Origin of the sequence: Actinophytocola oryzae, assembly GCF_004364325.1 — a bacterium.
GTDB lineage: Bacteria > Actinomycetota > Actinomycetes > Mycobacteriales > Pseudonocardiaceae > Actinophytocola > Actinophytocola oryzae.
On the sequence record NZ_SOCP01000001.1, the window covers coordinates 632514 to 744144 of the forward strand.

Annotated in this window: 115 protein-coding genes (1 of these 115 running past the window's edge); 58 read left to right on the plus strand and 57 right to left on the minus strand. The window is 71.7% G+C overall.

Annotated features, from left to right (window positions below):
* Positions 1–181: 181 nt before the first annotated feature.
* A complete protein-coding gene (locus tag CLV71_RS02590; RefSeq protein WP_133900897.1) occupies positions 182–514 on the minus strand; it encodes a hypothetical protein in 333 nt (110 codons plus the stop codon).
* Between the two features lie 55 nt (positions 515–569).
* Entirely contained in the window at positions 570–938 is a 369-nt protein-coding gene (locus tag CLV71_RS02595) for a Na-translocating system protein MpsC family protein (protein ID WP_133900898.1), read from the minus strand.
* A gap of 278 nt (positions 939–1216) precedes the next feature.
* Between CLV71_RS02595 and CLV71_RS02600 the strand changes: the two genes are divergently transcribed.
* The 3 genes from CLV71_RS02600 to CLV71_RS02610 are packed head-to-tail and all read left to right on the plus strand — an operon-like array spanning position 1217 to position 2802.
* Complete coding sequence (locus tag CLV71_RS02600; protein WP_133900899.1) at positions 1217–1744, plus strand: cysteine dioxygenase; 528 nt, start codon at positions 1217–1219, stop codon at positions 1742–1744.
* Complete coding sequence (locus tag CLV71_RS02605) at positions 1741–2145, plus strand: rhodanese-like domain-containing protein (RefSeq protein WP_133900900.1); 405 nt, start codon at positions 1741–1743, stop codon at positions 2143–2145. Before CLV71_RS02600 ends, CLV71_RS02605 begins: the two co-directional genes overlap by 4 nt.
* 30 nt (positions 2146–2175) lie before the next feature.
* Positions 2176–2802 carry a DUF1345 domain-containing protein gene (locus CLV71_RS02610; RefSeq protein ID WP_133900901.1) on the plus strand — a complete coding sequence of 209 codons (627 nt, stop codon included), beginning with the start codon at positions 2176–2178 and terminating at the stop codon, positions 2800–2802.
* A 3-nt stretch (positions 2803–2805) separates the two neighbouring features.
* Here the strand turns inward: CLV71_RS02610 and CLV71_RS02615 are convergent, their stop codons facing one another.
* On the minus strand, positions 2806–3717 hold the full coding sequence (locus CLV71_RS02615; protein WP_133900902.1) for a Dyp-type peroxidase: 912 nt from the start codon (positions 3715–3717) through the stop codon (positions 2806–2808).
* 102 nt (positions 3718–3819) lie between these two features.
* On the opposite strand from CLV71_RS02615, the gene CLV71_RS02620 reads away from it, so the two are divergent.
* Both CLV71_RS02620 and CLV71_RS02625 read left to right on the plus strand, forming a co-directional pair.
* Entirely contained in the window at positions 3820–4848 is a 1029-nt protein-coding gene (locus tag CLV71_RS02620) for a hypothetical protein (RefSeq protein WP_133900903.1), read from the plus strand.
* Between the two features lie 107 nt (positions 4849–4955).
* On the plus strand, positions 4956–5594 hold the full coding sequence (locus tag CLV71_RS02625) for a class I SAM-dependent methyltransferase (protein ID WP_133900904.1): 639 nt from the start codon (positions 4956–4958) through the stop codon (positions 5592–5594).
* On the opposite strand, the gene CLV71_RS50070 is transcribed toward CLV71_RS02625, so the two are convergent.
* A complete protein-coding gene (locus tag CLV71_RS50070; RefSeq protein WP_279588708.1) occupies positions 5573–6241 on the minus strand; it encodes a helix-turn-helix domain-containing protein in 669 nt (222 codons plus the stop codon). The genes CLV71_RS02625 and CLV71_RS50070 overlap by 22 nt on opposite strands.
* A 29-nt stretch (positions 6242–6270) precedes the next feature.
* Between CLV71_RS50070 and CLV71_RS02635 the strand changes: the two genes are divergently transcribed.
* The 4 genes from CLV71_RS02635 to CLV71_RS02650 all read left to right on the plus strand — a co-directional run bounded on the left by CLV71_RS02635 (position 6271) and on the right by CLV71_RS02650 (position 9419).
* Positions 6271–6927: a maleylpyruvate isomerase N-terminal domain-containing protein gene (locus tag CLV71_RS02635; protein WP_133900906.1), complete on the plus strand. Its 657-nt coding sequence runs from the start codon at positions 6271–6273 to the stop codon at positions 6925–6927.
* 51 nt (positions 6928–6978) lie between these two features.
* On the plus strand, positions 6979–7209 hold the full coding sequence (locus CLV71_RS02640) for a hypothetical protein (protein WP_133900907.1): 231 nt from the start codon (positions 6979–6981) through the stop codon (positions 7207–7209).
* A 21-nt stretch (positions 7210–7230) separates the two neighbouring features.
* Positions 7231–8421 (plus strand): fumarylacetoacetate hydrolase family protein, encoded by a 1191-nt coding sequence (locus tag CLV71_RS02645; protein ID WP_243866187.1) that lies wholly within the window; start codon positions 7231–7233, stop codon positions 8419–8421.
* Between the two features lie 113 nt (positions 8422–8534).
* Positions 8535–9419 (plus strand): transporter substrate-binding domain-containing protein, encoded by an 885-nt coding sequence (locus CLV71_RS02650; RefSeq protein WP_166663888.1) that lies wholly within the window; start codon positions 8535–8537, stop codon positions 9417–9419.
* A 3-nt stretch (positions 9420–9422) separates the two neighbouring features.
* Here CLV71_RS02650 and CLV71_RS02655 read toward each other — a convergent pair whose 3' ends face one another.
* A complete protein-coding gene (locus tag CLV71_RS02655) occupies positions 9423–10343 on the minus strand; it encodes an SDR family oxidoreductase (RefSeq protein ID WP_133900908.1) in 921 nt (306 codons plus the stop codon).
* Between the two features lie 84 nt (positions 10344–10427).
* Here CLV71_RS02655 and CLV71_RS02660 point away from each other — a divergent pair, with 84 nt between their 5' ends.
* The 8 genes from CLV71_RS02660 to CLV71_RS47425 all read left to right on the plus strand — a co-directional run bounded on the left by CLV71_RS02660 (position 10428) and on the right by CLV71_RS47425 (position 17758).
* Positions 10428–10994 carry a TetR family transcriptional regulator gene (locus CLV71_RS02660; RefSeq protein ID WP_133900909.1) on the plus strand — a complete coding sequence of 189 codons (567 nt, stop codon included), beginning with the start codon at positions 10428–10430 and terminating at the stop codon, positions 10992–10994.
* 22 nt (positions 10995–11016) lie between these two features.
* On the plus strand, positions 11017–12144 hold the full coding sequence (locus CLV71_RS02665) for an FUSC family protein (protein WP_133900910.1): 1128 nt from the start codon (positions 11017–11019) through the stop codon (positions 12142–12144).
* Positions 12145–12231: 87 nt separating this feature from the next.
* Positions 12232–13089 carry a DUF4349 domain-containing protein gene (locus tag CLV71_RS02670; protein WP_133900911.1) on the plus strand — a complete coding sequence of 286 codons (858 nt, stop codon included), beginning with the start codon at positions 12232–12234 and terminating at the stop codon, positions 13087–13089.
* 62 nt (positions 13090–13151) lie between these two features.
* Positions 13152–13751, plus strand: a complete 600-nt coding sequence (locus tag CLV71_RS02675) for a TetR/AcrR family transcriptional regulator (protein WP_133900912.1) — start codon at positions 13152–13154, stop codon at positions 13749–13751.
* Positions 13752–13772: 21 nt separating this feature from the next.
* Positions 13773–14963, plus strand: a complete 1191-nt coding sequence (locus CLV71_RS02680) for a cytochrome P450 (RefSeq protein ID WP_133900913.1) — start codon at positions 13773–13775, stop codon at positions 14961–14963.
* Between the two features lie 66 nt (positions 14964–15029).
* Positions 15030–15734 carry a DUF3592 domain-containing protein gene (locus CLV71_RS02685; protein ID WP_133900914.1) on the plus strand — a complete coding sequence of 235 codons (705 nt, stop codon included), beginning with the start codon at positions 15030–15032 and terminating at the stop codon, positions 15732–15734.
* 29 nt (positions 15735–15763) lie between these two features.
* A complete protein-coding gene (locus tag CLV71_RS02690) occupies positions 15764–16372 on the plus strand; it encodes an ABC transporter ATP-binding protein (RefSeq protein ID WP_243866188.1) in 609 nt (202 codons plus the stop codon).
* A gap of 201 nt (positions 16373–16573) precedes the next feature.
* A complete protein-coding gene (locus tag CLV71_RS47425) occupies positions 16574–17758 on the plus strand; it encodes a hypothetical protein (RefSeq protein ID WP_166663889.1) in 1185 nt (394 codons plus the stop codon).
* Here the strand turns inward: CLV71_RS47425 and CLV71_RS02700 are convergent.
* Positions 17681–17923, minus strand: a complete 243-nt coding sequence (locus tag CLV71_RS02700; RefSeq protein ID WP_133900915.1) for a hypothetical protein — start codon at positions 17921–17923, stop codon at positions 17681–17683. The genes CLV71_RS47425 and CLV71_RS02700 overlap by 78 nt on opposite strands.
* Before the next feature lie 38 nt (positions 17924–17961).
* Between CLV71_RS02700 and CLV71_RS02705 the strand changes: the two genes are divergently transcribed.
* Positions 17962–18261 carry a sigma-70 family RNA polymerase sigma factor family protein gene (locus CLV71_RS02705; protein WP_133900916.1) on the plus strand — a complete coding sequence of 100 codons (300 nt, stop codon included), beginning with the start codon at positions 17962–17964 and terminating at the stop codon, positions 18259–18261.
* Between the two features lie 129 nt (positions 18262–18390).
* Entirely contained in the window at positions 18391–19185 is a 795-nt protein-coding gene (locus CLV71_RS02710) for a putative adhesin (RefSeq protein ID WP_133900917.1), read from the plus strand.
* An 8-nt stretch (positions 19186–19193) separates the two neighbouring features.
* Here CLV71_RS02710 and CLV71_RS02715 read toward each other — a convergent pair whose 3' ends face one another.
* Positions 19194–19916, minus strand: a complete 723-nt coding sequence (locus CLV71_RS02715) for a GNAT family N-acetyltransferase (protein WP_133900918.1) — start codon at positions 19914–19916, stop codon at positions 19194–19196.
* A gap of 62 nt (positions 19917–19978) precedes the next feature.
* On the opposite strand from CLV71_RS02715, the gene CLV71_RS02720 reads away from it, so the two are divergent.
* Positions 19979–20680, plus strand: coding sequence for a hypothetical protein (locus CLV71_RS02720; RefSeq protein WP_133900919.1), 702 nt, complete (start codon positions 19979–19981; stop codon positions 20678–20680).
* Positions 20681–20759: 79 nt separating this feature from the next.
* On the opposite strand, the gene CLV71_RS02725 is transcribed toward CLV71_RS02720, so the two are convergent.
* Both CLV71_RS02725 and CLV71_RS02730 read right to left on the minus strand, forming a co-directional pair.
* Entirely contained in the window at positions 20760–21110 is a 351-nt protein-coding gene (locus tag CLV71_RS02725; protein WP_133900920.1) for an effector-associated constant component EACC1, read from the minus strand.
* Positions 21111–21131: 21 nt separating this feature from the next.
* Positions 21132–22109: a hypothetical protein gene (locus CLV71_RS02730; RefSeq protein ID WP_133900921.1), complete on the minus strand. Its 978-nt coding sequence runs from the start codon at positions 22107–22109 to the stop codon at positions 21132–21134.
* Positions 22110–22300: 191 nt separating this feature from the next.
* On the opposite strand from CLV71_RS02730, the gene CLV71_RS02735 reads away from it, so the two are divergent.
* From CLV71_RS02735 to CLV71_RS47430, 4 genes are all read left to right on the plus strand, one after another.
* On the plus strand, positions 22301–22666 hold the full coding sequence (locus tag CLV71_RS02735; RefSeq protein WP_133900922.1) for a response regulator: 366 nt from the start codon (positions 22301–22303) through the stop codon (positions 22664–22666).
* The gene (locus CLV71_RS02740) at positions 22660–24357 is read left to right on the plus strand and encodes a sensor histidine kinase (RefSeq protein WP_133900923.1); all 1698 of its coding nucleotides are present in this window, start codon (positions 22660–22662) and stop codon (positions 24355–24357) included. The genes CLV71_RS02735 and CLV71_RS02740 overlap by 7 nt, the downstream gene beginning before the upstream one ends.
* A complete protein-coding gene (locus CLV71_RS02745; protein WP_133900924.1) occupies positions 24348–25007 on the plus strand; it encodes a response regulator transcription factor in 660 nt (219 codons plus the stop codon). Before CLV71_RS02740 ends, CLV71_RS02745 begins: the two co-directional genes overlap by 10 nt.
* A 123-nt stretch (positions 25008–25130) precedes the next feature.
* Positions 25131–25595 carry a hypothetical protein gene (locus CLV71_RS47430; protein WP_166663890.1) on the plus strand — a complete coding sequence of 155 codons (465 nt, stop codon included), beginning with the start codon at positions 25131–25133 and terminating at the stop codon, positions 25593–25595.
* A gap of 108 nt (positions 25596–25703) precedes the next feature.
* Here the strand turns inward: CLV71_RS47430 and CLV71_RS02755 are convergent, their stop codons facing one another.
* Entirely contained in the window at positions 25704–26885 is a 1182-nt protein-coding gene (locus tag CLV71_RS02755; protein WP_133900925.1) for a serine hydrolase domain-containing protein, read from the minus strand.
* Positions 26886–27016: 131 nt separating this feature from the next.
* On the opposite strand from CLV71_RS02755, the gene CLV71_RS02760 reads away from it, so the two are divergent.
* From CLV71_RS02760 to CLV71_RS02815, 12 genes are all read left to right on the plus strand, one after another.
* Positions 27017–27907 (plus strand): phosphotransferase family protein, encoded by an 891-nt coding sequence (locus CLV71_RS02760; protein ID WP_166663891.1) that lies wholly within the window; start codon positions 27017–27019, stop codon positions 27905–27907.
* Between the two features lie 189 nt (positions 27908–28096).
* On the plus strand, positions 28097–28450 hold the full coding sequence (locus tag CLV71_RS02765; RefSeq protein ID WP_133900927.1) for a hypothetical protein: 354 nt from the start codon (positions 28097–28099) through the stop codon (positions 28448–28450).
* Positions 28450–28905 (plus strand): peptidase inhibitor family I36 protein, encoded by a 456-nt coding sequence (locus CLV71_RS02770; protein WP_133900928.1) that lies wholly within the window; start codon positions 28450–28452, stop codon positions 28903–28905. The genes CLV71_RS02765 and CLV71_RS02770 overlap by 1 nt, the downstream gene beginning before the upstream one ends.
* A gap of 183 nt (positions 28906–29088) precedes the next feature.
* Positions 29089–29391 (plus strand): DUF6235 family protein, encoded by a 303-nt coding sequence (locus CLV71_RS02775; protein ID WP_133900929.1) that lies wholly within the window; start codon positions 29089–29091, stop codon positions 29389–29391.
* Positions 29392–29494: 103 nt separating this feature from the next.
* Positions 29495–29821, plus strand: coding sequence for a hypothetical protein (locus CLV71_RS02780; protein WP_133900930.1), 327 nt, complete (start codon positions 29495–29497; stop codon positions 29819–29821).
* Complete coding sequence (locus tag CLV71_RS02785) at positions 29818–30531, plus strand: hypothetical protein (RefSeq protein WP_133900931.1); 714 nt, start codon at positions 29818–29820, stop codon at positions 30529–30531. Before CLV71_RS02780 ends, CLV71_RS02785 begins: the two co-directional genes overlap by 4 nt.
* Positions 30532–30540: 9 nt before the next feature.
* A complete protein-coding gene (locus CLV71_RS02790; RefSeq protein ID WP_133900932.1) occupies positions 30541–31266 on the plus strand; it encodes a hypothetical protein in 726 nt (241 codons plus the stop codon).
* Positions 31263–33149 carry a carbamoyltransferase C-terminal domain-containing protein gene (locus tag CLV71_RS02795; RefSeq protein WP_133900933.1) on the plus strand — a complete coding sequence of 629 codons (1887 nt, stop codon included), beginning with the start codon at positions 31263–31265 and terminating at the stop codon, positions 33147–33149. Before CLV71_RS02790 ends, CLV71_RS02795 begins: the two co-directional genes overlap by 4 nt.
* A gap of 1 nt (position 33150) precedes the next feature.
* Positions 33151–34383, plus strand: coding sequence for an MFS transporter (locus CLV71_RS02800; RefSeq protein WP_133900934.1), 1233 nt, complete (start codon positions 33151–33153; stop codon positions 34381–34383).
* Positions 34380–34913: a GNAT family N-acetyltransferase gene (locus CLV71_RS47435; RefSeq protein WP_166663892.1), complete on the plus strand. Its 534-nt coding sequence runs from the start codon at positions 34380–34382 to the stop codon at positions 34911–34913. The genes CLV71_RS02800 and CLV71_RS47435 overlap by 4 nt, the downstream gene beginning before the upstream one ends.
* 61 nt (positions 34914–34974) lie before the next feature.
* Entirely contained in the window at positions 34975–35709 is a 735-nt protein-coding gene (locus tag CLV71_RS02810) for an SDR family oxidoreductase (protein ID WP_133900935.1), read from the plus strand.
* A 3-nt stretch (positions 35710–35712) separates the two neighbouring features.
* Positions 35713–36531: an enoyl-CoA hydratase-related protein gene (locus CLV71_RS02815; RefSeq protein WP_133900936.1), complete on the plus strand. Its 819-nt coding sequence runs from the start codon at positions 35713–35715 to the stop codon at positions 36529–36531.
* A gap of 200 nt (positions 36532–36731) precedes the next feature.
* Here CLV71_RS02815 and CLV71_RS02820 read toward each other — a convergent pair whose 3' ends face one another.
* From CLV71_RS02820 to CLV71_RS02890, 15 genes are all read right to left on the minus strand, one after another.
* Positions 36732–37961 (minus strand): acetyl-CoA C-acetyltransferase, encoded by a 1230-nt coding sequence (locus tag CLV71_RS02820; RefSeq protein ID WP_133900937.1) that lies wholly within the window; start codon positions 37959–37961, stop codon positions 36732–36734.
* A gap of 11 nt (positions 37962–37972) precedes the next feature.
* Positions 37973–39184 carry an acyl-CoA dehydrogenase family protein gene (locus tag CLV71_RS02825; RefSeq protein ID WP_133900938.1) on the minus strand — a complete coding sequence of 404 codons (1212 nt, stop codon included), beginning with the start codon at positions 39182–39184 and terminating at the stop codon, positions 37973–37975.
* 10 nt (positions 39185–39194) lie between these two features.
* On the minus strand, positions 39195–40172 hold the full coding sequence (locus tag CLV71_RS02830; protein ID WP_133900939.1) for an NAD(P)H-dependent flavin oxidoreductase: 978 nt from the start codon (positions 40170–40172) through the stop codon (positions 39195–39197).
* Entirely contained in the window at positions 40169–40795 is a 627-nt protein-coding gene (locus tag CLV71_RS02835; protein WP_208297349.1) for a TetR/AcrR family transcriptional regulator, read from the minus strand. The genes CLV71_RS02830 and CLV71_RS02835 overlap by 4 nt, the downstream gene beginning before the upstream one ends.
* Positions 40792–41796 (minus strand): phosphotransferase family protein, encoded by a 1005-nt coding sequence (locus tag CLV71_RS02840; RefSeq protein ID WP_133900940.1) that lies wholly within the window; start codon positions 41794–41796, stop codon positions 40792–40794. The genes CLV71_RS02835 and CLV71_RS02840 overlap by 4 nt, the downstream gene beginning before the upstream one ends.
* Positions 41793–42638, minus strand: a complete 846-nt coding sequence (locus CLV71_RS02845) for an enoyl-CoA hydratase-related protein (protein ID WP_208297350.1) — start codon at positions 42636–42638, stop codon at positions 41793–41795. Before CLV71_RS02845 ends, CLV71_RS02840 begins: the two co-directional genes overlap by 4 nt.
* Before the next feature lie 18 nt (positions 42639–42656).
* Entirely contained in the window at positions 42657–43760 is a 1104-nt protein-coding gene (locus tag CLV71_RS02850; protein ID WP_133900941.1) for an acyl-CoA dehydrogenase family protein, read from the minus strand.
* On the minus strand, positions 43757–45043 hold the full coding sequence (locus tag CLV71_RS02855) for an acyl-CoA dehydrogenase family protein (RefSeq protein WP_133900942.1): 1287 nt from the start codon (positions 45041–45043) through the stop codon (positions 43757–43759). The genes CLV71_RS02850 and CLV71_RS02855 overlap by 4 nt, the downstream gene beginning before the upstream one ends.
* Positions 45040–46365: a CaiB/BaiF CoA transferase family protein gene (locus CLV71_RS02860; RefSeq protein ID WP_166663893.1), complete on the minus strand. Its 1326-nt coding sequence runs from the start codon at positions 46363–46365 to the stop codon at positions 45040–45042. The genes CLV71_RS02855 and CLV71_RS02860 overlap by 4 nt, the downstream gene beginning before the upstream one ends.
* The gene (locus CLV71_RS02865; RefSeq protein ID WP_133900944.1) at positions 46362–47354 is read right to left on the minus strand and encodes a CoA transferase; all 993 of its coding nucleotides are present in this window, start codon (positions 47352–47354) and stop codon (positions 46362–46364) included. Before CLV71_RS02865 ends, CLV71_RS02860 begins: the two co-directional genes overlap by 4 nt.
* Positions 47338–48180: an ABC transporter permease gene (locus CLV71_RS02870; protein WP_133900945.1), complete on the minus strand. Its 843-nt coding sequence runs from the start codon at positions 48178–48180 to the stop codon at positions 47338–47340. The genes CLV71_RS02865 and CLV71_RS02870 overlap by 17 nt, the downstream gene beginning before the upstream one ends.
* 1 nt (position 48181) lies before the next feature.
* Positions 48182–49168 (minus strand): ABC transporter permease, encoded by a 987-nt coding sequence (locus tag CLV71_RS02875; protein WP_166663894.1) that lies wholly within the window; start codon positions 49166–49168, stop codon positions 48182–48184.
* Between the two features lie 68 nt (positions 49169–49236).
* Positions 49237–50820, minus strand: coding sequence for an ABC transporter substrate-binding protein (locus tag CLV71_RS02880; protein WP_133900947.1), 1584 nt, complete (start codon positions 50818–50820; stop codon positions 49237–49239).
* A 65-nt stretch (positions 50821–50885) separates the two neighbouring features.
* Entirely contained in the window at positions 50886–51893 is a 1008-nt protein-coding gene (locus CLV71_RS02885) for an ABC transporter ATP-binding protein (RefSeq protein WP_133900948.1), read from the minus strand.
* On the minus strand, positions 51890–52870 hold the full coding sequence (locus tag CLV71_RS02890) for an ABC transporter ATP-binding protein (protein WP_133900949.1): 981 nt from the start codon (positions 52868–52870) through the stop codon (positions 51890–51892). Before CLV71_RS02890 ends, CLV71_RS02885 begins: the two co-directional genes overlap by 4 nt.
* A gap of 132 nt (positions 52871–53002) precedes the next feature.
* On the opposite strand from CLV71_RS02890, the gene CLV71_RS02895 reads away from it, so the two are divergent.
* Positions 53003–54433, plus strand: coding sequence for an AMP-binding protein (locus CLV71_RS02895; protein ID WP_133900950.1), 1431 nt, complete (start codon positions 53003–53005; stop codon positions 54431–54433).
* Entirely contained in the window at positions 54430–55287 is an 858-nt protein-coding gene (locus CLV71_RS02900) for an acyl-CoA thioesterase (RefSeq protein WP_133900951.1), read from the plus strand. The genes CLV71_RS02895 and CLV71_RS02900 overlap by 4 nt, the downstream gene beginning before the upstream one ends.
* 164 nt (positions 55288–55451) lie before the next feature.
* Here the strand turns inward: CLV71_RS02900 and CLV71_RS02905 are convergent, their stop codons facing one another.
* Positions 55452–56198 (minus strand): D-Ala-D-Ala carboxypeptidase family metallohydrolase, encoded by a 747-nt coding sequence (locus CLV71_RS02905; protein ID WP_166663895.1) that lies wholly within the window; start codon positions 56196–56198, stop codon positions 55452–55454.
* Positions 56199–56396: 198 nt separating this feature from the next.
* On the opposite strand from CLV71_RS02905, the gene CLV71_RS02910 reads away from it, so the two are divergent.
* The 7 genes from CLV71_RS02910 (at position 56397) to cutA (ending at position 61525) form a co-directional block, all read left to right on the plus strand.
* Positions 56397–56927, plus strand: a complete 531-nt coding sequence (locus tag CLV71_RS02910; protein WP_133900952.1) for a hypothetical protein — start codon at positions 56397–56399, stop codon at positions 56925–56927.
* A gap of 82 nt (positions 56928–57009) precedes the next feature.
* Complete coding sequence (locus CLV71_RS50575) at positions 57010–57087, plus strand: 50S ribosomal protein bL37 (RefSeq protein WP_414638095.1); 78 nt, start codon at positions 57010–57012, stop codon at positions 57085–57087.
* 104 nt (positions 57088–57191) lie between these two features.
* Positions 57192–57878, plus strand: a complete 687-nt coding sequence (locus CLV71_RS02915) for an acyl-ACP--UDP-N-acetylglucosamine O-acyltransferase family protein (protein ID WP_208297351.1) — start codon at positions 57192–57194, stop codon at positions 57876–57878.
* The gene (lpxD, locus tag CLV71_RS02920; protein ID WP_133900954.1) at positions 57878–58876 is read left to right on the plus strand and encodes a UDP-3-O-(3-hydroxymyristoyl)glucosamine N-acyltransferase; all 999 of its coding nucleotides are present in this window, start codon (positions 57878–57880) and stop codon (positions 58874–58876) included. Before CLV71_RS02915 ends, lpxD begins: the two co-directional genes overlap by 1 nt.
* Positions 58873–59649 (plus strand): UDP-3-O-acyl-N-acetylglucosamine deacetylase, encoded by a 777-nt coding sequence (locus tag CLV71_RS02925; protein WP_133900955.1) that lies wholly within the window; start codon positions 58873–58875, stop codon positions 59647–59649. The genes lpxD and CLV71_RS02925 overlap by 4 nt, the downstream gene beginning before the upstream one ends.
* A gap of 747 nt (positions 59650–60396) precedes the next feature.
* Complete coding sequence (locus CLV71_RS02935) at positions 60397–61155, plus strand: S1 family peptidase (RefSeq protein WP_133900956.1); 759 nt, start codon at positions 60397–60399, stop codon at positions 61153–61155.
* Between the two features lie 73 nt (positions 61156–61228).
* Positions 61229–61525 carry a divalent cation tolerance protein CutA gene (gene cutA, locus CLV71_RS02940; RefSeq protein ID WP_133900957.1) on the plus strand — a complete coding sequence of 99 codons (297 nt, stop codon included), beginning with the start codon at positions 61229–61231 and terminating at the stop codon, positions 61523–61525.
* A gap of 13 nt (positions 61526–61538) precedes the next feature.
* Here the strand turns inward: cutA and CLV71_RS02945 are convergent, their stop codons facing one another.
* Genes CLV71_RS02945 through CLV71_RS02955 form a run of 3 tightly spaced genes read right to left on the minus strand, consistent with a single transcriptional unit; the run spans position 61539 to position 64707 of the window.
* Positions 61539–62729: a ferritin-like domain-containing protein gene (locus CLV71_RS02945; protein ID WP_133900958.1), complete on the minus strand. Its 1191-nt coding sequence runs from the start codon at positions 62727–62729 to the stop codon at positions 61539–61541.
* Positions 62726–63571, minus strand: coding sequence for a phosphate/phosphite/phosphonate ABC transporter substrate-binding protein (locus CLV71_RS02950; protein ID WP_208297352.1), 846 nt, complete (start codon positions 63569–63571; stop codon positions 62726–62728). The genes CLV71_RS02945 and CLV71_RS02950 overlap by 4 nt, the downstream gene beginning before the upstream one ends.
* Positions 63568–64707 (minus strand): acyl-CoA dehydrogenase family protein, encoded by a 1140-nt coding sequence (locus CLV71_RS02955; protein ID WP_133900959.1) that lies wholly within the window; start codon positions 64705–64707, stop codon positions 63568–63570. The genes CLV71_RS02950 and CLV71_RS02955 overlap by 4 nt, the downstream gene beginning before the upstream one ends.
* Positions 64708–64787: 80 nt before the next feature.
* Here CLV71_RS02955 and CLV71_RS02960 point away from each other — a divergent pair, with 80 nt between their 5' ends.
* Positions 64788–65525, plus strand: a complete 738-nt coding sequence (locus tag CLV71_RS02960) for an IclR family transcriptional regulator (protein ID WP_133900960.1) — start codon at positions 64788–64790, stop codon at positions 65523–65525.
* On the opposite strand, the gene CLV71_RS02965 is transcribed toward CLV71_RS02960, so the two are convergent.
* From CLV71_RS02965 to CLV71_RS03070, 21 genes are all read right to left on the minus strand, one after another.
* Complete coding sequence (locus tag CLV71_RS02965; RefSeq protein WP_133900961.1) at positions 65510–65749, minus strand: hypothetical protein; 240 nt, start codon at positions 65747–65749, stop codon at positions 65510–65512. The two genes, CLV71_RS02960 and CLV71_RS02965, sit on opposite strands and share 16 nt — an antisense overlap.
* An 83-nt stretch (positions 65750–65832) precedes the next feature.
* Positions 65833–66885, minus strand: a complete 1053-nt coding sequence (locus CLV71_RS02970) for a hypothetical protein (protein WP_133900962.1) — start codon at positions 66883–66885, stop codon at positions 65833–65835.
* Complete coding sequence (locus tag CLV71_RS50580; RefSeq protein ID WP_424923860.1) at positions 66885–67454, minus strand: UGSC family (seleno)protein; 570 nt, start codon at positions 67452–67454, stop codon at positions 66885–66887. The genes CLV71_RS02970 and CLV71_RS50580 overlap by 1 nt, the downstream gene beginning before the upstream one ends.
* Positions 67455–67504: 50 nt before the next feature.
* Positions 67505–68725, minus strand: a complete 1221-nt coding sequence (locus CLV71_RS02985) for a citrate synthase (protein WP_133900965.1) — start codon at positions 68723–68725, stop codon at positions 67505–67507.
* Positions 68726–68760: 35 nt separating this feature from the next.
* Positions 68761–69951 carry an MFS transporter gene (locus CLV71_RS02990; protein WP_133900966.1) on the minus strand — a complete coding sequence of 397 codons (1191 nt, stop codon included), beginning with the start codon at positions 69949–69951 and terminating at the stop codon, positions 68761–68763.
* A complete protein-coding gene (locus CLV71_RS02995; protein WP_133900967.1) occupies positions 69948–71288 on the minus strand; it encodes an MmgE/PrpD family protein in 1341 nt (446 codons plus the stop codon). The genes CLV71_RS02990 and CLV71_RS02995 overlap by 4 nt, the downstream gene beginning before the upstream one ends.
* Positions 71285–72772, minus strand: coding sequence for an FAD-dependent tricarballylate dehydrogenase TcuA (gene tcuA / locus CLV71_RS03000; protein WP_133900968.1), 1488 nt, complete (start codon positions 72770–72772; stop codon positions 71285–71287). The genes CLV71_RS02995 and tcuA overlap by 4 nt, the downstream gene beginning before the upstream one ends.
* 33 nt (positions 72773–72805) lie before the next feature.
* Positions 72806–74014 carry a CaiB/BaiF CoA transferase family protein gene (locus CLV71_RS03005; protein ID WP_133900969.1) on the minus strand — a complete coding sequence of 403 codons (1209 nt, stop codon included), beginning with the start codon at positions 74012–74014 and terminating at the stop codon, positions 72806–72808.
* Positions 74011–75177, minus strand: coding sequence for a CaiB/BaiF CoA transferase family protein (locus tag CLV71_RS03010; RefSeq protein WP_133900970.1), 1167 nt, complete (start codon positions 75175–75177; stop codon positions 74011–74013). Before CLV71_RS03010 ends, CLV71_RS03005 begins: the two co-directional genes overlap by 4 nt.
* Positions 75174–75581: a Zn-ribbon domain-containing OB-fold protein gene (locus tag CLV71_RS03015; protein WP_133900971.1), complete on the minus strand. Its 408-nt coding sequence runs from the start codon at positions 75579–75581 to the stop codon at positions 75174–75176. The genes CLV71_RS03010 and CLV71_RS03015 overlap by 4 nt, the downstream gene beginning before the upstream one ends.
* A gap of 5 nt (positions 75582–75586) precedes the next feature.
* A complete protein-coding gene (locus CLV71_RS03020; RefSeq protein ID WP_133900972.1) occupies positions 75587–76726 on the minus strand; it encodes a thiolase family protein in 1140 nt (379 codons plus the stop codon).
* Between the two features lie 10 nt (positions 76727–76736).
* Positions 76737–77516: an enoyl-CoA hydratase/isomerase family protein gene (locus CLV71_RS03025; RefSeq protein WP_133900973.1), complete on the minus strand. Its 780-nt coding sequence runs from the start codon at positions 77514–77516 to the stop codon at positions 76737–76739.
* 15 nt (positions 77517–77531) lie between these two features.
* On the minus strand, positions 77532–78773 hold the full coding sequence (locus tag CLV71_RS03030; RefSeq protein WP_166663896.1) for an MmgE/PrpD family protein: 1242 nt from the start codon (positions 78771–78773) through the stop codon (positions 77532–77534).
* Entirely contained in the window at positions 78752–80134 is a 1383-nt protein-coding gene (locus tag CLV71_RS03035; protein ID WP_133900975.1) for an MmgE/PrpD family protein, read from the minus strand. Before CLV71_RS03035 ends, CLV71_RS03030 begins: the two co-directional genes overlap by 22 nt.
* On the minus strand, positions 80131–81573 hold the full coding sequence (locus CLV71_RS03040; RefSeq protein ID WP_133900976.1) for an MmgE/PrpD family protein: 1443 nt from the start codon (positions 81571–81573) through the stop codon (positions 80131–80133). The genes CLV71_RS03035 and CLV71_RS03040 overlap by 4 nt, the downstream gene beginning before the upstream one ends.
* Positions 81570–82112, minus strand: coding sequence for a hypothetical protein (locus CLV71_RS03045; protein ID WP_133900977.1), 543 nt, complete (start codon positions 82110–82112; stop codon positions 81570–81572). Before CLV71_RS03045 ends, CLV71_RS03040 begins: the two co-directional genes overlap by 4 nt.
* Complete coding sequence (locus tag CLV71_RS03050; protein WP_133900978.1) at positions 82109–83635, minus strand: tripartite tricarboxylate transporter permease; 1527 nt, start codon at positions 83633–83635, stop codon at positions 82109–82111. Before CLV71_RS03050 ends, CLV71_RS03045 begins: the two co-directional genes overlap by 4 nt.
* 65 nt (positions 83636–83700) lie before the next feature.
* Entirely contained in the window at positions 83701–84837 is a 1137-nt protein-coding gene (locus tag CLV71_RS03055) for a Bug family tripartite tricarboxylate transporter substrate binding protein (RefSeq protein ID WP_133900979.1), read from the minus strand.
* A gap of 19 nt (positions 84838–84856) precedes the next feature.
* Positions 84857–86233, minus strand: a complete 1377-nt coding sequence (locus CLV71_RS03060; RefSeq protein ID WP_166663897.1) for an MmgE/PrpD family protein — start codon at positions 86231–86233, stop codon at positions 84857–84859.
* A 272-nt stretch (positions 86234–86505) separates the two neighbouring features.
* Entirely contained in the window at positions 86506–87867 is a 1362-nt protein-coding gene (locus CLV71_RS03065; RefSeq protein WP_133900981.1) for a pyridoxal phosphate-dependent decarboxylase family protein, read from the minus strand.
* Between the two features lie 9 nt (positions 87868–87876).
* Positions 87877–88701 (minus strand): AraC family transcriptional regulator, encoded by an 825-nt coding sequence (locus CLV71_RS03070; protein ID WP_208297353.1) that lies wholly within the window; start codon positions 88699–88701, stop codon positions 87877–87879.
* A gap of 193 nt (positions 88702–88894) precedes the next feature.
* On the opposite strand from CLV71_RS03070, the gene CLV71_RS03075 reads away from it, so the two are divergent.
* A complete protein-coding gene (locus CLV71_RS03075; RefSeq protein ID WP_133900982.1) occupies positions 88895–90355 on the plus strand; it encodes a glycoside hydrolase family 43 protein in 1461 nt (486 codons plus the stop codon).
* On the opposite strand, the gene CLV71_RS03080 is transcribed toward CLV71_RS03075, so the two are convergent.
* Positions 90352–91386 carry a PucR family transcriptional regulator gene (locus CLV71_RS03080; RefSeq protein ID WP_133900983.1) on the minus strand — a complete coding sequence of 345 codons (1035 nt, stop codon included), beginning with the start codon at positions 91384–91386 and terminating at the stop codon, positions 90352–90354. The genes CLV71_RS03075 and CLV71_RS03080 overlap by 4 nt on opposite strands.
* A 96-nt stretch (positions 91387–91482) precedes the next feature.
* Between CLV71_RS03080 and CLV71_RS03085 the strand changes: the two genes are divergently transcribed.
* From CLV71_RS03085 to CLV71_RS03095, 3 genes are read left to right on the plus strand one after another with little or no spacing between them, the layout of a single operon-like run.
* Entirely contained in the window at positions 91483–92373 is an 891-nt protein-coding gene (locus CLV71_RS03085; RefSeq protein WP_133900984.1) for an alpha/beta hydrolase, read from the plus strand.
* On the plus strand, positions 92370–94112 hold the full coding sequence (locus tag CLV71_RS03090) for an ABC transporter ATP-binding protein (RefSeq protein ID WP_243866190.1): 1743 nt from the start codon (positions 92370–92372) through the stop codon (positions 94110–94112). The genes CLV71_RS03085 and CLV71_RS03090 overlap by 4 nt, the downstream gene beginning before the upstream one ends.
* Entirely contained in the window at positions 94109–95821 is a 1713-nt protein-coding gene (locus CLV71_RS03095; RefSeq protein WP_133900985.1) for an ABC transporter ATP-binding protein, read from the plus strand. The genes CLV71_RS03090 and CLV71_RS03095 overlap by 4 nt, the downstream gene beginning before the upstream one ends.
* 63 nt (positions 95822–95884) lie before the next feature.
* Here CLV71_RS03095 and CLV71_RS03100 read toward each other — a convergent pair whose 3' ends face one another.
* Positions 95885–97063, minus strand: a complete 1179-nt coding sequence (locus tag CLV71_RS03100) for a sensor histidine kinase (protein ID WP_243866192.1) — start codon at positions 97061–97063, stop codon at positions 95885–95887.
* A 291-nt stretch (positions 97064–97354) separates the two neighbouring features.
* Between CLV71_RS03100 and CLV71_RS03105 the strand changes: the two genes are divergently transcribed.
* From CLV71_RS03105 to CLV71_RS03125, 5 genes are all read left to right on the plus strand, one after another.
* Positions 97355–98938, plus strand: a complete 1584-nt coding sequence (locus CLV71_RS03105; protein WP_243866193.1) for an alpha/beta hydrolase — start codon at positions 97355–97357, stop codon at positions 98936–98938.
* Positions 98939–98958: 20 nt separating this feature from the next.
* The gene (gene speB, locus CLV71_RS03110) at positions 98959–99981 is read left to right on the plus strand and encodes an agmatinase (protein ID WP_133900987.1); all 1023 of its coding nucleotides are present in this window, start codon (positions 98959–98961) and stop codon (positions 99979–99981) included.
* 48 nt (positions 99982–100029) lie between these two features.
* Complete coding sequence (locus CLV71_RS03115; RefSeq protein ID WP_133900988.1) at positions 100030–100758, plus strand: hypothetical protein; 729 nt, start codon at positions 100030–100032, stop codon at positions 100756–100758.
* A gap of 166 nt (positions 100759–100924) precedes the next feature.
* Positions 100925–101944, plus strand: a complete 1020-nt coding sequence (locus CLV71_RS03120) for an LLM class flavin-dependent oxidoreductase (RefSeq protein ID WP_133900989.1) — start codon at positions 100925–100927, stop codon at positions 101942–101944.
* 20 nt (positions 101945–101964) lie between these two features.
* A complete protein-coding gene (locus tag CLV71_RS03125; RefSeq protein WP_133900990.1) occupies positions 101965–102636 on the plus strand; it encodes a DUF7822 domain-containing protein in 672 nt (223 codons plus the stop codon).
* Here the strand turns inward: CLV71_RS03125 and CLV71_RS03130 are convergent.
* Positions 102633–103259, minus strand: a complete 627-nt coding sequence (locus CLV71_RS03130; RefSeq protein WP_243866194.1) for a TetR/AcrR family transcriptional regulator — start codon at positions 103257–103259, stop codon at positions 102633–102635. The two genes, CLV71_RS03125 and CLV71_RS03130, sit on opposite strands and share 4 nt — an antisense overlap.
* Before the next feature lie 49 nt (positions 103260–103308).
* On the opposite strand from CLV71_RS03130, the gene CLV71_RS03135 reads away from it, so the two are divergent.
* On the plus strand, positions 103309–104256 hold the full coding sequence (locus CLV71_RS03135) for an NADP-dependent oxidoreductase (RefSeq protein ID WP_133900992.1): 948 nt from the start codon (positions 103309–103311) through the stop codon (positions 104254–104256).
* A 26-nt stretch (positions 104257–104282) separates the two neighbouring features.
* Positions 104283–107234, plus strand: a complete 2952-nt coding sequence (locus CLV71_RS03140) for a hypothetical protein (RefSeq protein ID WP_208297354.1) — start codon at positions 104283–104285, stop codon at positions 107232–107234.
* Positions 107235–107317: 83 nt separating this feature from the next.
* Here the strand turns inward: CLV71_RS03140 and CLV71_RS03145 are convergent, their stop codons facing one another.
* Together CLV71_RS03145 and CLV71_RS03150 are read right to left on the minus strand one after the other, a co-directional pair.
* Positions 107318–107932 (minus strand): TetR/AcrR family transcriptional regulator, encoded by a 615-nt coding sequence (locus tag CLV71_RS03145; RefSeq protein ID WP_133900994.1) that lies wholly within the window; start codon positions 107930–107932, stop codon positions 107318–107320.
* Positions 107929–108315, minus strand: a complete 387-nt coding sequence (locus CLV71_RS03150) for a VOC family protein (protein ID WP_133900995.1) — start codon at positions 108313–108315, stop codon at positions 107929–107931. The genes CLV71_RS03145 and CLV71_RS03150 overlap by 4 nt, the downstream gene beginning before the upstream one ends.
* A gap of 288 nt (positions 108316–108603) precedes the next feature.
* Between CLV71_RS03150 and CLV71_RS03155 the strand changes: the two genes are divergently transcribed.
* Positions 108604–109311 carry a cutinase family protein gene (locus tag CLV71_RS03155; RefSeq protein WP_166663898.1) on the plus strand — a complete coding sequence of 236 codons (708 nt, stop codon included), beginning with the start codon at positions 108604–108606 and terminating at the stop codon, positions 109309–109311.
* Between the two features lie 166 nt (positions 109312–109477).
* Here the strand turns inward: CLV71_RS03155 and CLV71_RS03160 are convergent, their stop codons facing one another.
* Positions 109478–111523 carry an alpha-galactosidase gene (locus tag CLV71_RS03160; RefSeq protein ID WP_166663899.1) on the minus strand — a complete coding sequence of 682 codons (2046 nt, stop codon included), beginning with the start codon at positions 111521–111523 and terminating at the stop codon, positions 109478–109480.
* A gap of 4 nt (positions 111524–111527) precedes the next feature.
* A protein-coding gene (locus tag CLV71_RS47440; RefSeq protein WP_166663900.1) for a hypothetical protein crosses the window boundary here: on the minus strand, positions 111528–111631 show its 3' portion. Its footprint extends 1879 nt past the window's final position; only the last 104 of its 1983 coding nucleotides appear in the window; its start codon lies beyond the right edge, outside the window; its stop codon occupies positions 111528–111530.

Genomic DNA, 111631 nt, shown 5'->3' on the forward strand with positions numbered 1-111631 from the left:
CAACTGCCAAAACAGCAAACACCTGGAGTGGCGAGGCGACTCCGCGTGACCGCTGACGGCGAGACCGCCGCCACCTTGGTCGGCGCGGACCTCGACAGTGGGCGAGGCCGGAACGACGATGCCCGCTGCCACCGGCGAACGGTGTCAGCGGGCATCCTCGGGTGTGGGAAGGCCGGGAACGTCAGCGGGCCTCGTCCGCGCCGTCGCCACTCGGGGTGGGCAGGTTGTCCACGTCCTCGACCTGCCACACGCCGGTGGCCGGGTCGAACTCGGCGCCTGCCACCGGGTTGCCGTACTCGTCGTACTCGACCGCCACGTCGGCCACGCCGTCGTGGTCGGTGTCGGCCAGTGCGAGCTTGCCGCCGTCGTCGGTGCGCAGGACCGTGACGTCGTTGCGGCCGTCGCCGTCGAAGTCGACGTTCTCCGCCAGCGTGAACTCCTTGCCGTCGATCTGGACGGTCAGCTCGTCCTCGCTGCCTGCCGTGTCGGGCGCATCGGAAGTGTTGTCGTCCATCGTGGTGTTCCCTCGCTCGCGTGTCCGATGTGCCGGTGTCCGGTGTGGACTTTACTCAGGGCTGTTCTTCCGGGATGGACTCGGAGAAGACGAACACGCGGATGGCCGTGCCGGTGGCCGGGTGGACCTGCGCGAGGTAGGCGGTGGCCTGGCTGCCGACGACACCCTCGACCGCGTCGAGGAAGTCCGCGCGGGTGGCCTCGTGGAGTGCCTCGTGGTGGCGGATGACCGCCTCGCGGTGGCCGCGCTCGCCCAACACGGCGTCGGCCACGGTGAGGCTGTCGATGGACAGTACCACCAGGCTCACGGGCTCGTCGTCGGAGACCGACACCTGGACGTTGCGCGGGCCCCGGCCGTAGAAGGTCCGCTCGAGACTGGTGATCTTCTCGGCCACCGCGTTGCGCTGCGCCCTGGTTATCCGCATGAGCGGTCCCTTCGCTGCTCGCGGGAGCCATTGTGCTCCGGTTCCCCCGCCGGATATCCTCCCGGCGAGCACATCGCTCACCTATCAGAACCATAGTGGCTGATCGGGTCGTGCCGCAGTGTGCGCGCCGAACTCAGGCGTGTCGTGCGGCGGGGCGACTCGAGCGAGATAGCACCTGTGCTGGCCTCGAGCGAAGGTCGTCATCGACCGGCGGACGAGGACATCACGGGGTGCCAAGCGAAAGGGCTTGTCTCGTGGAATTTCGTCGTCATCCCGTCGTGCCCACCGTCCCGGCGGGATACTCGCCGACCGAGCTGCGCGCGATGGTCCGTCAGACAGCCTCCTCGCCGGAGGAGTGGTCGACTCTCGTGCGCTTCGACCTGCACGAGCGCTTCTACGCGAGGCTGCGCCGCGACGACTCCGTCGAGGTCTGGCTGATCTGCTGGGACATCGGGCAGGACACCCTCCTGCACGACCACGGCGGCAGCGTCGGCGCGTTCGCCGTCGCACGCGGCTCGCTGCTCGAGGACTACGGCGCCGTGCACCGCACGGGCCTTCTCACCCGTAGGCACGCGGCAGGGGACGCCGTCGGTTTCGGCGCCGACTACCTGCACAACATGGTGAACGTGGGCACCGAGCCGACCGTGTCCATCCACGCCTACTCACCGCCGCTGCGCTCGATGAACTTCTACTGCTGGCTGCCGACGGGGATGCACCACCTCCGGGAGATCGAGTGCGACACCCCGGAGCCGGACGTCGCCGACCTCGAGGCCGCGGCGGCGGTGCTCCGGGAGGCGGCCTCGTGAGCGCCGACCGGGTCTCCGTCCTGCTCGACGAGGCGCGGGCGAACATCACCCGCTACTCACCTGAGGAGGCCGCCGAGGCCATGCGCCGCGGCGCCATCCTGGTGGACCTGCGGCCGATCGAGTACCGGTGGCGTTTCGGGGAGGTGCCCGGCGCGATCGCCGTGTCGCGGCACGTGCTGGAGTGGCGACTGGACGTGACCGGCGAGCACCGCCTCAAGGAGCTGCGCCCCGGCGACCACGACCAGGAGATCGTGCTGATGTGCAACGAGGGCTACACCTCGAGCCTCGCCGCGCACCAGGTGATGACCCAGCTCGGGCTGACCAGGGTGGTCGACGTGACGGGCGGGTTCACCGCGTGGCACGCGGCAGGCCTGCCCACGGTGTCGCGCCTGGTGAGCTAGCGCAGCGCCCTCGGGTTACTGTCCGTACCGATGAGGACCTGGACGTCGCTGCCCGCGGTCACCCGACTCGGCGTCGCGGTGGTCGCGGGCGTGGTGATCGGTGTGGGGGTCGGGCTGTCTGCCGACGCGCCGTTCGGCGTGCTGAGCGGGATCGCCGCGACCGAGACGCTCTTCGTGGTCGGTGGCTGGGTCGTGCTGTGGCCGATGGACGCCGCGGCCACCCGGCGCAACACGAGACGCGAGGACTTCCGGCCCGTCGCCGAGGAGGTCGTCGTCGTGGCGATCGCGCTCTGCGGTCTCGTCGGCGCCGTGGTGCTGCTGGTGCTCCGCGACGCCCACGCCCTCGCCGCACTGGCGCTCGCCGCGGTGTTCATGGCGTGGGCGGCCCTGCACCTGATGTACGCCACGCGTTACGCGCACACCTACTACTCGGCACCCGAGGGCGGCATCGACTTCAACTCCGACGAACCGCCGACCTACCGGGACTTCCTCTACTTCAGCTACAACCTCGGCATGACCTACCAGGTCTCCGACACGGGCGTGTCCAGCACGACGATCCGCGCCGTCGTGCTGCGCCACTCGCTGCTGTCCTACGTGTTCGGCACCAGCGTGCTCGCCACGACGATCAACCTCGTCGCGAGCGCGGTCACCGGCTGACGCTCACCCGTCGAGCAGGTCCGCCGGGGGCACGAAGAACAGGCCGCCGGTGACCGCCGTCGAGAAGTCCAGGATGCGGTCGTGGTTGCCGGGTGGGTCACCGACGAACATGTTGCGCAGCATCGTCTCGATCACGCCGGGATCGGCGGTGTAGCCGATGAAGTAGGTGCCGAACTCGCCGCTGCCGGGCCTGCCGAACACCATGTTGTCGCGGATGATCTTGCGTTCTGTGCCGTCGGCCTCGGTGATGGTGGTCAGCGCGACGTGGGAGTTGGACGGCTTCACGTCGTCGGTCAGCTCGATGTCGCTGAGCTTGTGCCTGCCGATCGCCAGCTCCTGCTCCTCGGTGGTGAGCGCCTCCCAGCGGTCCAGGTCGTGCAGGTACTTCTGCACGACGACGTAGCTGCCGCCCGCGTACGCCGGGTCCTCGTCACCGACGGTCACCGCGCTCGTCGCCTCGTCACCCGCCGGGTTCTCCGTGCCGTCGACGAACCCCAGCAGGTCGCGCTCGTCGAAGTACCGGAAGCCGTGCACCTCGTCGACGACGTCGCCCAGCCCGGACAGCCGGAGCACGAGCTGGCGGGCCAGCTCGAAGCACAGGTCGAACCGCTGGGCGCGCACGTGGAACAGCAGGTCGCCGGGTGTTGCCGGGGCCGAGTGCAGGGCGCCTGCCACGGGGTGGAACGGGTGCAGCCCGAGGGGCCGGGGCGTGTCGTAGAGCCGGTCCCACGCCTGCGCGCCGACGCCGGTGACACAGCTCAGGCCGTCCTCGGGAGACCGCCGCGCGACCGAGCGCGCCAGCCCCGCGACGTCGGCGAGCAGGTCGACCACGCCGTCCTCGCCACCGGGACGCACCGTGACGACCAGGAAGATCGCCGCGCTCGGGGGCATGACGAGGATGTTCTGCGGCGCCATACGACTCCCTGTGCTGCCGTCGGCGTCTACCAACACTATCGGGTGACGGCTGGCAACCGGGTCCGCGATACCGGCGTGCAAGGCGGCGAAAGGAGAACGACCATGACCAGTTTCAGAGCTGTGACCACCGCGGTCGTCGCCGCGGGCCTCGCACTGTTCGGTGTGCCTGCCGTGGCCTCGGCCAACCCGTGCTTCGCGCCAGGCAACTGTTCGAAGGACACCCAGGTGCTGGCGGTGACGGAGTCGGGTGGGCTCTTCCACGCGTTCCGCAACGGCACCGACGGCAGCTGGACGTCCATCGCGTCCGTGCTGGACCAGACCGGCAACCCGGGACGGGTGGTCGACACGGCCTCGACGATCAACTACGGCGACCTCTTCACGGTCGCGGTGACCGACGCCGGCGGGCTGTACCACACGACCCGGCACCACGACGGTTCGTGGGACCAGCTCGCCGACGTGAAGGCCGTGGCGGGTGACCCGGGCAGGGTGGTGGACGCCGCCGTCGCCACCGTCGGGGGAGCCAGGTTTGTCCTCGTCCGCACGTCCACCGGCGGGCTCCACCTCGCGTCCAGGGACACGGCCGGCACCTGGACGGCGTTCGGCAACGTGGCGACCGGCGGCGCGGGTTCCGTCGGCGACGTGGCGGCGGTGGGGATCGACGGCCAACTGCACGTGCTCGTGGCGACCAGCGGGGGCGGGATGTTCCACGCGATGCGGGACGCGGGCGGCACGTGGACCCCACTGGCCGACGTGAAGGCCGTGACCGGCAATCCGGGGAGCGTCACGCGGATCGCCGCCACCAAGGCGAAGGGCGAGCTGCAGTTCGTCGTGAGCACGAGCAACGGGGGGCTGTTCCACGCCATCAGGCACGCCAGCGGCTCATGGACCCCGATCGGCGACGTGAAGGGGGTGGCCGGTAACCCGGGCGCGGTGCGGGACGTGGCAGGGGGCGCGGCGTTCGGTGTCGCCGGGGCAGGCATCGACGGTCAGGTGCAGTTCGCGGTAGCGACCACCAACGGGGGACTGTTCCACGCCATCCGCTCCTTCGACGGTTCGTGGACGCCGTTGAGCAGCGTGAAGCAGGTGGCCGGCGATCCGGGTCCGGTCACGCGAGTGGGTCTCAGCGGGTAAGCGGGGTGGCCGTTCCGTCGACGCGACGGGCGGCCACCATCCTTCTCGTGCCCCGGGCGAGCGGTTTGTTCAATACGCGACCGTCCCGTGTGGGCGAACCTCTCGGCATGACCTTCACCCCGGCCACTGGCCGTTTCGTGCCGACCCGCCTCTACGACTCGGTGGCCGCGTTGATGCGCGAGCGGCTGTGGCGCGGACTCGTCGCCATGCACGTCGCACCCCAGCCCGACGACGTGATCGTCGACGTCGGCTGCGGCACCGGTTCGCTGGCGCTGCTGCTGCACCGGGTCCGGCCGAGGGCGCGGGTCGTCGGCGTCGATCCCGACCCCGAGATACTGGCCATGGCCCGGCGCAAGGCAGGCGACGCGGCGGTGGAGTGGCGTGTCGGCATGGGTGACGAGCTGACGGCGGTCGTCGGTGCCGGTTCGGCGAGTGTGGTGGTGTCCAGCCTGGTGCTGCACCAGTGTCCGATGGCGATGAAGCGGGCCGTGCTGGCGTCGATGTACGCGGCGCTGCGGCCGGGCGGGCGGCTGGTGCTCGCCGACTACGGGTTGCAGCGCACACCCCTGATGCGCCTGGCGTTCGGCGTGGTGCGGCTCGCCGACGGCCGCGTGGACACCCAGCCCAACGCCGACGGCGTCCTGCCCGCGCTGATCGCCGAGGCCGGGTTCCTCGACGTGCGGGAGGTCGAGGTCGTGCCGACGGTCAGCGGGTCGATCTCGGTCTACACCGCGTGCCGCGACTGACCACGCAGGGCGGGCAGCACGGCCGCCGGGGTCAGGCCCATCATCTCCCGCATCCAGCGGGTGAGGTGTGCCTGGTCGGCAAAACCGGCGGTGAGCGCGGCCTCGGCCAGGGACCGGCCCGCCCGCAACGCCTCGGCCGCCCGGCGCAGCCGCGCCCACACCCGCCAGCGGGTCAACGGCATCCCCAGCTGCGCCCTGGCCAGGGCACGCAGGCGTTGGGGCGAGAGGCCGACCCGCGCGGCCAGCTCCGGCATCGCCAGGTCCCAGACCGCGTCCATCGCGGCCACGAGCCGTGGGTCCAGCTCGCCGGAGGTGCGGGCCGCCGCCGGTCGCAGCAGCTCCTCGTCCAGGTCACGCAGCTCGTCGGCGGGGGTGACGCCTCGGCACCCGCGCAGCCGGTCGGCGAACGCGCACTGCGGGTCGACGAAGTACGTGCGCAGGTCCGGCGCCGCGAGCATCCGGTGCCACGTCATCGGCGGCACGACCAGCGCGGCGGCGCGGTGGCACGTGCCCGAGGCGTCGAGCATCGCGACCTCGCCCCGCACCGCGATGGCGACCTGGAAGGCGGCGTGCCGGTGCGCGGCGCTGTCGGCCACCGGGCCGCGGTAGCACGCGTAGCCGTCACCGATCTCGAAACCCGCCGACACGGGCGCCATGCTGCCAGTACGGTGCGGTGGTGGATCTCTTCACCCGCTCGTGGACAGCGTTGCGCGAGGCCGTCGCGGCACTGGAGGACGAGGACTTCGCGAGGCCGTCCGGATGTGCCGGCTGGCTCGTGCGGGACCTGGTGTGCCACCTGGTGATCGACGCCCAGGACGTCCTGATCACCCTCGTGACCCCGGCCGACACCGAACCGACGCGTGACGCGGTCACCTACTGGGAGGTCACCGACACGCCGCCGACCGGTGACGACCCGCTGGACGCGCTGATCGTCCGCCTGGCCGCCGCGTACGGCGAGCCGTGGCTGCTGAAGTTCCACCTCGACGACGTCGGCTCCGCGGCGGGGCGTGCGGCCGGGCTCGCCGACCCCGCCCTGCGGGTCGCCACCCGCGATTTCGTCCTCACCGCGGGGGACTACCTCGACGCGTACGTCATCGAGTGGACACTGCACCACCTGGACCTGACCGCGCACCTCCCCGCCTCGGCGCCGCCACCCGCCGAATGCCTCGCCCGGTCACGGGAGATGCTCGAGAAGATCGCCGGAACACCGTTTCCCGCGTCGTTCTCCGACACCGACGCGCTGTTGGTCGGCACCGGACGACGTGCCCCGACCGGCGCGGAGGGAAGCGAACTGGGTGCCCTGTCGGCGAGAATCCCCCTGGTTCTCGGATAGTCGGTCACGCGGAAGGCCCTGGACCGGTACGGTTCCGGGGAGGGAGGCGCCATGTCCGACGAGGAGCTGGTCGTCGAGTTCGCGCTCGCGCGTCTCGACCACCCCGACCTCGACCTCGACGAGATCGCGGCACTCGTCGTGCGGCGCATGGGCACCGACCGGATGCTGGAGTTCGCCTCCCGCAACCTCGCCACCCGAGGCGAACTGCGCGGCGCGGCGTTCCCCTGCGCCGTCGAGCACGTCCTGCGGGTGATGCTGACGGTGCGCGGCCCCGTCGACTAGCGTCGCCGCCACACTGGAGGCATGACCATGCCTGCCTTCCCGCCCGACCCGGCGACCACCCTGCCCGCGGACGGCACCGACGGCGCGCTCGTCGGCCGGGTGTGGCGCCCCGACCTCGGGGGCCCGTCCGTCGTGGCCGTGCGGCCGGACGGGGTCGTCGACATCACCGCAGCCTGCCCGACCGTGCGGGACCTCTGTGAGCAGCCCGACCCGACGAGCGCGTTGCGGTCCCCGGCGGGGGAGCGCCTCGGGGACGTGGCCGACCTGCTCGCCAACACCCCCGTCGAGACCCGCGACCCAGCACGGCCCTGGCTGCTCGCACCCGTGGACCTCCAGGTGGTCAAGGCCGCGGGCGTCACGTTCGCGGTGTCCATGCTGGAGCGGGTCATCGAGGAACGCACCCGGGGCGACGCGGCGGGTGCGGCAGGCGTGCGTGCCGAGATCGCGGCCCTGCTCGGCGGCGACCGCACGTTCGCCGACCTGCGGCCGGGCTCCCCGGAGGCCGACGCGGTCAGGAAGGTGCTCATCGACCAGGGCATCTGGAGCCAGTACCTCGAGGTGGGCATCGGGCCCGACGCCGAGATCTTCACCAAGGCGCCGGTCCTCTCGGCCGTCGGCACGGCGACCGACGCGGGCGTGCACGCCGACTCCCGGTGGAACAACCCCGAGCCCGAGGTCGTGCTCGCGATCGCGTCCACCGGCCGGATCGTCGGCGCCACCCTCGGCAACGACGTCAACCTGCGCGACGTCGAGGGCCGCTCCGCCCTGCTGCTGCCCAAGGCCAAGGACAACAACGCGTCCGCGGCACTCGGCCCGTTCCTGCGCCTGTTCGACGCCGCCTTCACCCTCGACGACGTCCGCGCGGCCACCGTGTCCCTGACCGTGGACGGCACCGACGGCTACCACCTCGACGGCACGTCCTCCATGGCCGAGATCAGCCGGGATCCGGAGGACCTCGTCGCGCAGCTCGTCGGGCCGCACCACCAGTACCCGGACGGCGCGGTGCTCTACCTCGGCACCATGTTCGCCCCCATCGAGGACCGCGACGCGGCGGGTCAGGGGTTCACCCACCACGTCGACGACATCGTCACGGTCGCGACGCCCAGGCTGGGGGCCCTCGTCAACCGCGTGCGCACCAGCGACACCTGCGAGCCCTGGACGTTCGGCACCGCCGACCTGTTCCGCAACCTCGCCGCCAGGGGCGTGCTGTAGCCGCCTGGCCGGATCAGGTCGTACCCGGGCCTGTTCGGTGATCTTCGCCCGCCGGACGGCGTGGCGTCGTTATGGTGTGCACTCCGAAACTCGGTTCGAACGGGGTGTCCACTGTGGGTCTGACGCGGCGCCACTTCCTGTCCGGCGCGACGGTTCTCGGCGCCGCGGTCGTGACGGGCTGTACCACGACACTGCGGGGCGAGGCCCTGGCCGACCCGGACGCGCTGCGTGAGATCGCGGCGCGCCCCGAGGTCCCGGACACGGTCAACATCACGCTCCTGGTCTACGAGCCGTACTCCAAGAAGGACGGCAACGACCTCACCGGGCCGGTCCCGGAGGTCGCGCGGAAGATCCTCACCGACCTCGGGGTCTCGGAGATCAAGTTCACCGTCGTCAAGGACGAGCAGGTGGTGATCCCCATGGTCGCCGCGGGACGCGTCGAGCTGGTGGCCGGGCTCTCCGTCCGCCCCGACCTGTGCGGCGGGCCGGTGCGCTTCAGCGTGCCGGACTCCGTGTCCGGCCTCGCGTTCGCCGTCCCGAAGGGCAACCCCAAGGGGATCAACACCTTCGCCGACGTCGTCTCGAAGGGCGCCAAGGTCGCCGTGTGGAGTGGCCCCTCGCTGCCGTGGGAGAACGACGCGATCGCGGCCGGGGTGCCGAGGGAGAACCTCGTGGCCAGGCAGAGTCCCGTCGAGCCGGTCACCGCCGTGCGGAACGGGGAGGCCGACTGCTTCCTGTTCGACGACCTCGCCATGGAGAGCTTCCTCGGCAACGAGGACGGGCTGGAGAAGACCACCCCGTTCCTGCCGCAGGGACGGTTACCCCTGGTCGGCGCCTATCTCTTCCCCGAGGACAGCGTCCTGCTCGAACCGTTCAACGCCGCGCTGACCGAGCTGCACCAGTCGGGGGAGTGGCTCGAGCTGGCCAAACCGTTCGGGTTCACCGAGGTCAACGAGCCGCCGGCCGACCTGACGACCGACAAGGCGTGCGCGGGCTGAGGGTCAGGCCGTGCGGAAGTAGTGGCCCTTCTCCAGGTCGTCGACGAGGCCCGGCTGGGTGGGCTGCCAGTCGAACCGGTCGCGGGTGAGAATGCTCGACGCGGGGCCGTCGGTGGCGACGAACGGGCCCAGCCAGCCGAAGTGCGCGATCGCGTCGTCCGGTGCGACGGAGGTCACCGGCACGTCCAGGTGTCTGCCGATCACCTCCGCGACGGCACGCAGGGGCACGCCCTCGTCGGCGACCGCGTGCAGCACAGCGCCCGCGTCGGCCTGCTCCAGTGCCAGGCGGAAAAGGCGCGCGGCGTCGACGCGGTGCACGGCGGGCCAGCGGTTGGTGCCGTCGCCGACGTAACCGGACACGCCCCTGTCACGGGTGACGCCGATCAGGGCGGCCATGAACCCGCCGTCGCCGTCGCCGTGCACGGTCGGCGGCAGCCGCAGGACGGACGAGCGGATGCCGCGTGACGCGAGCGCGACCGTCAGCTGGGCGGTGCCCTGCCTGGTCGCCGGGCCTGCGGGCAGGTGCGTCGCGGGCTCGGTCCCGTCCAGCTCGGTCGCCACCCGGCCCGGGGCCAGCCCGACGACGCCGGACGCGAGCACGAACGGCTTGCCGGAGCCCGCGAGTGCCTCGCCGAAGGTCTCGACGGCGGTGCGGTCCGCGGCGGCGGCGGCCTCGAAGTCGCCGGTGAACGCGATGTCGTGCTTGAACGCGAGGTGGATGACGCCGTCGGCGGCCGTGGCCGCCCCGGCCAGGACCTCGAGGTCGTCGAGGGTGCCCCTGACCACCTCGGCGCCCGCCGAGGTGAGGGCCGCCGCCGAGGCGTCCGAGCGGGCGAGCCCGGTGACCGAGTGCCCGGCGCCGACCAGCTCGGGGACGACGGCGGAGCCGATCCAGCCGGACGCCCCTGTCACGAACACGTGCATGAGAACCTTCTCTCGAGATCGATGTCAGTCGCTGACATCAACATAGCGCGGATGTCAGCGACTGTCATCACCTACCATCTACGCATGGGCCGTTGGGAACCGAACGCGCGGGGCAGGCTCGAGCAGGCGGCGCTCGAGCTGTTCGGCGAGCGTGGTTTCGAACAGACCACGGCCGCCGCGATCGCCGAGCGGGCAGGCGTCACCGAGCGGACCTTCTTCCGCCACTACGCCGACAAGCGCGAGGTCCTGTTCGCCGGCGCGCTCGTGATGAAGGACCTCCTGGTCGGCGCGGTCGCCGAGGCACCGGCGTCGGCGTCGCCCCTCGAGGCCACGGCGGGGGCCATCGCGGCCGTCGGCGCCATGATGCAACAACGCCGCGAGCTGGTCCGGCAGCGTCAGGTGGTCGTCGACGCGAACCCCGAGCTGCGTGAGCGGGAGCTGGCCAAGATGTCCACCCTCGGCGCGGCGCTCACCGGCGCCCTGCGCGACCGGGGTGTCGGGGAGCTGACCGCACGGCTGACCGCCGAGGCGGGCATCGCCGTCTTCCGCGTCGCGTTCGACTCCTGGGTGAACGACCCCGACGCGGCCGAGTTGCCCGACGTGGTCCGGGCGTCGTTCGTCGAGCTGAAGGCCGTCACCTCGGGTGAGTGAACTGTGGGCACGGCTGGCGCGCATGACGCGAGGCCGCCGGATTCCCGGGCTGCGCACCGGCAAGACCACGCTGGCGGCGATGCTGTCCTACCTCGCCGCGGACACCATCGGCACCAGTGACCGGCCGGTGCTCGCGCCGCTGACCGCGCTGCTGGTCATCCAGGTGACCATGTACGACACGGTCCGGCAGAGCGTGCAGCGGGTCGCGAGCGTGCTCGCCGGGGTGCTGGTCGCGGTCGGCGTCGCGGCGCTCGTCGGCCTGAGCTGGTGGAGCCTCGGCGCGGTCGTGGCCGTGACACTGATCCTCGGCAGGCTCATGCGGCTGGGTCCGCAGCTGCTGGAGGTGCCGATCAGCGCGATGCTGGTGCTCGCCGTGGGTGGCGACCGCGACGTCGCGGACGTCCGGGTGTGGGAGACGCTGATCGGCGCGGCGGTCGGGGTGCTGGTCAACCTGATGATCGCGCCGCCCCTGTACCTGCGGCCCGCGGGCGAGGCGGTGCGGGACCTGGCCGACCGGATCGCCGCGTTCAGCCGCGACCTCGCCGACGTGCTGCGCAAGGGGTGGTCGAGGGCCGACGCCGACCACTGGCTGGCCGAGGTGCGGGCCACGGACGCGGTCGAACGCGCGGACCGGGTGCTGGCGCGTGCGGAGGAAGGCGCCCGGCTCAACCCCAGAGCAGGCCAGACCAGACGGGAGCAGCCGCAGCTGCGGACGGCGCTCACCGGCCTCGAGCGCTGCCAGCTGTCGCTGCGCGAGCTGTGTCGTGCGCTGCTGGACCGCGTCTACTACGTGCCGGACGAGGCAGGCGCCTACACGCCGGAGCAGCGGCGGGCGCTGGCCGACCTGCTGGACACGGCCGCCGACGCGGTGTCGTCCTTCGACGACCGCGACCGGCTGAAGGGCCTCCTCGCCGAGCTGGTCGCGCGCCGGGACGGCCTGGTCGAGCTGCTGATGGTCGACCCGCTCGCGGACGCCGCCGCGTGGCAGCAGCACGGCGCACTTCTGTCGGCCGTGGATCGGCTGCGGGTGGAGATCGAGGCGTCGGCCCGCGAACCCGACGGCCCGTGGCGCCCGACCCCGCTGACGGACCGCCAGCGCAGGGCGGTCCGCCGCTTCACCGCGAACCGTCGCCGCGGACGTCGCGACTGACCCGGGAACATCACGACTGGATGTCGTGACCAACCGCCTTCGGCGGTCCCTCCGTCCTCCGGGCAGCCAACGGCCACTGGAGGACGAATGAACGGCAGACTCGTCGGCGTCGCACTGTTGTTGGGGGTCGCCACCGGCCTGGTCACGGCATGCACCGCCGAGTCGGGGACGGACACCGCCGCCGCGCCGTACCGGGCGTCGGACGCGGGCACGGGCGGGGCCGACTCGGCCGGGCAGGGGGAGAAGCCGGGTGCCGCGGGCGAACCGGCCGTCAGCCGGCCGGGAGTGGACCGGAGCCTGGTGCGCACGGCGACGCTCGACCTGACCACCGCCGACGTGGCCCGGACGGTCGACCGGGCACGGGACATCACGGCGTCCGAGGGCGGCTTCTCGGGTCGGGAGGACGTGCGCGAGGCGTCCGCGACGCTGGTGCTGCGCATTCCGTCCGACCGCTTCGACGGCGCGCTCGACCAGCTGTCCGGGCTGGGCAGGGTCATCTCGCGGGTGCAGTCGGCCGAGGACGTGACCGAGCAGGTGGTCGACCTGGACAGCAGGATCGCCAGCCAGCGGGCGAGCGTCGACCGGGTCCGCGCCCTGCTGGCCAGGGCGGCCACCGTCGAGGAGATCGTGTCCATCGAGGGACAGCTGACCACCCGCGAGGCGGACCTGGAGTCGCTGGAGCAGCGCAGGCAGGCACTGGCCGGTCAGGTGGCCATGTCCACGGTGACCGTCCGCGTCAGCGAGGAGGCGGCGCCCCCGGTGGCCCAGGCGGAGTCGAGCGGGTTCCTCGCCGGGCTTTCCGACGGCTGGCACGCGTTCCTCGGCGCGGGTGCTGTCACGCTGCGGGTGCTCGGCGCGATGCTCCCGTTCCTGCTGGTGCTGGCGATCCCGGCCGCGGCGCTGCTCCGCTGGCGCCGCCGCAGGACCGTGGTCCAGGAACCGTGATCTCGGCGGCATCGAGACTTTACACCTTGTACAGTCACCAGGAGTCGTCGTAGGGTGACGGCGTGACATCACGGGCGGCGCTGCGGGAGGAGCAGAAGACCGCCACCCGCCACCGCGTGCTGGACGCGGCGGTGCGGGTGTTCACGGAGACGCCGTTCGGGTCGGTGAGCGTCGCCGACCTCGCCGCGGCGGCCGGTGTCACCCGCATGACCGTGTACGCGCACTTCCCGGACGGGAAGGCCGACATCGTCCGTGGCCTGATCGCACGGGTCTACGCGACAGCGGACGGGCTCTACACCGACCTCGCCGAGGCCGACTGGACCCGCGAGGCCATCGGTGCCTGGGTGTCCGCCGCGGCGCGTGCGTGGCAGGAGCTGGCGCCGACGATCCGGGTCGTCACGACCGCGGGCGTGATCACGCGTGAGCCGGGTGAGCGCGGCCAGTACGTCGAGGCCCACGCCCGGTACGTCGCGCTGCTGTCCACCGGCCCCCGGTGGGCGGGCGTGGCGGCGGACGAGGCCCGGCAGCGTGCGCTGATGGCGGTGCTGCAGGTCGAGTGCGTGCTGACCGTGTGGGCGACCGGCGCGTGGCCGGACGCCGGGGAACCGCTCGAGCTGCTGGCGGACGCGGTGTGCCACCTGCTGGCGCCCGCGCTCGGGTGAACCACCGAGGAGGAGTTGGGGATGACCACGACGGAGACCAGGCAGTACCCGTTCAGCCAGTCCGACCGGCTGGACGTCGACCCGCTGTTCGCGGTGCTGCGCAGGGAGGAACCGCTCTGCCGCGTGCAGATGCCCTACGGCGAACCGGCGTGGCTCGCCACCCGGTACGCGGACGTCAAGGTGGTGCTGGGCGACGCCCGATTCAGCCGGGCCGCCGCGACCGGCAGGGACCAGCCGAGGATCCGTGCGCACGCCGGCCCGCCCGGCAACATCATGAGCCTCGACCCGCCGGAGCACTCCCGGCTGCGACGGCTCGTGATGAGCGCGTTCACCATGCGGCGCGTCGAGGCGCTGCGGCCACGCGCACAGGAGATCGCCGACGGCCTCGTCGACCGGATGATCGCCGACGGCTCGCCAGGCGAGCTGGTGGAGGGTTTCGCGCTCCCGCTGCCGATCACCGTCATCTGCGAGCTGCTCGGGGTGCCGGTGGAGGACCGGCGCGAGTTCCGCGTGTGGTCCGACGCCTTCCTGTCGACCACGAAGTTCACCCCGCAGGAGGTCGCGGACAACGTCGGCCAGCTGCGCGAGTACATGACGGGCCTCATCGCCGACCGCAGGCGCCGGACCCGGGACGACCTGCTCAGCGCGCTGGTGATCGCCCGCGACCAGGACGACCGGCTGTCCGAGGACGAGCTGCTGTCCATGGCGGAGGCCATCCTCGTCGCCGGGCACGAGACGACCGCGTCGCAGATCCCGAACTTCGTGTGGGTGCTGCTGCGCAACCCGGCGCACCTCGCGGCGCTGCGGGAGAACCCGGACCTGGTGGCGAAGGCGGTCGAGGAGCTGATGCGCTGGGTGCCGCTGGGCATCGGCGGCAGCACCGCGCGCTACGCGCTGGAGGACGTCGAGCTGGGTGGGGTGACGGTCCGCGCGGGTGAGCCCGTCGTGGTGGCCCTCAACTCCGCGAACCGCGACGAGAGCGTGTTCACCGAGCCGGACTCGATCGACTTCGCCCGCGCCGACGCACCGCACGTCGGCTTCGGCTTCGGCGCGCACCACTGCCTCGGCGCGCCACTGGCGCGGATGGAGCTGCAGGTCGCGCTCCGCACGCTCGTGACCCGGCTTCCCGGCCTGCGTGAGGCGGGCGAGGTCAGGTGGAAGTCGGGTCTCGCGACCAGGGCGCCGGAGCACTTCCCGATCGCGTGGGACTGAGTGGCGTTCGGTCGCTGACCAGCCGTTCCGGGCCTGACGCGAGGATGTTTCGGCTACGGTCCCCGTATGCCGCGCAGCATTCGTCGGGTACTCGTGTGGGTGTTCGCCATCCAGGTCCTGTGGTCCGGCGTGACCGCCGTGATCATGGCCGTGGTGTGGCGGAACTCGATCGGTGAGCCGGACGTCAGCTACCCGTGCGACGACGGTGGTACCTGCTACAGCGGGCCCACCACGTATCTGGTCCTGATGCTGGTGTTCGGCGGGATCTGCCTGGTGTTCGTCGTGATCCTCGCCGTGCTCTCGGCTCGGTGGCGGGCAGCCGCGGCACTGCACGCGCGGCTGGTCGCCACGGGGGTCCGGACGCCCGCGCCGCTGGTCAGGGTCGAGGCGACGGGGACCACCATCAACGACCGACGCGTGCACAGGCTCGTGTTCGAGGCGCGGCCGGGCGGCCGGGTGGTGCGGGCGGTGGTGCGGTCCATGGTGGTGCTGCCACTCGGCACCCGGGCCACGATCGCGTACGACCCGGCCGACCCGGCGAACGCGGTCGTCGTCGAGGACGTCGACGCCCTGGGCGCGGCCGTGGATGCCACGGCGCCCCCGTCGGGTCTCTCCGCCGTGCGGGACGCCGTCGCGAGGAACCTGGAGACGGCACTGGCGGAGCTGCGGGCCGAGCTGGACCGCGGCGCGATCACCCAGGTCGAGTACGACCAGCGGCGTGACCTGCTCATGCGCGTGCTGGAGATGCCGACCGACCGGCCGCTGTCCTGACCGTCACCGGCCGGGGCGATCATGGTCCGGTGAGCGTGCGGACGGCCGGGCTGGGGATGTACGTGGGGGAGCAGTGGCTCTTCCGTGACCTCGAGCTGGACGTGGGGGCGGGGGAGTGCCTCGTGCTCGCGGGGCACAACGGAAGCGGCAAGTCGACCCTCCTGCACGTGCTGTACGGGCTGCGCGCCCCGTCGGCGGGCACGCTGGAGGTCGCCGGACAGGCCCCTGACGAGCGGGACGGGCAGTTCCGGCGGAAGGTGGCCGTCCTGCTCGACGACTCCGAGCTGTTCGTCGAGCTGACGCCGCGCCAGCACCTCGAGCTGCTGCTCGCCGGCTTCGACGCCGACCTCGGTGACGTCGACGGCTGGCTTCAGCACGCGGGACTCGACGAGCGTGCCGACGTGCATGCCTACTACCTGTCGGCGGGTCAGCGCCGGAGGCTGCTCCTGCTCGGTGCCATTGCCCGTCCCCACGACGTGCTCCTTCTCGACGAGCCCGAGCGGGCGCTGGACAGGCAGGGGAAGGAGTGGCTCGGGGAGATCGTCGGGAACGAGCGCGAGCTGGGCCGCACGGTGGTCATCGCCTCCCACCACCCGCCACTGACCGACGTCGCCGACCACGCGCTTCACCTCGGATGAGGCTGTTCACGTGGGGTTGGCTGTCCTGGCGGGAGTGCACCCTCGGCGCCTTCTCGTCGTCGGGGTGCTGATCATGACCTTCTTTCGGCTGGAGAAGGTGTCCGACCAGGTGGTGGGTCTGCGTTGAGGGCGTTCTTGCGGCGTTGGGCGTCCGGGGATGAGCGCACCCTCGGGGTCTTCCTCGGCGTCGGGGTGTTGACCATGGCGTTCCTTCGGCTGGACAAGCTGCGTGGCGCGTTCGGTGTGGTGCCGGAGGCGCCGCTGGTCCTGACGGTCGTGATAACGGCCCTCGCCTGGTGGTCGCTGCTGCCGCGCTCGTTCGTGTGGCTCGACCCCGCGGTCCTGACCTGGCGTGACTACGGCGGCATCAACCGGGTGGCGATCGTCGCGGGTCGGTTGGTCGGTGGGTGGCTCGGCCGTCTGCTCGCCCTCGGTTACGTCCTCGCCGTGCTGTCCGCCCTCGTCCGGGCGCCGGTGGCCACCACCGTGGCCGGTGTGGCCGTGCTCGTGGGCGCCGGGTTCCTGGCACTGGCCGTGGTCCGCCGCCCGAGAGCGGAACCGTGGCACGAGGCCCTGGCGGTGCTCACGCTCGCCGTGGTCGGGCTCACCCGTCCCGGACCTGTCGTCTCGTTCGTGCTCGCCGGCGTGCTGGCGGTGGCCGGGCTCGTCCTGTTCCGCCCGGGCACGCCGCCGGTCGCCGACGCCACCCGACAGACGCTGGTCGACGGCTGGCGTGACCGCGTGCTGCGGGTCAGCGGCGTCCAGTTCCTCGACCTGGCCCTGCTGCTCCCGGCCGCACGACCGGTCCGCCCGCGCCCGCTCACCAGCGGCCTGCGGCTCGCGTGGCAGGGCGTGCTCGGCAGGGCGCGGCACGCACCGACCGCCGCACTCCTCGGCCTGACCGCGGCAGCCGTGCACCGCATGCTGCCCGCACTCCCGGACGTCGTCGTGTTCACCGTCCTCGGCTACCTCGCTCTCGTGCCGCTCGGCGCCGGGCTGGGGGAGCTGTGGCGCTCACCAGGCAGGCGCCGCTGGGTCGGCTCGACCGACACGGCCCTGCGGTGGCACCACTTCCTCGTCACCACCACGGTCGCCGCCGCGTGGGGCCTGCCGGTGTGGCTGCTGTCCGGTTCCGCCCCGGCGGTGCTGCTCACCGTCCCCGTGCTGTCCGCGTGCGCCGTCCGCACCATGACGAGAAAACCACCGACCTACGACAACCTCGTGCCGGTCGACACCCCGTTCGGCGCGGTCCCGACGCGCCTGATCCTGCAGACCACCCGTGGCCCGGACGCCGGCGTGCTCGCGGTCCTACTCGTGTCCGCCCTGCCGGTGTGGGGTGCCGCGCTCGTGGTCGTCGCGGTCGTCGTGCTGGCCGTGTTCCGCTGACCGCGCCACCAGCGCGACGGCGAGGAGCGTGACACCGATGCCGACGAACGTCGGGACCGACGGCCGCGGCGAGCCCGTCACCCAGCCGAATACCAGCTCACCGTTCATCCGCGACTGGACGGCCAACCCGACACCGGCGCCCATCGCCGCACCGGCGGCGAGCACGCGCCGGTACCCGCGACCCGCTGTTCTCGTTCGTCGCGTTGCTCGCCGAGGACGTCACCTGGACGATGCCGCCGCTGCCGCACTGGTACCGGGGCCGCGCCGCAGTCCTGGACTTCGCGGTGCAGGTGCCCATGACCCGCTGCCCCAGCTGGCGGTACCTGGTCACGACCGCCAACACCCAGCCCGCTGTCGCGTTCTACCTCGGCGAGCACGCCGACGCCCCGCACCTCCCGTTCTCGATCACCGTCCTGACCGTCGTGGCCGACCGCATCGCCGCGATCGACGCTTTCACCGACCCCGCCCACTTCGCGTACTTCGGTCTTCCCGACCGGCTCTGACCACCGGGAAACCTTTCGCCGCTGCCCGAAAAGGCGGCCGTTCGGTCATTCTCTTCGAGCCCGGAGGACGCGGTCCGAAGAGGTAGCATCGATATTCGGTGCGGACAGGACGGTGGAGGGGAATTCGTCATGACCGGTACTTTCCTGGTCGGCCACGGTGCCGCCGCTGGTATGCAGACCTTCGTGCCCGCCACCATGACCGTGCATCTCTACGCGGGTGAAGGCGAATCCATTCCAGCGCCCAACGTCATCGAGATCCTGCGGTACAAGGGCGGACAGTCGGTGCAGAGTCTCACCGGCGGCGACCCGATCAGCAATCTCTTCCTGACACCGCTCTCCCAGAACCAGTACGAGACCGAGCTGGGTGCCGTGCAACCCGGCGAGGTCGTGCATTTCGTCGGCTTCGACAACCCGGTGGGGGACAGCACGGGCTACACCCTGTGCGCGGACGTGTGTGACCCGCAGACGGGTGTGCACAACTGTCTCGGCCTGTTCGGCGTTTTCGGGGACGACCCGGAACTGCACCTCCTCGTCTGCCTCGACGAGGTCGTCTACGAGGGCACGGCCGACCAGGTCACCGAGCGGGAGAACCTCCCGTGGGAGACCCGACCCGACCACTACGACAGGATCAACGACCTCGCCGGCCAGATCATGGCGGAGGTCGGCTACGACTCGAGTTCCGGCGAGATGACCACCTACGAGAGCACGGCGGCCGAAACCCTGTTCGACTCGCTCGACTACGAGGACCAGGCAAAGCTCATGACCTACGAGCCGGTGCAGCGATGGTCCTATGTCCGGCACGCACGCACGACACTGGCCGCACTGGGCGAGGACGATTTCCGGGCATTCTGCGCACAGCAGGAAGAATGGGTGCGGGATATCTACCGGCGCGACCCGAACGGCGTCGGTCAGTACCTCGACTGACGCCGCGCTCACCGCCACGCCGACATCCGGTGCAGGCGAAACCCCGCCCCGGAAAGGTTCCTGGCGCTCACGGAGTCCGGCGCGGCAGTCGCCACGGCCAGTACGCACCCCGCGTCGGCCGCGACCCCGAGTCGGTGGCGCAGCAGCCGTGACTGCGCACCCCGACCCCGGTGCGCACGCAGCGTCGACGCACCCCCGAACACCGCGACGTCGCCGTGGACCGTCATGCCCGCGGCGGCGATCGGCGTGCCCGCCGTGACGAGGACGAACCGCCGCACCGCCGGGTGCCGGTGTTCCGCCCGGACGAACGCGGCGAGCACCCCGTCCACCTCGTAGCCGGCCAGAACGACGTCCGCGAAGGCCTCTGTGCCCACGACGCCCGGGTCCGGTTCGGGGCGCCCGACCAACTCCGTGACGGCGAGGACGCGGTCGTTCGTCCGCGCCAGTCCCGCCCCCGTCAGGTCGCCGGAGGCCGTCACCACCGTCGGCCGAACGCCGTCCCAGACCGGCCCGCGCGCCAGCTCGACCGCCGCGGCCACCGTCTCCGGCCCGACCCCGGACACGGTCGAGAGGAACCCCAACGCGGGGTCGGTGGCCAGTACCGCCATCAACCCGGCCTCCTCCCACACCCGGAAGCGGCCCGGCACACCGGCTTCCGCTGCCGCCGTGCAGGCCAGCGCGGCCCGGCGGTGCAGTGCCCACTGCGCCCTGCGCACCGCCGAGGAGACCATGGCCGCACCGTACGCAGCCCGCCCGGGGTTTGCCCGACGCCGTGGGAGGGAACCTCGTCCGGGTGCGTAGACGTGTGGTTGCCGCGGCCGTTCTCCTGCTCACCGTCGCCGCCGGGTGTGACGATGGTCCGGACGTCACGGTCGGGGGTGTGGTGACCGGCGACGTCGACGGCAGGCAGGAGGCGCGGCTCGACGTCGTGAGCGGGTCCGACACGGTCACCGTGCGGGCCGCCGACCTGGGCGACCAGCTGTTCCGGGCCAGGACCCCGAACGGTGCGCGGGTCGCCCCGGTCGCCGACGTGACCGACTCCGCGGTGCGGGTCTCGCTGACCGACTCCGGCGGCCCGGGCGCCGCCGACCTGGTGATCGAGCTGAACACGACGGTGCGCTGGCGGATCCGGCTGGACGGCGGGGCGAAGCAGGCCACGGTCGCGATGGCCGACGGGCGGCTCGACGGGCTGGACTTCGGCGCGGGCAACGCACGCATCGAGGTCACCCTGCCCGCGCCGCACGGCACCGTGCCGGTCCGGATGGCGGGTGGCGCCTCGGTGTTCGACCTGCGGCTGCCCAAGGACGTCGCCACGCAGGTGCGCGTGACGGGTGGCGCGAGCGAGGTGACCATCGACGGCACCGTCCACACCGGGATCGCGGGCGGCACCGTGTACACGCCGGAGGGCTGGGACACCGCGACCGACCGCTACCTGATCGACAACAGCGCGGGCGTCTCGTCGCTCACCCTCGACCGTCTGCCCCGAATGCACTGAAGGACGCCTTCGTAACGCCCAGCGTCAGGAAGGGGCCCTTCAGTGCAGTCGGCCGGACGGAGTCCGCCGGCGCGAAAGGTCAGCGGGGCGTCGGGGCCAGCACCGACTGGATGACCTCCTGCGCGTCGACGGCGCCCTTGGCCGACACCGTCACCGTGCGGCCGTTCGGCTCGCGGACCTCGATGGTGACCTCGGGATGACTGCGCAACCACGTCGGCACGGCCCTGGCCAGTGCGGTGACCGCGCCACCCGCGCCGAGTGCCACCACGAGCACGTCCCCGACGGTGCCCGTCCTGACGCCGTCCGGCGAGTTGCGCTCGACGAGCACGTTGCCGCGCAGCTCCTCCTCGCCGGTGAGCCACACACGCAGCGACGCGAGGTCGTCCGGATCACCGGTGATCAGTCGAAGGCGCGCGATCGTCGGGGTCATGCAGGGGTCCTTTCCGAGGGCTCAGGGCCTGCCGACACGGCGTGGGCCCACTCTGGTGACCGCGGTGCGGTCCGTCAACCCGACGGACGGCAGGCGTGCGGCGCCCACCGTGTCGCCGGCACGCGCGGTCCAGCTCGCGTGGTGCTCGCGGGCGCGCGACGTCTGCGGGTGGTGGCGGCCGAGCACGCGCGCCGCGTCGTCGGCCAGAGCCGCGTACAGGTACGCGGCCTCCGCCGGTGACCCTGCCTCGCCGACCGTGTGCGCGTGCTCGTCGCGCAGCGCGAGCACGTCCGGGTGGTCCGGCCCGTGCGACCTGGTCCAGGCGCGGACGTGTGCCGCGTACTTGGCGACGACGTCCTCGGGCGGCAGGCGGGGCGCGTGGTTGGGTGCCAGCGCGAGGAGTTCGGTGTCGCGGCCCGGCGCCGTCACGCCACGGCGCCCGAGCAGCCGGCGAAGCCGCCGGTGCAGGTGCCCGAACGTCAGCAGCTCGGCACCTTCGGCATCGCCGTCGGTCAGGAGCGTGACCAGTTCGCCCGTCAGCGCGCCCGGGGCCGTCCCGTGCCACGTCGTCGCGGTCAGCGTCACCGTGTCGGCCACGTCCAGCTGTCCGGCCGCCAGGTGCCAGTCGACGACGCGGCAGTCGAGGACGACGACCCGGTGACGTGCCCTGGCCCGGCCGAACGCCTCGCGGACCGCGGCGAACGGGAGACGCGGGTCGGTGGAGGGCAGCGTGAGGTGGAGGTTGCCGCGCGCGTCCGCCACGCCGTGGCCCGCGTAGTAGAACAGCAGCAGGTCCTCGGCCTCCCGCGCCGCCGTCGCGACCCGGTCGCCGAGCCCGGGCTCGTCCACGACCACCGCGCAGTGCTCGGCGGGCAGCCCGGTCCCGTCCGGCGAGGTGAGGATCCTGACGAGGTCCGCGACGCCGTCACGCACAGCGGGCACGCCAGGCAGTGCGCCGACGACGACGGCACGCGAGCCGTCCGGGTCGGGTAGCCGCACGCTCAGTCCCGGACGAGCCCGTGGGCGAGGTCCGACGGGCCGTCGGTGATCGGCTCGACAGTGGTCAACAGACAACCTCCAGACACGGTGCGTCAACAGTGGCCGTACACGGGGTTCGCGCGCCTCCTGGGAAACCACGAGATTTCGCCCGAGGGTGTCCATCTGGCCCGGTCGGGCCGCACGATGGCGCGGTGCATGCGGGCATCCTCCTCGTCGACGACCACGCCGGGTTCCGGAGCGTGGCGCGCAGGCTGCTGGAGGCGGGGGGCCTCCGCGTCGTCGGTGAGGCCGCGACCGGTCGGGAAGCGCTTGCCCTGGTCGCGACGCTGCGACCGGAGGTGGTGGTGCTCGACATACTGCTGCCTGATATGGATGGGTTCGTGGTCGCCACCCAACTCGCCGCGCTGCCCGCCCCGCCGACGGTCGTGCTGATCTCCAGCCGTACCCGCACCGAGCTCGGCGCCCGGCTCGACGCGGCCCCGGTCGCGGGTTTCCTCGCCAAGGAGGAGCTCGACGGCCGACGCCTCGCCGAGCTGGCCGGACTGACACCGTGCTGAGCCCGGCCAGGGCGATCCCGGTGATCGGGGTGGCACTGGCCGCACTGGACGCCTGGCTCGCGACCCACTACGGCACGTACGGCTTCCTCTTCGACCTCAAGGAGATCAGCCAGATCCTCGCGTGGCTGGTCGCCGGTCTCCTCGCGGCGCGGCTCGGTGCGCCGATGGGCGTGCTGATGATGGCGCTCGGCCTGCTGCTGGCCTGCACCGCGCCCGCCGCGTTCGCCCTCGACACCGACTCCTACCCGCTGCGGGTGGTGGTCGCCGCCGCTTTCGCGCTGACCGCGTTCCAGCTCCCCCTTGGTGCGCACGTGTTCCTGGCGTACCCGTCGGGTGCCGTGCGCGACCGGCCGGGCCGCGCGCTGATGGTGGGCGGCTACGTGTTCGGGGCGGTGACGTTCACCCTCCAGGTGGTCTTCGGGCCGCAGCGGCATGCCGGGCGGTGCCGTGACGTGTGCGAGCCGCTGCCGCTGGTCGACGCCCAGGACCTCGCCACGGCGACCACGCGGCTGTCCGGGTTCGGGTCGGTCGTGCTGGCGTTCGTCGGCGTCGTCGTGATCGCACGCAGGATGGCGACCTCGACCAGGCGACAGCGGCGGGTGCTCGCGTTCCCCGCGGTGGCCATGGTGGCGACGGCTGGGCTGTTCGCCGCGGTCGGCCTGCTGTCGGTCGTCCTGCCGGACGAGGTCAACCGGACGCTCACGCTGGCGCAGTTCGCCGCGCTGGTCGCGGTTCCGACGGCGTTCTTCTGGGGGCTCGTGCGTGCGCGCCTCGACGAGGCACGCGTGTCCGACCTGGTCCGGCAGATCCAGTACGCCCCGGCGAGCGGCCTGCGGGACGCGGTCGCCACCGCATTGGACGACCCGGGGATGCGGCTCGTCCTGCTGCCCTCGGACGGCATGCTCCCCGGTGATCCCGCCTCCCGCACCGTGGTCGGCGACCCCGACGAGCCGCTCGCGGTGATCGTGCACGACCCCGCGCTGTCCAACGAGCCGGCGCTGATGGCCGCGGTGAGCGCGGCGGTCGGGCTCGCGCTGGAGAACGCCAGGCTGCAGGAGGCGTTGCGGGCACAGCTGGAGCAGGTGCGTGCGTCCCGGGCGCGGTTGGTCACGGCGGGGGACGACGCGCGGCGCAGGCTGGAGCGCGACCTGCACGACGGTGCCCAGCAGCGGCTCCTGTCGGTCGGCCTGATCCTGACCATGCTGCGCCGGTCGCTGCCCGACGCGGGCGAGGAGGCGGTCGAGCTGCTCGACGAGATGGAGACGGAGCTGCGGGCGGCGACCAGCGAGCTGCGTGAGCTGGCCCGGGGCATCCACCCGGCCGTGCTGACGATGCAGGGACTGCGTGCCGCGGTGGAGCAGGTGCTGGTCCGGGTCCCGCTGCGTGTGCACGCCAACATCGGCGAGCTGCCGAGGCTTCCGCAGGCCGTCGAGGCCACCGTCTACTTCGTGGTGAGCGAGGCCGTCACCAACACGATGCGCCACGCCGAGGCGACGGAGATCCGGGTGGACCTCGACGTGTCGTGCGGGCAGCTGCTCGTGCGGGTCGCCGACGACGGAACCGGCGGTGCCGCACCGGGTTCCGGTATCTCGGGCCTGGTCGACCGCGTCGCGGCCGTCGGCGGCAAACTGACCATGGACAGCCCCGAGGGCGCGGGCACGACACTCACCGCGGAGCTGCCATGCGACTGATCATCGCCGAGGACTCGCTGCTGGCAAGGGAAGGCCTGATCAGGGTGCTGACCAGGCTGGGCCACGAGGTGCCCGCGGTGGCCGTGCGGGCCGAGCAGGTGCTGGCACTCGTCGCACGGCACCGGCCCGACGTGGCCGTACTGGACATCAGGCTGCCACCGACGTTCAACGACGAGGGCCTCCGCCTCGGTGCCGCCATCCGTGCGCGCCACCCACGGGTGGCGGTGCTCGTGCTGTCGCACTACATCGACCACACCTACGCCACCGCGCTGCTTGACACGAGCGAGGTGGGCGTGGGCTATCTGCTGAAGGACAACCTGGCCGACGACCGGATGCTGGACGACGTGCTCCACCGCATAGCGGCAGGCGGGACGGCGGTGGACAGGGACGTGGTGTCGGCGCTGCTGCCCGCGAGCGCGGACGAACCACTGGCGCACCTGACGCAGCGGGAGCGCGACGTGCTCACGCTGATGGCGGAGGGGCTGTCCGACCAGGGCATCGCCGACCGGCTCCAGGTCGCCCTGACCACGGTCGGCACGCACACGGGCAACGTCTTCCGCAAACTGGGCATCGTCGAGAAGGCGTCGAACAACCGCAGGGTCAGTGCGGTGCTCACGTACCTGGCGAGCCGCAACAGGATCAGCGGCTGACCGTGTCCACGTCGGAGTCCAGGCGTCGGCGTCGGTAGGCCCAGTGAGGCGAGCAGCGCGGGTCCCCAGAGGTTGAGGGGTGCGTAGCAGGCCACGAAGATCACCGCCCAGATCGTGCCTGCCATGCGGTCGGTGCCGTGCCCGGTCCACACGTCCCAGAAGCCGAGTGTCCACACGAGAACCAGTCCGATCGACCCGACGGCGGCCGGGATGATCGCGGCGAGCGGCCGCACGCGGCGACCGCCGACCAGTGGCAGCCAGGCGGGCGCCACCTCGCCCCAGGGACGGACAAGCCCGAAGCCGGTCAAGGCGAGCGCCTCGGTGAGCAACGAGATCGCCGCGATGTACACCGCGGCCCAGCCCCGCACCGGCTCGACGTGCCCGGCGTCGTCGAGCATGCCCATGGAGAACACGAACGCGACCGCGAGGCGCCACAGCCCGGAGGGCAGCACCAGCAGGGGGATGACGTGCGCGAGCACCTCGGCCCAACGGGGAACGGCCCGCACACGGACGCCGACATCGACCGTCACCTGTGGTCTCCCTTCCCCCGGGACGCGGCTCCCCGGTCGCGGTGCACCGTGGCCTTGATCATGAGTGAACAGGGCCACGGCTGACAGGAAGCTGAGAGCCGGTCCCACCGGGACTGAGCGGCGGGCTCGGTCCCGGCCGGCCGTCACCGATGCCGGGCCGACGTGCTCATGACGCGGAGTGGTCGCACAGGGCGGTGTCGACCGTCCTGAGTAGACTCAGCCCCTCTTCCATGCTCTCGGGCACACGGGTCACGGCCACGGTGGCGCTGCGGCCCGCGTGCCCGGCCGCGTCGACGGCGACGCCGCTCATGGTCGAGTAGCCCGGGACGTCACCACTGTGGCCGTAGAAGTACCCGCCGCACGACAGTGGTGTGCGGATCAGGCCGAGTCCGTACTCCGCGCCAGGCCACAGCTGCGTCGCCGGGTCCGGCCGCTTCATCTCCGCCAGCATGGCCTGCGACAGCAGCCTGCCGTCGAGCAGCGCGGTCAGGAACCGGTCGTAGTCGCGTGGGGTGGACACCAGCATGCCGGACGCGCCGAAGACGGACGGCTCGAACTCGGTGACGTCCGCCGGCCGGGGTCCGGCGGGGTCGGGCACCGTGACGTAGCCGTGGGGGTGCGGCCCCCGCAGGTCGTACTCCCTGGTCCGGGGCAGGTACATGGTGTCCAGGCCCAGCGGCCGGATGACGCGTTCGGTCACCTCGTGCTGCCAGCTGTGCCCGGTGACCTTCTCGATCACCATGCCGAGCACCTCGTAGCCGGTGTTGGTGTACTCCCAACGCCCGGCCTCCCCCGGCTGGAACGTCGCCGGGTGCCTCAGTGCCAGGTCGAGCAGCTGCCTGCCGGTGAACGGCCGGAACCGCGCGTCCAGGTTGTCCGGTGCGAACGGCAGGTCGCCGGTGAAGTCCGGCAACCCGCTGGTGTGCTGGAGCAGGTTGCGGATGCGTATCCGACGCCCGTCGTTGCCGTTGCCCCGAACCAGCCCGGGAAGGTAACGCTCGACCGGCGCGTCCAGCTCGATCCGACCGCGGTCGACGAGCTGCAGCACCACCGTCGCCACGGCGGTCTTGGTGTTGCTGCCCATCCTGACCCGGCTGTCATACGGCACGGGCCGCCCCGTGCCGACGTCACCCACGCCGCTGCGCAGGGTCCGATAGCCGGCACCCGGCCAGGACGGGTCGCTCACGGTGACGATCGCGCCGGGAAAACCGCCGTCACGGGTGAGTCCGTCCACTGTGTCCCGCAGCGCGGAACCCGTCGCCGCGTTCACCTGCGCGGGCACCGACACGCCCACTGCGACGGCCAGCATCGCGGTCAGCCCGACCAGTCGGCCTGATCTCGACTTCATTGTGTGACCCCCAACCAGTACTCCACTTGCGTACCGGCCCCACGATGGCAGTCCGAAGGCGACCGGACACGGGTGCGCACACCAGGATCCGAGGTAGGGCCAACCCCACTCGTGGTGGTTGGATCGAGCAGGTGGCCAGTCCCAGGAACGGCGTCGGCATCGGCCCCCAGCTTCCCCCGTCGCGAGTCGGCGAGGTCGCCGCCTGGATCGATCGGAGCGAGGAGGTTGACGGCGATCATCTCCTCGGCGATGAGCAGCGGCTGGCGGGCGGGACGGTGACGCCGGTCGTTCGTGTCGGTGGGACCGTGCGGCGGACGACAGGGCACTGGAGTCCCCGGGTGCACGAGCTGCTGACGCATCTGGCTCACGTGGGATTCGACGGCGCGCCACGGTTTCTGGGCGTCGACGAACACGGTCGGGAGATGCTGGGTTTCGTCGAGGGTGAGGTCACCGTCGACGGGCCGCCCCGCGGCGTGTACACCGACGCCGCGCTGACCGCGGCCGCCCGGCTGTTGCGCGGGTTGCACGACGCGACGACCGAGTTCGCCGCGGCTCATCCCCTCGGGTGGCGGTTCCAGGTCGGGGCGCCGACCACCGGACCCGTCATCTGCCACAACGACCTCGGTCCGTACAACACGGTGTACCGGTCGGGTCGACCGGCGGCGTTCATCGACTGGGACTTCGCCGCGCCGGCACCGCGGGAGTGGGACGTCGCCTACGCCCTGTGGCGTTTCGTGCCGCTCTACGACGACGTCACCGCCGCCCGGCTCGGCTGGCCGACCGCCCCACGCGGACCACGCATCGCCCGGTTTCTCGACGCCTACGGCCTCGACGACCGTGCCGACATCCTGGCCGTGCTGCACCGCAGGCAACAGGTCATCAGGGACACCATCCAGACCTGGGCGGAGGAAGGCGACCCGGCGTTCGTCGGTCTCCGGCGCGAAGGCCGGCTGGCCGAGATCGACGACGACATCACCTACGCCCGCCGGAAACACCGCGAGTGGAAAGCCTTCCTGACCTGACCACCTCCCCACTCCGAGGAGCACGGCTCGGGCGCCGCGTCGGCTGCCCGCGCGATCACCACGCTGGACATCCTGTCGGCGGGCCACGCCCACCGACACCTTCGACCGTGGTCTAAACGCCCGTCACGCGTGCCCGTGTGCTGGCAGAGTCCGCGACGCAGGCTCGATCCGAGGACAACTGGGGTGATCATGAGACATCGACACACGGGCAGACGGTGGTTCACCAGAGCGGCACTCGGCCTCTCGGCGGCCGTCGTCCTGCCGGTGCTGATGACCGGCACGGCGTCCGCGGCCAACAGCACCATTCCCGGCGGCAACGCCTCCATCCACCCGACCGTCGGCGTGGCGTGTGCGGGCTCGGGGTCGACGATCCGCGTCCACTACGCGTACGCGGTCGTCACCGGCCAGGAGATGGGCGGCAGCAAGGACACGCCGGCCGGCGGCTGTACCGGCTCGTTCTACCCGCCGCAGGGCACGTTCCGGCACTTCCACCTGTGCAACCTGACCACCAAGTACTGCGGCCCGGAAGTCACGGTGCAGTGATGAGGGGGACGACGATGCGGAAGACGTTGTGCGTGCTGGTTTCCGTCCTGGCGGCGCTGTTCGCGGTCGCCGGGACGGCGAGTGCGGCAGAGCCCGGGACGGCCGACTACCACGTCGCGCCAACGGGTGAGCTGACCGTGCTGGCGTGGGAGTGTGCGGCGGGCGACCTGTGCGTGTGGGACGGGGCGGGCGGCACCGGCAACCGGTGCAGCTGGACCAACGCCGACAACGACTGGTGGAGCACGCCGACGGTCTGCTCGTGGGCGGACGACCGTCCCGTGAAGTCGATCTACAACCGCGGCCAGAGCACGAACTACCTGGGCGTGAACCTCTACTCCGCGGCGAACTACGCGTCGTCCAGCCGGGTGTTGTGCGCCTGGCAGGGCACACAGTGGGAGGCGAACGGCACAGGGGTGAAGATGCGGTCACACCGGTGGACCTCCAGCGACTGCTGACCGTCGACGTGGTGGTTCGCGGACCGGCGGACCACCACGTTTCTCCTGGGGGCAGCAGCACCTGTCCGCCGGCACGGCATCCACCTTCTTCCAGGTTGCGCCACCCTCCCGGATGCCTTGCGGTGTTATGTATCGACGTTATGCTTAATCCATAACGCCGATATGAAACATCTGGAGGACGACATGGCACGCCGACTTCGCCTCGGAGCTGGGTTCGACGTTCTGAACGCCTGGACCGACGCCGCCAGTGACGTCGACACCAAGGCCGTCGCCGACGCGTTGTTCGCGGTCGTCGAGCGGAGCGTCTACCGCGCCTACCCCGTCATCGACGACTCGACGGTCGCGCGGGAGCTGGTTGTCGTGGTGCGCGACGATCTCGCCCTCCGGTTGCGGCTCGACGACGTCGAGAAGTTCTCCATCGTCTTCATCGGTTCGCCTGCCGACGCGCTCGAGCTGCACCGGGGGCAGGCCGCGGGCGCCAGCTAGGGAAATCCGCTCTACTCCCGGTCCAGTTTCGCTCGTTCGGGACGGCTCTTCGCTGCTCTAGCTTGGGGACTGCCAGAAAGTTTCCGAGCTAGGAGGAACCGTCATGAGCTCGTCGCCGGAGATGCGGTCGGAAGCGGGACAGGCGCAGGAGACCACCCCGTCCGGGGAGCTGGACTCGGCCGCCCTGGAGGCCGCCCTTCCCACGTTGACCGAAAAGCTCGCCGCGCTCGCCGGGGAACTCACCGATAGCGAGCGCGAGGTGCTCAGCAGCATCGTCACCTCCTCCGCCCTGCACCTGGAGAAGCTGCAGGACATCAACGTCGAGGCCGAGTACATCTACTCCAAGCCGATCTCGGCCGCCGCGACGCCCGAGGTGCGCAGCCACCTGCTCGCGCTGCCCGAGACGCTGGGGTTCTCGGAGCAGCAGTGACCCGCGCTGGCTCGCTGCCCCTGGTGGAGCGGTTCGGCCGGCTGTCGGCCGAGCTGACGGCGGCCGAGCGCGAGAACCTCAAGCTGCTGCTGAGCATGGCCGCAGGCGGACTGCTCGTCGGCCATGCTCGCCACCTCTCCGAGGACCTGCGCCGCGAGGCACTGGAGACCGCCCAGCGGTCGCTGCCCAAGTTGCACGACGGCAAGCGGCCCGCGTTCACCACCGGCATCGTCTTCCGTGGCAGGGCGCCGTTCTTCTCCGACGCGGACATCGCGGCCATGGACGAGGAGTCGCGGGCCAACCGGTACCGGGCGGCGCGGTTCCACGACCACTACGTCTCCTCGGGTGCGCCGCTCGCGCGGGAGATGGCTCTGTCGTCGGACATCAACGACTTCCTCAGCGACCGGGTCGGGCCCGTTCTCCCCACCTACAAGGCGAACTACCTCTACTACGACGCGCCGGGGCTCGGTATCGACCCGCACGTCGACAAGGACGAGTTCGCGCTGAACGTGCTGACGATGTTGGAACACCTTCCGGAGAACCGGAACTCCGAGCTGATCCTGTATCCGCCCGACCAGGAGCCGGTGCACGTCCAGCTGGCCCACGGCGAGACGCTGGTCTTCTTCGCCGACAGCGTGACCCACCAGCGCACGAGAACCGTCGCCGGTGAGTCCGTTCGGCTCGTGTCGTTCGGATACCATCCCATCTAAGGAATCCCGATGAGTGCTACAGCGTCCGTCGGTCAGCGGCTGGCCGACCTGCACGGCAGTCTCAGCCCGGCAGAGCAGGCGAACCTCAAGCTCATTCTCGGTCTCTCCGCCGGGCATCTCGTGCCGGAACAGGGCCCAGGCTCCGCGCGTGGCCGGGTGGCCGTGTCCGAGGCACTGGAACTGTTGTGCCCCTACGACGTCGCGGACCCCCGTGGTGCGCAGTACCGTGGACGGCCGGAACTGCTGACCGACGAACTGCTGGCCACGCTGATCGCGGAGGCCGAGGAGGTCGGCGAGACCGCGGTGCCGTTCGACGAGCACTACCTCGGCTGCGGCGGCCCGGTCGCCGACCGGGTGGCGACCAGTCGCGAACTCACCTCGCTCGTCCGGTCGGTCGTGCCTGGTGCCGAGCCGACCGGCATCGCGAGCTACCTGTTCTACCGGGACGCGGGCCAGGGGATCATCCCGCACATCGACACGGACATCTTCTCGCTGAACGTGCTCATGATGCTGGCACACGAGATCCCGGGCGACCCGACCACGTCCTCCGCGCTGTACATGCACTACCCGGACGGCTCCGACGAGCGTTTCCAGCTCACGCCGGGCGAGGTCGTGATCTTCCTCGCCGGGACGCAGGCGCACAGCCGCACCCCGATCGTCTTCGGGGAGCGCGTCACGATCCTGACGTTCGGGTTCATGCCGCAGGGTGCGCCGATCGGGAACTACCGTCGATGACCACCGTCCTCGGCATCCACTGTGGACACGAGGCCTCCTGTGCCGTCGTACGTGACGGTGTCGTCGTCGCGGCCATCCAGCAGGAACGGGTGACCAGGACGAAGTACGACGGCCAGGAGTGCCTGTCCAACCGTCTGCCCGTGCTCGAGGTGCTGGCGGCGGCGGGCACCTCGCTCGCGGACGTCGACGTCATCGTGTCGTCGTTCCAGGCGGCCGGGCCGTCCGCCGTCGGCCTGCAACGACCACTGTTCACCTCGGACTTCGACCGGTTCGACCCGTTCGACGAGCGGCACTTCGCGGTGTCCCACCACGTCGCGCACGCGGCGTGCACCGCCGGGCTCTCGGGGTTCGCCTCCGCCGCCGTGCTCGTGTCCGACAGCGCGGGCACCTCGTCGCGGGACGGCAGGGACTTCCACGAGCCGTTCGGCGACTTCTTCGCGCGCTACACCGCCGACGACACCGACACCGCGTTGTTCACCGAGATGCGTTCGGTCTACCGGTTCACCTCGGGCCGGTTCGAGCTGCTGGCACGGGACTTCGCCGCGCCGCACAACCAGCCCGACGTCCACGTGCAGGGCGAGGCCAGCCTCTACGACAACGTCGCGCGGTTCCTGTTCCGCAAGGAGCACGCACACGGTCAGCTCATGGCGCTCGGCGGGATCCCGTTCACCGGCCCGCCGCGACTGTCCACAGCGGACATCGTCGAGTCCGGGACGCCGCCGAGGGTGCGCAACGGCTGGCAGCGGCTGCGTGCGCACGCCGACCCCGTGGCCGACGCGGACATCGCTTCGGTCGTGCAGGACGCGTTCACCGAGTTGGTCGTCCACCAGGCGGAACGGGCCGTCGGACTGGCGGGGGAGCGCCGGATCTGCTGCGCGGGCGGGGTTTTCCTCAACCTGACCGGCAACACCGCGATCGCCGGGCTCGACGGCGTCGACGACGTGTACGTGCCGTCGTGTCCGCACGACGCGGGCATCTCGATCGGCGCCGCGTTCCTCGGGTACTACCGCCACGTCTCGGAACCGGCCGTGCGTGGCCGGGTCAGGTCCGACTTCCTCGGCAGGCACGCCGACGAGATCGACGTCGAACTCGCCGCGCGGTACGGCTTCGCGGAGGCCGTGTCCACCGAGAAGCTGCTGCACGAGGCCGCGCAGACGCTGGTCGGCGGCGCGATCATCGCCCGTTACGCGGGCCGGGCCGAGTTCGGGCCGCGTGCGCTCGGCAACCGCTCGATCCTGTGCCACCCGGTCGGCTGCCGGGACGCCAGGTCGCGGCTCAACACCGTCAAGGGCCGCCAGTGGTGGCGGCCGGTCGCGCCGATCGTGCGGGTCGAGGACGTGGACACCTACTTCACCGGGCCCGCCGAGTCGCCGTTCATGAACTTCAACTTCACCGTCCGCGAGGAGTACCGGGATCCGCTCGCCGAGGCACTGCACCTGGACGGCACCGCGCGGGTCCAGACGGTGACGGCCGCCGACAACCCGGTCATCCACCGCCTGCTGGGCCGGGTGGCCGACCTCGGCGCCCTGCCGGTGCTGATCAACACGTCGCTGAACGGGCCGGGCGAGCCGATTCTCGAGTCCGCCGACGAGGTGCTGCGGTTCGTGCGGCGCACGGCCGTCGACCACCTGCTGACCGACGCGCGCCTGTTCGTGCCGCCCGACGTCCCCGACCTGGTCGAGGTCCGGCCCAGGCCGGGGGCGGCGCTCGCCGCCTTCGGCAGCGGCCGGGACCGGAAGTACCTGCTCAGCGACGTCGACACGGCCGAGTCCATCGACCGCGACCTCTTCCTGGCGCTGTGCGGCGAGCAGGCCGTCACGGTCGACCGGCACGAGCACCACGTCGCGAAGCTGATCGAGACGGGCCTGCTCGTTGAGCACTGACATGCACGCGCCGACCTGGCACCCGGCGCTGACCCGCAGGCTGTCCACGGCGACGTTCGTGTCCTTCTTCGCCATCGCGGTCATCGAGTTCGCGGTGCCGTTCGTCGCGGTCGCCACCCTCGGGGCGAACGCCATGGTCGTCGCCGTGCTCGGCGTCTGCCGGTTCGCGCCGCAGGTGGTGTTCGCCCGTGCCGCGACGGCCGCGGTCAACCGCTACGACCAGCGCACGGTCATGCTCGCGTCGGAAGTCCTGCGCGTGCTCGCGTTCGTGCTGTCCGCCGTCGCGCTGCTGGCCTCGCCGGTCGTCGGGTTCGCCGTGTTCGCGCTGGCCAACATCTCGCTCGGGTTCGGCTCGGTCCTGACCGGGGTGGCCGTGGCCGTGCTCGTGCCGCTCGCGTTCGACGACGAGGAACTGCCCCGGGTCTACTCGCGGCTCGGCATGGCGGAGTCGCTCGCGGACGGGGGTGGCCCGTTCTTCGCCGGGCTGGCGCTGGCCGCGTTCGACGTCTCCGGCACGTTCGTCGTCGCCGCGGTCCTGGCCGCGGGTGCGTGCCTGCTGCTGCGCACGATGCCGAGGACACACGTCACCGAGCCGGTCGAGGCCGGTCCGGTCCGGGACCGCTCGTCGCTGCGGCACGGCCTGCGGGTCAACTTCGCGACCAGGCCGCTGCGGGTGCTGACCGGCTGGGCGCTGGCCTACAACCTGGGCCAGTGCACGATCGAGGCGATGCTGCTCATCGCGATCCTGGAGCGGACGAGCATCGGGGCGGCCGGGTACGGCCTGATCAAGACGGGTGCGGTGCTGTGTGCCGCGCTCGGCGCCTACCTCGCGACCAGGCTGCCGATGGCGCTCGCGGGCGGGTGGGGGATCTCGCTGTTCGGGTTCGGCGCGATCGGCTCGTACGTGTTGCTCGGTATCGGCCTCTACGCGCCGGGTGCGCTGGGTGTCGGGTTCATCGTGGCCGGTTTCGCGCTGGACGAGCTGTGTTCCGGTGTCGTCCTCGTGCTGATCCAGACGTTCCGCGCCCGTGCGATCTCGAACCAGGACCGGGCCGCGGCGACGGCGGGCTACCGGGCCGCGAACCTCACCGCGGTGCCGGTCGGGTTCCTGCTCGGCGGCACGCTGGGGCTGGTCCTGTCGCCGTCGCTGACGATCCTGGTGGTCGGTGTCGCGATGCTAGGGTTCGGGCTTGTGATCTGGACACCACAAGTGCGTTCCGCAGCGACCACGTGAAGGGTGCGCCCGACCCGTCGATCCTCACGAAGCGGCTGGTGTTGTCCCGGATCGCCCGTGCCGACGTCGACGACCTCGTCGCGATGCTGCGCAACCCCGGGCTGTACGGCTTCATCGGCGACGCGCCGGCGTCCGAGGCCGACGCGAGGGCCCGCGCCGAGCGCTGGCTCGCCGGCTCGCCCGACCCGACCGTGTTGTGGATCAACTACGTGGCCCGCACGCGTGAGGACGGCATGCTCGTCGGCCTCGCGCAGGCGACCGTGCTGCGTGCCAGCGAGACGGTCTTCGGCCAGTGCGAGATCGCCTACCTCGTCGACCCGCCCGCGCAGCGGCACGGGTACGGCGCCGAGATGATGGTCGGCTTCTGCGTGGAGCTGAACGGGACGCTGGCGCCCGAGGAGTTCACCGCGCACATCTTTCCTGGGCACACGGCGTCGGAAGGCGTCGCGAAGGCCGTCGGTCTGTCCCCGACCGAGGACTATGTCGACGGTGAGCGGGTCTGGCGGGCGACAGCGTCCCGGATGGGCTAGACCGGGGCGCAACCCCTGGCTAGTATCTGCACTCGGAGTGCAAATACTTCGGGAGGTCACCATGGCTCGAGTCGCGATCGTCACCGGGGCCGCTCGCGGTATCGGCGCCGCCACCGCGCGCCGCCTCGCCGCCGACGGGATGTCCGTCGCCGTCCTGGATCTCACCGAGGCCGACGCCAAGCCGGTCGCGGACGACATCGGGGGCATCGCGGTCGGTGCCGACGTATCGGACACCGACCAGGTCGCTGCCGCCGTCGCCCGCGTCGCCGACGAGCTGGGGCCGCCGACCGTGCTGGTCAACAACGCCGGTGTCACGCGGGACAACCTGCTCTTCAAGATGACCGACACCGACTGGGACACCGTGCTCGGCGTGCACCTGCGGGGTGCGTTCCTGATGTCGCGGGCCGTGCAGGGGCACATGGTCGGCGAGAAGTGGGGCAGGATCGTGAACCTGTCCAGTACCTCCGCGCTCGGCAACCGTGGCCAGGCCAACTACGCCGCGGCGAAGGCCGGGATGCAGGGCTTCACCAAGACGCTCGCGATCGAGCTGGGCAGGTTCGGGGTGACGGTCAACGCCATCGCGCCCGGGTTCATCGCCACGGACATGACGAAGGCGACGGCCGCGCGTATCGGTGAGGACTGGGACGGGTACGTCGCCAAGAGGGCCGCGGCGATTCCGGTCGCGCGGGCCGGTGAGCCGGACGACATCGCGAACGCGGTCGCGTTCTTCGTCGGGGAGGCCGCCGGGTTCGTGTCCGGGCAGGTTCTGTACGTCGCCGGTGGACCGAAGGGCTGAGCCATGCGTGAGATCGAGACCGGTACCGGAGACCTGCTGGCACACGTCGAGCGTGGTGTCGGGGTGGTGACCCTGAACCGGCCGGAGCGGCGCAACGCGCTCACGCAGGAGATGCTCTCGGCGCTGGCCACGGTGCTGCCGGAGCTGGCGGCTGCCGAGGACGTGCGGGCCGTCGTGCTGACCGGCGCGGGGCCGGCGTTCTGCGCGGGTGGGGACGTGAAGGCGTTCGCCGCCCGAGGTGGGGAGGGCGGCGGGACCACCGTGCCGCACGAGGAGCGGATCAGGCGCCAGCAGGCGATGCAGCGGGCCACGGTCGGTTGTCTGTACGACTTTCCCAAGCCGACGGTCGCGGCGTTGACGGGTGCCGCAGCCGGGGCGGGGCTGGGGTTCGCGCTCGCGTGCGACCTGCGGATCGGACACGCGAAGACGGTGTTCGCGACCGCGTTCGGCAAGGTCGGACTGTCCGGTGACTATGGTGCGACGTGGTTGCTGTCGCGGCTCGTCGGGCCCGCGCGGGCCAGGCGCGCGATGTTCCTCGGCGAACGGATCGACGCGGCCACCGCCGAGCGGTGGGGGATGCTCGACTGGGTCGTCGAGGCGGACGAGGTGGCCGGGTTCGCCCTCACGACGGCCGCCGAGCTGGCGGCCGGGTCGCCTGAGTCACTCGCCGCCATCAAGCAGAACCTGCTTGACGCACAACGGTTCGACCTCGTCGACGCGATGGACCGCGAGGTGCCCCGCCACCTCGCGTGCGGCCTCACCGACAACCACAAGGAAGCGGTGCAGGCGTTCGTGGAGAAGCGCCCGCCGGTCTTCAGCTGAGCTGTTGCCGAACTGACGATGGTGAGGCGGTGCGGGGTGTTCGTGAAGAATGCGCGCCCGTTCCAGCTGAGTCGCTGAAGCGTCAGGGCCATGCCTCGGCCACCGCCGACTGCACGGAGGCAGGTGCGGGCGTTCGTGCGGACCGTCCGCCGGTCTTCGGTCGAGGTGGGCGGGCGTTCGTGGACGAACGCCCGCCGTTCTCAGCTGAGCCGCTCCAGCACCATCGCCATGCCCTGGCCGCCGCCGACGCACATCGTCTCCAGGCCGATCTGCCTGTCGCGGGTGCGCAGGCCGTTCAGCAGTGTCGTCGTGATCCGGGCGCCGGTCATGCCGAACGGGTGGCCGAGCGCGATGGCGCCGCCGTGCACGTTCAGGGTGTCCGGGTCGAACGGGTCGATCCCCAGCTGCCGCGCCGAGGGCAGCACCTGCGCGGCGAACGCCTCGTTGATCTCCACCAGGTCCACGTCGTCGATGGACATGCCCGCGTTGGCCAGCGCACGCCTGGACGCCTCCACCGGTCCGAGACCCATGATCTCCGGTGACAGCCCCGAAACCCCCGTCGACACGACCCGCGCCAGCGGTGTGATGCCCAGTTCCCGCGCCTTCGTGTCCGACATGACCACGAGTGCCGCCGCACCGTCGTTGAGGGGGCAGCAGTTGCCCGCCGTGACCCGCCCGTCCGGACGGAACACCGGCGCCAGCTTGCCTACCGCCTCGTAGGTCACCCCGGCACGTGGGCCGTCGTCGGTGGACACGACGGTGCCGTCCGGCATCGTGACCGGGGTGATCTCGCGTGCGAAGAAGCCGTCCGCGATGGCCTTCTCCGCGAGGTTCTGCGACCGCACCGCGAAGGTGTCCATGTCCTCCCGGGTCACCCCTTCCGACAGGGCGACGTTCTCCGCGGTCTGTCCCATCGGGACGTACACGTCCGGCAGCGACCCGTCGAACCGGGGATCGTGCCACTCGTCGGCGCCGTCGTCGGTGACCGTGCGGGTGCGGGCCTGGGCGTCGGCGAAACGCGGGTTGTGGGTGCCGGGAGCGGAGTCCGAGCTGCCCTTGTCCATTCTGGACACCGTCTCCACGCCCGCGCTGACGAACACGTCGCCCTCGCCCGCACGGATCGCGTGCATGGCCATCCGCGTGGTCTGCACCGACGACGCGCAGTACCGGGTCACGGTCGTGCCGGGCACGCTGTCGTACCCCAGCAGCACGGCCACCACCCGGCCCATGTTGAAGCCCTGCTCACCGCCCGGCCTGCCGCAGCCGAGCATGAGGTCGTCGATGTCCGCCGGGTCGAGCTGCGGCACCTGGTCGAGTGCGGCACGCACGATCTGTGCGGCCAGGTCGTCGGGGCGGATCGTGGTCATCGAGCCCTTGCGGGCACGTCCGATCGGGGAGCGGGCGGCTGCGACGATCACTGCCTCGGGCATTGACTGTCCTTTCAGGAGCGATACTTGGCTAGCTCACGACGGGAAAGGGAACGCTTGTGCACCTCGTCCGGGCCGTCGGCCAGGCGGAGGGTGCGGGTGCTCGACCACAGCTGCGCGAGCGGGAAGTCCTGGCTCACGCCCGCCGCGCCGTGCACCTGGATGGCCTTGTCGAGGATCCACTCGACCGCACTGGGGGTCGCGATCTTGATGGACTGGATCTCGGTGTGCGCGCCCTGGTTGCCGACGGTGTCCATCAGCCACGCGGTCTTGAGCACCAGCAGCCGCAGCTGCTCGATCCGCACGCGTGACTCCGCGATCCAGTCCCGCACGACCCCCTGCTCCGCCACCGGCTTGCCGAACGCCGTGCGGTCCAACGCCCTGCGGCACATCAGCTCAACGGCCCGCTCGGCGATCCCGATCAACCGCATGCAGTGGTGGATCCGGCCGGGGCCTAACCTGGCCTGCGCCATGGCGAAACCGGCGTGCTCGTCGCCCAGCAGGAACGTGACCGGCACGCGGGCGTTGTCGAACACGATCTCCGCGTGGCCGCCCTTGGTGCCGTCCGGGTAGCCGAAGACGTGCATGCCGCGCCGGACGTCGACGCCGGGGGTGCCGGTCGGGACCAGCACCATGCTGTGGCGGCGGTGCGGCGGTCCGTCGGGGTCGGTCACGCCCATCACGATCAGCACCCGGCAGTTCGGGTTCATCGCGCCGCTGATGTACCACTTGCGCCCGGTGACGACGTACTCGTCGCCGTCGCGGGTGATCGTGGTGGCGATGTTTCGGGCGTCCGAGGATGCCACGTCCGGTTCGGTCATCGCGAACGCGGACCGGATCTCGCCGTTCAGCAACGGCTTCAGCCACTCGTCCCGCTGCGGTGGCGTGCCGAACATCGACAGCAGCTCCATGTTCCCGGTGTCCGGGGCCGCGCAGTTCAGCGCGGTCGGCGCGAGACCGGGGCTGCGGCCGGTGATCTCCGCCAGCGGCGCGTACTGCAGGTTGGTCAGGCCGCCGCCGTCCTCACCCGGCAGGAACAGGTTCCACAGGCCTGCCTCCCGCGCGGCGGCCTTGAGGTCCTCGATGACCGGCGGCGGCGCCCACGGGTCGTCCCGCTCTGCCGCCTGCGCGGCGTACACGGGCTCCGCCGGGTAGATGTGGGAGTCCATGAACGCGAGCAGCCGCGTCCGCAGCTCCTCGGTCCGCTCGTCGAAACCGAAGTCCATGCCGTTCCTCTCAGCCTGTCGCGACGAGGCCGCCGAGCCTGTCGCGGATGATGTCGGTCGCGTCCCCCACGATCCGGCCGACCAGTTCGGCGACGGTGGGAATGTCGTGGATCAGTCCCTGCACGAGCCCCGCCGACCAGATGCCCGCCTCGGGGTCGCCCGACTCGTAGACCGTGCGGCCGCGTCTGCCGGCGACCAGCTCGCGGATCTCGGCGAACTCCGCGCCGCCCGCGAGCAGCTGCACGACCGAGCGGCTCACGCCGTTGCGGGCGACCCGTGCGGTGTTGCGCAGCTGCCGGTAGACGAGGTCGGTGTCCAGCTCGGTCGCCTCGACGAGCCGCTCCTTGATGCGCTGGTGGACCGGCGCCTCGACGGTCGCGAGGAAGCGGGTGCCCATGTTGATGCCGTCCGCGCCCAGTGCCAGCGCCGCGGCGAGCCCCCGGCCGTCGCCGAACCCGCCCGAGGCGATCATCGGGATGGTCAGGCGTTCGGCCGCCGCGGGGATGAGCACCAGGCCCGGCACGTCGTCCTCGCCCGGGTGCCCGGCGCACTCGAAACCGTCGATGCTCACCGCGTCCACGCCGAGTGCCTGCGCCTTCAGCGCGTGACGGACGCTCGTGCACTTGTGCAGCACGGTGATCCCGGCCGCGTGGAAGTGCGGCAGGTGCTCGGCCGGGTTCGAGCCCGCGGTCTCCACGACCGGCACGCCCGCGGCGATGATCGCGTCGCGGTACTCGGCGTAGGGCGGCGGCGTGATCGACGGCAGCATCGTCAGGTTCACCCCGAACGGCCGGTCGGTCCGTTCGCGGCAGCGGGCCACCTCCGCGACCAGTGCCTCGGGGGTCGGCTGGGTGAGCGCGGTCAGGAACCCGAGCGCGCCCGCCTCGGCGACGGCCGACACCAGCTCGGCGCGGCCGACCCACTGCATGCCGCCCTGCACGATGGGGTGGTCGATGCCCATCAGCTCGGTGAAGCGGGTGCTGATCATGGTTCCGATCCGGTGAGGAGAGCGGTGACGGTGCGGTGCATGACGGTGGTGGCCTGCTCGACGGTCAGCCCTAGGTCGTCGCGGGCCCCCATCCAGGCGGGCCAGGTGGTGGCGACCAGCACCGCGGTCAGCAGGTCCGCGTCGCCGGCCAGCTCCTCGGCGAACAGCTCCTCGATCTCGGCACGCAGGCGGTCGGTGTGGTGGGAACGGTTCACGCGCAGCTGCTTGGAGTAGGGCAGCCGGATCTGCGCCGCGCGGGACGCCCCGGCGATGACCTCCAGCATGTGCGCGCGCTGGCGGCAGAACTGGTCGATCCGGTCGGCCAGCGGCTGGTCCACCGGCACCGGCCGGTAGTTCGCGTACTGGATCTCCAGCGTGCGTCGCCCCGCTGACGCGAACAGGGCCTCCAGGTCCGCGAAGTGGCCCCACAGCGTGCGTAAGGACACCCCGGCGCGTTCCGCGACGCGCCTCGCGGTCGGCTGGAGGTCGCCCTCCAGTATCAGTGCCATGTGCGCGTCGATGATCGACTCGCGGGTCCGTTCCGCGCGCAGGGTGCGCCCGTCGGTGCGCTCCGGTGTCGTCGAGTCGGTCGTGTCCAAGGCCACGTCCCCTTCCGGTGTCATGCGAGCAGTCCGAGCCCGCGTTCTACCAGGGGCCCCACCTGGTCGCCGACGTGGTCGAAGCCCGGCCCCACCGTCTGCCCGTGCAGGTGCCGGTAGTGCACGCCCTCGAGGATCACCGCCAGCTTGAACGCCGCGAACGCGCGGTACCAGCACAGGTCGGACAGGTCACGTCCGGACACCGCCGCGTACCGGTCGAGCATCTCCTCGACCGTCGGGTGCCCGGCCACCGACGTCGGCGAGCGCGGCGGTCCGCTGGCGGACACGACGGGACGCTCCGCGTACAGCAGCATCAGCGCCACGTCCGTCAGGGGATCGCCCAGCGTCGACATCTCCCAGTCGAGCACCACGCGCACACCGGGTGTCTTCGTGTCGACCAGCACGTTGTCCAGCCGGAAGTCGCCGTGCAGCACCGTCGCGTCGCGGCCCTCGGGGATCTCGTCGGCGAGCCTGCGGTGCAGCTCGTCAATGCCGGGCACCTCGCGGCTGTGGGAGTCGTCCAGCTGACGCCGCCACCTGCGCACCTGCCGCTCGTTGAACCCCTGTGGCCTGCCGAAGTCGGCGAGCCCGACCGCCGTGCTGTCCACCGCGTGCAGCGCGGCCAGCACGTCGACCGTGGCGAGCACCAGTGTGCGCAGGCGGTCGGGGCCGATCCCGTCGAGCAGCGCCGGGTCCCGCAGGACCGTGCCCGACACGTACTCCATCAGGTAGAACGGCGCGCCGAGCACGGATGAGTCCGTGCACAGCGACACCATCCTCGGCACGGGCACCGGCGAGCCCGCCAGCGCCGCCATGACCGTGTACTCGCGGCGCATGTCGTGCGCGGTGTCGAGCACGTGCCACAGCGGAGGCCGGCGCAGCACCCACTCCTGCGTCCCGTCGGTGACGAGGTAGGTGAGGTTGGACTTGCCGCCGCCGAGCACCCGACCGGTCAGCGGTCCGGTGTCGAGGTAGGCACGCAGGCGGTCGATGTCGAGCCCGGGCAGGGTTTCGGGCAGTGTCATCGGCCGTCGTCGAACAGTTCGGTCGGGAAGTCCCTGGTCTTCGACAGGGTCCACCGGGGTGCGCGCTTCTCCTTGAACGCGTTGACGCCCTCCGGCGCGTCCGCGTGCTGTCCGGCCCACCGGAACAGCTTGCGCTCCAGCTCCAGCGCCGCGTTCTGGTCGGTCTCCTGGAGGAACTTGCGTGCGACGAGCTTGGTGATGGCCGCGGACACCGGCGCGACGTTCGCGGCGATGTCGTGGCCCGCCGCGACGGCCGCGGGCAGGACCTCCTCGGCGGGCAGCGCGCGGGACGCGAGCCCGATCTCGGCCGCCTCGCTGCCGGCGAAGATGCGCCCGGTCAGCAGCAGGTCGATCGCCCGCGAGTAGCCGATCAGGCGCGGCAGGCTCCACAGCAGGTCGGCGTCGGGGATGACGCCTCGGCGGTTGAACACGAAGCCCAGCTTGGCGTTCTCGGCCACGTAGATGATGTCCGCGCGTAAGGCCATGGTGATGCCCGCGCCGACGGCCGCGCCGTTGACGGCGGCGATCACCGGGGTGCGCAGCTGGTCCGCGCCGCGGTGCGCGCCGGGGAACTTCGCCTCGGCGTCGTCGCGGGTGAGCGAGCCGTCGAACGTGGCGCCCGCAGGCCGCAGCCCGGCACCGGCGCAGAACGCGCGGCCCGCGCCGGTGAGCACGATCGCGCGGACGTCGTCGTCGCGGTCGAACTCGCCGTAGGCGTGGTTCATCTCCGCGGACATGAGCCAGTCCCACGAATTGAGCGCGTCGGGCCGGTTGAGGGTGATGATGCCGACCGGGCCGTCCCGGTCGACGAGGATGGATTCGTAGGTCTGCACGGCTGTCACGGGGTTCTCCTCCGGGTTCTAGAGACCGATGCGGTCGGCGAGCTGCCGCCGGTAGGCGCCGACGTCGCCGAAGAGCATCAGCGAGGACTTGGCGCGCTTGAAGTAGAGGTGGGCGTCGTGCTCCCAGGTGAAGCCGATGCCGCCGTGGATCTGGACGTTGTCGGCGGCGGCGCGGAAGTACGCCTCGGCCGCGGCCGCCTTCGCGAGCGTGGCCACGACCGGCAGCTCCTCGGGGTTCTCCGCGGCCGCCCAGGCGGCGTAACGGGTGGCGGCGCGGGCGCCCTCGATCTCGACGAGCATCTCGGCGCACTTGTGCTTCACCGCCTGGAAACGGCCGATCGGGCCGCCGAACTGCTCACGCACCTTGGCGTACTCGACGGCCATGTCCAGGCACGCCTGCGCGCCGCCGACCATCTCCGCGGCCAGCAACACGTTCGCGGTGTCGAGTGCCGAGGACAGCAGCCGTCCGCCGTCGCCGACGGTGCCGATCGGCGTGCACGGCGTGTCGTCGAAGTCCAGGCGTGCCAACGGTCGCGTCTGGTCCAGGGTGGGCAGCGCGGTCCGCGTGATGCCGTCCTCGACCGCGACGACCGTGGCGGCGTCTCCCGTGCCCGCCACGACGAGCACGAGGTCCGCGACCGTGCCGTCCAGCACGAGCGACGCGCTGCCCGACAGGCGCCAGCCGTCCGCCGCGTTGGTCACCGACGACGACGTGCCCGCCGAGTCCCAGCCGGCACCGGGTGCGAGCCACGCGACGGTGGCGACCGTCCGCCCACTCGCGACACCCGGCAGGTACCGGGCCATGGTGTCCTCGTCGCCGCTCGCGAGCAGCAGCGGCACGGCGAGCCCGACGGTCGCCAGTAGCGGCGCGGGCAGCAGCGCCCGGCCGCACTCCTCGAAGACGTGAGCCAGCTCCTGCGCCCCGAACCCGGCGCCGTCGTAGCGCTCCGGGATACCGAGGCCCTGCAAGCCGAGCCCGGCCAACGCGGTCCAGACAGCGGGGTCGTGTGCTTCGGCGGTGGCCATCAGCTCGCGGACGCGGGACAGCGGCACGCGGTCGGTGAGGTAGCGGCGCACGGTCGCACGCAGCTCCTCCTGCTCGGTCGTGGTCGCGAGGCTCATCGGGCACCTCCTGGCGCGGGGTCCTTCGGCAGGCCCAGCACGCGCTCGGCCACGATGTTGCGCTGCACCTCGGCGGTGCCGCCCCAGATGGTGTGGGATCGGGTCACGAGGAACTCCTCCTGCCAGTGGCCGAGGTCGTAGTCCTCGCCGACCACCAGCGCGTCGGGGCCGAGCAGGTCCATGGCGATCTCGGTCATCCTGCGCTGGTACTCCGACCACCGGATCTTGCTCGTGGAGCCGTTCCCGGCGCCGCGTCCGGTGCCGCCGGACGCGAGGTCGGCGACCAGCCCGAGACCGGTGAACCGGATCGTCTCGACCTGCGAGTAGGCCCACGCGAGCTGCTCGCGGACGCGGACGTCGTCGATCAGGCCGCGCTTGCGCACCTCGTCGACCAGCCGCCAGAACTGGCGCAGGAACGCCACGTGCTGGGTGGTGGCGCTGCCTCCGCGCTCGCTGCCGAGCGTGGTCATCGCGACCCGCCAGCCGTTGTCGAGCCCGCCGATGACGTCGTCGAGCGAGGCTCGCGTGTCGGTGAAGAACGTCTCGGAGAACAGTGCCTTGCCGGTCATCCTGGTGATGGGCCGGAACTCGACGCCGTTGTCCTCGACGGAGGTCAGCACGTAGGAGATGCCCCGGTGCTTGGGCGCGTCCGGGTTCGTCCGGCACAGCAGGAAGATCCTGTTCGCCTTCCAGAACCCGGACGTCCACACCTTCTGCCCGTTGATCACCAGCTCGTCGCCGTCGACGACGCCGGTGGTGCGCAGGCTCGCGAGGTCGGACCCGGCCTCCGGCTCGGAGAAGCCCTGGCAGTAGTCGTGCTCGCCGGAGATGATCGGCGGCAGGATCCGGCTCTTCTGCTCCTCGGTGGCGTGCGTGATGACCGCGGGGCCGACGAGCGACTCGCCCATGCCCCGGGTCAGCCGGGGCACGTCCGCGCGCCCGAACTCCTCGTTCATGATCGAGACCTCGACCCCGGAGAGGCCGCGGCCGCCGTACTCGGTGGGCCAGGCCACGCACATGTAGCGGGCCTCGGTGAGCGTGTCGGCCCACCGCCTGATGCGGGCGTCCAGCTCGGGCACCGGGGCACGCGGCACCTCGACACCACGCATCTCGTCGGGTGCGTTGGCGGCCAGCCAGTCGCGGATCTCGGCGCGGAACTCCTGCTGCGCAGGCGTGTAGTCGATGGGCGACGGCGCGTCCCGCCCCGCGCCGACCGGGAATGTCGGTGCCTCGTGGGACAATGGATCCCGGGGGCCGGAGGCGTCGGTCTCTTGCGCGGTCATGGGGTGGAAACCCTTCTGTGACTGGGGATTCCCGTGTCGGGTGGGATGACGCGCGGCGTGTCCGTGTCGGCGGTCGGCCGGTCGGTCACCGCGCCGCCGGCTCGCAGTCCAGCGACGCGTTCGTCGTCGTAGCCGAGCAGGTCACGCAGCACGGTGTCGTTGTGCTGTCCGAACAGCGGCGCCGCGTGGTGGTGGCCGCCCGGCGTCCGGTCGTGCCGGAACCCGAGCGCGCCGTACTCGCGCCTGCCGACCTTCGGGTGGTCGAGGGTCACGGCGAGCCCCGACTCCCGGACCGCCGCGCTGGTCGCGATCTCACCGGCACCCAGGACCGGTGCGGCAGGTATGCCGTTGGTTTGCAACAGGTGTGCCACCTCGACCTTGTCCCGGGTGGACGTCCACGCGGTGATCGCGGCGTGGACCTCGGGTCCCGCGCGGTCCGCGGTCGCGAGGTCGGCACGGTCCATCAACCCGCACAGCGCCCGCCACTGGGTGTCGTCGGCGACGGCGACCGCGACCCACTGGTCGTCGCCGCGTGCCGGGAAGGCGTCGTGCGGCGCGAAGCCCGCCGCCGCGTTGCCGTCCGGACGCCAGGTCCTGCCGGTCTCCAGCTGCTCCAGCACGAACTCGCCGATCCAGTGCGCGGCGGCCTCGACCTGCGGCACCTCGACCCGGGTGCCCACGCCGGTGCGTTCACGCAGCTCCAGCGCGGTCACCACGGCGGCCACCGCGTTGAGGCCGCCGGTCGGGTCCATGTAGGCGGGACCGGTGAGCACGGGCGTGCCGTCGGGATACCCCATCAGTGCGGTCATCCCGGACGCCGGCTCCATCGTCTTGCCCATGCCCTGGTGCTTCGACATGGGCCCGCCGGGACCGAACGCGGGCATCTCGACCACGATGATCCGCGGGTTGACCTCGCTGAGTGCCTGGTAGCCGGCGCCGAGCCGGTCCAGCACGCCGGGTGTGAAGTTCGCCAGCACCACGTCCGCGCCCGCCGCGAGGTCACGCATGACCTCCGCCGACCCGGCCACCTTGAGGTCGAGCGCGAGCGAGCGCTTGTCGAGGTTCTGCGAGTTGAACAGGACGTTGCGGTTCTGCGGGTCGTCGCCGGGCTCCATCTCCGGGTAGTAGAACCGCGCACCGCCCGTGCGGGTGCCACGCCACGAGTCGGGATGGCTCGGCGCCTCGATCTTGATGACGTCCGCGCCGAGATAACCCAGGCAGCGACCCGCGAACGGCCCGGCCCACGCGGTGGTGAACTCCAGCACCCGAACACCGGTAAGAGGCCCGCCCGGCACCACTGGATCGCTCGCAAGCTCGCTCACGCCACACCTCCGACCTCGAACAGGCGGTTGAGCGCCGGCCTGCCGTCGACCTCGCGGAGCATCCGCCGGGCCCGCCAGTGCTCCGAGGCCACCAGCTCGCCGAGGTCGCACACCTTCTCGGCGCTGACCCGGCCTGCCTGCAAGGCGGCGACGACGTCGTCCGACAGCATCCCGGACGCCCGCTCCCGCAACAGTTCCACGACCTCGGGCCAGTGCGCGAGCCGGTCACCCGAGGTGACGAACCGGGGGTCGTCGATCAGCTCGTCGAGGTCGAACGCCCGGCACAGGCTCGGCCAGTTGCGGATCGCGAACAGCACCACCCACGCGTCGGCGCACCGCAGGATCGCCAGGAACCCGGGGTAGCGGGCGCGGGTCTCCTGGGTGCCGTTGTAGCTGTACTGGCTCACCAGGTTCTGCGCCATCGCGGCGGCCGACTCGAACACCGTCGCCCGAACCCGTTGCCCCAGCCCGGACCTCCGGCGTTCGTGCAGTGCGGCCACGACCGAGATGTAGGCGGTGGTGCCGGTCGCGTAGGCCGAGCGGTGCCCGAGCCCGTAGATCGGCGGACGGCCGACCGAACCGGTCGCGTTCATCACCCCGGACAACGCCTGGTGGATCATCTCGGTGCCGGTCCAGTCCGCGTACGGGCCGGGCGGGAAGTCGCCGACCTCGCAGTCGATCACCGTGTCCGCCAGCACCGGCCCCTCACCCTGGTCCCGCAGCACGACATCGGCCCGCACCAACAGGTCCGCCAGCGCGCCCCCGGTGACCACGACGGACTGCTTGCCCTGGTTGACGTGCCGGAACACGAACGACTCGCCGTCGGGTGACAGTGGCGGCATGCGGCGGGTCGGCGTGCCCTCCGGCGGCTCGACCAGCACGACCGTCGCGCCGTACATGGCGAGCATCCGGCCCGCGTACTGCCCGGCGACGGTCGACGACAGGTCCGCGACCACCACTCCGTCAAGGGGCTCAGGCGACGATGACATCGTCCTCCGTCCTCTCCGTGCGCACGACGCCAGTGCTCATCCGGTCGCGCAGCGCGTCGCCGACGCGGTACACGCACAGCACGACGATGCCGAGCAGCACGCCGGGCGCGACGATCTGGGCAGGGGCGGACAGGATCTGGGCGTAGGCGTCGGACAGGTCGCTGCCCCAGCTGGGTGCCGGCTTGGGCACACCGAGACCGAGGAACGACAGCACACCCTGGATCACGAACGTCAGTCCTGTGTAGATGGTCAGCTGCACGACCACCGGCCGCAGCGCCAGCGGCAGTACGTGACGCGCCAGGATCACCGGTGTGCGTACGCCCGAGAGCCGCGCGCTCTGCACGAACTGCTGCTGACGCACCGACAGCACCCCGGATCTGGTCAGCTGCGCCATGTTCGGCGACAGCACCAGCCCGATCGCGACCATCGACGTGACGAGCCCCGCGCCGAGCGACCCGGTGATCGCGACCGCGAGCACCATCGTGGGGAACGCGATCATGATGTCGGCGAACCGCATCAGCACGGTGCCGGTGTAGCGGGGCCAGTAGCCGGCGACGGTGCCCCACACGACACCGAGCACGAACGTCACCCCGACGGCGATCGCGACCCCGCCGAACGCGTTGCGGCCGCCCCAGATCAGCCTGCTCACCACGTCCCGGCCGAACTGGTCGGTGCCGAGCCAGTGCGAGCCGGACGGCCCGGCGAGCCGGTTGTGCAGGTCCTGGGCGAGAGGGTCGTAGGGCGCCACCCATGGCGCGAAGATCGCCGCGAGCAGCAGCCCCACGATGATGACCAGAGCGACAGTGAGACCGATACGAGAGCGCATGTCATTCCCCCCTGTTCGCGGGATTGACCAGGCCGCTGACGATGTCGACCACGAGGTTCACGACCAGCGCGATCAACACGTACACCAGCACGATGCCGAGGATCAGCGTGTAGTCGCGGACGCCGATCGCGTTGACCAGCGCACTGCCCATGCCGGGCAGCACGAAGATCTTCTCCAGCACCAGCGTCACACCGAGCTGCCCCAGTGCCAGCAGGGCGACCACGTTCAGCACGGTCGGCAGCGCGGCCCGGAACGCGTACCGCCAGGTGACCACGCGCTCGGACAAACCCATCGCACGTGCCGTGCGGGTGTGGTCGCTCGCCAGCGCGTCCACCATCGCGGCGCTGACCTGGCGGATCACGATCGCGCTGCCGCCGAGGATCATCGGCAGCACCGGGAGGATCACGTGGTACAGGTTGTCGGCCGGGTCCACGGTGAACCGGGGATAGCCGAGCCGGGGGAGCAACCCGAGACCAACCGAGAACACACTGATCAGCACCAGCGCCAGGAAGAAGTCCGGCACCGCGAGCCCCACACCCGAGACGGTGCGGATCCACCGGCCCGACCGCCTGTCGGCCCGCTTCGCCGCGAACACGCCGAGCGGGACGGCGATCACGATGGTCCCGACGATCGCGAGCAGCACCAGCTCGAGGGTCACCGGCAGTGCGTTGCCGATCAGCTTCGACACCGGCTGCCCGGTCTGGAACGACACCCCGAGATCGCCGGTGACCGCCTTGCCGAGCCAGCTGAAGAACTGCTCCACGACCGGCTTGTCGAGCCCGAGCTGCTTCTCCACGACCGCGATCGCCTCCGGGGTCGCGTCCTCGCCGAGCCTGGCGTAGGCGGGACCACCCGGGATGATCTTTACGAGCAGGAACGTGAGCAGCCCGGCGCCGATCGCGGTCGGGATGAACAGCAGCAGCCGCCGCAGGACGAACCGGGGCAGCCCGCCCGCCGCGAAGAAGCCGCGCCGCCTGGCTCGCGCCATGGGCGCCGCCCCACCGTCCCCGGGGTCCTCCCGGGGACGGTCGGGTGCCAGCGCGGGCGCCGGACGCATCAGCCTGCCGCCGTGACGCCGAGCGCGGTGAGGTCGGCCTCGCCGTTGACCGCGAAGGCCTTGTCGCCGCCGGTGACCCGGTCGCTCCACGCGGCGACGTAGGGCGTGTAGAACAGCGGGATGATCGGCAGCTGCTCCTGGAACACCTTGTTCGCGGCCTTCAGCGCGGACTTCAGGTCGGCGTCGTTCGAGGCCTTGTTGAGTGCCTCGACGGCCGCGTCACCGTCCGGGATGGGTGCCTTGCCCGCGTTGCCCGCGGACGTGGTGGTGAGGATCCTGCGGTAGATCGTCATCCAGTCCGGGCCGGAGTTCATGCCGGTGGAGAAGATGTCGTACTGGTGGTCGGTGTAGAAGCTCTTCGTCGCGTCGGGCAGTGCCTTCGCCTCGAAGGTGACCTTGATGCCGATCTGCGCGAGCTGCTGGGACACGATCACACCGGCGTCCTGGAAGTTCTTGCCGTCCAGGGAAAGTCCGCGCAGCGTGAGCCCGTTCGGGTAACCGGCCTCGGTCAGCAGCTGCTTGGCCTTCTTCACGTCGTAGGAGTACGCACTGTCCATGTCGTCGAAGTGGTACGGGTGGCCCGGCGGGTAGGGCTGCACCGCGCCCACGTCGGTCAGACCTCCCGACCCGGTCTCGGCGAGCGCCTTGCGGTCGATCGCGTAGCTGATGGCCTGGCGGACCTTCTCGTTCTGCAGGGGCCCCTGGCTGCGGTCGACGTTCAGGTCGGCGATCGACACACCGATGTCAGTGCTGACCTTCAGGTTCGGCTGGTCCTTCACCGACTGCACGACCGTCGGGTCGAGCCGCCAGCCGTAGTCGGCCTGCCCGCCGGTGAGCGCGGCGACCTGCGCGGACGGGTCGAGGATGATCGAGACGTTGATCGCGGCGGCCTTGCCCTTCGGCATGCCCGCCTCCTTGTAGCCGTCCCAACGGGTCAGCTTCACCGAGCTGCCCGGCACGAAGTCGGTCAGCTGGTAGGGGCCCGCGCCGACGGGCTTCGAGCCGAACGCGGTGCCCTCCTTCTCCCGTGCGACAGGGGAGGCGAGCAGGCCGAGGCGGCTGCCTAGCAGGTCGACGAGCCCGGAGAGCGGGCTCTCGAGGGTGAACACGAGTGTGTCGTCCCCCTGCGCGGCCACGCCCTTGAGGCCCGGCACGGTCTGGTTGCCCAGCTTCATGCACTGGTCGAGGCTCGTCTTGGCCGTCTCGGCGTTGAGTGGCGACCCGTCCTGGAACTTCAGTCCCTTCTGGAGGGTGAGCGTCAGCGTGAGGCCGTCGGACGAGGTCTCCCACTTGGTCGCGATGCCGGGGGAGAGCTTGCCCGTCGCCGGGTCCGAACGCAGCAGCGGCGCGTAGATCGCGGTCATGTAGGCGAGCTCCGAGCCGTTGAGCGTGCCGCACGGGTCGAACTGGTTGGGCGTCGAGCCGTGGACGACGTTGACCGTGCCGGACGGATCCGCCGCGGCGGAGCCACCACTTCCGGTGTCGTCACCGGTGCCCTGGCCGGAGCACGCCGCCAGGGTCAGTGCGGCGATGGCACCCGCGGCGAGACGGATACCGCGCCGTCGGGTGAGGTGTGCGAACATACGTGCACTCCTTTGTGCTGGAGGTTGAGCGGGCCCGTGGCGGGGCCGTTGTACGTGGCCGTCACTCAAGGTGTGGCGGCATCCTTGATCTCGGGCCAGAAGTGGCAGGCGACCTGATGTGCCTCTCCTGGGCCGAAAGTCGGTTCCTCGACCGCGCACCGGTCCTGTGCGAACCGGCAGCGGGTGCGGAACCGGCACCCCGACGGTGGCCGCCGCGCGTCCGGGATCTCCCCGGGCAGCAGCGTCCTGTTCCTGGCGCGTGCCTGGAGCGACACGGTTGGCACGGCGCTGATGAGCGCCTGGGTGTAGGGATGACGGGGCTCGCGGAGCACGGCCCGCGTCGGGCCCAGCTCCACGAGCTTGCCGAGGTACATGACCCCGACCTGGTCGGCGATCCGCGCGATCGACGTCATGTCGTGGGAGACGAAGACGTAGGTCAGGTCGCGGGTGCGGCGCATCTCGTCGAGCAGCCGGAGAACGCCCGCCTGCAGGGAGATGTCGAGTGCGGCGACCGGTTCGTCGCACATGATCAGCGGCGCCTGCGCGGCCACCGCACGGGCGATGGTGACCCGCTGGCGCTGCCCGCCGGAGAGCTGCGCGGGCCGCCGGTCGGCAAGCTCGGGGCCGATCCCGACCTGGCCGAGCAACTCCACGGCGGTCGCCCTGAACCTGGCGGGCACGCGGAGGTTCCCGGGTGCCAACGGTTCCGCGACGCTGCGCCAGATCGGCAGGCTCGGCGACAGTGCCAGCATCGGGTCCTGGAAGATCACCTGGACCTGTCCGCCCCGACCGACCGACCTGGCCGCCGGGGCGAGATCGCCGTCGCGTGGCGCGATGTCGACCGTGCCGCTCGTGGTGGGCAGCAGGCCCGCGATGGCCATCACGAGCGTCGACTTCCCCGAGCCCGACTCGCCGATCACGCCGAGCGCCTGGCCTCGGGGCACAGCCAGCGTCACCCCGTCGACCGCGCGGAGCGGGTCGCGGCGGTTGCCGTAGGTGACCACCAGATCCTTGACCGACAGCGCGTCGCCGACCCGCGCCGCGGCCACGGTCTCCTCCACCCCGGCGGTCATGCCGACACCCCGCTCAACGTCAGCTCCTCGTGCCGCAGGCACCGGGTGAGCCCGCCGCCCTCGGCGGCGACCAGGTCGGGACTCGTGCTCTCGCACGTCTCGGTCCGGTGTGGACAGCGCGGGTGGAACCGGCAGCCGACCGGCGGGCGGGCCGGGTTGGCCGGCGTGCCGGCGATGCCGGTCCACTCGTGTTCCCGCTCGGTGTCGAGGTCCACGGCCGAGGCCTGGAGCAACGCCCACGGGTAGGGGTGCTGGGGGTGGCGCAGCAGGTGGTCGGTTCGGTCGACGGTGACGACCTGGCCGCAGTACATGGTGATCACGCGGGAGCACAGGTCGCTGACCACGCCGAGGTTGTGGCTGATGAGCAGCACCGTGAGCCCGCGTTCCTCGGCGAGGCCCCGCAGCAGCTCGATGATCTGCGCCTGGATGGTGACGTCCAGCGCGGTCGTCGGCTCGTCGGCGAGCAGCAGCCTGGGCTCGCACACCAGCGCCATCGCGATCATGATGCGCTGGCACATGCCGCCGGACAGCTCGTGGGTGTAGGCGGAGAGCGTCCGCCTGGGGTTGGGCAGGCCGACCTGGGCGAGCAGGTCGCACGCGCGGTCCTGGGCGACGGCCTTCGACACCTGCTCGTGCGCGCGGACCACGTCGACGATCTGCTTGCCGACCGGGCGCGCGGGGTGCAGCGACGCCCTCGGCTCCTGGAAGATCATGCTCAGCTCGCTGCCCCGCAGCCGCCGCAGCTCCTCGGGACCCGCGGTCAGCAGGTCGTTGCCCTGGAACTCGACGGTGCCGGTCGCCTCCGCGGTGGGTGGCAGCAGGCCCATCACGGTCAGTCCGGTGAGCGTTTTGCCCGATCCGGACTCGCCGACGAGCCCGACGACCTCGCCCTCGGAGAGGGTGAACGAGACGTCGGACAGCAGCCGCGTGCCGCCGATGGACAGGCCGAGGTCGGCCACTCTGAGCAGGTCAGCCATGCCGCACCCTCCCGCCGAGACTATCTGCACTCCTGGTGCAAATAGTAAGTGGCGTCACACGCGTGTCAATAGTTGGTCCTGATTAAGATGCACTCGGAGTGCAAATTGTTGCTCTGTCGTCAGGGAGGACGCATGGGCCGGGAACTCTCCATCGGTCGCCTCTTCGGCCACTTCGCCAGTACCCGACCGGACGCCGTGGCCCTCGTCGAGGACGGTTCGGACGACGTGATGACGTGGACCGAGCTCGACCGCGCCACCAACAGGCTGGCCCGCGTCTACGCGGCGGCGGGTGTCGGCAAGGACTCCGTCGTCGCCGTCGTGTTGCCCAACTCGGCGGCACTGGTCCGTGCGTGTGTCGCGACGTGGAAGCTCGGCGCGACCACACTGCCGCTGTCGGTGAAGCTGCCCCCGGCCGAGCGGGAGCGGATCCTCGCGCTCGCGCCGCCCGCGCTGGTCGTCGAGTCCGAAGTGGACGCGAGCGGTCTTTCCGAGGCCGAGTTGCCGGACGTCTCGCCGAAGTACTGGAAGGCGCTGACCTCCGGGGGCAGCACCGGCAAGCCGAAGCTCATCTTCAGTCACGACCGTCCGCAGTGGGATCCCAACGTGTCGGTGGTCGAGTACATGCACCCCGACGGCGTCCATCTGGTGGTCGGCCCGCTCTACCACAACGCCGCGTTCATCTACTCGATGCGCGGTCTGTTCAGCGGCAACCGGCTCGTGGTCATGCGCCGCTTCGACGCGGCCCGCGTGCTGCGCCTCGTCGAGGAGCACGCCGTGACGTGGATGCAGCTCGTGCCGACCATGATGAACCGCATCTGGAAGCTGCCCCCGGAGGTCCGGGCCGCCGCGGACCTGTCGTCGCTGCGGACGCTGCTGCACGTCGGCGGTCCGTGCGCGCCGTGGCTGAAGGAGGCGTGGATCGACTGGCTCGGCCCGGACCGCGTGATGGAGGTGTACGCGGGCACCGAGAGCCAGGGCATCACGCTGATCAACGGCCGGGAGTGGTTGTCCCACCGGGGTTCCGTCGGGAGGGCCATCCGTGGGTCGCGGTTCGAGGTGCAGGACGAACAGGGCCGGGTCGTGCCGCCGGGTGTGGTCGGCGAGGTGTTCCTGATGCCCGCGGACGGTCCCGGCTCGACCTACCACTACGTCGGCGCGGCACCACGCAGCCGCGACGGCTGGGAGTCGCTCGGCGACCTCGGCCACTACGACGAGGACGGTTTCCTGTACCTCGACGACCGCTCGACGGACTGCGTCGTGAGCGGCGGCGCGAACGTGTACCCGGCGGAGGTCGAGGGCGCGCTCGACTCCTGTCCCGGCGTGCGGGCGAGCGCGGTGATCGGCCTGCCGGACGAGGACCTCGGGCAGCGGGTGGTCGCGATCGTCGAGGCGGACCCGGACGTGACCGCCGAGGCGCTCGACGCGCACCTGACTTCCTTGTTGGCGCCGTACAAGCGGCCGAGGGCCTACGAGCTGACGCAGTCGCCGCTGCGTGACGAGGCGGGCAAGGTGCGCCGGTCCGCGTTGCGCGCACAGCGCCTGCCGACGGGGACGGCGTCATGACCGTGGACAGCTGGCGTGCGCACCGGTCCGGTGTGTCCTCCGTGGACGAGCTGGTGTCGGTGCTCGCGGTGGAACGGCTCTCGGCGACGACGTTCACCGGCCGCAGCACGAGTGTGCCGTCCCACCGGGTGTTCGGCGGCCAGATCCTCGCCCAGTGCGCGGTGGCCGCGGCGCGGACGGTCGCCCCACCCGCGGTCCTGCACTCGGTGCACGCGTACTTCGTGCGTGCGGCGCGGCCGTCGGTGAAGTTCCACTTCGAGGTGACGACCCTGCGCGACGGCCGCTCGTTCGCCGTGCGCCGGATCGACGTGTCGCAGGACGACGAGATCGTGACGTCGATGACCGCGTCGTACCAGGTGCCGGAGGAGGGCATGGCGCACCAGGACGTGATGCCCGCCCGGCCGGCGGCCGAGGAGCTTGCCGGGAGGACGCCCTTCTACGTGGCGGCGGACGGGCCGGCCCGGGCGGGTGCGGTCGAGCTGCGTTCGTGCCCGCCCGGGTCGCCGGGTGAGCCCGCTTCCTCGATCTGGATGCGGATCACGGCGCCGCTGCCGGACGATCCGCTGCTGCACCAGGCGATGCTGATCTACCTGTCGGACTTCGGGATCATGCACGGCGCGTTCCAGCACCACGACGTGGACCGGACGCAGGTCCGCTCCGCGAGCCTCGACCACAGCATGTGGCTGCACCGCGCGGGCCGCGCGGACGACTGGCTCCTCTACGAGAGCAGGAGCCCGTCGGCCGCGGCAGCGAGAGCAATGGGACAGGCGAACCTCTTCACGGCAAACGGAACATTGCTGGCAACGGCGAGCCAGGAAATGCTCGTCCGCCGCATCACGGCCCCACTGCACTGAAGGCGTCCTTCGTAACACCCAGGCCGGACCCACCGCGGGGGCGTCGGCGACGGCACGCCCTGTGTTCCGGCCAGTGGACCCGGCCCCACTGTACCGAAGGACGCCTTCCTAACGCCCAGCGTTAGGAAGGCGTCCTTCAGTACAGGCGGGTCGGGCGGGCGGGGTCAGACGGTGCCGTTCTCCCACCACCACGAGCGGCCCAGATCGGCGCGGCTGTCGACGTGCTGGTGGTCGGTGTTGTAGGTCTCGAGGCCGGAGAAGCCGCAGGTTTCCGACTTCTGGTAGACGGTCTTGTTGGCGACGCCGGGGACGTTGAGGTCGGCGGCGGTGCCGTAGAGGTGCATGCTGTCGCTCGCGCCGCCGATGTCGGCGTTGTGCTGGATGCTGCGGAAGCCCGAGTTGACCGTGATGGGCTTGTTGCCGAGCTTGAGGCGCAGTGCCTCGAGCTTGTACATGCAGCGGCGGACGTTCTCCTTCGTGCTCGCCGCGCTCAGCTTGCCGCCGTTGAAGGTGCCGCTCACCCGGTCGGTGAACTCGCTGAAGTTGAAGTGCACCGTCGAGCCGTCGGACTGTTCGAGCGCGTTGAGCTTGGTCTGGGTGGCGGGGCCCGCGACGCCGTCGGCGCTGAGGCCGTACGCGGCCTGGAAACGGCGGACGGCCGCCGCCGTGCCCGGGCCGAACTCGCCGTCGATGGACACGCGGGTCTGGCTGGCACTGTCGGCCGCGTAGCCGGCGACGCGGATCTGCAGCTCGGTGATGTCCGCGCCGGTCATGCCTTGCTGCATGGTGCGGGTCCAGCTGTAGGCGTTCGCGACGCCGGGGAGAAGGACGGGGGCGAGGACGGCACCGGCGCCTGCGACGAGCGAGCCGCGAAGCATGGTGCGTCGGTTGATGAACGCAGGGCGAGGCATCTTGTTCCTTCCTGACTATGAACAAGCACTCCGCGTTGGAAGGTTACTAGAGCGGGTGAACTTTTCCAGACCTGTTGCAAACTAAGTTGAGATTTTTCTGTGGTCGGGCCCGTCACCACCGGTGGGCGCCGGTTCGCCCACTGTGCACAGATCACCGAACGCCCCATCCGGCGAGCGCGGCCGTGTGATGATGCGACCATGAGGCGGTGGTTGGCGGCGGCGTTGGTACTGGTGGTGGCCGGGTGTTCCGCTCCGGTCGTCGGCGACCCGGTGAGCGGCGGGAACCCTCCCGCGACGGCCGGGTCCACGCGGTCCGCCGGGCCCACCGAGTCCACTGAGGACACCGAGGACACCGAGGACACCGAGGACACCGAGGACACCACGACCGACCGTCCCACCACGACCGAGGACGAGCCGTCGCTCGCCGCCCCGCCCACCTCGATCGACCCGAACGCGCCCGCCCAGTACTGCGACGGCACGATCACGGGTGCCCTCGGCAAGGCGATGCAGGTGGTCGTCATCGAGACACCCGCCGGGCGGGTGAACTGCGACCAGGCGGGCGCGGTGCTCGTCGACTACTACGCCGAACGCCCGAACCCGGACCCGGCCTCCGACCCGATCGAGGTGGCGGGCTTCGCGTGCGACCAGGTGCCGGAGCCGGACATGCCGCAGGTCATCTGTGCGGACGGCGCGTCGCTGTTCTACTCGATGTGGGTCCAGGGCGGCTGACCTGCGGCGGCTGCGGGGACGCGAGTGGACGCCCTCCCCGAGGTGGTCCTAGAGTCAGCGGCGAACCCAGGAGGAGCACACGATGTCGAAGCGCACCAGCAAACGAGCCACTCGCCGCAAGAAGGGCGCGAACCACGGCAAGCGCCCGAACGGGTCGTAGCCGCACCGAGCGAACCCCGGGAACACGCCCCGGCACCCCCTGGCCGCATGACAGGATAGCGGCCAGGGGGTATTGCTGTGTCTCGCATTCATCCGACCGCTGTCGTGGCATGCGACGCGGTCGTCGCCGATGACGTCGTGATCGGGCCGTACGCGGTGGTTCACCCGTACGTGCGACTGGCGGCAGGCGTCCGGGTCGACGCACACGCCGTGCTGGGCGGAGATCCGCAGGACCTGTCGTTCGCGGGCGGCGTGACGTGGCTCGAGGTCGGCAGGGACACCGTGATCAGGGAGGCGGCGATCGTGCACCGGGCGACCAGCCCGGACGTGCCGACCAGGATCGGCGCGTCGTGCCTGATCATGGGGCAGGTGCACGTCAGCCACGACTGCCACCTCGGCGACCGCGTCGTGGTGTCGCAGCGCACCGCGCTCGCCGGGCACGTCACGGTCGAGACCGACGCGGTGCTCGGCGGGATGACCGCGGTGCACCAGCACGTCAGGATCGGCAGGCGGGCCATGGTCGGCGCGCTGGCCAAGGTGACCCGGGACGTCCTGCCGTTCTGCGCGGTCGACGGCAACCCGGCGACGCACCGCGCGCTGAACGTCGTGGGGCTGCGGCGGGCCGGGGCGTCGGCCGAGGACCTCAGGGTGCTGCGCCAGGCGTACAACCGGGTGCGCGCGGGACTGTCCCCCGACGACCGCGCCGGCCTGGCCGGTCAGCTCGCCGAGTTCCTGGACGTGCCGTCGCCGCGGGGGATCGCCGCGTTCGGCCGGGTTCGCGGGGTGGCCTGATGTGGACCCTCGCCGAGTTGGCACCACTGCTCGGGGCCTCCGTCGGCAGGTCACCCGACTTCGCCGTGGCACGGCCGGTCCCGTACGACTCCGACGACCCACACGGCCTGGCCTACTGTGCGAGCGCCCGGTACGCACGGGAGGCGGCACGGCACGCGGTGGGCGCGTTGGTCCTGCCACCCGACCTCGAACCCGATCGCCCCTGCCTGTACGCCGAGAACCCCGGGGCCGCGTTCGCGCGTTTCCTCGCGCTGTACCGGCGTCCGCTGCCACTGGCGTCCGGGGTGCACCCGACGGCGGTGGTCGACCCGGCGGCCGAGGTGGCGCCGGGGGCGTCGGTGGGGCCGTACGCGGTTGTCGAGCGTGGCGCCCGGATCGGGGCCGGGGCACGGGTTTTCCCGTTCTGCTACGTGGGTGAGGACTGCGTGGTCGGGGAGGAGACCGTGCTGTACCCCCATGTCGTGCTGTACCAGGACGTGCGGGTCGGGGCGCGGTGTGTGGTGCACGCACACGCGGTGCTCGGCGCGGACGGCTTCGGCTTCGCGTGGGACGGCACCCGTCAGGTCAGGATCGAGCAGGTCGGCGGGGTCCGGATCGGCGACGACGTCGAGATCGGCGCGGGTTCCGCCGTCGACCGCGCGACCAGCGGCACGACGGGGATCGGTGCCGGGACCAAGCTGGACAACCTGGTGCAGATAGGACACAACGCCGACGTGGGTCCGGACACGCTGATCTGCGGCCAGGCCGGGGTGGCGGGCAGTGCCGTCGTCGGGCGGCGGGTGACCATGGCGGGCCAGAGCGGTGTGGCCGACCACGTCACGGTCGGCGACGGGGTGACACTGGCCGGACGGGCGGTTGCGAGCCGGGACATCGACGAACCCGTTGTGCACCACGGGTTCCCGGCCCGCCCGGACGGGTTGCGGATAGCGGCCGCGCTGGCCGAGCTACCCGGCCTGCGCGACCGCGTCAGGCAGCTGGAACGCCTGCTGGCGGAATGATCCACCGCCGTGCGACCGTGCGGGCACCGGTGACCATGACCGGCCGCGGCCTCCACTCCGGGCGCCCGGTGACGGTGACGATCCACCCCGGCGACGACGGCATCGCCTTCCGCTGCGGCGGTGCTCGCGTGGCCGCCACCCCGGCCGAGGTCACGGACACCCGCCTGCGCACGGCGCTGGGCCACGTCGCCACGGTCGAGCACCTGATGAGCGCGTTCGCGGGCGCCGGCGTGACCGACGCCGAGGTCGAGCTGACCTACCCGGAACTGCCCGCCCTCGACGGCAGCGCCGCCGCCTTCCTGGCCGTGCTGCACCCGAGTCCCCTCACCGACACCGAGATCGCGCTGCCACGCGACGAGGTCGTGGTCGAGACACCGGAGGCGTCGATCAGGGTCCGGCGGGGGAGCGGGGTGTGGAGCTACACCTTCGAGCACGGCCCCGCCGTCGCGACGTTCACCTGCCGACTGCCCCGCGACTACCGCGACGGGGTGGCACCCGCACGGACGTTCGCCGCCGCGGAGCAGGTGCCGGCCATGGCCGCGGCGGGGCTGGGTCAGGGGCTCGACACGTCGTCCGTGCTGCTCCTGACCCCGGACGGCTACGCGAACCCGCCACGCTTCCCGGACGAGCCGGCCAGGCACAAGCTGCTCGACCTGGTCGGCGACCTCTACCTGACCGGTATCCCGCCGGGTCTGCTCGACGTGACGGCCTCGTTCGGCGGTCACACCGCCAACGTCCGGATGGCCGCACTCCTGGGTGACAGCGTGAAGTAGCGGCCCGAGAGGTGCTCAGCGGCCGTCCGCCGGGGTCCGAAACTCACGCCGCCCTCGATGTCGCGAGCCTGGACGACGCGGCCGGACACCGGTGCCCGAGATGTTGTTCGCGACGCCGCCGGACTCCGCTCGCTGCCGGGGCATGTGCACCTCCCACGTCACGTGGAGCCGTCTCCGGCCTGCCGTGGAACTTCCGCTTGACGAGGTCGTACAACGCGCTGACGCAGGTGCGGGCCAACGCCGCCGCGATCGACATCATGATCGGCTCCGGCATGTCTTCGCCCTCGCTGAGACGTTCGCGGTAATGACCTCGGCCGGTCGGGCGTGGGAAATCGCGCGGTGGCGGAGTTCCGAGGTCCCGCGTGCCAAGCGACCCCCCATCCCGCATCGTGAACGGCAGTATTCCCCACCATCTTGATAGCCCGCCATTCCGGCCGAGGCAACCGTTCGTGCTTCTTCCCCTCGTGCAGAGCAGTCGGTTTTCTTCCGACACGTTTGTGGTCGCTTTGCCTTGTCGGCGCATGATCTTGTCGTTTGGGTGCATCCCGTCCATCGGCGTGAGGGGCCTGTCGGGCGATGGTCGTCCCCTCGATGGAGGGATTTATTCCTGGCCGAACGCCGCTTTCCCGCCCGCAGGCGCTGTCTGGGGATGTGAAGGGCCAATTGGAGGTGCCCAGCGGGGTCCGTCGTTCCTACGTTGGAGTTACCCGGGTCGAGGGCCCCGGGCCAATAGAGGGAGACGGTTTCATGAGAGCACGATCCCTGCTCGTGACCATGGTCGCCGTCGCCGCTACCGCGGTGGCCGGTCTCGTCATGCCGGCCACCGCGGGAGCGGAGACGCCCGGCGAGGCGACCCCGTTCATCGTGGGTGGCGGGAACGCGACCGAGACCTACTCGTTCATGGTGTCACTGCAGAGCAGCAGCGGCGGCCACTCGTGCGGTGGCTCGCTGATCAAGGCGAACTGGGTGGTCACGGCCGCCCACTGCGGCACGCCCTACCAGGTGCGCGTCGGCAGCAACAACAGGACCAGCGGCGGCACCGTCGCGCGGGTGTCGCGGCGGGTCGGCCACCCGTCGGGTGACATCGCGTTGCTGCAGCTGGCGACGTCGGTGAGCCAGGCGCCGGTCGTGATCGCGGCCAGCTCCGGTGCGGTCGGCACCCAGAGCCGGATCATCGGATGGGGTCAGACCTGCCCGACGAGCGGTTGCGGTGGCGCGCCGGTCACCCTGCAACAGCTGGACACGGCGATCGTCAGCGACGGTGAGTGTTCCGGTGGCGGCATCAGCGCCGCCAGCGAGATCTGCACCGACAACCCGAACAACAACGCGGGTGCCTGCTACGGCGACTCCGGCGGCCCGGAGATCAAGCGGGTCAGCGGTGTGTGGCAGCTGATCGGCGCCACGAGCCGCTCCGGCGGCAGCGCGACGTGCGCGCGTGAACCGTCGATCTACGTTGACGTGCCGTACTTCCGCAGCTGGATCACCCAGTACACCGGTGCGCTGTAGGAACTCCGTGAGAGGCGGTCCGTCCCCGCGCGGGTGGGGGCGGACCGCGAAAATCGTGACTAGTATCACAGGCATGGACTACGCACACGTCGTCGTGACGTTCACCACCGACAGCAAGAAGCTCGCCGACACCATGGCCGCCGAGGTCGCGGGCACCGAGCAGACCTGCTGCGCGCACATCGAGGGCCCGATCCGGCGAGTCCACCGCTGGCACGGCCACAAGCACGCGACCGAGCAGTGGCGGGTGGAGATCGAGGCCACCGCCGACGGGTCCGACGCGCTGGTGGAGCACATCACCTCCCATCACGGCGACGAGGTGCACGACCTCGTGGTGACCGACAACGTGCACCACCTGGTCGGCGAGGGGTAGCACCGGTTCCCCGCTACATGAAGTTCCTGGTGTGCAGCGCGGACAGCGCCGCCGCCTCGTCGGCGTGGAAGCCGAGCCGCACGAGCCTGCGCTGCCTGCCCTGATCCATGACGTGCTGCAGCTCCTGCACCCGCCGGTGTCCCGCGGCGATGTCGTCCGGCGCCCAGCTCCCGGCCGCCAGGACCACCAGCGCGTCGAACACGTCGGCGTTGAGCCCCGCGGTGTCCATGAGCGCGTCGTGGCGGTGGTGGATCGCCGCGCGGAGCCGGTCCTTCAGCCCTGGGTCCACAGTGGACTGGTGGGCGAGGTGGGCCATGCCGAACACCACGTGCCGCCGCTCGTCGCGGCCTGCGAGCCGGCAGATCCGGCGGGTCACCGGGTCCGGCGCGGTGTGTTCGAGGAACGCCAGCAGGTCCACGAACGTCCCCTCGCCGAGCACCGACAGCAGGAACGACGCCAGTGCGAAGTCCGACTCGGTGACGAGCGTGAACAACGACGAGCGCCCGCCTGCCGACGACGTGCCCATCTCGGTGCCACGCAACAACGCCCGCCGCGCGAACACCGACATGTGCCGTGCCTCGTCGGCCATCTGCACGGCCAGGAGCTGCACCACCTCGCGGAAGTGCGGGTGGATCCGCCCGACGAACCTCGCGGGCACGATCAACGCGGCCTGCTCGTTCTCCACCAGGTAGGTCATGACCTGCACGACCGCGGCCTCGACGTCCGGCGGCAGGGTGAACTCCGCCGACCACGGCACCGCCTGCTCCGGGTCCCACTGGCGCGCCGCGGCCTGCGCGTAGAGCTTCGGCGCGATGTCGGCCCAGACCAGGTCCTTGTCGTCCAGGTCGAACATCGGTTCCGGGCCGCCCTTCTCCAGCAGCGCACCCCGCACGCCGAGACCCCAGCTCGCGGGTGGCCTGCCACGCAGGTCCTCCGGCTCGGCGAGCCCGGCCCGTTCCGCACCCCGCCAGCGCGCGTCGTCGGCGTCACCACGCACGACCACGGCCACGCCGTCGTCCGTCGACTCGACCCGGTGCCCGCGCCCGCGTGCCCACGCGGGCAGGTGCACCCGCAGGGCCGGGTCGCGGCCGTGCACCGTGACCCGCCCGCCCGGCGGCAACCCGTCGAGTGCCCGCTGGACGAGCAGGTGGGCGCCCTCGGTGAACCCCAGGCCGGCCAGGTCGACCGAGGCCTCGGGTGTCACGGCCGGTACTCCGCCGCCGTGACCCGGCCGTCGTCGGAGTAGAAGCCGGTCGCGGTCACCTCGGCGTCGAGCGCGGCGTACCCGGTGGTGCGGCCGGGAAGCCACGCGGTGAGGCCCTCCAGGTCGAGCAGCCTGCGTACTTCCACGTCGCCGTAGGACATCGACGACAGCAGCGAGCCGAACAGCTCGACCGCCTCGCCCGCACGGCCCTCGACGACCGTCATGTTGCAGTGGTCGAACGGCACGGTCTGGGTGAGGATCCTGGTGCCCTCCGGTGGCAGCGTGCCCTCCTTCGTGAACGCCAGGTGGTTCGCGTCGACCATGCACGCCGCGTCGACCTGCCCGGCCAGCATCGCCCGCGCCGCGTCCCGCTCGCCGCCGACGTGGTCGCCGTGCAACCCGACACCGACCTCGAACCGGCGGACCGTCGGCTCGATCCCCTGTGCCCGCAGGTGTCCCAGCGGTATCAGTGTCGCCTGTGGACTGTCCACGGCGCCGGTGCCGACCGTGCGCCCGGCCAGGTCCCCGACCGTGCGCACCGGCGAGTCGGCCCGCACCACCACGACCGAGCTGAGGTCGCGGTCGGTGTCGCGCATCGTCAGCGCCTGGACCTCCAGGCCCTCCGCCCGCGCGAGGCGTTGCGCGCGCAGCCACGCGAGCGGCGAGTTCCACGCCGCGTCGACGTGGCCCGCGACGAGGTCCTCGACCTGCCGCTCGTAGTGGGAGTACAGGACGAAGTCGAAGTCGAGCCCGTGGTCGGTGAGCCAGGCGCGGAAACCCTCCCAGATCGTCACCACCTTGGGGTCGTAGGCGACCGCGCCCATCAGCAGCGCCGGGGTCACCGGTTCGCCTCGTCCAGCAGCGGCAGGCCGGTGGTGACGCGGCCGACGAAGTCGTGCAGCGCGTCGGTGGTCGGCGCCATCACCCGCGCCGCGCGCGAGTCGCGGAACCGCCGCTCCAGCCCCAGTTCCTTGCGGAACGCGCTGCCGCCGCACAGCCGCATGGCGCCGTCGGTGACGTCGGCCGCGGTTTCCCCGGCGAGTGCCTTGACCTCCAGCACCCGCAGGGTCGCGTCCTCCCGGCCGGTCTCGAGCGCGGTGAGCGTGTCGCCGAGGAACGCGCGCAACGAGTCGGTGCGGATGCGAAGGACGGCGAGGTCCCGGCGGGCCACGGGTGCGTCACGCAGTGCGGCGCCGGTGTGTTGGAGCGTCGTGGCGGTCAGGTGCCTGCTCGCCTCCGCGACCGCGCTCTCGGCGAGACCGAGGCAGAAGGCCGCGTTGAGGACGAGGAACCACGGCAGCGCCACGGTGAGCGCGACGTCGAGCCCGGCGCCGTCGGCGCCGAGGAGCACGTCCGGGGACACGGTCACGCCGTCGGCGGTCATCGGGCGGGATCCGTTGCCGCGCAGGCCGAGCCCGTCGAACCCGCCGGAGACCTCGAGTCCCGGGAGACCGCTCGGCACGAGCCACAGCGACATGCCCTCGGCACCGGACAACGGCAGGCTCGACCAGACGTAGCTGTCCGCGTGTGCCGCGGAGGTGACCCAGCTCTTCCTGGCGTCGAGCCGCACACGGTCGCCGTCGGCGGTCGCGGTGCCCAACGGGGCCCAGAAATGGCTGCGTGAGCCGAACTCCGAGAACGCGAGCGTGGTCAGGTGGTTCCCGGCGGCGATCGCGCGCCTGACGTCGGCGGGACCGTGTGCCTCGATGACGGCGGTGCCCGCGTAGTGCATCAGCAGGACCATCGCGGTGGAGCCGCATTCGGCGGCCAGCCGTTCGATCACCTCGGCAGCCGCACGCATGCCCTGCCCGCCGCCCACGTCCGCCGCGCTGGTGAGCCCGAGGAACCCGGCGCGGCCCAGTGCCGCGATGTTCTCCTCGGGGAACTCGCCCGCCGAGTCGACCTGTCCCGCGTTGCGCGCGACCGTGTCGGTGATCAGAGCGTCGAGTTCCGAGGCCTGTGGGAGAGTGGCTGTCATGATCCAGGTCCTTTCGCGATAACCGTGTGCTTCGTTGCGGTTCGGCGGTGGTTCTGGTGGGGGTGAGTAGCATCGGCCGCATGAGCCAGGCGGCGTTGAAGGCACTCGGGTTGATCGAGGCGGCGGCGCGGTCCGCGGAGACGGGCCTCGGCGCGATGGACGCCGCCGAGATGGTCGGGCTCGACAAGTCCACCGCCTCCCGCCTGTTGAAGACCCTCACCGACGCCGGCTGGCTGATGCGCGATCCCGTGTCGCGCCGGTACTTCCCCGGCCGCGTGCTGATGGGTGTCGCGCACGCCACGGGTGTCTCGCCCCGCCTGCGTGCCGTGCTCGACGCGACGATCGCCCCGCTGCGGGACGCGATCGGCGAGACTGTCGTGCTGCACCAGCGTTCCGGCGCGTCCCGGGTCAGCGTCGCGGGCTACGAGAGCCGCGAGGAGATCCGGACCGGCTTCGTGCTGGGGGAGGCCCGCCCCCTCACCAGAGGTCCGTCGGGGAAGGTGATCCTCGCGCTGTGTGATGAGCCCGCACCGGAGGATCTGGCTCCACAGCTGGACTTCATCCGCGCGCACGGCTACCTGTCGACCGATTCCGACAGTCTGCCCGGCGTTTCGGCGGTGTCGGTGCCGGTGTTCGACCCCGCCGGGGTCTACGGGGCGCTCACCGCCGCCGGGCCCGAGGCGCGGTTCGACGCCCGGCGGCGGGCCGGGCACGTGGCGGAGCTGTTCGCGGTGGCCCGTCAGGTCACCCAGATCCTCGGTGGCACGACGGAACACTATGCGCGGTGGGCCACTGTGGACGGTCAGTCCGTCGGGTAGCGCAGGGCCACCTGTCGCACGCCGAGATCCGCAGGCAGGGAGTCCATGATCACCGACGCCATCAGGTCCTTGGGGACCAGGCACTCGTCGCACGCCTCGGGTGTGGCGACCACGCGCAGTTCCAGCACCTCGTCCCTGCGGTCCTCGACCACGAGGTCGTAGCCGTCGGACTGCAGACCCTCCCGCAGGCCCGCCAAGGCGGTCATCGTCTCCGTGTCACTCATGTGTATCCCATTCTCATCTGATGAGAGTCAGTATCACTAGGTGCAACACGAGTATCTGCCGTGGCGCGACCCGAGTCAATGGGTCAGCGCAGGTCGCGCGGGTCGATTTCCCTGGTCACGGTCTTGGCGGAGCTGCTGGAGAAGCACACGACCGAGTGCTTGCCCTCGCCGCCCGCCACCACGACGTTGAGGGCCTCCGGCGTGTCCAGGCCGCGGACCATGCCGTCCCGGAAGACCTCGGGGAACCGGCCGCGCCTGCGCCGCACGACCTCCAGCAGGCGGGGCGTGAAAGCGGTCTCCGGGGCCCAGGACCGCTCGTACAGCTCCCGCTGCACGTCAGCACGCGACAGGCCCTCCTTCGCGATCAGGCCGGCGTGCTCGGGGCCGAGCAGCACCGTGACGTGGCCGCCGTTCTGGAAGGTGTTCGTGCCGGACACGGTCAGCGAGCCGGCCAGGTTGGTGAGCACCTCGTCACCGGAGGTCGACACGCTGTCATAGTGGTTGAGCAGGGAGGCCACCCCGGTGACGGTCAGTGCCGACGCCGCGTCGACGCCCCGGCTCGCGGCGAGGGTCTCCCATGGACTGTCGGCCTCGTTCTCGGCGAGCACCATGCCGAACTTCGCCTGCTGGCCGTGGGTGGCCCGGTCGACGGCGCCGGGCAGCGCGCCGCCGATGTTGATCAGCGCGAGCCGTAGTGCGCGGCCGGTGGTGATGTTGCCCCGGTGCCCTGGACCGAGGTAGCCGCGTCCGCTGGTGAGCCCGGCGCGGGCGGCGGCGGGGCCGCTCACGATCACGGCCGGGGTCACCGGGTTCGTGGTGACCTGCACGGCCGTCAGGTTGAACACGGGCTCGACCAGCGCCTGCACGGCCGCGATCACGACGGCCAGCGACTCCGGCCGGGCTCCGGCCATGATCGCGTTGATGGCCAGCGCACGCACGGTCGCCTGGCCCCAGCTCGGCGTGATCGCGCCGATCACCTCGTCGGGGTCGCGGTCGGTCGAGCGGAGGAACTCCGCCAGGCGCGCCCTGGTCGGCGGGATGACCGGCAGGCCGTCGCCGATCTCCTCACGCTCGGTGAACCGCAGCCACTCCTCCGGGTCGTCGGGCAGCTCCCACATCTTCTCGCGGAAGGCCATCACGGCGTCCCGAGGAGGGCGAGGACGTCGGCCAGCACCTGGTCGGGCACCTCACGCTGTAGCAGCTCGTCCCGGGGCACCGACCCGAACGGGTGCGGCACGACGACCATCCGGACGTCGGGCAGCCCGAGCGAACCGGCCACCTTGCCCGCGAGCGAGGCGAAGGGTCTGCTGCACATGACCACGCCCGGCACCCCCAGGGTTTCCAGCTCCACGATGTCGCGGCAACTCCGCGTCGCGCAGGAGCCTCAATCGCCCATCGCGGTCAGCACGAGGTCACACTGGCTGGTGAGCTCCTCGAGCTGGGCGGGGGTGAGCGGGTCGGACGGGACGCGCTTGCGGATCGGGACCAGGTGGACGCCGTGGCTCGCGGACAGCCGCTCCCCGAGCCAGTCGAGCAGGAACCAGGCGTTGGCCTTGCTGTTGTCGACGAGGCCGATGGTGATGCCCTCGAGCGAGCGCGGCGGGGGCGTCAGCGTGACCGCCGCGGGAGCCGCGGGGGAGCGTGGGTCGAGGAACTCGACGGTCATGAGAAGCCACCTTTGCCGCCATGTCAATGTACGCAACATTGATCAACGTATACGAATCATAGGTCCGGTGGCCCGACCGTGCAAGGCGTTCAGTCTCCGATGTGGACGTTCACGGAGTAGATCCGTTCCATGGGGCCGCTTCGGTACGCCTCGATCGCGTGCGCGACCCAGCCCGCCGCCCGCGAGAGGACGAAGATCGTCTCGCCGGAACCCGGTGCCATGCCGAGGACGTAGGTCATCGCGGCGAGCGCGAAGCCGGCGTTGGGGGCGGGAAGTCCGCGCCACTCCTGGGTCTTGATGACGTTCTCGACGGTGGCGAGCCGGTCGGACTGCGGCGAGCACCGGCGCAGGCGGGCCAGCAGGTAGGCCGCGCGGACATCGCCGGTCGGGTAGACCTGGTGGCCGAAGCCGGGAATCGCCGCACCCTGGCGCAGCCGCATGCCGAGTGACTCCTCCACGGTCGCGGCCGACTTCATGTTGTGCAGCAACGACTCGATGGCGAGTGACGCGGAGCCCTTGACGGGGCCGCTGCCGACGTCGATGCCCAGCCTCAGCAGCCCGCTCGGCTCGACACCGGCCCGGGCTGCCGTGCGGACCACGTGGGTGGCGGCGGCGAGGTCGTGGTCGGCGAGCATGACCATGGCCGCGTTCAACAGCTTCAGCTCGGCCTCGTTGGGCGCCCGGTCGCACAGTCGTGACCACAGCAGTGCGGCCATCGGCGACGCGGGTGCGTCGAACGTGGTCGTGTCGACCGGCTCGGACTTCGCGGGGAGCGCGGTGAGCATCGTCGCGAGCGTGCGCTGGGCGGTGGTGGCGACGACGTCGGGGCTCACGTCCCAGGTGGGCGGTTCGACGGCGGCGATGCACGCGGCGATCACCTTCACCTGGTCGACCGGCAGCGCGCTCGCGGGCAGCGTCTTGATGACCTTGCGGCAGAAGCGTTCGGTGGCGGGCGAGGACAGCCACGGCGTCCCGGCGGTGTCGAAACCCCACAGCAGCCTGGCGACCTCCTCGAAGGTCGCGCTCTCCGCGAGATCGGTCGCCTTGCGGCTGCGGTAGAACAGGGCCTCGGGCGTGATCAGCGTGATCTCGGACTCGACGCCGTCGGGCGGGACATTCTCCTTGCCGCGGCGAACCTTCGCGGACAGCCGGTCGATGTCGGCCAGGCGGAACAGGCTGCCCCGGCCACCCGCGGCCTTGCGGCTGGTGAGGCGCCCCCGGCTCACGTACGCGTAGACCGTCTCCTTCTTCACGTTGAGCCGGTCGGCCGCCTCGTCCGCGGTCAGCCAGACACCCGTGTCCTCAGTCATGTCGCGGCCCTTGTCTGCATACGTTGATTGATGGATCAACCTACCACGTTGTCACCCTTTCGCGTCCTTCTCTCGCGCCACGCCGAGGGCACCAACAACGACGTGCCCCCGACGGCCAGGATCGCGCCCAGCACGAAGCTCGCCCCCACCCCGGCGACCGAGGCGGCGGCGCCGAACGCGATGGGCGTGAGGAAGTCCGCGAGCCGGTTGCCGGTCAGCCGCAGGCCGACGGCCATGCCGAGCTGGTGCGGCGGTGCCGAGCCCGCGATGACCGCCATCGACAACGGCCTGCCGGTGCCGAACGCGAGCCCGAGCGTCGCGGTGAGCAACGCCAGTACCACCACCGACGAGGACAGCGGCATGGCGAGCAGCGCGCACACCACGACCAGGCCGACGACCGTCATCAGCGTGTGCCTGCCCCATTTGCGCACGAGTGTCGGCATCACGAGCCTGGCGGCGAGACCCGCGCCGGAGAACAGGCTGAGCACCCAGCTCAGCTGCTGCACCGACAGGCCGGCCTCGTCCTGGAGGTAGATGGGCAGGAACGAGATCCGCAGCATCTCCGGCACCGACATCAGGCAGCTGATGAGGATCGCGATGCGCATGGACCGTGTCCGCAGCAGGGTCAGCGCCTGGCTGCGACCGCTGACGCGTTCCGGTGCGGCCACCGGCTTCCCGGCGATCGAGGGCACGGTCAGCGTCACCCCGCAGGACAGCACACCGAGCGCCGCCGCGCACAGGAACAGGGTGTGGTAGCCGGACACCGCGATGAGGATGCCTGCCACGATCGGGCCGAGGATCTGTCCTGCCGACGCGACCAGGGTGTACACGCTGAAGTGCTTCTCGGCCGTGCCCTTCTCGGCGAGTCCGGCCACCCTGGCCTGACCGCCGAGCATGATCATGAGCTGGCCGGTGCCCGCGAGGACCTGGGCAGCCAGGACGACCGTCAGGTTCGGCCACAGCCACAGTGCGACATAGGCGAGAACGGACAGCAGGGAGCCGAAGAAGAACACCGCGCGGATCCCGTGCCGGTCGGAGATCAGCCCGATCGGCACGGCCAGCACCATCGGGGTCAGCGCGGTCGCGGCGGTGATCACCCCGATGTCGGCGAGGCTCGCGCCGAGGCTCCCGGCGTACAGCGGCACGAACGCCTTCACCATGTGGTTCTGCAGGTAGTGGATGAACGAGAACGCCATCACCGGGCTGAGGCGAGCGAGTGTGCTCATCCCAGCAGAGCCGTCAGCTCGGTGAGGTCCTCGACCTCCTCCAGCCGCTCGACGACGTCGACCAGCCGCGTCACGCGGTCCTCGGCGCCGACCGAGGCCAGACAGTCGGCCACCTTGAGGATCCGGGCGTCCCGGTCCATCGGCCGCGCGACGGAGCCCGGGAAGCTGTGGCAGGTCTCCCGCAGCTCCCGCCCGTCGTGGGTGTGGACGGTGACCCTGGCCCAGGTGTCGAGCTTGTCCTTCGGGATGTCCGGGTTCTCCCGCAGCACGACCTTCGGCAGCGTCTGCTCGACGGCGGGCGAGAACCGGACAGCGTCGGCGAACGTGCCGATACCGACCCGGTCCTGGACCAGCGCCGCGGTCACGCAGTACTCGTAGCTGAACTTGCCGTCCAGGCCGGTGGCGGGCGCGGGCCTGGACAGGTCCGCGCGGTACAGCGGCGGCTCCACCACGACCGCCGCGATGTCCTCGGCGGACAGCCGGTGGCGGGCACGCAGCGTCGCGGCGGCGTCGATCGGCCACTGCATGTAGATCTCCGCCGGGTAGGGCTTGATCGAGAAACCGGGATCGACGAGGTGGAACCGCTTGCCGATCCCGTCGGTGACCGCGTCCCAGTCGGCCTCGCCTGCGAACAGCGCGTCGGCGAACCCCCGGTGCGCGTCGAGGATCTCGGTGTTGCTGGTGACCCCGAGCGCGGCGAGGTCCGCGCACTCGACGCCCGCGCGTGCGGCGCCCCCGGGGTGCAGGGCCTTGGCCATCGTCCCGTTGTTGGCGAACAGGCCACCCGCGCGGGACGCGGCGAGCCCGAACGCGGTGGCCGCGGCCACCGCGTCGAGGCCCAGCACCGACGCCGCGGCGGCCACCGCCCCGAGTGGTCCGACCACGCCGGGCGGGTGGAACGACCGCGACGCGGTGCGCTCACCCGCCGTCCGCAGCCGCTGCTGGACGTCCCAGCCGACCGCGTACGCGGTCACCAGCGCCGCCCCGGACGCGCCGGTGCGCTCGGCGAGCGCCAGCGCGGCGGGCAGGATCGAGGAGGTGCCGTGCGCGGACGGGTAACCCTGGACCTCGTAGTCGAGGCAGTGCCCGGCCACCCCGTTGACGAACGCGGCCAGGGCGGACGGCAGCTGTCGCCCACCGACCACTGTGGACTCCGTAGTGCCGCCCTGCGCGGTCGCCCAGCAGGCAACCCGTTGCGCCACCGGCTGGCCCGCGCCCGCGACGATGTTCGCGAGCCCGTCGAGGATCGCCACCTTCGCCGCGGCGACCACCTCCGCCGGCAGCTCGCCAGGGCTCGTCTCCGCGACGAACCCCGCGAGCCGCCCGGTCGGTGTCATGCCGGCGCCGCCGCCGAGCGGGCCGCGTGCTCGCCGGCGATCCGCCCGAACACCGCGCCTGCCATCATGCCCGAGCCGGAGGGGTAGTTGCCGTGCCAGAGGCCGCCGAGCATCTCGCCCGCGGTGTAGAGGCCGGGGATCGGCCGGCCCGCGGTGTGCTGCACCTGCGCGGTCTTCGCGTCGACCCGCAGGCCGCCGAAGGTGAACGTGATCGCGCAGCACACGCCGTAGGCCTCGAACGGGCCCTCCTCGATGCTGATCGAGTAGTTGCTCTTGTCGATCGCGAGCCCCGAGGTGTGCTTGCCGTCCAGGGTGAACGGGCTCGGGTCCAGCTTGCCCGGCTGGATCGCCGCGTTGTACTGCGTGACCGTGGCGCGCAGCTTCTCCGCGGGCACGCCGATCTTCGTCGCCAGTTCGTCCAGTGTGGCCGCCGTGACACCGGTGGCGTTGTTGCGGTCGTAGTCCTCGAGCAGGCCGAGTCCGCGTGCCTTCGAGTCGAAGAGCTGGTAGGCGACGCCGCCGGTCTGCGCGCGCACCGACCAACCCATCTTCGCGTAGGTGCGACCACGCACGTCGCTGCCCTCGTCGACGAACCGCTCGCCCTCGAGGTTCACCATGATGCTGTACGGGTAGGCGTAGCGGCTGGTCCGCATGCCGCCGTTCGGCACCGACGACGGCAGCGTGTACGCGGGGCGGTCGATGTCCTGCGGCGACGCGTGGCAGGACGTGAAGCTGCCGTAGGGCATCGCGCCGATGGCGAGTGCCGCGTTGATGCCGTCACCGGTGTTGTAGGGCACGCCGCGGTTCTTGACCGTGTCCCAGCCCGCGCCGAGGTACTTGGCCCGCATCTCCGGGTTCGCCTCGAAACCGCCGCACGCCAGGATCACCGCCTTGGCGCGGAAGGTCGTGAAGCCCTCCGGGGTGAACGCCCGCACCCCATCGACCTCGCCGCGCCTGTTCACGATGATGTCGGTCATCGAGGCCTCGTAGTGGATCTGGCCGCCCGACTTCTCCACGTTGCCGAAGTGCCGTTCCTGCAGCCGGTACCCGCGGCCTGCCATCTGGGTGGTGTTGCCCGCGGTGGCGGCGATGTTCGGCACCCACGCGTGCCCCTTGCCGCGCAACCACTTGATGGTCGGGTAGGCGTTCTCCACGTGCGTGGTGAGCAGGTCCTTGTCGGCCTTGCCCGCGGTGGTGCGGATGACCTCGTCCCACAGGTCCTCCTTGCCACGCCGGGGAAGGCGGTCGTGGATCACGGCGAGGTCGTCGGGGTTCGGGTCGTCGATGAGCACGGCGAGCTCGTCGACGTTCTCGTACGGGAACCGCATGTGGCCGGTGAGCGCGCTGTTGCCGCCGCGCTCGTCGCGCGGCGCCTTCTCCAGGACCGCCACGGACGCGCCGAGGTCCAGCGCGGCCTGCGCGGCGCAGAGCCCCGCGTTGCCGCCGCCGACCACGACCACGTCGTAGTAGTACTCGTCTTCCATCGTCGATCCCTCTCTCAACTGGGTCGTGGCGGGTCAGGTCAGGACGTCCGACTCGGCCAGCTCGGTGATCTCGTTGTCCGACAGGCCCAGCAGTTCGGTGAGCACCTCGCGGGTGTGCTCGCCGAGCAGGGGAGCGGGCCGGTGCAGCCCGCCGGGGGTCACGGAAAGCCGGAACGGCGGTGCGCCGTACAGGGTGGTGCCCATCTCGCGATGGCGCAGGTACTGCCAGTGCTCGCGGTGTGCCAGCTGCGGGTCGTGGCGCACGAGGGCCTCGGTGTCCCGCACGACACCCGCCGGGATGCCGCGTCCCTGCAGCACGGCCATCGCGTCCTCGGCGCGCCAGGTGGCGAGGCGTTTCTGTACGGCGGCGTCGACCTCGGCCGCCGCCGCCCGCCGACCCGCCTCGTCCGTCCACTGTGGCGGGGCGCCCAGCGCCAGCTCCTCGGCCAGCGCGCGCCACTCCGCGTCCGTGCGTACGGCGACGGCGAGCCACTCGTCCTCGCCCGCGCACCGGTAGATGCCGTGCGGACACCACGTGGGGTCGGTGTTGCCGCGTGCCGGCGGGTCGACGCCGTTGACGGTCCACTCCATGATGGACGGTGCGATCGCCGCGATCGTCGGTTCGGTCTGGGCGATGTCGATGAGCTGGCCCTCGCCGGTGCGCCGCACGTGGCGCAGTGCCGCGAGCACGGCGAACGCCGCATGGCACGGGTTGGGCACGTGGTCGGGGTAGTTGGTGCCGGTGCCGACGGGGTAGCGGTCGGGCAGGCCCGTGAGGTGGGTGAGGCCGATCAGCGCGGTGATCGTGAGGCCGTAGCCGAGGTTGTCCTTCTCGGGGCCGGTGGCGCCCTGCATGGACATCGACAGGTAGACCACCCTGGGGTTGACCGCGCGCACCTGCTCGTAGCCGAGGCCGAAGCGGTCCATCACCCCCGGCCGGAAGTTGTTGGCCACGACGTCCGCGGTGGCCGTGAGCCGCCGCGCCAACTCTTGGCCTCGGTAGTCCTTGAGGTTGAGGGTGATGCCGCGCTTGCTGGTGTTGCGCTCGGCGAAGTAGCCGCTGCGGTCGACACCGCGGACCCCGCCCGCGAACGGCGCGCCGACGCGGAGGCTGTCGAGGTGTTTCGCGCTCTCCACCTTGATGACGTCCGCGCCGTGGTCGGCGAGGAGCTTCGTGGTGAACGAGCCCGCGCCGACCCACGTGAAGTCGAGCACCCGCACTCCCGCCAGCGGCCCGGTCACGCCGCACCGCCGACCGTCAGCTCCGCGCGGACCTTCGCCGTGTGCTCACCGGGTGCGGGCACGCCGCCCCGGCTGTGCCACGGCGTCGCGCCGAGCACGTAGGGCGGTCCAGGTGCGAGCATCTCCAGCCCCGACGCCGTGACGGTCGTGCGCAGGAAGTCCCGGTGGCGCAGCTGTTCACTCGCGGCCACGTCCGCGGCCGTGTTCACCGGGCACAGCGGGATGCCGAGACCCTGCGCGTCCCGGTACAGCCCGATCCGGTCGCGGGACGCGGCGAACGCGCCGAACACGGTGCCGAACGTCTCCTTGGCCTCGGACGTCTCCAGGTAGGCGCGGTCGGTCCACTGTGGAGCGGCGAGGTCCGCCGCGCCAGGCACGCCTTCGGCGGAGAGCCATTCGACGAGCCGGTCCCAGAACCGGCCGGACGCGATGCCGCCGACGTAGAGGTAGACGTAGCCGTCGGTGCACGGGTACAGGCCGGTGCCTGCGTGGCGTTGCATCCCGTCCGGCCTGCCACGCACGATGCCTTCCAGGTCGAGGTACTGGGGCGCGTTCTCCAGCGCCATCGACACGCACTCCTGGATCGCGACGTCGACGTGCTGGCCGGTGCCGGTGCTCTCGGCGTGCAGCACGGCCATCATCGAGGCGACGGCGGCGAACAGGTTCGCCATCACGAGCGCCTGGTTCGCGGGCGGCCGTACCGGCGGCCCGTCGGCGTACCCGCCGAGCGACAGCAGCCCGCCCAGCGCCAGGCACACGAGGTCGGTGCCCGCGAACCCCGCGAACGGGCCGGTGCGGCCGAACGGCGTGATGCTGGTGACGACCAGGCCGGGGTTCGCGTGACACAGCTCGGCAGGCCCGAGTCCTGCGGCCTCGAGTTCGCCCGGGGTGGTGCTCTCCACGAACAGGTCCGCCGTGGCGAGCAGTCCTCGAAGGAAGTCCCGACCGCCGGTGACGCTGTACTTGCCCGCGTTCTCGTAGGCGAAACGCAGGCTCTCACCCGTGGCGTCCGCGAGCGGTGGCTCCGTGCGGCCCGGCGCGCCACCCGGCGGCTCCACGAGGAACACGTCGGCGCCGAGGTCGGCGAACAGCCTGCCGCAGTAGCCACCCACGGGACCGGCCAGCTCGACGACCCGCAGACCGGCCAGCGCGGCGGCGGTCACGACGGATCCTCGTGGCGGAACTGGTGGATGGTCACGCCCGGCGCTACCTCGGTGAAGGTCACCTGGACCGCGTCGCCGACCCGGACCTCGCCAGGCGGCACACCGACCACATTGGACAGCAGGTGCGGTCCCTCGGCCAGCTCGACGATCGAGACGTTGTACGGGACCTCGGTCGCGAAGGCCTTGTTGTAGACCTGGTGGAAGACGACCGTCGAGAACACGGTCCCGCGCCCCGACAACGCCTCCCACTCGTAGTCCGACGACAGGCACTGCGGGCAGACGGTCGCGATCGGGTTGCGCAGGTGCCCGCACGCGGTGCACCGCTGGAGCCGGAGCGCGCCGTCGGCGAGGCCGTCCCAGAACGGGCGGCTGAGGTCGGTCGGGGTGGGCAGTGGCCTGGTCATCCCGGTCACCGCCCCGGGGTGAGGACGAGGGCGTTGGCGTTGTTGAGCGCCATGCCGCGACCGGTCACCAGGCACACCTCGGCGTTCTCGACCTGCCGCGGCCCGCACTCGCCTCGGATCTGGCGCACGCCTTCGACGATGTGCAGCCAACCCTCCATGTAGGACTCCGACAGGTTGCCGCCCGCCGTGTTGACCGGCAGCTCGCCGCCGAGCTGGATGCGCCCGCCCTCGACGAACGACCCGCTCTCACCCGGCTTGCAGAAACCGCCGTGTTCCAGCCACAGCAGGACACTCATCGTGAAGTTGTCGTAGAGCTGGGCCACGTCCACGTCCTCCGGGCCGATGCCGGCCATGGCGTAGGCGTTGTGCACCGCCGTGCGCTGGTGCGGCAGCGTGAGCCAGTCCGGGTTGCCGATGGTCTGGTTGGTGTGCGCCTGCCCCATGCCCGCGATCCGCACCGGAGGCCGGCGCAGGTCCTTCGCCTTGTCCGCGGCCGTCACGATGACGCACACGCCGCCGTCGGAGATCAGGCAGCAGTCGAGCAGGTGGAACGGCTCGACGATCCAGCGTGAGGCCTGGTGGCCGGCGACCGTGATGGGTTCGCGCATCACCGCGTTCGGGTTGAGCGAGGCGTGGTAGCGGCAGGCGACGGCCACCTCGCCGAGCTGTTCGCTGGTCGTGCCGTAGACGGCCATGTGCCGGCTCGCGGTGAGCGCGCTGTTCGCCGCCGCGGCGAACATGCCCCAGATGCCCCACGAGTCACCCCAGCCGGACGCGCGGTCGAACCGGCTGCCGCCCGTGCGTGCCGCGTCGCCGAAGACACACGCGACAGTCGTGGCGAGGCCCGCCTTGATCTGCGCCGCGGCCATCTGCACCAGGCCGCCCGCGGTGGCGCCCCCCATGGTCATACTGCCGGTGACGAGTGGGTTGACGCCCAGCTCCTCCCCGAGCCGCAGGAAGTTCAGCGCGCCCTCGGGTGCGGTGGTGCCGGGGAAGGTCAGCAGGCCGTCCAGGTCCGATTTGGACAGTCCGGCGTCGTCGAGCGCGGCCTTCACCGCGTCGACGGCGAGTGACAGCGACGTCGAGCCGGGGAGCTTGCCCTGCGGCGTGGCGCCGACCCCGACGATCGCGACGTCCGTGGTCATGTTTCTCCCTTCAGCGTCCGGTGAAGCGGGCGGGCCTGCCCTCGGTGAACGCGGCGCGGCCCTCCGCGCGGTCGTCCGTCTCGCGGATGAGCCCGAAGGCCGCGTGCTCCAGTCGCATGGCGACCTCCAGCGGAGCGTCCAGTCCTCTGTGGACCAGTTGCTTGATCGCACGCACGGACAGCGGCGCGTTGGCCGCGATGCGTGTGGCGATCGCAAGCGCCCGTGGCAGCAGCTCCTTGCCGGGCAGCACCTCGCTGACGAGGCCGGCCCGCAGTGCGTGGTCCGCGCCGATCCGGTCGCCGGTGAGCAGCATCTGCATCGCGAGGGACTGGCCGACGGCGCGGGGGAGGCGTTGGGTGCCGCCCGCGCCGGGGATGCTGCCGACCCGGACCTCGGACAGCCCGAACGAGGCGTTGCCCGACGCGAGCCGGATGTCGCAGGCGAGCGCGATCTCCATGCCGCCGCCGATGGCGTAGCCGTTGACGGCTGCGATGAGCGGGATGCCCGCCTCGTCGAGACCGGCGAGCAGGTGGTCGGATCCGTTGCCGCCGAACAGGTCCGCGGCGAACGCGTGGTCCGGCTTCGGGGTGGCGGTGAGGTCGGAGCCCGTGCAGAAGGCCCTCGTGCCCGCCCCGGTGATCACCGCGACCCTGATGTCCCGGTCGGTGGCGAGCCTTTCCCACGCCCGCTTCAGCTCCGCACGCATCGGCCGGTCGATCGAGTTGTGCTTCTCCGGCCGGTTGAGGGTGAGTACGGCGACCCCTTCGTCAACCTCCATGTCGACCGGCATCGCTCACCACCCCTTTCACAACTTGACTGTACTGCATTGATCCATGCGATCAATGTATGTGTCGAGTGTGCCGTCGGCCACGAACTCCCTTGCGGAGCGCCATTTCCCGGCGACCTCGACGGCGCTCGCGGTCACCGGCAGCTCCGCGATGTCGACCCCGCGAGTGGTGCCGTCCGCGTACTCGGCGAGCACGGTGCGTGCCTCCGCGTCCTCCGGCCGCCACCTGGGTGAGAGGTCGACACGCACGTGGTCCATCGCCTTGCGCACCAACGGGTCCGCGACGCGCTCCTCGGTGAGGTCGCCGAGTGCGGGGCCACCGTCGCGCAGCACGCACGCGAGTGCGTACCTCAGGCTCAGCAACGCCTCGTCCACCGTCGCGGGCACGTCGAACCGGCTGCCCTCCGACGCGGCCGGGACACCGACCACGGTGAACCGACGCACCACTCCGTGTCGTGCCAGCTCGTGCGCGGCGCGGACCACCCTCTGCTGGTCGACGTGGCCGGGGACGAGCTTGGTGCGGACTGCCGAGCCGAGTCGGATGGGTTGGTGCAGCAGGGTTTCCAGGTCGTCGAACCCGGCGCGGGACAGACCGGCGAACGCCTCGCCGAAGCCCTGCCGTGACTCGAGCACGTCGGTGGCGCCGTGGTAGCCACCCTCGGCGAGGCGCGCGGCGACGAGGCCGTCGCGTGCCGCGTTGCCCGCGTGCGTCAGGGCCGCCGTGGTGCCGTGGTTCGCGATCAGCCCACCGGCCGACGACGCCGCCACGGCGAGTGTCGCGGTGACCCGGGCCTGGTCGTGTCCGAACAGTACGGCGCACGCGACGGCGGCCGCGACCGTGCCGAACACCGACGTGCCCGCGAAGCCGCGCTCCGCCTCCCGGTACCGGGAGGCACGCCACAGCGCGGACGCGGCGTGGACCCCGATCGCGAACGCGTCGAGCCCGGCGGTCCCCGGCTCGTCCGTGCCCGCCGCCGCGCACAGCGCACCCCACACCGGCGCCCCGGCCGCGCCGAACGCCGCGGTGTCGTCCATGCCGGACGCGCCCGCGAGTGCCGAGGTGCGCCAGGCGAGCCACGGCCCGTGGGCAGTGCCCAGCTCGTCCGCGAACGCCCCGATCGTGGCGCCGGACGGGGTGTGGGTGCCTGCCGCCGCCGCGCACAGCGTGTCAAGGCGGGACAGCTCGGCGACCGCACGGGACTCGTCCGGCACCGGCCCTGCCGCCGCGACGAAGTCGCTCAGGATGCCTGTCGCCGCCACGTGCCGCTCCCTTCCACGGTCGCGATGGCCGTCCGCACGTCCGGTGTGGACTCGACCGCACGCCACGCCTTCTCCGCAGCCGCGACGGACTCGGCGGGCAGTGAACGGCGCGCGTTGTCCCGGAACTTGCCGAGCAGCTGGTCCTCGGGGAGCGGCGCCTTGGGGCCACCGACGAGATCGGACCTCGGGACCGACGCGGTCAGCTCCCGGCCGTCGCGAAGGCGCACGGTGATCGGGTTGCCGCGTCGCTTGTGGGCGCCGCTCGTGGTCCAGCGGGACACCACCTCGCCCCGCACCTTCTCCATCGCCGCCACGACCGGCGGGTCGGCCCACCGCTCGTCGCGGAAGTCGTCGACGCCGAGCCCGCCGCGGACCAGCACGGCGGCGAGCGCGTAGCGGATGCTGAACTTGGCCTCACACCCGTCGGCGGGCGACGGATAACGCAGCACCGGCGAGGTCTCGGTCATTCCGTGCACGACCACCTCGTCGACGTCGTCGGCGCCGATGCCGTGCGTGCGGACGAGGTCCAGCAACGCCGACACGGCACTGTGGTTGGACCCGCAGCACGGGAACCGCTTGACGAACAAAGTCCGCGCGGCACGGAACGGGGCGCCGAGCCTCGCGACGAGCGCGTCCGCGTCCAGTGCCCGGTGCCCGACGAAGCTCTCGAGGAAACCGCCCCGGGCCTCGAACACCGCCGGTGAGCCGGTCGCGCCCTGCCGGGCCAGGAGCCCCGCCACCACGGCGTTGCGTGCGGCCTGACCGGCGTGCAGCGGCTTCACCATCGTCCCGGTGGCCCTGCCCAGTCCGGCGGCCTCCGTGGCCGCGATGGCCAGCGCCGCCACGGTCTGCTCGACGGACAGCCCGAGCAGCCTGGCGACCCCGCAGGTCGCGCCGAGCACACCGAACACCGGCGTCGAGTGGAAGCAGCGGTCATACTGGTCGTAGCCGCCGCACAGGGCGGCGGCGACCTCGAACCCGAGGCAGTGCGCGACGCAGAGGTCCCGCCCGGACGCTGCCGTCCCGAGGTGCTCGGCGACCGCCAGCAGGGCGGGCACCAGCGGCGCACTCGGGTGCCCGTAGCCACCCATGTCGTCGAAGTCGTCGCTGTGCGCGAACGTCCCGTTGGCGTACGCCGCGCTCGCCGCGTCCGTCCGGTACCCGGCCCCCAGGACGGTGCACCGCGCCGGACCCGCCGTCGCACGCACGTGCTCGCCGACGATCCGGCCCTGCGGTGACGTCGCGCCCGCGAGTGCCGCGCCGACCGTGTCGAACACCGACCGCGCCACGACGTCGAGGTCCTCGGCAGGCACGTCCCGGGTGGACACCACGAACTCGGCGATGCCGGCCGCGAGCGTCATGCCGGCACCTCCGCGGTGCCGAACAGCCCGTCCTCCAGCCAGGTCCGCGCCCGGCCGCGCACGAGCAGCGAGAGCAGCACGCGGACATCGTCGACCTCGTCGAGCCCCTCGACCAGCTCGGCGGCGGCCAGCCGGTCGTGCCTCGGCATCCCGGCGTGGTCCCAGCAGGTGTCGAACTTCTCGCGCAGCTCGTGGTCGTGCAGCGGGCGGCTCGGCGACCCCGGCGCGTTGTCCACGCGGTGGCGCGCGGTCCGTCCGTCGGCCAGCTCGACCCGGACCTCGACGAACCCCCGGCTGCCCGCACTGCCCCTGCGGCCCTCCGGGTCGCCTGGCGCGCACTCCGGGTCCTCCACCGCCGACACCGAGTCCAGCAGCGCCTGCACGGCCGGGCGGCGGACGGCCTCGTCGGTGAACGCGCCGAGCCCGTAGTCGCCGTCGTGGATGCCGACCGCGAGGACATACTCCATGCTGAACTTGCCCTCCAGCCCGGTCGTCGGCCGGTGGCAGGGGAGCGGGCGCATCGAGCCGGGCGGCACGTGCGCGGACACCGACACGACGTCGGAGCCACCCAGGACGCCCTCGGCACGCAGGTGCGTCACCGCGTCGATCGCCCGGTGCAGTGCGTAGCAGCACGAGTACCGCTTGAACGTCACGCCGGGGGAGAGGAGCGTGTACGGGTCGCCGAGCGAGGTGAGCAACTCGTCGGGGTCGGAGACCTCCGTGCCGTACACGCCGAAGAACCCGCCGGGCCCGGTCAGCGCGTGGTCGGCGCCGGTGAGGCCGCGTTCGGCCAGTAGCGCCGCCGTCAGGCCCGCCGCGGCGGCCCAGCCGCTGTGCAGTGACTTGGTCATGGTGCCGAACCCGACCCGCAGCCCGCTCGACATCGACGTCGAGACGGCCAGCGCGTGCCGTGCCCGCGCACTGTCCAGCCCGAGCAGGTTCGACACCGCGGCGGCGGCCCCGAACACGCCGATCGTGCCCGTCGAGTGCCAGCCGCGGTTGTAGTGGTCCTGGCCGATGGCCTTGCCCATCTTCGTGGCGACCTCGTGGCCGACCACGTAGGCACGCAGCAGGTCGATGCCGCGGCGCGGCACCTGGCCCGCCGTGGCGAGGAGCGCCGGGAGGATGACCGAGCTGGGGTGCCCCGGCATGAGCGAGACGGTGTCGTCGAAGTCCAGGGCGTGCGCGAGCGTGCCGTTGGCGATGGCCGCCCGCTCCGGGCCGGTCAGCAGGTCGGTGCCGATCACCACCTGGCTGCCGGGCCCCGGGTCGCGCATGGCGGACAGCACCGGCCCGGCGAGGTCGCTGTGCCCCGCGGCGAACATCGCGGCGAGCGTGTCGAGCACGGCGCGTTTGGCCTGCGCGAGCACACCGTCCGGGAACGAGTCGGCCGTCGTGTCGGCGACGAACGCCGCCAGCCGTTCCTCAACATCGGTCATGCGAAGATCCCCTGTGGTACGTAGAAGTCGAGCGCGTTGGTGATGACGAAGAGGACCACCGCGGCCGCGAACGCCCCGATGACCGAGAACAGCCAGGACTGGCGGCTCGCGAGGCGCAGGAAGCACAGCAGCCACACGGTCATCCCGATGAACCCGCCGATGACCATCACCAGCACACCGAGCCCGACCATCCAGCCGAGCCAGTAGGCCACCTGCCGCAGGACGGCCCCGTCGACCCGCTCGTCGTCGTCGACCGGCTCGGCAGCGGCGGAGGGCACGTCGTCGGCAGGCGGCGCCGAGGTGGGTTCGCCGACCTCGGCGGGTACCGACGCGGGCGCCGCGACCGGGCGCCTGCGCACCAGCGTGACGACGTCCTTGACGATCACCGAGAGCGCGCAGACCGCGCCGACGATCGCGACGAACGCGGGGAACCACATCGACGCCTCGCTGAACGTGAGCGCGTCGAGCCCCGCGTACACCATGATCACGAGCGTGAGGGACGCGACCGCGAGGCTCGTCCACACGGTGCCCCGGTTCACTTCGCGCTCCCGGTCGTCTCGAGCGTGCTCTCCGTCGGCGCGGGCGCCGGCGCGGCAGGCTTGGGGCGACGCCGCAGCAGTCCTGCCGAGAGCACCGCGATGATCGCGATCCCGACGGCGACCACGCCTGGGCGGGTGAGCCAGTCGAAGTCGTAGCGGCCCATGGAGATCCACAGGTAGCGCTCCGCGGGCGGGCCGAGGACGAACCCGACCACGAACGCCGCACGCGACCAGCCCGCCTGCAGCGCGAACCAGCTGAACGCCCCGATGCCGAGCAGCATCGCGATGTCGCCCCAGTCGCGGCCGTTCTGGTACACGGCGAGGACGACGGCGGCGAACAGGAACGGCACCAGCCTGCGTGCCGGGATGAGGCAGAGCTTCGCGACGGTGTTGCGCAGCGAGAAGCACACGCCGGTGGCGAGGATGTTGGCCACGGCGAGGCTCCACACGATGGTCAGCACCACCGGCAGGTTCGCGTCGGACACCATCTCCGGACCGGGCTGCAGCCCCACGAGCACGAGCCCGCCGAGCAGTACCGCGGTCGTGCCGCTGCCGGGGATGCCGAACATGATCGCGGGGATGAGCTGGCCGCCCTCCATCGCGTTGTTCGCCGCCTCCGGCGCGATGACACCCCGGATGTCGCCCTTGCCGAACCTGTCGCGGACCCGCGCCATCCGCGCGGTCAGGCCGTAGACGATCCAGCTGACCGCGCTGCCGCCGACCCCGGGGATGGCGCCGAGCAGGGCACCCATCCCGGAGCTGCGCGCGATCAGTCCCGGTCGCTTCAGCGACTCCTTGGCGCCGTCGAACCGGCCGGTCGTCAGGTCGTCGGTGACCTGGCTGATCGGCTTGTTGCGGCGCAACAGGTCGATGAACTCGGGCAGTGCGAAGACCGCCATCGCCACGAGTGCGATGTTGAGCCCGTCGGACAGGTACGGCCAGTCGAACGTGTAGCGGTAGTCGGCGGAGGCGGGCGCGCCGCCGACCGTGCTCAGCAGCAGCCCGAACGCGGCGGCGAGCAGGCCCTTGACCATCCGGCCCTTGGCGAGGATCGCCACCGTGCTGATGCCGAGCAGCGTGAGCATGAACAGCTCCGGCGACCCGAACGAGAGGATGAGCGGCCGGAACACCGGCAGCACCGCGAACAGCACGGCCGCGCCGATCAGTCCGCCGAGCATCGACGCGGTGAACGACGCGCCGAGCGCGACCGCCGCCTTCCCCTGTTTGGCCAGCGGGTAGCCGTCCATCACCGTGGCGCCGGCACCCGCCGAGCCGGGCACCCCGACCAGCACGGCCGGGAACGTGTCCGACGTGTGGTTCGCCGCCATGATCCCGATCATCAGCGCCATGGCCGAGCTCGGGTCCATGCCGTAGACGAACGGCAGCAGCAGTGACATCCCGGCGACGCCGCCGAGACCGGGCACCAGCCCGACGATCAGGCCGACGAGCACGCCGAGAGCGAGGTAGCCCAGCCGTTCCAGGGTGAACAGGTCGGCCAGCGCCTGGAGAGCGATGTGGAGCATGGCGGTCCTTGTCCGTCAGTGAGCGGTCGGGCCGGCGGCGGAAGCCGCGCCGCCGGCCCGAGGGCTCAGAACTTGTAGTCCCAGCGGTCGACCAGGTAGTCCTGCAGCCACTTGCGTGCGGCCTGGTCGGGCTTGGCCATCGCGTCGATCGCGGACGTCAGCTTGTCGCCGGTGAGCGGCTCGGCACCCTGCAGCTCGTCGTCGAGCTTCTTGCGGGCGCCCGGGTCGGCGAGGAACTTGTCGATGCCCTCCTTGACGGCCTTGACCGCCGCGTCGGGTGCGTCCTTGTGCAGCCACAGCGCCTTGGACAGCGAGTCGCTCGCGGAGACCAGCATGTTGTAGGCCTCCCAGCCGGGGCCCTCCGCCTTCTCGTCGTAGATCGACTCGTACAGCTCGGCCGGGGTCATCAGGTCGGGCAGCGTCTCCATCCGCTCGAGCTTCCCGTCCTGCACGAGACCCGTGCTCATGATCGGCACGACCTCGCCGCCCTTGACCCGGGGCACGATGTCCTTGAGGTAGGGGAGCACGCCGATCAGCGCGACGTTGGCCTCGTTGCGGTCGAAGGCGATGTTGGCGTCCGCCGCGCCCTCGTAGCCGAACAGCGGCTTGTAGTCGACCTTCAGCAGGTCCATCGCGAGCAGCTTGCGCAGGTCGCCACCCGACGGTGCCTGTCCCGCGAACACCAGCGGCACCTTCGCGCCGCCGACGATGCCCTCCGGCTTGGTGATACCGGTGTCGGACCGGACGTAGATCGCCGCACCGGCAGGCACGCCGAAGAGCGGGATCATGTCGGCGAACTCGAACTTCACCGCAGGGTCCTGCACGACGTAGGAGGAGTGGGTCGCGCCGGAGGAGACCAGGATCGTGGTGCCGTCGTGCGGCTCACGTTCGGCGAAGTAGTTGGCGCCGGTGATGCCGCCCGCGCCGCCCCGGTTCTCGACGTAGACACTGGGGTTGCCGGGGATGTACTGCTGCAGCAGGGGAGCGAGCAGGCGGGCGGTGGTGTCCGCGCCGCCGCCCGGGGCGAACGGCACGAGCAGCTTGATCTTCTTGCCGTCGTAGTAGGGGCCGTCCCCGGAGCTCTCGCCGCCGAAGTCCGCGCCACACGCGGTGAGGGTGAACGCCACGATCGTCGTGAGGGCGACCAGGCGTGCTCGCCGGGTGCGCCCACCGAGCCACCGAGCACCTTTGCCCTGTAACACGGTAACTCCTATCTTCTTGCTACTGGATGTGCCTGTCGCCGCGGAGGATCCCCGCGAGTTCGTCCACATCGGACAGTTCGGCGACGCCCGCGACCAGTCCGGCGAACCGGTCCCGGTCGGCGTCGCCCAGTACGTCCCTGGTGCACGAGGTGAACTTGCGCCGGATGTCGTCGTCGGTCAGTGCCGTCTCCTGGGTCCGGCCGCGCGGACGTTCCATCCGTACCTGCCGGGTGGCGCCGTCCGCGAGCGTGAGGTGTACTTCCGCGGCGAAGTGCTCCGGCCCGAGGCGGTCTTCCGGCAGCGGGTGGCCGCGCACCACCGACCGCGTCGCGACGACGTCGGCGTCGGTGATGGCCGACGGCGTGAAGTCGTCGATGCGGACCTCGCCCCTGGTGAGCGCGAGCGCGACCGTGTGCTGGAGGCTGAACTTCGCGTCGAGCGGGTTGTCGGGGCCTGGCCGGTCGAGATGGGCGAAGCGTCGGGGGTGGATGTAGGCGTCGACGCGCGCGACGCGCTCGTCCCGGCCGAGGCCGTCGTGCAGCGTGATGGCCGCGTCGACGGCCGCGTGCGTGCCGCCGCAGCAGGGGTGGAGCTTGATCGCGATACCCGGGTCGTCGAGGTCCCACGGCGCGCCGAGGTGCCCGGTGGTCTCGGCGAGGTCGAAGTTGCCCACCCCGTTGAACACGGTCGCGAAGCCCTGGGCCTCCTCGAACGCGGACGGCTTCGCGGTGGCGCCCGCGGCGACCAGGTTCGCGCACTGGACGCCGCTCTGGGCGGCACGGCCGACCTGGAGGGGCTTGGCCATCGTGCCGAAGCTGGACTTGAGCCCCGACGACATCGCCGTGGCCATGCCCAGCGCGGTCGCGCACTGCTCCGCGTCCATGCCGACGAGCTTGGCGACCGCCGCGGCGGCGCCGAAGACCCCGAGCGTCGCGGTGGGGTGCCAGCCCTTGTCGTAGTGGACGAAGTTGACGCCCCTGGCGATCTTGGTGGTGATCTCGACACCGACGCAGAACGCGAGGAGCAGGTCCTTCCCGGTGGCCCCGTGGGCCTCGGCCGCCGCGAACGCGGCGGGCAGGACCGCGACGGTGGGGTGGCCGCCCTGGGTGTGGCTGACGTCGTCGAAGTCGAGTGCGTGCCCGACGGAGGCGTTGACGAACGCCGCGGTCTCCGGCGTGGCGCGCCTGCCGAGGCCGACGAGGCTGGCCGTGCCGGTGCTGTCCTTGCCCGCGTAGGCGTCCACCACCGACGTGATGGGCTGTCCGAGCGCGGCGAGGGTGACGCCCCAGCAGTCGAGCATGCTCCTGGTCGCCGTCGCGATCGCGGCGGGCGGTAGGTCGTCGAACGTCGCGGCCGAAACCCACCGGCCGAGAACCTGGGACACGGTCTCCGTCACGAGCGCTCCTAGCGAGGAGTCGGCGGTCCCCCGATGTGCCGCTATCTACATTGACAACATTGATTGACTACATTGATTCCGTCGATGCACTTAATCATGCTGCGTTCCCGCGCGTCAAGACACGAGTTCCTCAATGGACGAAGGTGGCGCAGGGTGCCGGACCGGCTACGACCAGGCGGATCGGACAAACGACGACGGACCCGGCACACACGCGAGACGGGCACCTCCCCTCGCGGCAAGGTGCCCGTCACTGTCCCGAGTGGACTACGGAGTCATGGTCGCGCGGCGTCGTGGATGATCTCCAGCACCTCGTCCACATGCGACTTGTGCGTGCGGAAGCTCAGCACGCACAGGCGGATCGTGTGCCTGCCGTCCAGGCGGGTGCTCGACAGGTACGCGCGGCGGGTGTCGTTGACGCGGGAGAGCAGCCGCGCGGTGGCGGCGTCGCCGTCGGGAGAGCGGAAGACGGACACGGTCAGGTCCGGGGCGAGCGGCACCTCGAGGTTCGGGTCGGCCGACAGCGCCTCGTGGACGTGGGCGGACAGGTCGAGCTTCTCGTCCAGCTCACGCCGGAAGGCGTCCACGCCGTGCAGGTGCAGCGGCAGCCACAGCCGCAGGCCGCGGTAGCCGCGGGTCAGCTCCGGGCCGAGGTCGGCGGCGTCGGGCCACGTGTCACGGTCGAGGTCCTGCAGGTACTCGCCCGTGGCGGTGTGCGCGGCGCGTAGACGGGCCTGGTCGCGGACCAGCAGCACGCCGGTGCCGAACGGCAGGAACAGGCCCTTGTGCGGGTCGAGTGCGATCGAGTCGGCGCCCGTGATGCCTGCGAGCACCTCCCGGCCGCGCGTGGTCAGCTGGAACGCGCCGCCGTACGCGCCGTCGACGTGGAACCACAGGTCCTCGCGGCGGGCGAGGTCACCGGCCGCCGCGAGCGGGTCGACGGTGCCGGTGCTCGTCGTGCCCGCCGTGGCGACCAGCAGGAACGGCCGCCTGCCCCCGGCGCGGTCACGCTCGATCATCTCGGCCGCCGCGGGCACGTCGAGGCGTAGGTCGGCGTCCACGGGGACGATCCGGACCTGGTCGGCGGTCATGCCCGCGATGCGTGCGGCCTTGGCCACGCAGTAGTGCGCCTGCGCCGTGACGTACAGCGTGCCGCGCGGGTCGGGGCCGCCCAGCCGGTCCTCGCGTGCGGCGTGCAGCGCGGCGAGCGTGGCGATCGACGCGCCGGAGGTGAACACGCCGCCCGCGGGGGCGGGCAGGTCGAACACGTCGCACAGCCAGCGGATCACGCTCTGCTCGATCGCCGCGAGCGCCGGTGCGGGTCCCGCGATGCCCGTGTACCTGTTGACCGTCTGGGACAGGAACTCGGCGAGCGCGGAGCTGTACAGGCCACCCGCGGGGAAGTACGCGAAGTAACGCGGACCGGCGGTCTCGATCGCCCGGCTCGCGGCATCGCCGAACCTGGCCAGCAGGTCGGCGAGGTCCCCGGGCCCCTCGGGTGGCGGCGCGAGGAGGTCGGCTGGCACGGGTGCGTCGTGCGCACTGGCCGGCGCGTCCTCGAGGCCGCTCACGAAGTCGTCGACGAACGCGGTCGCTGCCGCGGTCCAGGCCTGCCTGGTCTGCCGGTCGGGTTCCATGACGCGACGCTAGGGACCGGCGGGTCCCCGGGCTTGAACGTTATTGCGCTGGTAGCGGCCCGGCGTGAGCCCGACGAGCCTGCGGAAGTGACGCGAGAGGTGCGACTGGTCGGCGAACCCGACGGCGACCGCCACCTCTGCGGCGGGCACCCCGTCGTCCAGCAGCACCCGTGCCCTGCGGACGCGCAGCTGGTTGAGGTAGGCGTGCGGTGGCAGCCCGTAGCGGGCGCGGAAGGCCCGCAGCAGCGCGAACCGGCTCGTGCCGACCGTGGCCGCCAGCTCGCCGAGGCTCGGCGGGTCGACCAGCCTGGCCTGCAGGAGGTCGCGGACCGCTGCCACCTCACGGGTGCCGCCCGAGGGCTCCACCACGCGCCGCCCGCCGCCGTAGCCCTGCCACAGCAGGGAAAGCGCCGTCGTCAGCAGTGTCTCCGACGCGAGCCGGTCCGCCGACTCGGCCGCCAGGTGGGCCTGCCCGATGACCGCGGCGGCCTCGGGGTCGGCCACGATCGGCCGCGTGAACCACGGGTCCGGGCACCCGGTCGCGGCGGCCACCACCTCGACGCTCGGGTAGAACACCCGGTACGCCCAGCCGACGTCGTCGACCGGACCGCCGGTGTGCACCTCCTCCGGGTTGAGCAGTACGACCCCACCCGCCGAGACGAGGTGCCGCGCGCCGCCGACCCACAGGTCCTCGGTCCCGGCCCGCACGACCCCGAGCGCGAACGTCTCGTGCGTGTGCCGGGTGAACCCGTGCCGCACGAACCTGGCGCGCATGAGGTCGACCCCGGATACGGCGGGGTGCCTCCAGTAGTGCGCGACGTCCTCCCACTCCACGCCGTCAGGCTAACCGCCGAATTCGTTCAGTGGCTTGACTTTCTCGCGGATCTGGACACCACCCGCCGGACCGTGGTGAGATCGGGCACACGGCTTTTACAACGATGTAAAAGCCGGTCCGGTCGTGTTCGTGCCCGCAGTGCGTTGCAGATTGGACGAGACGTTGAGAACCCACAGGCGTATCAGCGTGATCATGGCGGTGCTGGTCGGCCTCGTGGCCGCGGCCGCCCCGTCCGGGGCCGCGCCCCGACTGCCCGAGTACTCCACCGCCGAGGCGGGCAACCCGTTCGTGGACGGCTGGTACGCCGACCCCGACACCGCGATCTACGACAACCAGTACTGGGTGTTCCCGACCTCGTCGCGGGTGTACGAGGAACAGACCTACCTGGACGCCTTCTCCTCGCCGGACCTGGTGAACTGGACGAAACACCCGAACGTCCTCACGATCGCCAACGTGTCGTGGGCACGCAAGGCCGTCTGGGCACCCGCCCCGGTTGCCCGCAACGGGAAGTACTACCTGTACTTCGCCGCCAACGACATCCAGAGCGACAACGAGGTGGGCGGCATCGGTGTCGCGGTCGCAGACCGGCCGGAGGGCCCGTACGTCGACGCGATCGGCAGGCCGCTCATCGGGCGGTTCGTCAACGGCGCCCAACCCATCGACCAGGACGTGTTCGTCGACTCGGACGGCCGCGCGTACCTGTACTACGGCGGCTGGGGCCACGCGAACGTGGTGCGCCTGAACAACGACATGACGAGCCTCGGCACGTTCGACGACGGCACCACGTACAAGGAGATCACGCCGCAGAACTACGTCGAGGGCCCGCAGATGTTCAAGCGCGGCGGCAAGTACTACCTCATGTGGTCCGAGGGCGGCTGGACCGGCCCGAACTACGCGGTGTCCTACGGCATGTCCGACTCGCCGACCGGCCCGTTCACGCGGATCGCGAAGGTGCTGAGCCAGGATGCCGCCGTGGCAAGGGGTTCCGGCCACAACTCGGTGATCAACGTGCCGGGCACGGACATCTGGTACATCGTCTACCACCGCCGCCCGCTCAACCTGACCGACGCCAACCAGCGCCAGGTGAGCTACGACCGGATGTACTTCAACCCCGACGGCACGATCAAGCCGGTCACCATGCTGGTGAAGGACAACTTCGCCGACCGCAACGCGATCGGCTGGAAGACCTGGGGCGGTTCGTGGTCAGCGGCGGGCGGAACCTACACGGCCTCGTCGTCCGCGGGCGGGAAGGCGTTGCTGGAGACCAACTTCGGCGACCTCGTCTACGACGCGAACGTGACGCTCCGGTCCGGGAGCGGCGACGGCGGCGTCGTGTTCCGGGTGACCCAGCCGGCCACCGGGGTGGACAGCTACCGGGGCTACTACGCGGGCATCAGCGCCGCGGGCCGGGTCGTGCTCGGCAGGGCGAACAACGGCTGGACACCACTGGCGTCGGCGCCGATGACCGTCCGCCTCGGCACCGCGTACCACCTCCGCGTCGAGGCGGTCGGCTCGTCGATCCGCGTGTACGTGGACGATCTGGCGACCCCGAAGGTGGCGGTGACCGACACCGCCTACACCTCCGGCGCGAACGGGGTGCGGGTGTTCAACGTCAGCGCGGACTTCGACGACGTCGCCATCGCCCACCGCTAGTCGGCGAGGAGCCGCCACGTCGTGATGGCGAGCCTGGCCCGCAGCAGGCCCGTGGGGTCGGTGAGGTCGATGCCGATGGCCTTGCCGATCTGCTCGACGCGGCGGGAGACGCTGCTGTGGTGGAGGTGGAGCAGTTCGGCGGCCCGGCGGAGCGACCCGGTGGTGCAGTAGACGTCGAGGGTCTCCAGGTCGTCGGGACAGGCCGCCAGCCCGGCGATGGCCGCCACGTCGTCGTTGGCGCGTGCGGTCTCGCCGGGGATGCCCGCCAGCAGTGCCAGCGAGCCGAGGTCGCCGAAGTGGACGACCGGCTGGCGGGCGGTGGCGAAACGCAGGGCGGTGCGGGCCTCCCGCCAGGACTGGTCGGGGCGGGTCGCGGCGCCGATGCCCGCGCACACGCCCGCCGGGAACCGGGCCGGGTCCAGGGTCGTGGCCAGGATGACGCCCACGCCCGCGAGGGGCGCCGCCTTCACCGCGCGGTCGGGACAGACCAGGCCGCCGAGCCGGTCCAGCGGGACCGTCGACCGCACGGCGGCGACACGCAGCGGCAGGTCGGCGGCGAAACCCAGCAGCCGCAGCGCCCTGGTCCGCGCCGCGTCGTCGCCGTCGGCGCTGATCACCAGCTCCACGAGGGCGGGGTCGGCCATGGTGGTGCTGGCCGGGCCGTACTTCTCGACGACAGCCGCGGCGGCGATGGCGAGCCGGTCGAGCAGCACGTCGTCGAGCGGACGGGGTGCGCCGGGGTGCTCCAGCCACACCGTGCCGATCTCCTCCTCGTCCAGGGTGATCGGCATCGTGGAGGACGCGGGTGGCGGCGGGTTCGGCGCCTCCCTGCCGTCCGGCGACATCCGGATCACCCGGCCCGTGCCGTGCAACCGGATCCCGGCCACGCACTCGGCAAGGCCCGCCGACGCCCTGGCGAGCGCGGGGAGCTCCACCCGCCGCCGCATCAGGGTGTCGTAGAACATCACGACCCGGAGCGCGCCCGCGGCCTGCGAGTCCAGCTGCGAGAGCCGTTCGACCAGGACCTCCATGCCAGGAGGATAGGCGACGACCGTCGCGTCAGGCAGGTCCTTCGCGCGACGGTTGGCGGATGACCCCGACGGGTGGCGGCCGTGAGGATGGTCGGCATGGATCCCGAGCTCGAGGCCTTCGTGCCGTTGTTCCCCAGGTCCGACCTGACCGATCCGGTCACCGCGCGCGAGGGCTTCGCGGCGCTCGCCGCGTCCGCACCCGCGCCCGACACCACGGACCTGGTGATCGAGGACCGGGTGGTGCCGGGTGACGTGCCGGTGCGGATCTACCGCCCGCTCCAGGCTCACGGCGCCATCGTCTGGCTGCACGGCGGCGGGTGGGTGATGGGCAACGTGGACACCGAGCACCCGTGGGCCGCGCGGCTGGCCTCCGGCTCGGGTGCGGTGGTGATCTCCGTGGGGTACCGCCTTGCGCCGGAGAACCCGTTCCCCGCCGCCCTCGACGACGGCTACGGGGTGTTGACCTGGGCGGCCGAGCACGCGGCGGAGCTGGGGATCGACCGGGACCGGATCGCGGTCGGCGGCCACAGCGCCGGTGGCGGCATCGCGGCCGGGATGGCGTTGCGCGCACGGGACGAGCAGGGCCCGAGGATCTGTTTCCAGCTGCTCAACCAGCCGGGGCTGGACGACCGGCAGGAGACGTGGTCGGCGCGGAACTTCACCGACACGCCGTGGTGGACCAGCGACAGGCTCGCCGCGTCCTGGGGGTTCTACCTCGGTGGCAGGCCCGCCACGCCCTACGCCGCGCCGGCACGGGCCGCCGACCTGTCCGGTCTGCCACCCGCGCACGTCACCTCCGCCGAGTTCTGCCCGAACCGCGACGAGGACATCACCTACGCGTTGCGCCTGCTCCAGGCGGGTGTGTCCGTGGAGCTGCACCAGTGGGCGGGCACCTTCCACGGGTCGCAGGCGATCGTGTCCGCGGACGTGTCGCAGCGCCAGCTCGCGGAGCTGGGTGCGGTCCTGCGCCGGGGGCTGGCGCAGTGACGGCAGGACACACCCTGGCCGGGCTGCTGCGCCCGTACCGGTCGAGCTTCGCCGCGGTCGTCGTACTGCAGGTCGTCGGCGTCATCGCGGGGTTGGCGCCGCTGCTCGCGGTCGTCGAGCTGGGCCGGGCGCTGCTGTCGCCCGGCCCGGTCGACCGAGGCCACGTCTGGCTCGTCGTGACCCTGGGGGCGGTCGGCCTGTTCGTCCGGCTGGTGTTCACGGCCGCGTCGTCGGGCATCGGGCACCTGCTCGACGGCCGGGTGGCGCTGTCGTTCCGCAGGCAGCTCGCCGCGCGGCTGGGTCGCGTGCCGATCGGCTGGTTCGCCACGCGGCGGACCGGCGAGCTGGCGAAGGTGGTGGGGGAGGACGTCGCCGCCGTGCACCCGGTGATCGCCCACGCGCCAGGCGAGCTGGTCTCCGCGTTCGTCGTGCCGCTGGTGACGTTGGTCTACCTGGTCACCGTCGACTGGCGGCTCACGCTGGTCACGCTGGCCCCGGTGGTGCTCGCGATCGCGCTGGTACCGCTGCTGATGACGCCCGCCAGGCAGCGCGCCCAGGAGGAGTTCGACGCGGCCATGGGACGGATCGCCGACGCCGTCGTCGAGTTCACGCAGGGCATCGCGGTGGTCAAGGCGTTCGGCGCGTCCGGCCGCGCGCACCGCCGGTTCCTGACGGCCGCCGACGAGTTCGTCGCCACCTTCTCCCGGTGGGTGCGTGGTGTCTCCGCGATCGCCGCGGGGATGCAGCTCGCGCTGTCGCCGCCGTTCGGGTTGCTGGTCGTACTGGTCGGCGGTGCCGCGCTGGTCACGACCGGCGACATGGCACCCGCCGACGTGCTGCCGTTCCTGCTGCTCGGCCTTGGCCTGACCGCGCCGGTCGCGGCACTGGGCCACGGCTTCGACGACCTCCAGGCCGCGGGGCGCGCGCTCGGCCGCATCCGGGACGTGCTCGACGTGCCGTCGCTGCCCGAGCCCGCGCGACCGCGTACGCCGACGGGCCACCGGGTGGAGCTCCGTGACGTCCGGTTCGGCTACGACGCCGGGCACGAGGTCCTGCGCGGGATCGACCTGGTGCTGGAGCCGGGCACCACCACCGCGGTCGTCGGGCCGTCGGGAGGCGGGAAGTCCACCCTGGTGCGGCTGCTGCCCCGGTTCTTCGACCCGACCGGCGGTTCGGTGGCCGTCGGCGGCGTGGACCTGCGTGACCTCGACAGCCGGGAGCTGTACCGGACGGTCTCGTTCGTGTTCCAGGACACCGTGCTGCTGCGTGCGTCGGTCGCCGACAACATCGCGCTCGCGGTACCGCACGCCGGCCGCGACGACGTGGTCCGCGCCGCCCGGCTCGCGGACGTCCACGACCGGATCCTCGAGCTGCCGGACGGCTACGACACCGTCCTCGGCGACGGCATCACCCTGTCGGGCGGTGAGGCGCAGCGGATCGCGATCGCACGCGCGCTGCTCGGACGGGCACCCGTGCTGGTGCTCGACGAGGCGACCGCCTTCGCCGACCCGAGGACCGAGCAGGCGGTCCGCCGGGCGCTGGCGACCCTCGGCGAGGACCGGACGACCCTGGTCATCGCCCACCGCCTGGAGACGATCGCCGACGCGGACACCGTCGTGCTGCTGGAGAACGGGGTGGTCGCGGAGCGCGGCGAGCCCAAGGAGCTGTTGGCACGCAACGGGAAGTTCGCCGCGTTCTGGCGATCCCACGGCGGGGCCGGTGAAGGGGACGAGCGATGATCCGAACGCTGTTGCGGGTGCTGGGAGACGAGTACGCGAAGCCGATGCGTGCCACGGTGGCCCTGATGACGACCACCGCGGTCGTCGAGGGGCTGTCATACGCGCTGCTGGTGCCCGTGCTGCGGGCTCTGTTCGGGAGCACCCCGGCGGACGTCTGGCCCTGGCTGACCGCGTTCGGCGCGGCGGTCGCGGCCTACGCGGTGCTGCGCTACCGCAGCGACCTGTCCGGCTTCCGCGTCGGGACCTCGCTGTTGCGTGGCATGTACCACCGCCTCGGCGACCACCTCGCCAGGCTGCCCATCGGCTGGTACAGCGCCGCCAGGGTGGGGGAGGTGTCCGTGCTGGCGAGCCGCGGCCTGCTGGAGGCGATGGGGGTCGCCGCGCACCTGCTGGCGCCGTTCGTCTCCGCCTGCGTGACGCCACTGACGATCGTCGCCGTGATGCCGGCGTTCAACTGGCAGCTGGGGCTTGCCGCGCTGGCCGCGGTGCCGGTCGTGGCGGCGATCCAGCTCTGGACGAGCCGCTCGCTGGCCGCCACCGACGCCGACCGCGCCGAACGCGACCACGAGGCCACCGCACGGGTGATCGAGTACGTCCAGGCCCAGCCGGTGCTGCGGGCGGGCGGCCGGGCCGGGGAGCGCTTCGAGCTGCTCGACGGCTCACTGCGGGAGGTTCAGCGTGCGTCCCGCCGCACGACGCTGTCGGTGCTGCCCGGCGCGTTGGGCCTGACCCTCGCGGTGCAGGCGGTGTTCACGGCGCTGCTGTTCCTGGGCGCCTACCTCGCGCTGGGCGGGGACGTGGGCGCGGCCGAGGTCCTGACGATCCTCGTGCTGGCCGGCCGCTGCGCCGACCCGCTGCTGTCGCTGTCGGAGATCGGCGGCAAGCTGCGTGGCGCACGTGCCGGCCTGGCGAGGCTCGAGGCGGTCCTGCGCACCGAGCCGCTGCCCGAGCCGGGTGAACCGGTCCGGCCGGCACGCCACGACCTGGCGTTCGACGCCGTGACCTTCCGGCACGGCACCCGCACGGTGCTCGACGGCGTGACGTTGACCGTCCGGGAAGGACAGCGGCTGGCCGTCGTCGGGCCGTCGGGTGCGGGCAAGAGCACGCTGCTGGCCCTGCTGGCGCGGTTCCACGACGTGGACGCGGGCGCGGTGCGCGTTGGCGGCGTCGACGTGCGTGCGATCGACACCGAGAGCCTGATGGCGCGGACTGCCATCGTGTTCCAGCACGTGTACCTCTTCGACGGCACGATCGAGGAGAACGTGCGCCTCGGCCGTCCCGACGCCACCGACGCCGAGGTCCGCGCGGCGGCGACCGCGGCACAGCTCGACGACGTGATCGCGCGCCTGCCGGAGGGCTGGTCGACGAACGTCGGCGAGGGCGGCGCACGGCTGTCGGGTGGCGAGCGGCAGCGGGTGTCGATCGCGCGGGCACTGCTGAAGGACGCTCCCGTGGTGCTGCTGGACGAGGTGACCTCCGCGCTGGACCCGCTGAACGAGGCGGCCGTCCACGAGGCCGTCGAACGACTGCTGACCGGCCGGACGGTGGTGATGGTGGCGCACCGGCTGCGCACGGTCCGACGCGCCGACAGGGTGGTGTTCCTGGCGGGGGGCCGCGTCGCCGAGGAGGGCACTCACGAGGAGCTTCTGCACCGAGGTGGCCGCTACGCCGAGTTCTGGGAGATCTCGATGGCGCCTGTCGGCGAATGAGCCGACACCGCCGGGAACGCGTCGGTCGGCGGTCGTTCGTCCACGAGCGACCGCCGACCGCTCTCACCCGGCCGAGGTGCCTCTGTCGTCTCCCGCCGGGATCAGTGCCCTGACACGGAACCCGCCGTCCGGTCGGCTCGCGGTCACCAGATCGCCGTCGAGCATCCGCACGCGTTCCCGCAGCCCGGCCAGCCCGCGCCCACCCGACGGCGTGACCGGCGGGGCGACGACAGGGCCTTCCGTGTTCACCTCGATCTCGATGTGCTCCTCGGCGTGCCGCACCAGGACGGTGGTCGGCCTGCCGGTCGCGTGCTTGATCGCGTTGGTGAGCGACTCCTGCACCACGCGGTACGCGGCCAGTTCCGCGTCGACCGACCGCGGCCGACCGGCGCCCTGCTCGCGCCACTCGACGGGCTGGCCCGACAGCCGGGCCTGCTCCACCAGGTCGCCGACGCGGCCCATGGTGGGTGTCCGCTCGGCGGTCGTCGCCTCGCCGAGCACGCCGAGCAGCGCCCGCAGCTCGGCCAGCGCCTGGCGCCCGGTGTCGCTGATGGCGGTCAGCCCGTCCCCGACGCGTTCCGGCGTGCTGTCGAGCAGGTACTGCGCCGCGTCGGCCTGGACGACCATCGCGGTCACGTGGTGGGTGACCACGTCGTGCAACTCGCGGGCGATCCGTGCCCGCTCCGCGGCGGTGGCCACCTCGGCCGCGAGCCGCGCACGCTCGGCCGACTCGGCACGCCACCTGCGCATCCCGGTGCCGCACAACCAGATCACCACCATTATCAGGTAGAACGCGACGAAGTCCGGCAACCGTTGCGCGGAGCCGAGGTCCTGCAGCACGACCGCGAGCACCGCGTAGCCCGCGGTCATCACCGCACCCAGCACGTGACGGGACCTGGCCGCGTGCGCCCCCGCCGCGTACAGCGACAGCAGGAACCCCACCTTGGCGAACGTCTCCGGGTGGCCGAGGACCTGGTCGACCGCGAACGCGCCGCCGACGGTCAGCAGGCACACGGCGGGCCACCGGCTCCGCAGCGCCAGCGGCACGGACATCGCCAGTGTCAGCGCCAGCCCGACGCCCGCGCCGACCGGCTGGGCGGGCAGGTCACCGATCTCCGGCCCGACGTGGGTCAGCGTCGGCACGAAGGCCGACACCGTGACCACCGCCGCCAACACGCCGTCGAGGACCGGGGCGGACCACCTGCGGACGACCACGCGCGGGGATGCCGTGTCAGCGAGCACGCGGGGAGCCTAGCGACGGGGCGGTGACACCAGGTTGGCGCGCCCGGGGGCGGTGACGGGCATGGGCGTACCTCCGGTTGTCCGTGGCCGCGCGGTTTTCGACGGCCACGGTGCAGGTTATGGGGGTCGCGGCGTCGCGGAATCCCCCGTGAGGACTACATCGGTTGTCCACGCAGAGGGGACCCGCCGCCCGGGGGTCTCTCACTAGGTTCGCCGTCGCTGTCGAAACGGTCGGGCACGCCGGTCGGGGCACGCCGAGAGATCTGGAGGGCACAGGCGATGAGGACGCGCATGTCAAGGGGGACAGGGGTCTCCCGGAGGTTCGCCGGGGTGGCGGTGGCCGCGGGGCTCGCCGCAGCGGCGGTCGCGGGCTGCGACGCGGACGGGGGCGACGCGTGGGACGACGACGAGGACGCGCCGTCGAGCGTCGCCGAGGCGGCGGCCAGGCCGCACCTCAACTGGGGCGAGTGCCCCGCGCTCGCCGAGGGAGCCACCCGCGACCCCCGGCTGACCTGCGCGACGGTGCGGGTCCCGCTCGACTACCGGCACGCGGACGGCGAGAAGATCGAGATCGCGGTGTCGAAGCTGCCCGCGTCCGGCCACGGGAAACGCCGCGGTGTCCTGGTGCTGAACCCGGGCGGCCCGGCACTGCCGGGCCTGGACACGCCCGGTGTCATGGCGCCGACCCTGCCCGCGTCGGTGCTCGACGCCTACGACCTGGTCGGCTTCGACCCACGCGGGGTCGAGCACAGCGCACCGCTCAGCTGCGGTCTCGACGACCCGAGCGTGGCCGGTCTCTTCCCGTACCCGGCGGCGGACGGCTCGATCACCGCGAACGTCGACCACGCCAGGGCGGACGCGAGGAAGTGCGCGTCGGCAGAGGGCGAGAAGATCGGGTACTTCACCACGGCCAACACCGCGAGGGACCTCGACCGCGTCCGGGAGGCGTTGGGGGAGCAGAAGATCTCCTACTGGGGCCAGTCCTACGGCACCTACCTCGGCGCCGTGTACGAGTCGCTGTTCCCGAAGCGCGCCGACCGGGTGATCCTGGAGGGCAACGTGGACCCGACGAAGGTCTGGGCGGGTGCCGCGGAAAGCTGGGGCAAGGGCATGTCGGAGCGCTTCCCGGACGCGGCGGCCGTCGCCGCGGCCCAGGACGCCACGCTCGGGCTGGGTAGCACCGTGGACGAGGTCACCCAGGCCTACGTCGCGCTCGCGGACCGCCTGGACCGCACTCCCGCGCCCGTGCCGGGCACGCCGCAGTCGCTGAGCGGGTCGCTGTTCCGCAGCGTCACCTACAGCCTGCTGCTGCACAACGAGACGCTGCCGGTGCTCGCGCAGTTCTGGAAGGCCGTCGCCGACCTCGCGGACGGCGCGCCGACCGAGGCCGACGCCGCGGTGCTGGGACAGGTGTTCGCCGCGCCGCCCGCCACCCCCGGCGTGCCCTCGGACAACCAGGCCACGATGTTCCTCGCGCTGACCTGTGGTGACGCGCAGTGGTCCCACGACGTGGACGACTACACCGACCGGGTCGCCGCCGACCGGGAGAAGTGGCCGCTCACCGCGGGGATGCCCGTCAACATCTGGGCGTGCGCGTTCTGGCCGAAGCCGGTCGAGAAGCCGGTGACCGTGACCGACAAGGGCCCGCGCAACACGCTGATCCTGCAGAACCGCAGGGACAACGCCACGCCGTGGGACGACGGTGTCGGCCTGCACAGGGTGCTGGGCAACCGCGCGGCCTTCGTCGGCGCCGACAACGGCGGCCACTACGTCTACGGCGCGGGCTCCGCGTGCGTGGACGAGGCGACCGTGGCGTTCCTGACCGAGGGCACCCTGCCGCACGACGACGTGAACTGCGCGGACGTCAGGCGTTAGTCGGTGACAGGATGCGGGACATGAGCCGTTACGGCGCCCAGTACGGGCCGGATGTCACCTTTCTCGGCGTCGACCGCTGCGACCTGGCCGACGGGGCCTCGTTCGCGGGCGCCGACGTGGTCGTCCTCGGTGCGCCGTTCGACGGCGGCACGTCGCACCGGCCCGGCACCCGGTTCGGCCCGCAGGCGATCCGCACGACCGACTACCTGCCCCACGACGGCTCGCGCCCGAGCCTCGCCCTCCGCGTCGACGGCCTGCGTGATCTGCGGGTCGTCGACGCGGGGGACGTGGAGATGTTCGGCGGCGACATCGAGCGGTCGCTCGGGGCGCTGGAGGCCGCCGTGGAGACCGTGGCACGTGCGGGGGCGATCCCGGTCGTCCTCGGTGGTGACCACTCGATCGCGTTCCCCGACGCCAAGGGCGTCGCGAACGTCCTCGGCCACGGCCGCGTGTCCATGCTCCACTTCGACGCGCACGCCGACACCGGCGACATCGAGTTCGGCTCGCTGTGGGGGCACGGCCAGCCGATGCGCAGGCTCATCGAGTCCGGTGCCCTGCGTGGCGACCGGTTCCTGCAGATCGGGTTGCGCGGCTACTGGCCCCCGCCGGAGACGCTGGACTGGATGGCGGGTCAGCGGATGCGGTCCTACGAGATGACCGAGATCGTGCACCGGGGTCTCGCGGAGTGCCTGACCGAGGCCTTCGCCATCGCGACCGACGAGTGCGACGGCGTGTTCCTGTCCGTGGACATCGACGTCTGCGACCCTGGGCACGCGCCGGGCACCGGCACCCCGGAGCCGGGTGGTCTCACGGCGCGCGAGCTGCTCGACGCGGTGCGCAGGATCTGCCTCGAGCTGCCGGTCGTCGGCGTGGACGTGGTGGAGGTCAGCCCGCCCTACGACCACGCCGACATCACCGCCGCGCTCGCCAACCGCGTGGTGCTGGAGGCGTTGTCCGCGATCGCCCGCCGAGGGCGCGACGCCCGCGACGGCACCCGGTGGGACCCGTCCCTGCCGCTGCTCACCGACCGCACGGACACCTGATGCCCGGACGGACGAATGCGACGGCGTGGTTCGGGGTATGTGTATGGCGTGGCTGATCCCATCACCGACGAGCACATCGCGGGGGTGCTGCGCGCGTTCGTGCGTGGCTGTGACCCGATGCTGCCCCGCCTGCGCGAACCCGACGACGTCGAGGTGGCCGAGGACGACGTCGAGGTCGACCACGGGTTGTTGCACCGGGTGCGCGACCGCATAGCCGAGGTCCGCTGGCCGGGCACGGCGAAGTGGACGCGGTTGTCGGCAGAGGAGCGCTCCGACTGGTGGGTGAGCCGGGTCGGGCGGCTGACGTCCCTCGCGGCGTCGGTCACGGGCCTGGCGGGTGCGCTGGGTGACCGGCTGCCGCTGCAGGACATCCTCGGTGCCGCCGGCCAGGGGCTGCTGCTGTGCGCGATCGCGGGTGAGCACGGTGTGGACGACCGCGCGACCCGGGTCCGGCTGCTGGCGTCGGTGCTGTTCGAGCGTGACATCGACCCGGCGGTGGCCGCGGGTGGGGGGACGGAGGCCGAGGTGACGCCCGCGCCGGAAACCGGGCGGAAGCTGGGGGTGAAACCGGCGGCCAAGTGGCTGTGGCGGCAGGGGAGGCTGCTGTTGGCCGTGCAGGACGAGCTGGGGAAACGCCCGCAGGGCCGCTTCTACCACCGAGCGCTCGGCATGCTGCCCGTCGTCGGCATGGCGGGGGACTACCTCGGCGAACGCTCGGCACTCAAACGCGCCGCCCGCGCGGGTGACCGCTGGCTGCACGCACAGGTGCCCGCCTGACCCCGCCTTCGTAACGCCGGCCGTACCGAAGGGAGCCTTCGTAACGCTGGGGGTACTGAAGGGAGCCTTCGTAACGCTGGCCGTACTGAAGGCGTCCTTCAGTGCACGGGGTCGGGGCGACGGGTAGTTGAGGAATCAATCAGCGGGGTGGGGCGTTCGTGCGGGTGTGAAGAACATCGGCTTTCTCTCCTTCGGGCACTGGTCGGACAGTCCGCACTCGCAGACGAGGTCCGCGGCGGACGCGTTGCTGCAGGCGGTCGACCTGGCCGTGGCGGCCGAGGAGCTGGGTGCGGACGGCGCCCACTTCCGGGTGCACCACTTCGCCAGGCAGCTCGCCTCGCCGTTCCCGCTGCTGGCCGCGATTGGTGCGAAGACCGAGCGCATCGAGATCGGTACCGGCGTGATCGACATGCGGTACGAGAACCCGATGTACATGGCCGAGGACGCGGGTGCCGCCGACCTCATCGCGGGTGGCAGGCTCCAGCTCGGCATCTCCCGCGGCTCACCCGAGCAGGTCATCGACGGCTGGCGGTACTTCGGCTACGAACCCCAGGAGGGCGAGACCGACGCCGAGATGGCCCGCACGCACGCCGAGGTCCTGCTCAGGGTCCTCGAAGGCAAGGGCTTCGCCCAGCCCAACCCTCGGCCGATGTTCGCCAACCCGCCGGGGCTGCTGCGGGTCGAACCGCACTCACCCGGCCTTCGGGAACGGATCTGGTGGGGCGCGGGCTCCAACGGCACCGCCGTGTGGGCCGCCGAGCACGGCATGAACCTGATGAGCTCCACCCTCAAGAACGACGAGGGCGGCGCACCCTTCCACGTCCAGCAGGCCGAACAAATCCGTGCCTTCCGCAAGGCCTGGGCCGACGCCGGCTGGCAGCGGACGGCACGCGTGTCCGTGTCGCGCAGCATCTTCGCGCTCACCTCCGACCTCGACCACGCGTACTTCGGCGGCGGCGAGAGCACCGACCAGATCGGCCACATCGACGCAGAGACCAGGGCGATCTTCGGCCGCACCTACGCCGCCGAGCCGGACGTCCTCGTGTCCCAGCTTGCCGAGGACGAGGCCATCGCCGAGGCCGACACCCTGCTGCTCACCGTGCCAAACCAGCTCGGCGTCGACTACAACGCGCACCTGATCGAGGACATCCTCACCCACGTCGCACCCGGGCTCGGCTGGCGCTGACCCCGGCTACGATCCCGGTCATGGCGAACCGGTCCTATCTCTACAGTCTCGGCAACCGGCCGAGGTCCTACGCGGACCGGCCCGAGACGATCAGCGGTCTCTCGGAATGGGCCTACGCCGTCCCGTTCTCCTACCGCGTGCTCATGTCCGGCGACCCGGCGCTGTGCGCGTCGCTCGTCTCCGACGGCTTCGAGGACGACCCGCCCGACCGTCCGACCCGCCTGCACGCGATCAGCGGCGAGTTCGACGCGGGCCACGCACGGCTGCGGAAGCTCCTCGCGGCCGTGCGGGCGGTCACCGGCTCGACCGCGCTGTCGGTGGCTCTCGACGAGACCGAGCGGTTCCTCGCCGAGCACCGGGACCGCTTCCTCCTGCTCGAGACGATCGAGCTGGACAGCATGACGGAGGAGTCCGGGGACGGCCTGCGTGCGAGCGTCGAACGGGAGATCGACCTGTGCGGGCGGGTGGGCGCGGCCGTCGACGCGCTTCCCGACGACGTCACCGAGGCCGGTGCGGCGCTGGCGAAGGCGGCCGCGAGCGAGCCCGAGTCGCCCTTCCACGGCCTCGTCCTCGACGACGACTTCGACAACGTGCGGGGCGACAGGACGACCAACCCGCTCGGCGTGAGCTGGTGGACCGACGTCCTCTACTTCGAGCTGTGGAACAAGGCCGAGTTCGAGGCCAACAGCTAGTGCGCCGACAGCGGCAGCCGGACGGCGGGCGGCAGTGGTTCCGCGACCGGGTTCGCCCGGAACGACTGGATCATCAGGGCCGCGAACCGGCGTGACGCCGCCGCTCTCAGCTCGGATGACTCGGCGCGGATGCCCTCGTTCGCCATCAGTGCCATGACGAGGTCCTCCAGTACGAGGTCCGACCGCAGCTCACCCGTCTCCTTCGCGCGCCGGACCAGTTCGAGGATCAGGCGCAGCGAGCGGTCGCGGTCCTGGGTGAAGAAGTCGACCGCCTGGGGGAGCCGCGAGGTGAACGCGCGGGAGAAGCCCCGGTCGAGGGCGTGCACCGCCATCAGCTTCTCGATCACCAGGCAGAAACCGCGCCACGGGTCGGCCGCCGCCAGGCCCTCCTCGACGATCGTCGAACAGGTGGCCATCGCCTCGGCGAAGGCGGCGGCGAACAGTGCCTCCTTGGTCGGGAAGTGCCGGTAGACGGTCGCGACGCCGACCTGTGCGCGCCGCGCGATCTCCCGGATCGGCACGTCGAGGCCGTCGGCGGCGAAGGCCGCGCGGGCGACCGCGAGGATCCGCACCCGGTTGTCGCGGGCGTCCGAGCGCAGCTGGTGAGTCACTTCGGCCGTCACCACTCTTACTTTAGCCAAACGGACGGGGTGCTCCGTTACGTTCCGAATCATGAGAGCAGTCCAGTTCAGCGAGTACGGCCCACCGAGCGTCGTGCACGTCGCCGACATCGAGGAGCCACACGCCGGTCCCGGTCAGATCCGCGTCGCCGTGCGGGCGTCGGGGATCTCGGCGGGGGAGACCTACGTCCGTTCCGGGATGCTGCGTGACGTGCTGCCCACGACGTTCCCGTACCGGACCGGCTTCGACGCGGCGGGCGTGGTGGACGAGGTCGGCGACGGCGTGACGGATGTGGCCATCGGCGACGAGGTGTTCGGCATGGGCACCATGACCGCTCGCGGCGCCAACGCCGAGTACGCGGTCCTGGCCGCGTGGGCACCCAAGCCGGCCGGGTGGAGCTGGGAGGAGGCCGGTGGCGCCGCGGGCAGTGCCGAGACGGCCGCCAGGGTCCTCGACCGGCTCGCGGTCGGCGCCGGGCAGACCGTGCTGGTGCACGGCGCGTCCGGCGGGGCGGGCTCGGTCGTCGTCCAGTTCGCGGTCGCGCGTGGCGCCGTCGTCATCGGCACGGCGGGCGAGCACAACCAGGCGTACCTGCGTTCCCTCGGCGCGACGCCGACGACGTACGGGCCTGGCCTCGTCGACCGGGTCCTGGTCATCGCAACGGACGGGGTGGACGCCGTCGTCGACTGCGCGGGCGGGGCGCTGCCCGACCTGATCACCATCGCCGGGTCCCCGGCACGCGTGGTGACGATCGCCGACTTCGCCGCGGCGGCCCACGGCGTGCACATGTCACACGGCGCGCCTGCGGAGGAGACGGGTGCCGCCGTCGGCGCCGCGGCGGACCCGCTCGCGGTGCACGGCCTCGACATCGCGGTCGGGCTCGCCGAGCAGGGCCGGCTGCGGGTGCGGGTGGGGGCGGTGTTCCCGCTGGCCGAGGCCGCGGCGGCACACGAGCTGAGCGAGACCCGCCACGCCGGCGGAAAGATCGTGCTGGTGTAACCGGTGGAATGGGTCAGGATGTCCACATGGGAGCGGATCACCGCTGGTGGCGGGTGCTGGCATCGGTGGTCGTCCTGTGTGGACTCGGGGCCGTGGTGGCCTGGCAGGTCAACGGCGCTCTCGGGCTGAGCATGCGGGTCGCGGACGTGCCGGTCGAGCACGCGAACCCGGCTCCCGCGACGGCGCTCGCGTCCCTCCCCGCGATCGGGTCGATCCTGGTGCCCGACGACCAGCGCCTGCGTCTGGCCGCCGATGCGGTCGCGGACGCGCTCGTGGCCCGGGGCGCACCCCGCCCACACGTCGGCCCAGGCCCAGGACCCGTGCTCACCACCCGGGTCGACGCCACCCTGACCGGCGAGTCCTACCGCGTCGACGGGCTCACGGTCGCCGCGGGCACCCCGGCAGGCGCGGCCGCCGGGCTGTACGCGGTGGCCGACCGCATCCGGTCCGGTGCGGCCCTTCCTGCCGGGACGGTCACGCCCCGGCTCGGGCTGCGGCTCACCGACCTCGGCGCGGTCGGCCTGCCCGACGAGCCGGCCCGCTACGCCACCGGCACCGACTACTCGCTGAACTCCGACGTCGTCGGCTCGGCGATCCTCCCGGACGCCCCCTACGTCGACCGGGCCGCCGTCGACCGCATCGCGGGCCAGTACCGCGAGCTGGTCCGGCACGCGCTGGCGCAGGGCTACAACGCGGTCGTCGTCCCCGGCTTCCTCGAGTACGTCACCTTCCGGGGCGAAGGCGTCTACGCCGACGGCGACCCGCACCTCGCGCGTGCCGAGGCCATGGTCGACGCGTTCGCCCCCGTGTGGCGTTACGCCGCCGACCTCGGCATGAAGGTGTTCATGCAGACCGACATGCTCGCGTTGTCCCCACCGCTGCGTGACCACCTCGACCGGGTAGCCGGCATGGACACCGAGGACGACCGGCTCTGGCAGGTCTACCGGGCGGGACTGCGTGAGCTGTTCGACCGGATGCCGTTCGTGGCCGGGCTGATGGTCCGGATCGGCGAGGGCGGCGCCGCCTACCAGCTGCCCGGCTGGGACTACTCGTCCGAGATCGCGGTCACCACCCCGGCCGCCGTCCGCGCGATGCTGCGGTCGTTCCTGTCCGTCGCGGGACAGGCGGACAAGGACGTCATCTTCCGGACCTGGAGCGTCGGCATCGGCGCGGTCGGCGACCTGCACACCAGCACCGCGGCCTACGACGAGGTGCTCGGCGACCTGCACGACGACCACCTCGTCGTGTCCACCAAGTACTCGGCAGGCGACTTCTACAGCCACCTGCCGCTCAACGAGACCCTCCTGCACGGCACCCAGCGCCGGATCGTGGAGTTCCAGTCCCGCAGGGAGTTCGAGGACTTCGGCGCCCTTCCGAACGACCTCGGCCCGCTGAACCAGCTGGCACTGCGGACGTTCCTCGCCGAGAACCCGAACGTGCAGGGCGTGTGGTCGTGGGCGCAGGGCGGCGGACCGCTACTGGCCGGCCCGCGGACCCTGTTGCTGCGTCAGGGCTTCTGGCAGCTCTACGACCTCAACACCTACCTCACCGGGCGCCTCGCGTGGGACCCGGACACCGACCCGTCGACCGCGACCGCCGACTGGCTGCGGGCCACGTTCTCCTACGACCCGGACACGGTCGCGACCCTGGGCGCGACCATGGCCCTCTCACGTGAGGCCGTCACCAAGGGCCTCTACATCGGCCCGTACGCGGACCTGTCGGTGAAGGCACTCGGCCTGGAGCCGCCACCGATGATGTGGATCTTCGAGTGGGACATCGTGACCGGCGACAGCGCCGTGTGGGACACGATCTACGTGGTGAGCCGCGACCACCTGTCGACGGCGATCGACGAGGGCGCCGAGGCCGTGGCCGACACCCGCCGCATGCGTGACCTCGTCGCGTCGACGGACGCGGCGTCGTGGCGGGATCCCGCCCTGCGCAAGCACTTCCTGGACACCCTCGACTACCAGGTGAACCTGTTCGAGCTGCTTTCCGCGTACCGCACGACGATGCTGCGCCACGCCGAGTGGCTGGACACCGGGTCGGCCGAGGCGGCGCAGGCGTGGCACACCGCGGCTTCGGAGTACCAGCGGGCCCGTGCCGACCACCTGGCCCGCTACGGCGACGACCGCGACCTGCCCGCCTACAACCTCACGGCCGCCGACCTCGGCCTGTCCCGCGCGGAACGCGACGCGACGATGGCGTGGCTCGCCAGAGGGCTGCTCGTGCTCCTGTTGCTGGTGTTCGTGTTCCGGCGAAGGCTCTGGGCCCGCGCGCTGTGGACGGCGTCGACCCGTCCGTGGCGCCTGGCCGGGCTGCGGGACACCCCGACGCGTGCCGACCGGCTGCTGGTGTGGGTGGTGCCCGGTGCGGCGGTGGTGCTGAGCCGTGCCATCCAGACGTCGTTCGCCGCGCCCGCGCACCTCGTGCTGGTGCTCGGTGCGTGGCTGCTGTTCTCGCTCGTGCTGCGGCTGCTGACCCGTGACCCGTTCCTCCTGGCGGCCGCGATCGGCGGCGTCGCGCTGGTCCGCACGGCGCTCCTGCTGGCGGCACTCGTGCTGCGGGGTCCCGGACACTACTGGTACAGCTTCTGGACCGACCCCACGGCCCGGTCGGTGTACGTCACCGTCGCGTTCGCGTTGTTCCTGGCGGTGTTCGCGAGCACGTACGTGGTGCTGCGTACCGCCTACGGCCTGTCGCGTCGTCGCGTGATCGGGCGCCTGCTGCTCGCGGCGGGCGCGGCGGTCACGGTGCTGGGCGGGCTCGTCACGGTCATGGGTGCCGAACAGGCGCTGACCGTGTGGAACGACCAGCTGGCCCTGTTGCCGTGGGGCCTGCACCGCATCCTGGGCATCACGGTCTACCTGGGAATCCCCACGAACATCCCGGCCATCGCCACCGCCGCGGGCGCCGTCCTCGTGGTGGCGGGAGCCGCACTGGGACGTACTGAAGGGGCCCTTCGTAACGCTGGGCGTTAGGAAGGAGTCCTTCAGTGCAAGCAGGCGGGGGCGGGACGGGGGCGGGGCGGGGCGGGGGTGGGGGTGGGGGTGGGGTCGGCGGGTTAGTGGTGGTGGCGGGCCTCTTTGGGCTGGCGGCTGATCCACAGCAGCCGGTCGAAGTCCACGGCCACGCCACGCAGGAGCACGTCCACGAGCGTGCGGGCGTCCTGCGGGGCCGCGCCGAACAGGACCCGCTGGTAGACCGCCGACGCCAGCAGGTCGACCACCAGCGCCGGGCCGACGTCCTCCCGCAGCTCGCCCCGGCCGACCGCCCTGTCCACCGCGGTGCGGGCCGCGTCCCGGCTCGGCGCGATCAGCGTGTTCACGAGGTACTCGCGCAGCTCGGTCTCGGTGCAGTCGGCCAGCAGCGCGGCGAGCACGCCGGGTGGCAGGCGGTCGTGGAGCAGCTCGGTCAGCAGGTCGACGCTCGCGATCAGGTCGCAGCGGGTGCAGGCGTTGTCCGGCACCTCCGGGGTGTCGAGCAGTGTGGCGAGCGCGTCGACGGCGAGCCGCTGGCGTGACGGCCAGCGCCTGCGGATCGCCGCCTTCGTGGTGCCGGCCCTGGTCGCCACCGCCTCGACCGCGAACCCCGACCACCCGCGTTCGCGGAGCAGGTCGACGGTCGCGGCGAGCACGGCCCCGTCGATCGAGGCGTCCCTGGGCCGGCCTGGGCTCACGCGGGCACGTCCTGCGGGTACCAGCGCAGCTCGACCGTGTTGCCGTCGGGGTCGCGCACGTAGACCGACGTCGCGTCACCGCGCGCGCCGTACCGGCCGACCGGGCCCTCCAGCACCGTGAACGTGCCCGCGTCGATCACTTCCTGCCAGTCCAGCGGCTCGACCACCAGGCAGATGTGGTCCACGTTCGACTCCGTCCTCGGCTTGCGCACCAGGTCGATGATCGTCCGCTCGGTGACCCGCACCGACGGGAACGGCACCTTCCCCGCCCGCCACTCCTCGACGCGCTCCGGCTCCAGGCCGAGCGGCCCGGTGTAGAAGTCCAACGCCCGCTCCACATCCGCCACGTTCAGCACCAGGTGATCGAACTCCACGACCTTCACGACTGTCCTCCTCCAGTTTCGATCCGAATCGATTCGGATCGTAACCAGGTCCGAGAGCGACGGTCAACCGTGCGCCAGACGTCAGACCACGCCATCCTCGTGAACCGGTAATAGCGGTGTCCCGTGTAGATAGTGCGGTGATCGCATCGACGCACCGCTTATCACGAACGCATTAAGCACGCTCACTCATCAGCGGCAGAGCAGGACATCTCATTTTGCCGCTGTCCCTCGAGAAGGAACAGGAGTGTCGCTGTGAGACCAGCTCATTCCCACAAATCGAGACGGTGGTTGTACGGAGTTCTCGCGATCGCCGTCACCGGCGGGCTCGCCGCCGCGGCCATCGTCGGGTTGGACCTGGCGAGCGCGGCCCCCGCGCGTGGTGCCGGCTGCGCCGACGTGGACGTGATCACGGCCAGGGCCTCGACCGAACGCCCCGGCGAGGGCATCACCGGCGCCCTCGTGACGCAGATCGTGAACTCGTCCGACCAGAGCGTCAGCAGGGAGTCCGTCGACTACCCCGCGACGCTGCAGAACTACCAGCGCAGCTCGGCACAGGGCGTCACCGCGCTGACCAAGCAGCTCACCGACCAGGTACAACAGTGCCCCGACCAGAAGATCGTGCTGGCCGGCTACTCCCAGGGCGCCCACGTGGTGCTCGACGTGCTCGGTGGCGGCGGTGGTGGCCTGCTCGGCGCGGCGACCCCGCCGATCGACCCGGCCATCGCGAGCCACGTGTCCGCGGTCGCCACCTTCGGCGACCCGCGCCACGTGGTGGACCAGGCGTTCGACGTCGGCACCTCCACCAAGAACGGCCGGTTCCCCCGCTCGGCCGCCCAGCTGCAGACCCTCGCCGGGTTCGCGGACCGCGTCCAGGCCTTCTGCGACGCCCGCGACACCTTCTGCGACAGCGGTGTGAGCACCACTGTGCACCTCACCTACATGAACCGCTACAAGGACGACGCCACCGATTTCGTGCTCGGCAAGATAGGCGGCTGAACAAGACCGAGGTGTTCAGACCAACGGAGAACGTCCCGGGGCACGATCTGCCGATCCCGCTTTCGGCTCAGATGCGGCGGTCGTTCCGGCGAGATCGGTGTACTGGTGTGCCGGGCGTGTCACGGTGGCCCGGAGCCCCTTCCGGGCCACCGCGGCGACTACGCCCTCAGGCCAGTCTGCTGAGCACGACCAGGGCGCTGGCGTAGTCGCCGGCCAGGACGGGCCGCAGGCCGTGGTGGGTCAGGAACGCGCCGGTGTAGGTGGTGTTCGTCGCGTCGTCCCGGTACCGAGCCCCGGGGTCGAGACCCCTCAGACGGATCGGCGGGTCGAGGTGGCTCTGGCGCACGGTGCGGGCGAAGACGAACACGGCGACCTGGCCGCCGTCCCGCGCGACGTGGCACACGGCGGTCCGGTCGGGGTCGGTGCGCAGGCGGTGTCGCCTGCCGAGCTGGACGGTCTCCCGGATCTGTTTGTACCGCGCGACGTGCGCGCCTGCCTCCGCCAGCTCCGCCTCGGTCCAGTCGGCCAGCCTGCCGCCGATGCCCAGGGTGCCGGTCATCGCGACGTGGCACCGGAACGCCAGCGGCACCGGCCGCTTGGACAGGTAGCCGGGGGAGTCCGTCACCCAGCACGACATCGTCTGTGGCGAGTGGACGAACGCGTACCCGTCCTGGATCCCCAGGCGCTCGAACGCGTCGGTGTTGTCGCTCGGCCACGCGAACTCGAACCGGGACAGCGTCGCGAGGTCGGCCCGGCCGCCCCCGGAGGCACACGTCTCGAGCCACAGGTCGGGGTTCGCCGCACGCAGACGGTCCACGACCTCGCGGAACCCGGTCTCGTGGCGGTGGGACGCGGTCGCGGGGGCGTCGGTGAGCGACCGGTTGAGGTCCCACTTGAGGTAGTCGACGTGACCGTCGCGCACCAGCGCGTGCAGTGTCTCGAACGCCCAGCCGCGCACAGCGGGGTTGCCGAAGTCCAGGCCGTGGCTGTGCCGGATCGCGGTCGGCTCCCGGTCGGGCCAGCGGTACACCCAGTCGGGGTGGTCGCGGTACAGGTCAGTACTGGGGTTGACCGACTCCGGCTCCACCCACAGCCCGAACCGCATGCCCAGCGCGTGCACCTCGTCGGCCAGCGCGGCCACGCCGCCCGGCAGCTTGGCCGGGTCGGCCCGCCAGTCGCCGAGGCCGCCACGTTCGTCGTCGCGGTCGGTGAACCAGCCGTCGTCCACCACGAACAGCTCCACGCCCAGCTCACGGGCCTGCCGGGCGAGCGCGACCTGCTCGTCGTGGTCGACGGCGAAGAACGTCGACTCCCACGAGTTGTAGAGGACCGGCCGGACCTCGTGGGGCCGGGCGAGGACGTGCCCGCGCTCGTAGTCGTGCCAGCGGTGCGTGAGCCCGGCCCGGCCTGCCGGGCTGTACACGCCGACGGTGTCGGGCAGCGTCAGCCGCTCGCCCGGTGCCAGGCGCAGGACCGCGTCGCCCGCGCCCGCGGTGACGTGCAGGTGCCCGTCGCCGGAGAGTTCGGCGGCGATCCGCCACGAGCCACCGTGGGCCACGGCGACACTCCACACGTCGCCGTGTTCCTCGCCCGCGTCGTCGTCGATCGCGAGCCACGGCTGGAACGCGTGCCCCGGGAGGCCGCGCCGCGACTCCAGGACCAGCTTGCCCGGCCCGAGCGGCACGCGGCGGAGCGTGGTCTCCGCCGCGTACCCGCCGCCCAGGGTCGTCGCGTGGTAGCCGACCTGCCAGGGGACCGGCCAGGTGGCCGAGGCCGCGCGGGTGACCGTGACCGGCTCGTCGCCCGCGTTGTGCAGCTCGAGCCCCCGGACCAGTGCCGGCCCGCGGACCTCGTACCGCAGCGTCACGGCCAGGGTGCCGTCGGCCAGCCGGATGGTCAGCCGGTCACCGTCCACCTCGGACCCGACGAGCCGGGGGTCGAACGGTGCCTCGGCGAGCGCGACCGCGTGGTCGTCGAACCGGGCGCCGCCTGCGGTCACCAGCTCCTCGGTGTGGGCCCGGGGTCGGGACCACGTGTTGGAGCCGACGCGGGCCGCACCCGCGTCGTCGAGCAGCCGTGCGAGGTCGGCCGGGTCGAGCGGCCCACCCCAGTGCAGGTGCCGGGGCGAGCCGTCCGGCCCGACGGCGAGTGCGTAACCGAACCCGTCGCCGGTGAGCAGATACGCCCCGGACGGTTCGTCCCGGTAGATCACCGTGTCACCGCACCCAGTAGGAGTAGAGGTCCGCGCCCGCCAGGGAGAAGCGGAACTTGACCTGCTTGCCGGCCAGTGTGGACAGTCGCACGTGGCCGGTCCACTTGA

Excerpts from the sequence above, each read along its gene's own strand:
- CLV71_RS02925 (WP_133900955.1), top strand. The coding sequence starts at position 58,873 with ATGATCCACCGCCGTGCGACCGTGCGGGCACCGGTGACCATGACCGGC.
- CLV71_RS03080 (WP_133900983.1), bottom strand. The coding sequence starts at position 91,386 with ATGGAGGTCCTGGTCGAACGGCTCTCGCAGCTGGACTCGCAGGCCGCG.
- CLV71_RS03065 (WP_133900981.1), bottom strand. The coding sequence starts at position 87,867 with ATGGAACCCGACCGGCAGACCAGGCAGGCCTGGACCGCGGCAGCGACC.
- CLV71_RS02780 (WP_133900930.1), top strand. The coding sequence starts at position 29,495 with ATGAGCTCGTCGCCGGAGATGCGGTCGGAAGCGGGACAGGCGCAGGAG.
- CLV71_RS02655 (WP_133900908.1), bottom strand. The coding sequence starts at position 10,343 with ATGCACGTGTTCGTGACAGGGGCGTCCGGCTGGATCGGCTCCGCCGTC.
- CLV71_RS02985 (WP_133900965.1), bottom strand. The coding sequence starts at position 68,725 with ATGACTGAGGACACGGGTGTCTGGCTGACCGCGGACGAGGCGGCCGAC.
- CLV71_RS02665 (WP_133900910.1), top strand. The coding sequence starts at position 11,017 with ATGACGCGAGGCCGCCGGATTCCCGGGCTGCGCACCGGCAAGACCACG.
- CLV71_RS02645 (WP_243866187.1), top strand. The coding sequence starts at position 7,231 with ATGACCATGCCTGCCTTCCCGCCCGACCCGGCGACCACCCTGCCCGCG.
- CLV71_RS02830 (WP_133900939.1), bottom strand. The coding sequence starts at position 40,172 with ATGATCAGCACCCGCTTCACCGAGCTGATGGGCATCGACCACCCCATC.
- CLV71_RS02685 (WP_133900914.1), top strand. The coding sequence starts at position 15,030 with ATGCCGCGCAGCATTCGTCGGGTACTCGTGTGGGTGTTCGCCATCCAG.
- CLV71_RS50575 (WP_414638095.1), top strand. The coding sequence starts at position 57,010 with ATGTCGAAGCGCACCAGCAAACGAGCCACTCGCCGCAAGAAGGGCGCG.
- speB (WP_133900987.1), top strand. The coding sequence starts at position 98,959 with ATGAGCCGTTACGGCGCCCAGTACGGGCCGGATGTCACCTTTCTCGGC.
- CLV71_RS03025 (WP_133900973.1), bottom strand. The coding sequence starts at position 77,516 with ATGCCGGTCGACATGGAGGTTGACGAAGGGGTCGCCGTACTCACCCTC.
- CLV71_RS02680 (WP_133900913.1), top strand. The coding sequence starts at position 13,773 with ATGACCACGACGGAGACCAGGCAGTACCCGTTCAGCCAGTCCGACCGG.
- CLV71_RS47430 (WP_166663890.1), top strand. The coding sequence starts at position 25,131 with ATGCGGTCGGTGCCGTGCCCGGTCCACACGTCCCAGAAGCCGAGTGTC.
- CLV71_RS02840 (WP_133900940.1), bottom strand. The coding sequence starts at position 41,796 with ATGACACTGCCCGAAACCCTGCCCGGGCTCGACATCGACCGCCTGCGT.
- lpxD (WP_133900954.1), top strand. The coding sequence starts at position 57,878 with ATGTGGACCCTCGCCGAGTTGGCACCACTGCTCGGGGCCTCCGTCGGC.
- CLV71_RS03035 (WP_133900975.1), bottom strand. The coding sequence starts at position 80,134 with ATGACGCTCGCGGCCGGCATCGCCGAGTTCGTGGTGTCCACCCGGGAC.
- CLV71_RS03015 (WP_133900971.1), bottom strand. The coding sequence starts at position 75,581 with ATGACCAGGCCACTGCCCACCCCGACCGACCTCAGCCGCCCGTTCTGG.
- cutA (WP_133900957.1), top strand. The coding sequence starts at position 61,229 with ATGGACTACGCACACGTCGTCGTGACGTTCACCACCGACAGCAAGAAG.
- CLV71_RS02745 (WP_133900924.1), top strand. The coding sequence starts at position 24,348 with ATGCGACTGATCATCGCCGAGGACTCGCTGCTGGCAAGGGAAGGCCTG.
- CLV71_RS02990 (WP_133900966.1), bottom strand. The coding sequence starts at position 69,951 with ATGAGCACACTCGCTCGCCTCAGCCCGGTGATGGCGTTCTCGTTCATC.
- CLV71_RS02715 (WP_133900918.1), bottom strand. The coding sequence starts at position 19,916 with ATGGTCTCCTCGGCGGTGCGCAGGGCGCAGTGGGCACTGCACCGCCGG.
- CLV71_RS02810 (WP_133900935.1), top strand. The coding sequence starts at position 34,975 with ATGGCTCGAGTCGCGATCGTCACCGGGGCCGCTCGCGGTATCGGCGCC.
- CLV71_RS02610 (WP_133900901.1), top strand. The coding sequence starts at position 2,176 with ATGAGGACCTGGACGTCGCTGCCCGCGGTCACCCGACTCGGCGTCGCG.
- CLV71_RS03135 (WP_133900992.1), top strand. The coding sequence starts at position 103,309 with ATGAGAGCAGTCCAGTTCAGCGAGTACGGCCCACCGAGCGTCGTGCAC.
- CLV71_RS03140 (WP_208297354.1), top strand. The coding sequence starts at position 104,283 with ATGGGAGCGGATCACCGCTGGTGGCGGGTGCTGGCATCGGTGGTCGTC.
- CLV71_RS03085 (WP_133900984.1), top strand. The coding sequence starts at position 91,483 with ATGGATCCCGAGCTCGAGGCCTTCGTGCCGTTGTTCCCCAGGTCCGAC.
- CLV71_RS02835 (WP_208297349.1), bottom strand. The coding sequence starts at position 40,795 with ATGACACCGGAAGGGGACGTGGCCTTGGACACGACCGACTCGACGACA.
- CLV71_RS03040 (WP_133900976.1), bottom strand. The coding sequence starts at position 81,573 with ATGACCGATGTTGAGGAACGGCTGGCGGCGTTCGTCGCCGACACGACG.
- CLV71_RS03125 (WP_133900990.1), top strand. The coding sequence starts at position 101,965 with ATGGCGAACCGGTCCTATCTCTACAGTCTCGGCAACCGGCCGAGGTCC.
- CLV71_RS02800 (WP_133900934.1), top strand. The coding sequence starts at position 33,151 with ATGCACGCGCCGACCTGGCACCCGGCGCTGACCCGCAGGCTGTCCACG.
- CLV71_RS02855 (WP_133900942.1), bottom strand. The coding sequence starts at position 45,043 with ATGACCGCGCAAGAGACCGACGCCTCCGGCCCCCGGGATCCATTGTCC.
- CLV71_RS03075 (WP_133900982.1), top strand. The coding sequence starts at position 88,895 with ATGGCGGTGCTGGTCGGCCTCGTGGCCGCGGCCGCCCCGTCCGGGGCC.
- CLV71_RS02890 (WP_133900949.1), bottom strand. The coding sequence starts at position 52,870 with ATGGCTGACCTGCTCAGAGTGGCCGACCTCGGCCTGTCCATCGGCGGC.
- CLV71_RS02670 (WP_133900911.1), top strand. The coding sequence starts at position 12,232 with ATGAACGGCAGACTCGTCGGCGTCGCACTGTTGTTGGGGGTCGCCACC.
- CLV71_RS47425 (WP_166663889.1), top strand. The coding sequence starts at position 16,574 with ATGGCGTTCCTTCGGCTGGACAAGCTGCGTGGCGCGTTCGGTGTGGTG.
- CLV71_RS03105 (WP_243866193.1), top strand. The coding sequence starts at position 97,355 with ATGTCAAGGGGGACAGGGGTCTCCCGGAGGTTCGCCGGGGTGGCGGTG.
- CLV71_RS02880 (WP_133900947.1), bottom strand. The coding sequence starts at position 50,820 with ATGTTCGCACACCTCACCCGACGGCGCGGTATCCGTCTCGCCGCGGGT.
- CLV71_RS02820 (WP_133900937.1), bottom strand. The coding sequence starts at position 37,961 with ATGCCCGAGGCAGTGATCGTCGCAGCCGCCCGCTCCCCGATCGGACGT.
- CLV71_RS02850 (WP_133900941.1), bottom strand. The coding sequence starts at position 43,760 with ATGAGCCTCGCGACCACGACCGAGCAGGAGGAGCTGCGTGCGACCGTG.
- CLV71_RS02620 (WP_133900903.1), top strand. The coding sequence starts at position 3,820 with ATGACCAGTTTCAGAGCTGTGACCACCGCGGTCGTCGCCGCGGGCCTC.
- CLV71_RS02825 (WP_133900938.1), bottom strand. The coding sequence starts at position 39,184 with ATGGACTTCGGTTTCGACGAGCGGACCGAGGAGCTGCGGACGCGGCTG.
- CLV71_RS02955 (WP_133900959.1), bottom strand. The coding sequence starts at position 64,707 with ATGACAGCCACTCTCCCACAGGCCTCGGAACTCGACGCTCTGATCACC.
- CLV71_RS02765 (WP_133900927.1), top strand. The coding sequence starts at position 28,097 with ATGAGACATCGACACACGGGCAGACGGTGGTTCACCAGAGCGGCACTC.
- CLV71_RS02770 (WP_133900928.1), top strand. The coding sequence starts at position 28,450 with ATGAGGGGGACGACGATGCGGAAGACGTTGTGCGTGCTGGTTTCCGTC.
- CLV71_RS02625 (WP_133900904.1), top strand. The coding sequence starts at position 4,956 with ATGACCTTCACCCCGGCCACTGGCCGTTTCGTGCCGACCCGCCTCTAC.
- CLV71_RS02755 (WP_133900925.1), bottom strand. The coding sequence starts at position 26,885 with ATGAAGTCGAGATCAGGCCGACTGGTCGGGCTGACCGCGATGCTGGCC.
- CLV71_RS02790 (WP_133900932.1), top strand. The coding sequence starts at position 30,541 with ATGAGTGCTACAGCGTCCGTCGGTCAGCGGCTGGCCGACCTGCACGGC.
- CLV71_RS02775 (WP_133900929.1), top strand. The coding sequence starts at position 29,089 with ATGGCACGCCGACTTCGCCTCGGAGCTGGGTTCGACGTTCTGAACGCC.
- CLV71_RS03095 (WP_133900985.1), top strand. The coding sequence starts at position 94,109 with ATGATCCGAACGCTGTTGCGGGTGCTGGGAGACGAGTACGCGAAGCCG.
- CLV71_RS02710 (WP_133900917.1), top strand. The coding sequence starts at position 18,391 with ATGACCGGTACTTTCCTGGTCGGCCACGGTGCCGCCGCTGGTATGCAG.
- CLV71_RS02900 (WP_133900951.1), top strand. The coding sequence starts at position 54,430 with ATGACCGTGGACAGCTGGCGTGCGCACCGGTCCGGTGTGTCCTCCGTG.
- CLV71_RS02870 (WP_133900945.1), bottom strand. The coding sequence starts at position 48,180 with ATGCGCTCTCGTATCGGTCTCACTGTCGCTCTGGTCATCATCGTGGGG.
- CLV71_RS02895 (WP_133900950.1), top strand. The coding sequence starts at position 53,003 with ATGGGCCGGGAACTCTCCATCGGTCGCCTCTTCGGCCACTTCGCCAGT.
- CLV71_RS02815 (WP_133900936.1), top strand. The coding sequence starts at position 35,713 with ATGCGTGAGATCGAGACCGGTACCGGAGACCTGCTGGCACACGTCGAG.
- CLV71_RS02885 (WP_133900948.1), bottom strand. The coding sequence starts at position 51,893 with ATGACCGCCGGGGTGGAGGAGACCGTGGCCGCGGCGCGGGTCGGCGAC.
- CLV71_RS02615 (WP_133900902.1), bottom strand. The coding sequence starts at position 3,717 with ATGGCGCCGCAGAACATCCTCGTCATGCCCCCGAGCGCGGCGATCTTC.
- CLV71_RS02865 (WP_133900944.1), bottom strand. The coding sequence starts at position 47,354 with ATGTCATCGTCGCCTGAGCCCCTTGACGGAGTGGTGGTCGCGGACCTG.
- tcuA (WP_133900968.1), bottom strand. The coding sequence starts at position 72,772 with ATGGAAGACGAGTACTACTACGACGTGGTCGTGGTCGGCGGCGGCAAC.
- CLV71_RS02965 (WP_133900961.1), bottom strand. The coding sequence starts at position 65,749 with ATGAGTGACACGGAGACGATGACCGCCTTGGCGGGCCTGCGGGAGGGT.
- CLV71_RS02995 (WP_133900967.1), bottom strand. The coding sequence starts at position 71,288 with ATGACACCGACCGGGCGGCTCGCGGGGTTCGTCGCGGAGACGAGCCCT.
- CLV71_RS02795 (WP_133900933.1), top strand. The coding sequence starts at position 31,263 with ATGACCACCGTCCTCGGCATCCACTGTGGACACGAGGCCTCCTGTGCC.
- CLV71_RS02660 (WP_133900909.1), top strand. The coding sequence starts at position 10,428 with ATGGGCCGTTGGGAACCGAACGCGCGGGGCAGGCTCGAGCAGGCGGCG.
- CLV71_RS02595 (WP_133900898.1), bottom strand. The coding sequence starts at position 938 with ATGCGGATAACCAGGGCGCAGCGCAACGCGGTGGCCGAGAAGATCACC.
- CLV71_RS02910 (WP_133900952.1), top strand. The coding sequence starts at position 56,397 with ATGAGGCGGTGGTTGGCGGCGGCGTTGGTACTGGTGGTGGCCGGGTGT.
- CLV71_RS02935 (WP_133900956.1), top strand. The coding sequence starts at position 60,397 with ATGAGAGCACGATCCCTGCTCGTGACCATGGTCGCCGTCGCCGCTACC.
- CLV71_RS02875 (WP_166663894.1), bottom strand. The coding sequence starts at position 49,168 with ATGGCGCGAGCCAGGCGGCGCGGCTTCTTCGCGGCGGGCGGGCTGCCC.
- CLV71_RS02725 (WP_133900920.1), bottom strand. The coding sequence starts at position 21,110 with ATGACCCCGACGATCGCGCGCCTTCGACTGATCACCGGTGATCCGGAC.
- CLV71_RS03020 (WP_133900972.1), bottom strand. The coding sequence starts at position 76,726 with ATGACCACGGACGTCGCGATCGTCGGGGTCGGCGCCACGCCGCAGGGC.
- CLV71_RS02970 (WP_133900962.1), bottom strand. The coding sequence starts at position 66,885 with ATGGCCTTCCGCGAGAAGATGTGGGAGCTGCCCGACGACCCGGAGGAG.
- CLV71_RS02640 (WP_133900907.1), top strand. The coding sequence starts at position 6,979 with ATGTCCGACGAGGAGCTGGTCGTCGAGTTCGCGCTCGCGCGTCTCGAC.
- CLV71_RS02905 (WP_166663895.1), bottom strand. The coding sequence starts at position 56,198 with ATGCCTCGCCCTGCGTTCATCAACCGACGCACCATGCTTCGCGGCTCG.
- CLV71_RS02960 (WP_133900960.1), top strand. The coding sequence starts at position 64,788 with ATGAGCCAGGCGGCGTTGAAGGCACTCGGGTTGATCGAGGCGGCGGCG.
- CLV71_RS02590 (WP_133900897.1), bottom strand. The coding sequence starts at position 514 with ATGGACGACAACACTTCCGATGCGCCCGACACGGCAGGCAGCGAGGAC.
- CLV71_RS03050 (WP_133900978.1), bottom strand. The coding sequence starts at position 83,635 with ATGCTCCACATCGCTCTCCAGGCGCTGGCCGACCTGTTCACCCTGGAA.